Source organism: Ignicoccus islandicus DSM 13165 (assembly GCF_001481685.1).
Classification (GTDB): domain Archaea; phylum Thermoproteota; class Thermoprotei_A; order Sulfolobales; family Ignicoccaceae; genus Ignicoccus; species Ignicoccus islandicus.
In genome coordinates, this window is the sequence record NZ_CP006867.1 from 1149108 (window position 1) to 1264450 (window position 115343).

126 protein-coding genes and 2 pseudogenes (2 of these 128 cut by a window edge) are annotated in these 115343 nt (G+C 44.9%); 53 read left to right on the forward strand and 75 right to left on the reverse strand.

Annotated elements, in window-relative coordinates; genetic code table 11:
- Positions 1-85 carry the end of a DUF763 domain-containing protein gene (locus EYM_RS06390; RefSeq protein WP_075050238.1) on the forward strand. It extends 1046 nt beyond the left edge of the window, so only the last 85 of its 1131 coding nucleotides appear in the window; the start codon falls outside the window, past its left edge; its stop codon occupies positions 83-85.
- Complete coding sequence (locus tag EYM_RS06395; RefSeq protein WP_075050240.1) at positions 49-1254, forward strand: RsmB/NOP family class I SAM-dependent RNA methyltransferase; 1206 nt, start codon at positions 49-51, stop codon at positions 1252-1254. Before EYM_RS06390 ends, EYM_RS06395 begins: the two co-directional genes overlap by 37 nt.
- Here EYM_RS06395 and EYM_RS06400 read toward each other — a convergent pair.
- Together EYM_RS06400 and EYM_RS06405 are read right to left on the reverse strand one after the other, a co-directional pair.
- Positions 1244-2017 (reverse strand): ATP-binding protein, encoded by a 774-nt coding sequence (locus EYM_RS06400; RefSeq protein ID WP_075050241.1) that lies wholly within the window; start codon positions 2015-2017, stop codon positions 1244-1246. The genes EYM_RS06395 and EYM_RS06400 overlap by 11 nt on opposite strands.
- Positions 2018-2118: 101 nt before the next feature.
- Positions 2119-2940, reverse strand: coding sequence for a CRISPR system precrRNA processing endoribonuclease RAMP protein Cas6 (locus tag EYM_RS06405; RefSeq protein ID WP_075050242.1), 822 nt, complete (start codon positions 2938-2940; stop codon positions 2119-2121).
- 325 nt (positions 2941-3265) lie between these two features.
- Between EYM_RS06405 and alaS the strand changes: the two genes are divergently transcribed.
- Entirely contained in the window at positions 3266-5929 is a 2664-nt protein-coding gene (gene alaS / locus EYM_RS06410) for an alanine--tRNA ligase (RefSeq protein WP_075050244.1), read from the forward strand.
- Here the strand turns inward: alaS and EYM_RS06415 are convergent.
- From EYM_RS06415 to tsaA, 8 genes are all read right to left on the reverse strand, one after another.
- Positions 5916-6350, reverse strand: a complete 435-nt coding sequence (locus tag EYM_RS06415; RefSeq protein WP_075050246.1) for a hypothetical protein — start codon at positions 6348-6350, stop codon at positions 5916-5918. The two genes, alaS and EYM_RS06415, sit on opposite strands and share 14 nt — an antisense overlap.
- Positions 6347-6556 carry a hypothetical protein gene (locus EYM_RS06420; protein WP_075050247.1) on the reverse strand — a complete coding sequence of 70 codons (210 nt, stop codon included), beginning with the start codon at positions 6554-6556 and terminating at the stop codon, positions 6347-6349. Before EYM_RS06420 ends, EYM_RS06415 begins: the two co-directional genes overlap by 4 nt.
- A 54-nt stretch (positions 6557-6610) precedes the next feature.
- A complete protein-coding gene (locus EYM_RS06425) occupies positions 6611-6844 on the reverse strand; it encodes a hypothetical protein (RefSeq protein ID WP_075050248.1) in 234 nt (77 codons plus the stop codon).
- A gap of 76 nt (positions 6845-6920) precedes the next feature.
- Complete coding sequence (locus EYM_RS07725; protein WP_083495102.1) at positions 6921-7535, reverse strand: DUF1028 domain-containing protein; 615 nt, start codon at positions 7533-7535, stop codon at positions 6921-6923.
- Positions 7536-7630: 95 nt separating this feature from the next.
- Positions 7631-8077: a hypothetical protein gene (locus tag EYM_RS06435; RefSeq protein ID WP_075050251.1), complete on the reverse strand. Its 447-nt coding sequence runs from the start codon at positions 8075-8077 to the stop codon at positions 7631-7633.
- A gap of 75 nt (positions 8078-8152) precedes the next feature.
- Positions 8153-8650 (reverse strand): MBL fold metallo-hydrolase, encoded by a 498-nt coding sequence (locus tag EYM_RS06440; protein WP_075050252.1) that lies wholly within the window; start codon positions 8648-8650, stop codon positions 8153-8155.
- The gene (locus tag EYM_RS06445; RefSeq protein ID WP_075050254.1) at positions 8647-9435 is read right to left on the reverse strand and encodes a CBS domain-containing protein; all 789 of its coding nucleotides are present in this window, start codon (positions 9433-9435) and stop codon (positions 8647-8649) included. The genes EYM_RS06440 and EYM_RS06445 overlap by 4 nt, the downstream gene beginning before the upstream one ends.
- Before the next feature lie 53 nt (positions 9436-9488).
- Positions 9489-9944, reverse strand: coding sequence for a tRNA (N6-threonylcarbamoyladenosine(37)-N6)-methyltransferase TrmO (tsaA, locus tag EYM_RS06450; protein WP_083495103.1), 456 nt, complete (start codon positions 9942-9944; stop codon positions 9489-9491).
- Between the two features lie 136 nt (positions 9945-10080).
- On the opposite strand from tsaA, the gene EYM_RS06455 reads away from it, so the two are divergent.
- Positions 10081-10815, forward strand: coding sequence for an ABC transporter ATP-binding protein (locus tag EYM_RS06455; protein ID WP_075050255.1), 735 nt, complete (start codon positions 10081-10083; stop codon positions 10813-10815).
- On the forward strand, positions 10812-12191 hold the full coding sequence (locus EYM_RS06460) for an ABC transporter permease (RefSeq protein ID WP_075050257.1): 1380 nt from the start codon (positions 10812-10814) through the stop codon (positions 12189-12191). Before EYM_RS06455 ends, EYM_RS06460 begins: the two co-directional genes overlap by 4 nt.
- Here the strand turns inward: EYM_RS06460 and EYM_RS06465 are convergent.
- Positions 12188-12901 carry a DedA family protein gene (locus tag EYM_RS06465; RefSeq protein ID WP_075050259.1) on the reverse strand — a complete coding sequence of 238 codons (714 nt, stop codon included), beginning with the start codon at positions 12899-12901 and terminating at the stop codon, positions 12188-12190. The two genes, EYM_RS06460 and EYM_RS06465, sit on opposite strands and share 4 nt — an antisense overlap.
- 148 nt (positions 12902-13049) lie before the next feature.
- Between EYM_RS06465 and EYM_RS06470 the strand changes: the two genes are divergently transcribed.
- Together EYM_RS06470 and EYM_RS06475 are read left to right on the forward strand one after the other, a co-directional pair.
- Complete coding sequence (locus EYM_RS06470) at positions 13050-14069, forward strand: adenylosuccinate synthetase (protein ID WP_075050260.1); 1020 nt, start codon at positions 13050-13052, stop codon at positions 14067-14069.
- A gap of 60 nt (positions 14070-14129) precedes the next feature.
- Positions 14130-14693: a GMP synthase subunit A gene (locus tag EYM_RS06475; RefSeq protein ID WP_075050261.1), complete on the forward strand. Its 564-nt coding sequence runs from the start codon at positions 14130-14132 to the stop codon at positions 14691-14693.
- Here EYM_RS06475 and EYM_RS06480 read toward each other — a convergent pair.
- Together EYM_RS06480 and EYM_RS06485 are read right to left on the reverse strand one after the other, a co-directional pair.
- On the reverse strand, positions 14690-15430 hold the full coding sequence (locus EYM_RS06480; protein WP_075050263.1) for a sulfite exporter TauE/SafE family protein: 741 nt from the start codon (positions 15428-15430) through the stop codon (positions 14690-14692). The two genes, EYM_RS06475 and EYM_RS06480, sit on opposite strands and share 4 nt — an antisense overlap.
- A gap of 47 nt (positions 15431-15477) precedes the next feature.
- Positions 15478-16875, reverse strand: coding sequence for an NAD(P)/FAD-dependent oxidoreductase (locus EYM_RS06485; RefSeq protein ID WP_075050265.1), 1398 nt, complete (start codon positions 16873-16875; stop codon positions 15478-15480).
- A 198-nt stretch (positions 16876-17073) separates the two neighbouring features.
- Between EYM_RS06485 and EYM_RS06490 the strand changes: the two genes are divergently transcribed.
- The 3 genes from EYM_RS06490 to EYM_RS06500 all read left to right on the forward strand — a co-directional run bounded on the left by EYM_RS06490 (position 17074) and on the right by EYM_RS06500 (position 21595).
- The gene (locus EYM_RS06490) at positions 17074-18219 is read left to right on the forward strand and encodes a DNA topoisomerase IV subunit A (RefSeq protein ID WP_217221076.1); all 1146 of its coding nucleotides are present in this window, start codon (positions 17074-17076) and stop codon (positions 18217-18219) included.
- A gap of 338 nt (positions 18220-18557) precedes the next feature.
- Entirely contained in the window at positions 18558-19442 is an 885-nt protein-coding gene (locus EYM_RS06495; protein WP_075050267.1) for a class II glutamine amidotransferase, read from the forward strand.
- Entirely contained in the window at positions 19430-21595 is a 2166-nt protein-coding gene (locus EYM_RS06500) for a glutamate synthase-related protein (RefSeq protein WP_075050269.1), read from the forward strand. The genes EYM_RS06495 and EYM_RS06500 overlap by 13 nt, the downstream gene beginning before the upstream one ends.
- On the opposite strand, the gene EYM_RS06505 is transcribed toward EYM_RS06500, so the two are convergent.
- From EYM_RS06505 to EYM_RS06515, 3 genes are all read right to left on the reverse strand, one after another.
- Entirely contained in the window at positions 21580-22614 is a 1035-nt protein-coding gene (locus EYM_RS06505) for a histone deacetylase family protein (RefSeq protein ID WP_075050271.1), read from the reverse strand. The two genes, EYM_RS06500 and EYM_RS06505, sit on opposite strands and share 16 nt — an antisense overlap.
- A gap of 64 nt (positions 22615-22678) precedes the next feature.
- Positions 22679-25036, reverse strand: coding sequence for an ABC transporter substrate-binding protein (locus EYM_RS06510; protein ID WP_075050272.1), 2358 nt, complete (start codon positions 25034-25036; stop codon positions 22679-22681).
- 196 nt (positions 25037-25232) lie between these two features.
- Positions 25233-25697, reverse strand: coding sequence for a COG2426 family protein (locus tag EYM_RS06515; RefSeq protein ID WP_075050274.1), 465 nt, complete (start codon positions 25695-25697; stop codon positions 25233-25235).
- Positions 25698-25796: 99 nt separating this feature from the next.
- On the opposite strand from EYM_RS06515, the gene EYM_RS06520 reads away from it, so the two are divergent.
- Positions 25797-26231, forward strand: a complete 435-nt coding sequence (locus tag EYM_RS06520; RefSeq protein ID WP_075050276.1) for an archease — start codon at positions 25797-25799, stop codon at positions 26229-26231.
- Here the strand turns inward: EYM_RS06520 and EYM_RS06525 are convergent.
- Positions 26210-26575: a hypothetical protein gene (locus EYM_RS06525; RefSeq protein ID WP_075050277.1), complete on the reverse strand. Its 366-nt coding sequence runs from the start codon at positions 26573-26575 to the stop codon at positions 26210-26212. The genes EYM_RS06520 and EYM_RS06525 overlap by 22 nt on opposite strands.
- Positions 26576-26703: 128 nt before the next feature.
- Here EYM_RS06525 and twy1 point away from each other — a divergent pair, with 128 nt between their 5' ends.
- Positions 26704-27741: a 4-demethylwyosine synthase TYW1 gene (gene twy1, locus EYM_RS06530; RefSeq protein ID WP_338034269.1), complete on the forward strand. Its 1038-nt coding sequence runs from the start codon at positions 26704-26706 to the stop codon at positions 27739-27741.
- 36 nt (positions 27742-27777) lie between these two features.
- Here the strand turns inward: twy1 and EYM_RS06535 are convergent, their stop codons facing one another.
- Positions 27778-29946 carry a CDC48 family AAA ATPase gene (locus EYM_RS06535; RefSeq protein ID WP_075050279.1) on the reverse strand — a complete coding sequence of 723 codons (2169 nt, stop codon included), beginning with the start codon at positions 29944-29946 and terminating at the stop codon, positions 27778-27780.
- Between the two features lie 86 nt (positions 29947-30032).
- Positions 30033-31367, reverse strand: coding sequence for a lyase family protein (locus EYM_RS06540; RefSeq protein ID WP_075050280.1), 1335 nt, complete (start codon positions 31365-31367; stop codon positions 30033-30035).
- Positions 31368-31443: 76 nt separating this feature from the next.
- Here EYM_RS06540 and EYM_RS06545 point away from each other — a divergent pair, with 76 nt between their 5' ends.
- The 4 genes from EYM_RS06545 (at position 31444) to EYM_RS06560 (ending at position 33783) form a co-directional block, all read left to right on the forward strand.
- Positions 31444-31725, forward strand: coding sequence for a hypothetical protein (locus EYM_RS06545; RefSeq protein ID WP_075050282.1), 282 nt, complete (start codon positions 31444-31446; stop codon positions 31723-31725).
- Positions 31726-31795: 70 nt separating this feature from the next.
- Positions 31796-32851, forward strand: coding sequence for a hypothetical protein (locus tag EYM_RS06550; protein WP_075050283.1), 1056 nt, complete (start codon positions 31796-31798; stop codon positions 32849-32851).
- Positions 32829-33497: a hypothetical protein gene (locus tag EYM_RS06555; RefSeq protein WP_075050285.1), complete on the forward strand. Its 669-nt coding sequence runs from the start codon at positions 32829-32831 to the stop codon at positions 33495-33497. The genes EYM_RS06550 and EYM_RS06555 overlap by 23 nt, the downstream gene beginning before the upstream one ends.
- Before the next feature lies 1 nt (position 33498).
- Positions 33499-33783: a transcriptional regulator gene (locus EYM_RS06560; protein WP_236943456.1), complete on the forward strand. Its 285-nt coding sequence runs from the start codon at positions 33499-33501 to the stop codon at positions 33781-33783.
- Here EYM_RS06560 and EYM_RS06565 read toward each other — a convergent pair.
- Genes EYM_RS06565 through EYM_RS06575 form a run of 3 tightly spaced genes read right to left on the reverse strand, consistent with a single transcriptional unit; the run spans position 33727 to position 34714 of the window.
- Complete coding sequence (locus tag EYM_RS06565) at positions 33727-34167, reverse strand: Rpp14/Pop5 family protein (protein WP_075050288.1); 441 nt, start codon at positions 34165-34167, stop codon at positions 33727-33729. The genes EYM_RS06560 and EYM_RS06565 overlap by 57 nt on opposite strands.
- Positions 34149-34475, reverse strand: a complete 327-nt coding sequence (locus EYM_RS06570; protein WP_157058794.1) for a hypothetical protein — start codon at positions 34473-34475, stop codon at positions 34149-34151. The genes EYM_RS06565 and EYM_RS06570 overlap by 19 nt, the downstream gene beginning before the upstream one ends.
- Positions 34476-34480: 5 nt before the next feature.
- Positions 34481-34714: a hypothetical protein gene (locus EYM_RS06575; RefSeq protein ID WP_075050291.1), complete on the reverse strand. Its 234-nt coding sequence runs from the start codon at positions 34712-34714 to the stop codon at positions 34481-34483.
- Positions 34715-34803: 89 nt separating this feature from the next.
- Here EYM_RS06575 and EYM_RS06580 point away from each other — a divergent pair, with 89 nt between their 5' ends.
- Positions 34804-36090, forward strand: a complete 1287-nt coding sequence (locus EYM_RS06580; RefSeq protein ID WP_075050293.1) for a phosphoadenosine phosphosulfate reductase domain-containing protein — start codon at positions 34804-34806, stop codon at positions 36088-36090.
- A complete protein-coding gene (locus EYM_RS06585; RefSeq protein ID WP_075050294.1) occupies positions 36074-36853 on the forward strand; it encodes a hypothetical protein in 780 nt (259 codons plus the stop codon). The genes EYM_RS06580 and EYM_RS06585 overlap by 17 nt, the downstream gene beginning before the upstream one ends.
- Here the strand turns inward: EYM_RS06585 and EYM_RS06590 are convergent.
- Positions 36812-37201 (reverse strand): CBS domain-containing protein, encoded by a 390-nt coding sequence (locus EYM_RS06590; RefSeq protein ID WP_075050295.1) that lies wholly within the window; start codon positions 37199-37201, stop codon positions 36812-36814. The genes EYM_RS06585 and EYM_RS06590 overlap by 42 nt on opposite strands.
- Positions 37202-37387: 186 nt before the next feature.
- Positions 37388-38632, reverse strand: coding sequence for a translation initiation factor IF-2 subunit gamma (locus tag EYM_RS06595; RefSeq protein ID WP_075050297.1), 1245 nt, complete (start codon positions 38630-38632; stop codon positions 37388-37390).
- A 108-nt stretch (positions 38633-38740) separates the two neighbouring features.
- On the opposite strand from EYM_RS06595, the gene EYM_RS06600 reads away from it, so the two are divergent.
- Genes EYM_RS06600 through EYM_RS06620 form a run of 5 tightly spaced genes read left to right on the forward strand, consistent with a single transcriptional unit; the run spans position 38741 to position 46186 of the window.
- A complete protein-coding gene (locus EYM_RS06600) occupies positions 38741-38986 on the forward strand; it encodes a DNA-directed RNA polymerase subunit H (protein WP_075050298.1) in 246 nt (81 codons plus the stop codon).
- A 32-nt stretch (positions 38987-39018) separates the two neighbouring features.
- Positions 39019-42417, forward strand: coding sequence for a DNA-directed RNA polymerase subunit B (locus EYM_RS06605; protein ID WP_075050300.1), 3399 nt, complete (start codon positions 39019-39021; stop codon positions 42415-42417).
- Positions 42418-42426: 9 nt separating this feature from the next.
- The gene (locus EYM_RS06610) at positions 42427-42990 is read left to right on the forward strand and encodes a ThiF family adenylyltransferase (protein WP_075050301.1); all 564 of its coding nucleotides are present in this window, start codon (positions 42427-42429) and stop codon (positions 42988-42990) included.
- Between the two features lie 52 nt (positions 42991-43042).
- Positions 43043-44830: a DUF505 domain-containing protein gene (locus EYM_RS06615; RefSeq protein WP_075050303.1), complete on the forward strand. Its 1788-nt coding sequence runs from the start codon at positions 43043-43045 to the stop codon at positions 44828-44830.
- 60 nt (positions 44831-44890) lie between these two features.
- A complete protein-coding gene (locus EYM_RS06620; protein WP_075050304.1) occupies positions 44891-46186 on the forward strand; it encodes an ABC transporter substrate-binding protein in 1296 nt (431 codons plus the stop codon).
- Positions 46187-46188: 2 nt separating this feature from the next.
- Here EYM_RS06620 and EYM_RS06625 read toward each other — a convergent pair whose 3' ends face one another.
- Genes EYM_RS06625 through EYM_RS06640 form a run of 4 tightly spaced genes read right to left on the reverse strand, consistent with a single transcriptional unit; the run spans position 46189 to position 48934 of the window.
- On the reverse strand, positions 46189-46977 hold the full coding sequence (locus EYM_RS06625; RefSeq protein WP_075050306.1) for a ThiF family adenylyltransferase: 789 nt from the start codon (positions 46975-46977) through the stop codon (positions 46189-46191).
- Positions 46929-47687: a hypothetical protein gene (locus tag EYM_RS06630; protein WP_075050307.1), complete on the reverse strand. Its 759-nt coding sequence runs from the start codon at positions 47685-47687 to the stop codon at positions 46929-46931. The genes EYM_RS06625 and EYM_RS06630 overlap by 49 nt, the downstream gene beginning before the upstream one ends.
- A gap of 28 nt (positions 47688-47715) precedes the next feature.
- On the reverse strand, positions 47716-48471 hold the full coding sequence (locus EYM_RS06635; protein ID WP_075050309.1) for a hypothetical protein: 756 nt from the start codon (positions 48469-48471) through the stop codon (positions 47716-47718).
- A 19-nt stretch (positions 48472-48490) separates the two neighbouring features.
- Complete coding sequence (locus tag EYM_RS06640; protein ID WP_075050310.1) at positions 48491-48934, reverse strand: hypothetical protein; 444 nt, start codon at positions 48932-48934, stop codon at positions 48491-48493.
- A gap of 71 nt (positions 48935-49005) precedes the next feature.
- On the opposite strand from EYM_RS06640, the gene EYM_RS06645 reads away from it, so the two are divergent.
- Positions 49006-49665 (forward strand): hypothetical protein, encoded by a 660-nt coding sequence (locus EYM_RS06645; protein WP_075050311.1) that lies wholly within the window; start codon positions 49006-49008, stop codon positions 49663-49665.
- Positions 49666-49668: 3 nt separating this feature from the next.
- Here EYM_RS06645 and EYM_RS06650 read toward each other — a convergent pair whose 3' ends face one another.
- The 3 genes from EYM_RS06650 to EYM_RS06660 are packed head-to-tail and all read right to left on the reverse strand — an operon-like array spanning position 49669 to position 51780.
- Positions 49669-50262: a hypothetical protein gene (locus EYM_RS06650; RefSeq protein WP_075050313.1), complete on the reverse strand. Its 594-nt coding sequence runs from the start codon at positions 50260-50262 to the stop codon at positions 49669-49671.
- Positions 50229-51218 carry a DUF58 domain-containing protein gene (locus EYM_RS06655; protein WP_075050314.1) on the reverse strand — a complete coding sequence of 330 codons (990 nt, stop codon included), beginning with the start codon at positions 51216-51218 and terminating at the stop codon, positions 50229-50231. The genes EYM_RS06650 and EYM_RS06655 overlap by 34 nt, the downstream gene beginning before the upstream one ends.
- Positions 51219-51222: 4 nt before the next feature.
- Positions 51223-51780 (reverse strand): YbhB/YbcL family Raf kinase inhibitor-like protein, encoded by a 558-nt coding sequence (locus EYM_RS06660; protein ID WP_075050316.1) that lies wholly within the window; start codon positions 51778-51780, stop codon positions 51223-51225.
- Positions 51781-51861: 81 nt separating this feature from the next.
- Between EYM_RS06660 and hemB the strand changes: the two genes are divergently transcribed.
- The 5 genes from hemB (at position 51862) to EYM_RS06680 (ending at position 55241) form a co-directional block, all read left to right on the forward strand.
- A complete protein-coding gene (gene hemB, locus EYM_RS06665; RefSeq protein ID WP_075050318.1) occupies positions 51862-52887 on the forward strand; it encodes a porphobilinogen synthase in 1026 nt (341 codons plus the stop codon).
- 50 nt (positions 52888-52937) lie between these two features.
- Positions 52938-53639, forward strand: coding sequence for a nucleotidyltransferase family protein (locus tag EYM_RS06670; protein WP_075050319.1), 702 nt, complete (start codon positions 52938-52940; stop codon positions 53637-53639).
- Between the two features lie 239 nt (positions 53640-53878).
- Positions 53879-54082 carry a hypothetical protein gene (locus EYM_RS07845; protein ID WP_157058796.1) on the forward strand — a complete coding sequence of 68 codons (204 nt, stop codon included), beginning with the start codon at positions 53879-53881 and terminating at the stop codon, positions 54080-54082.
- Positions 54079-54522, forward strand: a complete 444-nt coding sequence (locus tag EYM_RS06675) for a PUA domain-containing protein (protein ID WP_236943457.1) — start codon at positions 54079-54081, stop codon at positions 54520-54522. The genes EYM_RS07845 and EYM_RS06675 overlap by 4 nt, the downstream gene beginning before the upstream one ends.
- A complete protein-coding gene (locus tag EYM_RS06680; protein WP_075050651.1) occupies positions 54519-55241 on the forward strand; it encodes a proteasome assembly chaperone family protein in 723 nt (240 codons plus the stop codon). Before EYM_RS06675 ends, EYM_RS06680 begins: the two co-directional genes overlap by 4 nt.
- Here the strand turns inward: EYM_RS06680 and EYM_RS06685 are convergent.
- Together EYM_RS06685 and EYM_RS06690 are read right to left on the reverse strand one after the other, a co-directional pair.
- A complete protein-coding gene (locus EYM_RS06685; protein WP_075050322.1) occupies positions 55238-55810 on the reverse strand; it encodes a hypothetical protein in 573 nt (190 codons plus the stop codon). The two genes, EYM_RS06680 and EYM_RS06685, sit on opposite strands and share 4 nt — an antisense overlap.
- Before the next feature lie 17 nt (positions 55811-55827).
- Positions 55828-56166 carry a DNA-directed RNA polymerase subunit G gene (locus tag EYM_RS06690; RefSeq protein WP_075050324.1) on the reverse strand — a complete coding sequence of 113 codons (339 nt, stop codon included), beginning with the start codon at positions 56164-56166 and terminating at the stop codon, positions 55828-55830.
- Between the two features lie 115 nt (positions 56167-56281).
- Between EYM_RS06690 and EYM_RS06695 the strand changes: the two genes are divergently transcribed.
- The 6 genes from EYM_RS06695 to EYM_RS06720 all read left to right on the forward strand — a co-directional run bounded on the left by EYM_RS06695 (position 56282) and on the right by EYM_RS06720 (position 63443).
- Positions 56282-57226 carry a lysylphosphatidylglycerol synthase transmembrane domain-containing protein gene (locus EYM_RS06695; protein WP_075050326.1) on the forward strand — a complete coding sequence of 315 codons (945 nt, stop codon included), beginning with the start codon at positions 56282-56284 and terminating at the stop codon, positions 57224-57226.
- Positions 57227-57280: 54 nt separating this feature from the next.
- Entirely contained in the window at positions 57281-59215 is a 1935-nt protein-coding gene (gene acs / locus EYM_RS06700) for an acetate--CoA ligase (RefSeq protein ID WP_075050327.1), read from the forward strand.
- Between the two features lie 61 nt (positions 59216-59276).
- Positions 59277-59705 (forward strand): CBS domain-containing protein, encoded by a 429-nt coding sequence (locus tag EYM_RS06705; protein ID WP_217221077.1) that lies wholly within the window; start codon positions 59277-59279, stop codon positions 59703-59705.
- 65 nt (positions 59706-59770) lie between these two features.
- Positions 59771-61639 carry a KamA family radical SAM protein gene (locus tag EYM_RS06710; RefSeq protein ID WP_075050329.1) on the forward strand — a complete coding sequence of 623 codons (1869 nt, stop codon included), beginning with the start codon at positions 59771-59773 and terminating at the stop codon, positions 61637-61639.
- A gap of 10 nt (positions 61640-61649) precedes the next feature.
- Complete coding sequence (locus tag EYM_RS06715) at positions 61650-62216, forward strand: creatininase family protein (protein ID WP_075050331.1); 567 nt, start codon at positions 61650-61652, stop codon at positions 62214-62216.
- 48 nt (positions 62217-62264) lie between these two features.
- A complete protein-coding gene (locus tag EYM_RS06720; RefSeq protein ID WP_075050332.1) occupies positions 62265-63443 on the forward strand; it encodes a radical SAM/SPASM domain-containing protein in 1179 nt (392 codons plus the stop codon).
- A gap of 2 nt (positions 63444-63445) precedes the next feature.
- Here the strand turns inward: EYM_RS06720 and EYM_RS06725 are convergent, their stop codons facing one another.
- The 4 genes from EYM_RS06725 to EYM_RS06740 form a co-directional block, all read right to left on the reverse strand.
- Complete coding sequence (locus EYM_RS06725; protein ID WP_075050334.1) at positions 63446-64324, reverse strand: hypothetical protein; 879 nt, start codon at positions 64322-64324, stop codon at positions 63446-63448.
- 93 nt (positions 64325-64417) lie between these two features.
- Positions 64418-64621, reverse strand: a complete 204-nt coding sequence (locus EYM_RS06730; RefSeq protein ID WP_075050336.1) for a hypothetical protein — start codon at positions 64619-64621, stop codon at positions 64418-64420.
- Between the two features lie 37 nt (positions 64622-64658).
- A complete protein-coding gene (locus EYM_RS06735) occupies positions 64659-65216 on the reverse strand; it encodes a nucleoside-triphosphatase (RefSeq protein WP_075050337.1) in 558 nt (185 codons plus the stop codon).
- Complete coding sequence (locus tag EYM_RS06740; protein ID WP_075050338.1) at positions 65217-66158, reverse strand: succinate dehydrogenase/fumarate reductase iron-sulfur subunit; 942 nt, start codon at positions 66156-66158, stop codon at positions 65217-65219.
- Positions 66159-66254: 96 nt separating this feature from the next.
- On the opposite strand from EYM_RS06740, the gene hisE reads away from it, so the two are divergent.
- The 6 genes from hisE to EYM_RS06770 all read left to right on the forward strand — a co-directional run bounded on the left by hisE (position 66255) and on the right by EYM_RS06770 (position 69019).
- Positions 66255-66539, forward strand: coding sequence for a phosphoribosyl-ATP diphosphatase (gene hisE / locus EYM_RS06745; protein ID WP_075050340.1), 285 nt, complete (start codon positions 66255-66257; stop codon positions 66537-66539).
- A complete protein-coding gene (hisH, locus tag EYM_RS06750; RefSeq protein WP_075050342.1) occupies positions 66539-67129 on the forward strand; it encodes an imidazole glycerol phosphate synthase subunit HisH in 591 nt (196 codons plus the stop codon). The genes hisE and hisH overlap by 1 nt, the downstream gene beginning before the upstream one ends.
- Before the next feature lie 91 nt (positions 67130-67220).
- Positions 67221-67592 (forward strand): class II SORL domain-containing protein, encoded by a 372-nt coding sequence (locus tag EYM_RS06755; protein WP_075050343.1) that lies wholly within the window; start codon positions 67221-67223, stop codon positions 67590-67592.
- 57 nt (positions 67593-67649) lie between these two features.
- On the forward strand, positions 67650-68219 hold the full coding sequence (locus EYM_RS06760; protein ID WP_075050345.1) for a cytidylate kinase family protein: 570 nt from the start codon (positions 67650-67652) through the stop codon (positions 68217-68219).
- Positions 68203-68661: an RNA-binding domain-containing protein gene (locus tag EYM_RS06765; RefSeq protein WP_075050347.1), complete on the forward strand. Its 459-nt coding sequence runs from the start codon at positions 68203-68205 to the stop codon at positions 68659-68661. The genes EYM_RS06760 and EYM_RS06765 overlap by 17 nt, the downstream gene beginning before the upstream one ends.
- Before the next feature lie 43 nt (positions 68662-68704).
- Positions 68705-69019, forward strand: coding sequence for a hypothetical protein (locus EYM_RS06770; protein ID WP_168050248.1), 315 nt, complete (start codon positions 68705-68707; stop codon positions 69017-69019).
- Here the strand turns inward: EYM_RS06770 and EYM_RS06775 are convergent.
- From EYM_RS06775 to EYM_RS06820, 11 genes are all read right to left on the reverse strand, one after another.
- Complete coding sequence (locus EYM_RS06775) at positions 68988-69365, reverse strand: hypothetical protein (protein ID WP_157058797.1); 378 nt, start codon at positions 69363-69365, stop codon at positions 68988-68990. The two genes, EYM_RS06770 and EYM_RS06775, sit on opposite strands and share 32 nt — an antisense overlap.
- A gap of 104 nt (positions 69366-69469) precedes the next feature.
- Positions 69470-70270 carry a carbon-nitrogen hydrolase family protein gene (locus tag EYM_RS06780; RefSeq protein ID WP_075050352.1) on the reverse strand — a complete coding sequence of 267 codons (801 nt, stop codon included), beginning with the start codon at positions 70268-70270 and terminating at the stop codon, positions 69470-69472.
- The gene (locus EYM_RS07850) at positions 70240-70416 is read right to left on the reverse strand and encodes a hypothetical protein (protein WP_157058798.1); all 177 of its coding nucleotides are present in this window, start codon (positions 70414-70416) and stop codon (positions 70240-70242) included. Before EYM_RS07850 ends, EYM_RS06780 begins: the two co-directional genes overlap by 31 nt.
- Positions 70417-70559: 143 nt before the next feature.
- Entirely contained in the window at positions 70560-71270 is a 711-nt protein-coding gene (locus tag EYM_RS06785) for a hypothetical protein (protein ID WP_157058799.1), read from the reverse strand.
- Positions 71270-71776, reverse strand: a complete 507-nt coding sequence (locus EYM_RS06790) for a CDP-2,3-bis-(O-geranylgeranyl)-sn-glycerol synthase (RefSeq protein WP_236943411.1) — start codon at positions 71774-71776, stop codon at positions 71270-71272. Before EYM_RS06790 ends, EYM_RS06785 begins: the two co-directional genes overlap by 1 nt.
- Positions 71761-72324: an AAA family ATPase gene (locus EYM_RS06795; protein WP_075050355.1), complete on the reverse strand. Its 564-nt coding sequence runs from the start codon at positions 72322-72324 to the stop codon at positions 71761-71763. The genes EYM_RS06790 and EYM_RS06795 overlap by 16 nt, the downstream gene beginning before the upstream one ends.
- Positions 72281-73687 (reverse strand): ribonuclease FAU-1 family protein, encoded by a 1407-nt coding sequence (locus tag EYM_RS06800; protein ID WP_075050357.1) that lies wholly within the window; start codon positions 73685-73687, stop codon positions 72281-72283. The genes EYM_RS06795 and EYM_RS06800 overlap by 44 nt, the downstream gene beginning before the upstream one ends.
- A 1-nt stretch (position 73688) precedes the next feature.
- Complete coding sequence (locus EYM_RS06805) at positions 73689-73958, reverse strand: stationary phase-response protein (protein ID WP_075050654.1); 270 nt, start codon at positions 73956-73958, stop codon at positions 73689-73691.
- A 39-nt stretch (positions 73959-73997) separates the two neighbouring features.
- Positions 73998-74369 (reverse strand): PadR family transcriptional regulator, encoded by a 372-nt coding sequence (locus EYM_RS06810; protein WP_075050359.1) that lies wholly within the window; start codon positions 74367-74369, stop codon positions 73998-74000.
- A gap of 52 nt (positions 74370-74421) precedes the next feature.
- Positions 74422-75063: an HAD family hydrolase gene (locus EYM_RS06815; RefSeq protein WP_236943458.1), complete on the reverse strand. Its 642-nt coding sequence runs from the start codon at positions 75061-75063 to the stop codon at positions 74422-74424.
- A gap of 52 nt (positions 75064-75115) precedes the next feature.
- Positions 75116-75703 carry a 30S ribosomal protein S7 gene (locus EYM_RS06820; RefSeq protein WP_075050362.1) on the reverse strand — a complete coding sequence of 196 codons (588 nt, stop codon included), beginning with the start codon at positions 75701-75703 and terminating at the stop codon, positions 75116-75118.
- A 150-nt stretch (positions 75704-75853) separates the two neighbouring features.
- On the opposite strand from EYM_RS06820, the gene EYM_RS06825 reads away from it, so the two are divergent.
- Positions 75854-76288 (forward strand): bifunctional nuclease family protein, encoded by a 435-nt coding sequence (locus tag EYM_RS06825; RefSeq protein ID WP_075050363.1) that lies wholly within the window; start codon positions 75854-75856, stop codon positions 76286-76288.
- Positions 76289-76301: 13 nt separating this feature from the next.
- Here EYM_RS06825 and EYM_RS06830 read toward each other — a convergent pair whose 3' ends face one another.
- Genes EYM_RS06830 through rpoA1 form a run of 5 tightly spaced genes read right to left on the reverse strand, consistent with a single transcriptional unit; the run spans position 76302 to position 81474 of the window.
- Positions 76302-76745 carry a 30S ribosomal protein S12 gene (locus EYM_RS06830; RefSeq protein ID WP_075050365.1) on the reverse strand — a complete coding sequence of 148 codons (444 nt, stop codon included), beginning with the start codon at positions 76743-76745 and terminating at the stop codon, positions 76302-76304.
- 15 nt (positions 76746-76760) lie between these two features.
- Positions 76761-77195, reverse strand: a complete 435-nt coding sequence (locus tag EYM_RS06835) for a NusA-like transcription termination signal-binding factor (RefSeq protein WP_075050366.1) — start codon at positions 77193-77195, stop codon at positions 76761-76763.
- A gap of 9 nt (positions 77196-77204) precedes the next feature.
- Complete coding sequence (locus EYM_RS06840; protein WP_075050368.1) at positions 77205-77522, reverse strand: 50S ribosomal protein L30e; 318 nt, start codon at positions 77520-77522, stop codon at positions 77205-77207.
- On the reverse strand, positions 77519-78790 hold the full coding sequence (gene rpoA2 / locus EYM_RS06845; protein WP_075050369.1) for a DNA-directed RNA polymerase subunit A'': 1272 nt from the start codon (positions 78788-78790) through the stop codon (positions 77519-77521). Before rpoA2 ends, EYM_RS06840 begins: the two co-directional genes overlap by 4 nt.
- Entirely contained in the window at positions 78787-81474 is a 2688-nt protein-coding gene (rpoA1, locus tag EYM_RS06850) for a DNA-directed RNA polymerase subunit A' (protein WP_075050371.1), read from the reverse strand. Before rpoA1 ends, rpoA2 begins: the two co-directional genes overlap by 4 nt.
- A 107-nt stretch (positions 81475-81581) precedes the next feature.
- Between rpoA1 and EYM_RS06855 the strand changes: the two genes are divergently transcribed.
- Entirely contained in the window at positions 81582-82799 is a 1218-nt protein-coding gene (locus EYM_RS06855; RefSeq protein ID WP_075050372.1) for a Cdc6/Cdc18 family protein, read from the forward strand.
- The gene (locus tag EYM_RS06860) at positions 82762-83301 is read left to right on the forward strand and encodes an endonuclease dU (RefSeq protein WP_075050373.1); all 540 of its coding nucleotides are present in this window, start codon (positions 82762-82764) and stop codon (positions 83299-83301) included. The genes EYM_RS06855 and EYM_RS06860 overlap by 38 nt, the downstream gene beginning before the upstream one ends.
- On the opposite strand, the gene prs is transcribed toward EYM_RS06860, so the two are convergent.
- The 11 genes and pseudogenes from prs to pdo all read right to left on the reverse strand — a co-directional run bounded on the left by prs (position 83298) and on the right by pdo (position 92792).
- Entirely contained in the window at positions 83298-84200 is a 903-nt protein-coding gene (gene prs, locus EYM_RS06865) for a ribose-phosphate diphosphokinase (protein ID WP_075050375.1), read from the reverse strand. The two genes, EYM_RS06860 and prs, sit on opposite strands and share 4 nt — an antisense overlap.
- A gap of 174 nt (positions 84201-84374) precedes the next feature.
- Complete coding sequence (locus EYM_RS06870) at positions 84375-84941, reverse strand: KH domain-containing protein (RefSeq protein ID WP_075050376.1); 567 nt, start codon at positions 84939-84941, stop codon at positions 84375-84377.
- Between the two features lie 120 nt (positions 84942-85061).
- Positions 85062-85988 carry a histone deacetylase family protein gene (locus tag EYM_RS06875; protein ID WP_157058800.1) on the reverse strand — a complete coding sequence of 309 codons (927 nt, stop codon included), beginning with the start codon at positions 85986-85988 and terminating at the stop codon, positions 85062-85064.
- Between the two features lie 84 nt (positions 85989-86072).
- A complete protein-coding gene (locus EYM_RS06880; protein WP_075050378.1) occupies positions 86073-86987 on the reverse strand; it encodes a hypothetical protein in 915 nt (304 codons plus the stop codon).
- Between the two features lie 54 nt (positions 86988-87041).
- The gene (gene nrfD, locus EYM_RS06885; protein ID WP_075050379.1) at positions 87042-88448 is read right to left on the reverse strand and encodes an NrfD/PsrC family molybdoenzyme membrane anchor subunit; all 1407 of its coding nucleotides are present in this window, start codon (positions 88446-88448) and stop codon (positions 87042-87044) included.
- Positions 88448-89578 carry a 4Fe-4S dicluster domain-containing protein gene (locus EYM_RS06890; RefSeq protein ID WP_236943412.1) on the reverse strand — a complete coding sequence of 377 codons (1131 nt, stop codon included), beginning with the start codon at positions 89576-89578 and terminating at the stop codon, positions 88448-88450. The genes nrfD and EYM_RS06890 overlap by 1 nt, the downstream gene beginning before the upstream one ends.
- 17 nt (positions 89579-89595) lie before the next feature.
- Positions 89596-90228: a hypothetical protein gene (locus EYM_RS06895; RefSeq protein WP_075050380.1), complete on the reverse strand. Its 633-nt coding sequence runs from the start codon at positions 90226-90228 to the stop codon at positions 89596-89598.
- A 92-nt stretch (positions 90229-90320) separates the two neighbouring features.
- Positions 90321-91391: a glycosyltransferase family 4 protein gene (locus EYM_RS06900; RefSeq protein WP_075050382.1), complete on the reverse strand. Its 1071-nt coding sequence runs from the start codon at positions 91389-91391 to the stop codon at positions 90321-90323.
- Positions 91392-91443: 52 nt separating this feature from the next.
- The gene (locus EYM_RS08000) at positions 91444-91857 is read right to left on the reverse strand and encodes an HIT family protein (RefSeq protein ID WP_075050656.1); all 414 of its coding nucleotides are present in this window, start codon (positions 91855-91857) and stop codon (positions 91444-91446) included.
- A gap of 156 nt (positions 91858-92013) precedes the next feature.
- Positions 92014-92100, reverse strand: a pseudogene (locus tag EYM_RS08005) (4Fe-4S binding protein); the annotation flags it as partial.
- Positions 92082-92792: a protein disulfide oxidoreductase gene (gene pdo, locus EYM_RS06915; RefSeq protein WP_075050383.1), complete on the reverse strand. Its 711-nt coding sequence runs from the start codon at positions 92790-92792 to the stop codon at positions 92082-92084. The pseudogene EYM_RS08005 and the gene pdo, both read right to left, overlap by 19 nt.
- A 76-nt stretch (positions 92793-92868) precedes the next feature.
- On the opposite strand from pdo, the gene EYM_RS06920 reads away from it, so the two are divergent.
- Entirely contained in the window at positions 92869-93228 is a 360-nt protein-coding gene (locus EYM_RS06920; RefSeq protein ID WP_075050385.1) for a transcriptional regulator, read from the forward strand.
- Between the two features lie 2 nt (positions 93229-93230).
- On the opposite strand, the gene serS is transcribed toward EYM_RS06920, so the two are convergent.
- Together serS and EYM_RS06930 are read right to left on the reverse strand one after the other, a co-directional pair.
- Positions 93231-94607: a serine--tRNA ligase gene (gene serS / locus EYM_RS06925; protein WP_075050387.1), complete on the reverse strand. Its 1377-nt coding sequence runs from the start codon at positions 94605-94607 to the stop codon at positions 93231-93233.
- Positions 94608-94628: 21 nt separating this feature from the next.
- Complete coding sequence (locus tag EYM_RS06930; RefSeq protein ID WP_075050388.1) at positions 94629-96170, reverse strand: dihydropteroate synthase-like protein; 1542 nt, start codon at positions 96168-96170, stop codon at positions 94629-94631.
- A gap of 54 nt (positions 96171-96224) precedes the next feature.
- Between EYM_RS06930 and EYM_RS06935 the strand changes: the two genes are divergently transcribed.
- Positions 96225-97214: a hypothetical protein gene (locus EYM_RS06935; RefSeq protein ID WP_075050390.1), complete on the forward strand. Its 990-nt coding sequence runs from the start codon at positions 96225-96227 to the stop codon at positions 97212-97214.
- Positions 97215-97247: 33 nt separating this feature from the next.
- Here the strand turns inward: EYM_RS06935 and EYM_RS06940 are convergent, their stop codons facing one another.
- The 4 genes from EYM_RS06940 to EYM_RS06955 form a co-directional block, all read right to left on the reverse strand.
- Positions 97248-98231: an NAD(P)/FAD-dependent oxidoreductase gene (locus EYM_RS06940; RefSeq protein ID WP_075050392.1), complete on the reverse strand. Its 984-nt coding sequence runs from the start codon at positions 98229-98231 to the stop codon at positions 97248-97250.
- Between the two features lie 64 nt (positions 98232-98295).
- Positions 98296-99036, reverse strand: coding sequence for a tryptophan synthase subunit alpha (trpA, locus tag EYM_RS06945; protein WP_075050393.1), 741 nt, complete (start codon positions 99034-99036; stop codon positions 98296-98298).
- A gap of 47 nt (positions 99037-99083) precedes the next feature.
- Positions 99084-100130 carry a hypothetical protein gene (locus tag EYM_RS06950; protein WP_075050395.1) on the reverse strand — a complete coding sequence of 349 codons (1047 nt, stop codon included), beginning with the start codon at positions 100128-100130 and terminating at the stop codon, positions 99084-99086.
- Between the two features lie 64 nt (positions 100131-100194).
- Positions 100195-101229: an NOG1 family protein gene (locus EYM_RS06955; RefSeq protein ID WP_075050397.1), complete on the reverse strand. Its 1035-nt coding sequence runs from the start codon at positions 101227-101229 to the stop codon at positions 100195-100197.
- 75 nt (positions 101230-101304) lie between these two features.
- Between EYM_RS06955 and cobA the strand changes: the two are divergent.
- From cobA to glnA, 4 genes and pseudogenes are all read left to right on the forward strand, one after another.
- Positions 101305-102036, forward strand: a pseudogene (cobA, locus tag EYM_RS06960) (uroporphyrinogen-III C-methyltransferase); the annotation flags it as partial.
- Positions 101991-102713, forward strand: a complete 723-nt coding sequence (locus tag EYM_RS06965; protein WP_075050398.1) for a uroporphyrinogen-III synthase — start codon at positions 101991-101993, stop codon at positions 102711-102713. The pseudogene cobA and the gene EYM_RS06965, both read left to right, overlap by 46 nt.
- Positions 102714-103021: 308 nt before the next feature.
- The gene (locus EYM_RS06970) at positions 103022-104023 is read left to right on the forward strand and encodes an amidohydrolase family protein (RefSeq protein WP_075050399.1); all 1002 of its coding nucleotides are present in this window, start codon (positions 103022-103024) and stop codon (positions 104021-104023) included.
- A gap of 139 nt (positions 104024-104162) precedes the next feature.
- The gene (gene glnA, locus EYM_RS06975) at positions 104163-105653 is read left to right on the forward strand and encodes a type I glutamate--ammonia ligase (protein WP_217221079.1); all 1491 of its coding nucleotides are present in this window, start codon (positions 104163-104165) and stop codon (positions 105651-105653) included.
- A 79-nt stretch (positions 105654-105732) separates the two neighbouring features.
- Here the strand turns inward: glnA and EYM_RS06980 are convergent, their stop codons facing one another.
- Positions 105733-106986, reverse strand: coding sequence for a 2,3-bisphosphoglycerate-independent phosphoglycerate mutase (locus EYM_RS06980; RefSeq protein WP_075050402.1), 1254 nt, complete (start codon positions 106984-106986; stop codon positions 105733-105735).
- 976 nt (positions 106987-107962) lie between these two features.
- The gene (locus tag EYM_RS06985) at positions 107963-109009 is read right to left on the reverse strand and encodes a zinc metalloprotease HtpX (protein WP_083495113.1); all 1047 of its coding nucleotides are present in this window, start codon (positions 109007-109009) and stop codon (positions 107963-107965) included.
- 117 nt (positions 109010-109126) lie between these two features.
- Between EYM_RS06985 and EYM_RS06990 the strand changes: the two genes are divergently transcribed.
- Both EYM_RS06990 and EYM_RS06995 read left to right on the forward strand, forming a co-directional pair.
- Positions 109127-112024 carry a DEAD/DEAH box helicase gene (locus tag EYM_RS06990; protein ID WP_083495114.1) on the forward strand — a complete coding sequence of 966 codons (2898 nt, stop codon included), beginning with the start codon at positions 109127-109129 and terminating at the stop codon, positions 112022-112024.
- A gap of 72 nt (positions 112025-112096) precedes the next feature.
- Positions 112097-112786 carry a helix-turn-helix domain-containing protein gene (locus EYM_RS06995; protein ID WP_217221080.1) on the forward strand — a complete coding sequence of 230 codons (690 nt, stop codon included), beginning with the start codon at positions 112097-112099 and terminating at the stop codon, positions 112784-112786.
- Here the strand turns inward: EYM_RS06995 and EYM_RS07000 are convergent.
- Entirely contained in the window at positions 112783-113124 is a 342-nt protein-coding gene (locus EYM_RS07000) for a nascent polypeptide-associated complex protein (protein ID WP_217221081.1), read from the reverse strand. The two genes, EYM_RS06995 and EYM_RS07000, sit on opposite strands and share 4 nt — an antisense overlap.
- A 162-nt stretch (positions 113125-113286) precedes the next feature.
- Here EYM_RS07000 and EYM_RS07005 point away from each other — a divergent pair, with 162 nt between their 5' ends.
- Positions 113287-114576 (forward strand): MBL fold metallo-hydrolase, encoded by a 1290-nt coding sequence (locus EYM_RS07005; RefSeq protein ID WP_075050408.1) that lies wholly within the window; start codon positions 113287-113289, stop codon positions 114574-114576.
- Position 114577: 1 nt separating this feature from the next.
- On the opposite strand, the gene EYM_RS07010 is transcribed toward EYM_RS07005, so the two are convergent.
- Together EYM_RS07010 and EYM_RS07015 are read right to left on the reverse strand one after the other, a co-directional pair.
- Positions 114578-114805, reverse strand: a complete 228-nt coding sequence (locus EYM_RS07010) for a hypothetical protein (protein WP_075050410.1) — start codon at positions 114803-114805, stop codon at positions 114578-114580.
- 39 nt (positions 114806-114844) lie between these two features.
- A protein-coding gene (locus EYM_RS07015; protein WP_075050411.1) for a TIGR00296 family protein crosses the window boundary here: on the reverse strand, positions 114845-115343 show its 3' portion. 143 nt of this gene lie beyond the right edge of the window; only the last 499 of its 642 coding nucleotides appear in the window; the start codon falls outside the window, past its right edge — the gene reads right to left on this strand; the stop codon is at positions 114845-114847.

Consider the following 115343-nt stretch of genomic DNA (forward strand, 5'->3'; position numbering starts at 1 on the left):
GTCCATAGAAGTTAAGTTAAAGAAGGCTGCCTTAAAGAGGTTGAGCGAATGGATAGGAAGAACTCTAGGGGAAGTTCAGAGATAGTCCCGCTCGAGCTAGTAGCTGCCCGAGCTCTCTCTAGAGCTTTCAAAGGCTGGAACATGAAGGGATACTTAGAGAGAACTTACGCTAAACTGGGAATACCGGATAAGGCGAGGCCAGTAATTGTAGGGCTCATCGGGGGAACGGCGAGGAATTGGATGGTTTTATCTAAGGCATTGGGTATGCCTTACGACAAGCCTAGACCCTCAACTAGTTACTGGCTCAACTTAGTACTAGCTTACCAAGCGCTCTTCCGGAGAGTTCCGGCAGATAGGCTTGAGTGGGCTTTCAAGAAGTTCCCTAGAGGGACCTATCTCGAACTCTTGAAAAGCGAACCGGAGGACTTCCTTCGAGACCTAACTGGCGAGGAAAGGGAAAGGGTACACCTTAGCGTTCCCAAGTGGGTCTGGGAGGAAGTAAAGAGGGTTAGCGATCCCAAGAGGTTCGTTGAAGCACTTGATAAGAGGAAGGGCTTTTGGGTTAGAGTGAGGGACCCTTCGATAATCCCTTACCTTAGAAGGAAATTCCTAATAAGGGAAGGACCTTTTGAAGACTCACTGTACCTAGTTGGTCCAAAGAGAGATCTAATAAGAGAAAAACTTCACCCGAATAAGGTTGTAATAATGGAGCTCGCATCAATGAGTATTGCCTACCTAGCTAAGGGTAAGAGGGTACTCGACTTAACCTCTGCACCCGGCGGAAAGGCCTTTCACTTAAAAGATAAAGGCTTTCTCGTTATCGCCAATGATATAGATCCAACCCGCTTCTACTTTCCTGTAGAGAGAGTTGTTAGCGATGCGAGGTTTCCTCCGTTCATTAAGGCATTCGATACGATAATATTGGACCCGGACTGCAGTAGCATAGGGAGGCTGAATTCCCCCGAAACTCGAATACTCCTTCCCGTAGTCAACAAAAGAAAGCTCAGTGCTTATCAAAGAGAATTGATAAAAGGAATGCTTAAATTAGTAAGAAAGGGAACTAGATTGGTATATTCCACTTGTACGGTAACGTATGAAGAAAACGAGGCGCATTCCCCAGTTCTAGAAGAGGTAGCTGAACCAATAGATGTTGATATCGCCCTTCCTAGAGGAAGAAAAGGGTGGAGGCATTACTTACCTGACGTTCACGAAACTATAGGATTTACCTTCGCCGTTTTCGAGGTCACCTCCTAGCCAGCGCTTCCACCACTTTGCCCAGCATGTCCGTTACCAACTTCATCTGGGAGTTCAATCCCGCCATTCCCGCCTTCAATTCGTCGATCGATTGCTCTATGTCGTCCATCCTCTTGTTTAACCTCTCTTCCATGAGCTTCATCTCTTCCCGTAATTGATCGATCCTCCTATTGGTCTCATCTATCCTACCGTTTAGTTCGCTCCTAACGTCATCTATCCTCCTATTGAGCTCTTCCTTCACCTCATCTATCCTCTTGTTTAACCTAGCTTCAACTTCTTCTATCCTCTTATTAGTTTCATCTAACCTCCTATTGGTCTCGTCTATTCTACTGCTTAGCTCACCTCTAACCTCATCTATCCTCTTGTTCAAGTCTCCCTTCAGTTCCTCAATCCTCATATTAGTTTCGTCTATCCTCCTGCCCAGCCTTTCTTCAACTTCCTCAATCTTCTTGTCCAGTCTCTTCTCTACCTCGTCAATTCTCTTGTTCAACCTCTCTTCAACTTCCTCTATTCTCTTATCAGTCTCATCAATCCTCTTCTCCAGCCTCTTCTCGACTTCCCTCAACTCCATCCTGTTGAGCTCCATTTGCTTGTACAAGCTATCGTAACTCACTTTGGTTTGATTAAGGACCATGAAGAGCAAAATGAAGTTCGCTTCGGAATCAGTAATGGGCTTGCCAGCTCTGAGCTTATCGAGTATTTCCGCGAACTTCTGGGAAGCGTACTGGAAGGCTAGGTCGAGCAGTTGATCGGGGAGGGACAATCAATGTTCCCGAAGGGAGTTAATTGGGAGGGGAAGGTAAAAAGGTTGAGAGCGAGGTGAAAGTGGAGTACGAGGGTAGATCGTCTAGAAACATTACTGAATCAGATGCTCGCTATTTCAACGTCGCCGAAGCCCGCAGCTCTCCCGCTACCTACGCCTAGGAGGGCAGCGTGTTTCAGGACGGTCTTAACTACGTCGTTGAGCTCTCGAACCCAAAATAGGGCCGTTCCGGACAAGGCTGGGAGCCACTTGCCCTCATATAGATACCAAACTTTGCCTATGCTATGGAGAGTGGAGTGATCTTCCACTAGTCCCCTCTCGAGCGCCTTTAGCGCTTCAAAATACTTTTCCCTAAAGATCGAATAAACGTTAACTGAGAATAGGTGCGAAGGCGATGGGAGGAAGCGGCTCCTTAGGGCTTCCCCGGGCTTGTGCCAAGGATCTCTTAGAACGACTGGGCCCCTCATTTTAACTAGGATCGCCTCCCCGAAGTCCTTAGGCAAGCTTACTTCCTCTACCTTATATGTTTCCATCTCCACTAGCGCGCCTTTAAACTTGAATTTACAATGCGAGAATTCGTATAAGCTATCAATTAGAGCGGAAGGACCAGCTACTTCGAAGAACGTCTCCTCGGGAACTCTCACGAACTTCTTCCCTGAAGGTCTTCTATCCTTACAGAACGAACACTTAACTAGAGCTTTCGGGTATATGGGAGTTCCGTTGGGCCCGAATAGGGGCGTTACGTGAACCTCCTTGAGTCCCCCCTCTTGGCTCAACGGCTTCTCGAAGGATTCATTGACGCAAATTAAGTAGCTCTTAACAATTTTGCCGCTGAAATCGTCTAACTCCATTGGCGTGATCGATGCCTTAATTCTAACTCGCTTGTACTTTTCGAAGAGCTCTTTCTCGATCGTTTCAACCAACTTCCTCACCGAGTGCTCGGATCAGGTATTGGAGAATTCATTCGAAAATAGTATTACAATAAGGAATATATTAAGAGAAAGTAGGCTGATGGCAACGGAAATAAAGAACGACGAATAAACTTTGAAGGCGAACTCTCTTACTTGGAACCAAGATCGCTACCTTCCATAATTAGTTAATTGCTTCTAACTAAAAGGGAGTTCATAGAACGCAAACTACGCTTAACGCTTGAAATTCTAAATCAGTTATTTCGTAAATCGCTAACTCAAACCCTCTTCCAAACTATTTAATTTTCATCGATAGGTGGAGAGCAGAGGGCCGCTCAATTTGAGTGAGTACGAACTACAATTCTTTAAAGAGAATGGATTTAAGAGAAAGAAATGTAAGATGTGTGGAAACTACTTCTGGACTCTCGGCGATCACGAGGTTTGCGGAGACGCACCGTGTCAAGAATACGAGTTCTTCGATGTGCCTGTCAAGAGACCTTTAAGTTTATATGAAGCTAGAATGGAATTCCTTAAGTTCTTTGAGGAACATGGTCACGCTATCATTGAACCCAGACCAGTAGTTGCCAGATGGCGCGATGACTTATTCCTTACCATTGCCAGCATCGTGGTTTTCCAACCTCACGTGACCAGTGGGAAAGTTCCGCCTCCAGCGAACCCATTAGTCATTTCCCAGCCTTGCATCAGGCTCGAAGACATAGACAACGTTGGATTGACCTTAGGTAGGCACATGACCGGTTTCGAAATGGGGGGTCACCACGCCTTCAATTATCCAGATAGAGAAGTATATTGGAAGGAAGAGACGGTCAGACTAGCCTTTGAGTTCTTTACAGAAAGGTTGGGAATACCCCCCGAGCTGATAAACTTCAAGGAAAGCTGGTGGGAAGGAGGAGGTAACGCGGGGCCCTCCTTCGAGGTTACTGTAGCTGGTTTGGAGCTGGCAACGCTCGTATTCATGCAATACGAAGTAAAAGGAGAGAAGCAATACGTTCCAATGAACTTAAGGGTAGTTGATACGGGATACGGAATTGAGAGAATTGCGTGGTTCACCCAGAAGACTCCAACGGCCTTCCACGCGATATATGGAGATATGGTAAGGGAATTCCATAAGCTCTTGGGAGTAGAAGAACCTCCTAACGAGTTACTTTACGCGTTAGTCAGATCAGCTGGTCTCATGGATCCTGAAGTCCCGGAAACTATGGAGAGGGTGTATTCGAAGGCCTCTGAGAGAATTGGTATGAGCGTTAACGAGATCAAAGAAATACATAGGAAGGTGTCACTCGTATACCAAGTTCTAGATCATACAAGAACCTTAATTTGGATGTTAGGCGACGGTATAGTGCCGTCCAATACTGGCGAAGGTTACTTAGCCAGGCTCGTCATAAGGAGAGCACTTAGGTCTCTTTGGAAACTAAATAGCGACGTTAGTTTAGTAGAGTTAGTTAGGCTTCAACTCAATTACTGGAAGAATCAATACCCAAGGGCGTGGAAGAACAAGGACTATATCTTAGACGTCATTGAATTCGAGGAGGAGAAGTTCAAGGACACTCTCAAGAAGGGAGAGAGAATGGTAGAGAGGTTATTGAAGAAAAAGAAATCGCTCAGTTTAGAGGACTTGATAGTTCTCTATGATAGTCATGGAATACCTCCGGAAGTGGTGGAGGACGTGGCGAAGAGAGTTGGCGTAGAGGTTCACGTACCACCTAATTTCTATTCGTTAGTTGCACAGAGACATCAGAAGGAGGTTAGGCGAGTAAAGAGCGCAGAGGAGAAAGCGAAACTGCCTCCAGATATAATAGAATGGGCGAGAAGCCTCCCGCCTACCAGAAGGCTCTTCCACGAGGACCCTTACAAGAGGGAATTCGACGCTCGAGTCGTTGCGTTTAAGGATAAGTACTTGGTCTTAGATCAGACAGCCTTCTACCCTGAAGGTGGTGGACAACTCCACGACGTTGGAGTAATAATGAAAGGCAATAGTAAGTTCGACGTAGTTAACGTACAGAAGGTAGGTGACGTAATAGTTCACGAACTTAAGGAACCGTATGATGGAAGCGAAGGCGATCTGGTAATTGGAAAGATCGATTGGATCAGGAGATACACCCTAATGCGTCATCACACTGGAACGCACGTAATGCTAGCTGCCATAAGGAAGGTCCTGGGCGATCACGTATGGCAAGCGGGCGCTGAGAAGACTCCCGAGAAGGCCAGACTCGACTTCACCCATCACAAACCCCTTACTAAGGAACAGATAGAGTTAATAGAAAAAGAGGCAAATAGGGTAATAGACGAAAGGAGGAAGATAAGGGCCTTCACTTTACCGAGGAACGAAGCGGAATCCAAGTATTGGTTCACAATTTATCAAGGAGGAATACCTCCAGACAAGGAGATAAGGCTCGTAGAGATAGAAGGTTGGGACATTCAAGCTTGCTTCGGAACCCATTTAAGTAATACTGGGGAAATAGGTGCCTTAAAAATAATTAGTACGAGAAAGATCCAAGATGGGGTAGTAAGGGTTGAGTACGTTGCTGCTACCAGGGTGGCCGAGGAGGCCAGAAAGGCGGAGAACTTAATAGAAAGTTTGTCCGCCAAGTTGGGTGGCGACAAGGCATCTTTAATTAGTAGGCTCGAAAGTCTCCTAGAGAAGGAGAAAAAGGAAAGGGAGCTCCTAACTAAGTACAGGAAGCTACTGAAGGAGCTTTACTTAAATAAAGCGAAGGAACTAGGTAAGATTAAAGTAATCGAGTTAGACGTCAACGACAAAGAGCTCGCTCAAGAGATACTTAAAGAGCTTAGCGAAAGCGGCATAGCAGCTGTAATAATTGGTGAAACGGTCGAACTAGCGTCTAACTCGGACGTTGGCTTAGGCAAGCTCGTTAGAGAAATAGGAATCTGTCGTGGCGGCGGAAAGGGCACGAGAGCAACTGCTAGGTGTAACTCGCCCGAAGACGCTAAGAGGCTGGTTGAAGCGATCGCTAAGAGGCTTTGAGAACCTCCAACACTTTTTCCTTGAGGTCCTTACACGGCGGTACGCATTCAACTACTATCATTTTCTCCAAGAGTTCTGGAGCGAACACTTGGATACCATCTATTAGAGCTGAAATGTCTAAGTACCCAGTTAACGTAGCTCTGGCCAGAGTAGCGAGTTCGTAGTAATCCCTTACCTCTTTAGGCTTGGGTTTATACACGTAAACGCCGGGTTCTTTTCTCGAAAGGGAAACACCGACGAGTACTATTTCCTCTGGGTTCGCTTCTTTTATTAGGTCAACCACCGTTGGAGCGTCTGCTGAAGCGTCAACTACCTTTACGCCCATTTCCTCGAGCTTATCTTTGAGCTCTACTTCAAATAGATTAAGGAGAGCATAGGATTGCTCGTGAAGAGAGCTAGCTATGAAAGCTAAGACCTTCACTCCTCTTCCTCCAAAACGCGTTTCACTAACTCCCTCAAATCGCTTGATTTCTCAATACCTAGAGATCTAGCAATTTCTTCCAATAAGTCTTCTTCTCTATTTATTGAAGGTTCCCTAAAAGAGTAAATGTCCTTCAAAGTCTTCGCTGGATATACTAATTCCTCCACCACTTCCTCCAAACTTCTCCTTAACAAGTCGAAGAACATATCCACACCAAGTTTGAACTTCGATTGATATACTACAAAAACGTTTCTCTATTTTTACCCCGTGAAATATGGGCTGTATCTGATTAGATCGGAAACCTTCTTGCTTAGTTCTCCTAATTGGGAAGCTAGTTCGTGAACGTTGCTGCTTAGCTTAGTTATGTCATGACTCATTGCATCTATCCTTCCATTGATCGACACTGCGTATACTATTGTTAAGGTTAGAGCTATGGAAGCTACGGCCAAGGCTAAGAGACCTATATCTGCTATACCTAACCTTATCCTTCTCACTCCAACTCCCCGTTAACGGGTATAGTCTCACGGAAGCCTAATAAATGGGTAAAGGGGGTCTACATCGAAAGGACTGTTATAAGTACCTCGCGCTCTTCCTTTTCAGCAAATACGATCTGGCTTTAGTTATTAATTCGAAGAGAGGGTCCTCGCTGAGGTTCACTGAGAACAACTTCGCTTCGCCATTGTTCCATATAAGCAACGAAGCGCTTCTACTTGGCCATAAGTTACCTCTCCTTTCGATCTTTAGCGCAGCTTGCAATACTGAGAAAACGGGGTCTTCATCTGCAGAGCAGGCGAGCTTCAAACTACCGCTCTTCAAACCGTTGCCAGCGTATACGACGTTGCCGCATTTCCCATGACCTTTTTCCTCAACGGTTCCGAATCCCGTAAAGGCATACCAATCACCATCTACGGAAATAGCCAAGGCTTGCCTATACGGCGCCTTTTTATCACTTAGGAGAACCTCCGTAATTGCTTCCTCTGGACCGTTTACTAATTTAAAAGCGATCTTTTCAGCTAGGCCCCTAGAGGAAAGCCCTTGGACTATAGCTATTCCATATTTTGAGTACGCTACGGCCCTCTGGGCAATGTAAGGTCGCGGTGATATAGTTAAGGCAACTATTAGTCCGTCCTTGAATGACGCTAACGTGTAAGTCGTCGCTGAACACCTCCTTAAAGTAATTAGGATACTATTCCTTCTGAACTGGGCCTCCTGTAAAGACTAGAACATGACCCCGGTATTATTTGAATTGTAAAAATGGGAGGAGGTGATTTTAAGTAAAATCAGTTAGTTGCCCTTACCAATTTCTTAGCTTTAAGGGAAGCCTTTATCTTCTCCTCTAATTCAAGTGCGGTCTTCTTAATGATGTCTTGGTGTTTTACCGCTATGTGCGGTTCGGCGTGGTTAGTGTGAATGGGGGTGTGACAAATCTTACAATACCCCTCCTCCACTATTGGCTCGATTTCTAAGAGGAATGGCATTGCAAGCTTTAGGAGCTTAACTACTAGAGGGGGTCTGGCCTTGCTTACTAATTGGTAGGCGGCGCTCTTTAATTGAGCCTTTTGAACGTTGTACTTCTTGGAGGCCTCACTAGGAGATTCGTTATTTACTAAGTAATCGTAAAGGGCTTGGAGTACGTCCTTCCTGTTAGCCAGAGCTTTTAATGCCAGGTACTCCAGAACGGCCCTACGCTCCTCCACGAGCCTTTTCCTATTATCTGCGGTTTGCATTGCGGTTCCCGTATTCTACTTCTGTCTTATCCCTAATAAACTCTTCACTTTCGTTGGATATTGGTTTAGCGCCTCTCACCTCACCGAAACTAAGACTAAAGTCTTTTTCGTATGGTCAAAATTAACGGTAAAAAATTTCGATGCTCTTATCCGGATCATTCCGCGGCATAGGTCCTTTATCATGTTTTCGGTGTCAAAAGGACGTCTAGTTCCAGGAACCCAGTAGGCTAAGGGAACGATTACCTTCCATGGCCCCTTCTTGGCTATCTCGCAAGCCTCGAAGGCACTTAGGTACCAGAAACCACCCATGGGTATTGCCAATACGTCAGCCGGGGGAAGCTCTGTAGGTCTAGCAATAGGTCCCGCATGTAGTACTTTAACTCCGTTCACGTGAACAACGTATCCTTTCCTGAGACCCCTAACGCTAGGTATCCTTAGCTCTGAGAACTTGGGTTCGCATTTCCGAGCCGATATTAAGCAGTCTAGATGGGCGCAATTTATCTTTACTTCGCATTCCTCGCTTAGCAGCTCGAGACCCAGATCCCCTATCCTAGAGATCCGAAGACCCTTCAAATTCTCGAGAGCACCTCTAAAGCCCCTCTGACTAAATTACCCTCCGTTACCATGCCTACCACTTGCCTACCTATGGTTACTAAGAGCGCCTCCTTGCCCTTATCGATCATTATAGCTGCCGCTTGCGATATAGGCGTCGATGCGCTAATCTTGAACGTCTCTTCCGCGGCCTCCTCTACGGGTGCCGAAGGCGATAATTCCATTGCTTTCTTCACTAATTTACTCATGCTCACTATACCTATAATTTCATCGTCCTTACTTAAAGCTAAGTGACGCGTCCATAGCTCCGTCATCAGCTCCAAGACTTCTCTTATCGAAGATCCCGGTAGGACGAAGGTGCTTATTGGACTCATTACGTTTTCAACCTTCTCGAGAGAGGGTACTACTGCTAAGAACTTTACTACGTCCTTCTCAGTTAGTATTCCCCTAATTCTCTCCATGCTGTCTAAGATTATTACTGAACCTACGCCGTGCTCGATCATCATTTCAACGGCCTTGAACAACGGATCGTCCACGTACACCCGGATCGGTTGGACGTTCATGTATTCCATTACTTTTCTCTCTTTCAGTTTGTTTACGCCCTCCTTAGCTATTATTGAAGCAACGTCCCTTAACCCCACCATTCCTATGAAGTGACCGCTCGAGTCCTTAACCGGTAAGTGTCGTATATTGAATTCGATCATTAAGTTGGCTGCAGTTTCCATGTCCGTTTCGGGTGAAACCGTAACAACGTCCTTGGTCGCGTAATCCATAACTTTAACGTAGTGTTTTCCCCATTCCTCCAAGGCTACACGTACCCTAATTCATACCTTTAGTAGACGTTAGTTAAAGACCGCTTTCACTTCCTTCTAACCAACTTCAGAAGCTCTCGGGGATCGTCTAGCCCGCCCGAGTAAAGCTTTATGTCTAGCACCGGCGTTGAGTCTACTGCATCGAGCCCCAGAACCTTTAAGCAACAATCAACCTTATCTATAACGTAACATAGAGATAACCCAATGGGGTTTGGTCTGGCTGGGCTCCTTGTAGCGAATACGCCCACCTCAGGGAATCGCTCGTCGTGAAATGGATGAACTTTAATTGGTTTATCCTTGCTCAAGTGAGCGTACCATATTACCCAGATTAAGGAACCTCTCTCTATTCCATCCAATCCATCGCAGTATTCCTTCAGTAATTCTATGGTCGCCTCTTTAGACCTTAGCTCATCTCCTTCCCTGAAGACCTCCTCCTTCCCTTTGACCGCCCTTAGTTCCTCTCTTCTCCTAACGTAGCCTATTGCGTTACAAACGAAATTCATACGAGTCCCTTTGTTAGTCAATGAAGCTAAACGATATTCTTAGTGTTCTCGCGAACTTCATTGAAAAAACGTTAATAACGAAGAACAATATGAGTCCCTTAAATACAACCATCTGAAACTCTTCGCGGAGAGCGTTTTGAATGCAGTGGAAATCAAGGGCCTGAGGAAGACTCTAGGACGTAAAGAGATCCTCAAAGGGATAAACTTGGAGATAAAGGAAGGAGAGATATTCGGCCTCATAGGTCCAAACGGAGCGGGTAAGACGACGACCCTCCGAATAATAGCGACGTTATTGAAGCCGACCGCTGGAATCGTTAAAGTATACGGAAGGAACGTCGCTGAAGAGCCAGAAGAGGTAAGGAAGCTTATCTCCTACCTTCCCGAAGAGAGTGACGTTTACTTGAGGCTAACTGGCTTAGAGAACTTGAAGTTCTTTGCCATGGTTTACGCTAAGAACGAAGAAGAGGTCGAGGAAATGATTCGAAGAGGTATTGAGATAGCCGATCTAGGGAACGCAATAAATAGACTAACTAGGACGTACAGTAAAGGTATGAGAAGGAGGCTGGCGTTAGCTAGGGCGCTAATGGTGAGGCCTCGTTTGGCCATTCTTGACGAGCCTACCTCCGGTCTAGACGTTTACTCAGCTATGAAGGTTCGGAACTCAATAAAGAAGTTCGTTAAAGAAACTGGAAATACTGTAATCTTGTCTTCTCACAACATGCTGGAAGTAGAGTACTTGTGCGACAGGGTGGCGTTCGTTGCAAACGGTAAGATAGTGCAAATAGGAACCCCGAAGCAACTGAAGGAAATGTACGGAGCCGAGAACTTGGAAGAAGCATTCATCAAGGCTGTGGAGGTTGAGGCGAAGTGAATCACTTGAAAGCTATACTGTGGAAGGAAATAAAGGACTTATCAAGAGATAGAAAGACACTAATCTCCACCATAGTATTGCCAGCGTTCTTGCTTCCTATGATGGGACTCTTGCTAACGGCCGCACAGAAAACGGTACCAATAAAGGTTGTAATAGTGAATTTAGATAACGGTACATCTCTTCCATTAACTTCCCCACCAACAATACTGAACGTCTTAACTAACAAGTCTCAGCAGAGAATTAATTACGGTGATCTCATTGCTTCTTACTTAAAGAAGGTTCTACTTAACGTTTCATCGAGCGTTTATATAGAGGTTTACAAGAGTTACGATAAAGTGAAAGACTACGATATACTAATAGTTATTCCTTCGAACTTCAGTGAAGTGTTATCCGAGATCAATCCATATAATTTCAAGCAAACGCTAGTTAGAGTTTACTTCAGAGCTGGACCCTCAGGAGTTAATATAGCTGGTAGTATAGTTTCACAAACGATACTTCGGACCCTTTCAACGCTTTCCCAACAAGTCTTCGGAACTCAGAGAGTCAAGGTATTGTTGGCCTGTTGCGACGCAACGGACGTGCCTCCGGAAGCCGTTACGAATCCAATACGAATAGTTAGCGAGTACGTTAGCGTTACTGGCGAAAAGATCAGTGCCAAAGAAGTAAGTAAAATACTAACGGCGAAGTTACTCCTGTTCTCAATATTCTATGTAAGCATGCCAGTTGTGGCTTTCATAAGCGACTCGATAGCTGGTGAAAGGGAAAGGAAGACTCTAGAGACGCTCTTGGCTTCGCCCATTAACAGGAGGAACGTAGTAATAGGTAAACTAGCTGCAGTTGTAGTCCTAGGGCTCTTAGCTGCCGTTGCTGACGTTATAGGTCTTATTCTCTATATTCAGATATTAAACAGTCAAATATCTTCAATTAACGTGCAAGGAAGCGTTGCTACCGAGGCGTTCACGCTCGCCCTAGATCCGATACTGATAGCTGTACACGGTATAGTAATGCTCCTGGTTGTAGCTGCTACAGCCTCCATGTTAATGCCCATCTCAGCTTTATCGGACAGCGTTAGAAGCGCTCAATCCATAGGCGGCTTCATTCAAATGATACCGCTCCTAGTTATATTCTATGCAATGTATGGCAGCTTAAGCTCTCTTCCCGAGAACTTGAAGATAGCGATATACTTGATACCCCACACTTACGCCGTAATTGGAATAGATGAGGCATTGAAAGGTAACTACTTAGGGGTACTAGAAAGCGTTATAAAGATGATAATAGTGTCAACAGCTTATCTCGCAATAACCATAAGGATCTTCGAGAGCGAGTACATAGTGACCGGAAGTATTTCAAGAAAGAGGAGTCAAGCTGCTCCTTAGTCCTTTTTACTATCGCTTCTACCTTTAAGTAAATCGATTACCTTCTTTATTCCCATTGCCTTCAAGAGCTCTTCGCCCAATACAACTGACGCTTCACCGAGTCCCTTCTCGGAGAGCGCTATCCCAACTCTAACCCAGTCTATTCTAGCAATTATTGCGGATAACACTAGTGTGACAATAATCAATATAAGAACGCTCTCGGCCGCTCCTAGGTTGTATTGAGATGATATTTCACCGTACGCGTTTCCAAATACTATACTTAGGAACGTGATAATTACCTTCCCCATCCATACAGCAATGAAGAATTTAGTTAGAGGGTACCTCGCCACTCCTAAGGGTATGTAGAGGACGTCGTCTGGTAGGGGCAAGGCGGCGAAGAGGAATATGGCAATGAATATTCCCCTTTTGGCCATACTAGCGAATATATGCATATTGCGTTTAACTTTCTCCGGCAATATTTCGGAAGTGGCGACGCCCGTCAAGTATACAATTACCTTTCCGATAGCCGCTCCAAGTCCCCCAACGACGCTCCAAATTATCACGTCCACCAAACTCAACCTCATTTGGGAAGCCATGGCTGCTATTACCGCTAGGTAAGGTACTGTCGCGTAAGGTATCGCGTTCCCTACTAATGATATAATGAACACTCCTAGTGGTCCGTATTCTATAACTAGGTTATTTAGGTCCGAAATGAACTCATTGAAATCCATCTCTCTTTCAACCGAATCCCTTGAGCGTACGGTTGTTTTTATCTAGGCGGAGTCCGGCGGGGATTCAATTCTTCATCCATTTCCGAAAGCGAGCTCCCTCGTCATCCTCCTTTAAAATCCGACAATAGGAGCACAATAGGGCTAATTTATGCCAGTGGACCTAATTGTAGGAGCCCTATTTGGAGACGAGGGCAAAGGTAAGATTGCGTCATTTATTGCTTTCGATCAAAGGCCGTCAATCATGGTTAGGACCGGTGCTATCAACGCTGGACACACAGTTTACTATCGAGGAAGGGAATACAAACTTAGAGCTTTGCCTTCGGGACTCGTGACTCATAGAGACGCTGTGGGAGCCGTAGCCCCGGGCGCTCTCATAAGCATAGACGTCCTGAAAAGGGAAGTTGAAGAGCTGGGCTTAAGTAAGGGCTCTGTATGGGTCGATGAGAGAACGGGAATAATTACGGAGGAACATATCGAAAGGGAGAGGAGCGATGCAAATCTCTCAAAGAAGATAGGGTCGACACTAACTGGAGTAGGGGCCGCAATGAGCGATAGGGTATTAAGGAAGCTCAAGCTGGCGAGGGACTATAGGGACGAAATAGAGAAATTTGCCACTGTCGTGGACCTCCCTCAACTGCTTTACGAGGCGGTTGACGGTTTGAAGGTCGTTCATATTGAAGGAACGCAAGGCTTCGGACTAAGCTTGTATCACGGTACCTATCCTTACGTTACGTCGAGAGACGTAACCGCTCCGGCGTTGTTGTCCGAAACTGGTTTGTCACCATCCGATGTAAGGGACGTGATATTAGTTACTAAGGCATACGTTACGAGAGTTGGAGCAGGTCCATTAGAAGGCGAAATCAGCTTAGAAGAAGCTGAGAAGAGGGGACTGGTTGAGTACGGAACTGTTACGGGCAGGCCTCGAAGGGTCGCCCCCCTAGAGGCGAACCTACACCTACTCAAGAGGGCCGCCAGGGCGAACGGCGCCACTAAGTTGGCCGTTACCAAAATAGACGTCTTATTCCCAAAGACTAAGGGAATCACATCGTGGCGCGACCTCCCAAGCGAAGTAAAGGCGTGGTTAAGTGACATAGAGAAGGAAGTAGGAGTTCCTATTTGCTACGTTGGCACTGGCCCCGATGCCTTAGAAACGATAAAGGCATGTTGAGCTCTAATTTCCTTCCGGTTTAAAAAGCGGAGATTGCCGACGTTAACGGTGAAGTAGCTCTTGGTTAGGGTACTGGTCGTTGCCTTCGGAGGCCAGTACAATCATTTAATAAAGAGAAGTATTGAGAAGCTGGGCCATGAAGCAGACATGGTACTTTATACAATGAAACCTGACGTAAACAAGTACGATTGCATAGTGTTTGGAGGCGGACCTCTAACTATGCCCAAAGACTTCGAGAAGGTCAAATGGTTAAAGGAATACTTGAGCTTAGGTAAACCTGTTCTGGGAATATGTCTAGGTCACCAAGTTCTAGCTCTATTAAATGGAGGAACAGTAGGTCCTTCGCCGAAGCCGGAATACGGTGACGTCACCATATACGTTGACGACGAAGACGAGATATTAAGAGGATTGGGACCGAAGTTCTTAGCTTGGGAGAGTCACAACGAGGAAGTGCTAGAGGAGCCTCCCAATAGCGTGGTAATAGCTCACAGCGACAATACTCGAGTTCAAGCCCTCAAGTACCTTAACGGTCCCTTCTACGGCGTTCAGTTCCATCCAGAAGTCCAACATACACCTAAAGGCAGTCAAGTCTTCCAGAACTTCATATCAATCTGCAAGTCCTAAATTAACATCTTTACTCCCATAAGGAGCATTAATAATGCAAATAGCTTCTTGAGCTTCGCTCTATCCATCTCTTTCATTAACTTCGAACCTATCTTCGTTCCTATTATTATTCCGGGTAGGAAGGCTAGAGCCAACTCCCAATCCACGTAACCCCATGCGATCTTGGGAAGGGCTGAGGCAATTGCTGTCATAGGTAACGCGGCTACACTAGTTCCAATTGCGATCTTTACGTCCATATCGAAAACGAGCATTAATATTGGATTTATTAGAACGCCTCCGGACATTCCAGCTAAGCCCGCGAACGTTCCAAGCAATACTCCGCTCAGAATCAAAGCAGTTTTCTCTGGAGGCTCAGTTCTAGTACCCTTAGTCTTTGTTACCACTAACGCCGAAATTATTATGAACAATATTCCCAAGACCTTATCCATGACTTTCATTTGGGATGCTATTAAGAACAAGTAGTTGCCTATTACAGTTCCGATAACTCCGCCTATGCCCAAGTAGATGCCTTCCTTCCTTAACGTTCCTTGTCTTAAGTGAAACCACGCCGAAGAGAGGGTGCTTGCAATTATTATGACTGAATTAGTACCAACAGCTACGGAAGGATCGACGCCCAATAGGAATATCATTGATGGAATTGAAATAACTCCGCCTCCAACTCCAAAGAGAGAGGCGACAACGCCAGTAATGATTGCAATGACTAGTATCTCTGCAAACCCTATCAAGTTAGCTTGCATTTCCGGCAAACCATCGCGTCAGCTTAGCGTGTATATATGAGTGTTTTTTAGCTGAGCTTCTTTGCGATGGCCTCGCCAGCAATGAGGCCGGTAGCGGCCGCTACGTTGATTCCTCTAGAAAGTCCGGCTCCGTCTCCAGCAGCGTAGACGTTCGCGACGTCGGTCTCCATGTTCCTATCGACTTTCGCCTTCATACTATAGTACTTTATTTCTGGGGCATAGAGTAAAGTGTGTGGTGCGAAGACACCGGGGATAATGTAGTCTAGGCTCTTCAGTCCTTCCAATATGTTAGTTATGACTCTATATGGGAACGCCATGCTTATGTCACCCGGAGTTACCTCTCTTAAGGTAGGCTTGGTTACGCTCCTCTTTATTCTCTCCCACGTACTTCTTCTGCCGCTCTCTAAGTCTATTAGTCTTTGAATAAGAGGATTTCCTCCACCCAACTTCGTAGCCAGTTTAGCTATGTTCTTACCATACTCTATGGTGTCCTCCATGGGATCGGTTAACTTAACTGTTACTAGGAAAGCGAAGTTCGTATTGTTGCTCTTCATGTTTAAGTATGCGTGACCGTTAACTCCAACAGTACCATCATCGTATACTTCTTTTACAACGAAGCCCTTGTGATTAGTACAGAAGGTCCTAACTTTGTCATCGAACGTTCTCGTATATATTATTATCTTAGGGTCGACCTCTACGTCTATTATCTCTTCCATTACTTCGTAAGGAACTTCAACTCTGACGCCCACATCTAACGGACCGCTTTCGAGCGTTATGCCTAACTTCCTTGCTATATTAACGAACCAATCGGCCCCTCCCCTTCCGGGGGCTAAGAGTAAGTATTTGCTCTCAAAGACTCCCTTAGTCGTTTTAACTCTTTGACGAGAATCAACGATGTCTACGTCGAGTGCCTCGGTACCTATAATGAACTTCACGCCCTTGCTTTCTAAGTATTTAGTCATGTTTTCAATTACCCTCACTGAGTGATCGGTACCTATGTGTCTCTGTCTTATTGGAACGAACTTCGCACCTACCTTAACTGCCCTCTTCTCTATCTCTTTAACGCGATCCATGTCGGGTTCGTGAAGCGTATCGGGAGGGGCTCCAAACCTTAAGAATATCTTATCGACTTCCTCTATTAATTCCCATGCCCTTTCTTCACTACCCACCAATTCTTGCAAGTCGCCACCTACGTCAGGCCTCAAGTTAATGAGGCCCGAAGAGAGCGTTCCAGCGCCACCGACTCCATATAGTATGTGACAAGGCTTACAATACGTACATTTCCCTATCTTAGGTTCCTGGAGAGGGCATATCCTTTGATGTGCGTAATAGCCCTTCTCGATTATACCTATTCTAGCTTTCCCATTGGTAAGCTCAGCAATTTTCAAGGCAGCAAACATACCAGCTGGTCCGGCTCCAACTATGAGGACATCGAACTCGTTCATAGTTTACCACCTCGTATTCTGTTAAGTAGAAGTTGGATCTCTCCTCCTTCGTTAACTTTTATTGAAATTGAAGGAGCCAGCGCACTAGGAAAGTACACCCACTTCCCTTGGGGGCTAGATGGGAAAGATGGAATTTAAAGGTTTGTATGTGATTCAGCTTATATCGAACCTCATTGATGCTTAATGGGATTAACTGAAATGCAGTTCAGTAAAGCTGACATCAAGGCTAGGAAGAGAGCTGCTGAAATAATTCACAAGGCCTTCATGAAAGTAGTTAATAAAGTGCTAAAGGGAGAAGAACCTGAACTCACCCTACCCAAGAGAACCTTACAGAACACCGTTTGGGACGAGCGGATGAAGATACTCCGACTGGGCGAAGAAACGCTAACTAGGAAGTTCCTTGATATCAACGAAGCTAAGATGTTTATGAAGACAACCCTAATGGCTTCAATAATCTATGAAGCGTTATTGAACGACGAATATCCAACGATAAGAGATCTATACTACCGAGGCAAGCATACGATAGTTTACGTTGACCATAAAGGGAGGAAGAGAGAAGAAAACACTTGGGACGACCAGAAGGAAAGCGATGCCGTAATTACCGACGTTGAAGTATTTACGGGACTCCTCAGAGAAGAAATGCTAATCCTAAGTAAAGAGAAAGGTAAAGTCGTAGGTAGGATGAGAATCAGGTCTGGCGATGACGTAATAGACTTGAGCAAAATGGGGCACGGCGCTTACGCCATAGAGCCTACGCCAGATCTGATAGAGTTCATTGACGTCGATGCGGAATTTGTATTAGTAATAGAGAAGGATGCTGTATTCCAACAGCTTCACAGAATAAAGTTCTGGGACAGATACAAGTGCTTACTAGTAACCTCTTCTGGACAACCGGATAGGGCAACTAGAAGGTTCGTTAGAAGGCTCAACGAGGAACTAGGCCTACCGGTTTACATATTGACCGATGCCGATCCATATGGATGGTATATCTATAGCGTCTTCCGATCGGGTAGCATAAACTTAAGCTATGAAAGCGAGAGACTGGCAACGCCGAACGCGAAGTTCCTAGGGGTTAGTATGAGCGATATATTTGAAAAGAATTGGCTTGGACCTAAAGAGAGAAAGAACGTTATAATAAAGGCTAAGGAAACTGACATTAAGAGAGCTAAGGAAATGCAGCGATATGACTGGTTCAAGAGCAGCCAGAAGTGGATGCATGAACTTGACTTGTTCCTCAAAAAGAAGAGTAAGTTGGAGATAGAGGCATTGGCCGTCAAGGGTCTAAGGTTCTTATCAGAAACCTATATCCCTCAGAAAATTCAGACGGGCGATTGGATTGAGTAATTCATATAAATATGAGTCTACTGTCATACCAGTAAATCACTTTTATTTAGGTTTTTCCTCCCTACGGAAACACTGGGGACCGCGATGAGTTCGAACGTACCAAACGAATTAATCGAAATACTGGAGTTAGTTAGATCTTCAGAGAAATTGGCACAGCTAGAGGTGACTGAAACCGTAATTTACATTAACGACGAATGATCGATAATTTTATAAAAGCAAAGCAACAATGTCTTAGCCTATATTTATATTGTCTAAACATCTAATCAGATTAGGTATGTCTACTCGGAACAGAACGTTATATCTCCTTATCACTTCTGACCCACTATGGGTACACTTCGTTGTGCGGAATCGCAGGAATTATGATTAAAGATAAGGAGGCCGATGTTGGGCAAAGCCTTTATGAAATGTTGAAGAGTTTGCAACATAGGGGAATGGATTCCGCGGGAACCGCCATTTACAATAATCAAAATCACTGGTTAATTAGGTTCGTCGTTGAAAATGAACCAAACGAAATAGCAAAGAAGATAAGGTATATGATAAACGTAATAGACTTTAAGAGCAAGAAATTGAACGATGGTAACTACATGTTGGAAGCACGCGTCCCCGCGGACGTATCGCTGGAAGAACTAAAGACTATTATAAGGAAATATTCCCTATCAGTCTTGTCGATTGGTAGAAAGTCGGTAATATCCAAAGACGTCGGGTTAGTAGACGACGTAGAAAGGGTCTTCGAGTTCAGCAAATTGAAGGGAACCCATGGGATAGGTCACGTAAGGTTCTCAACTGAAAGCGCGGTAGATGCTCTCCACGCTCATCCGTTCCAGACCTTCGATTTCCCAGACATAGCTATCGTTCACAACGGTCAGATTACTAACTATTGGAAGAGAAGGGAGATATTAGAGCTCGAAGGCCACGTCTTCCAAACCGATAACGATTCCGAGTTGATAATTCACTATATTGTGAATAAATTAAGAAAAGGTTATAGTTTAGAAGAAGCTCTCCATGAGGCAGTAAGGGACTTGGATGGTCCCTTCGCTTTTCTCATATCAATGCCTGAGGGAATAGGTATGGCAAGAGATAGGCTTGGCCTCAGACCTCTCGTTACCTCCGAAAGCGATGAAGTATTGGTAGCTGCTTCAGAGGAGGTAGCAATAAGGAAAGTCTTGCCCGAGGGTAAAATCACCTATCTAAGGCCTGGAGAGGTGGAAGTATGGAAGTTGTGAAGATAGACGCAAGGAACATGACTCCGAAGGAACTTAACAGAGAACTTAATAACAAATCTAAGTACGCTAAGAAAATAGTGGTTCTCAACCCCAACGCTAAACACTACATTGCAGCAGGACTAGTTGCTGAAGTGGAAGTTGAAGTGAAAGGTAGCGCAGGTTACTTCCTAGGTACAATGATTCACGGACCTAAGATAGTTCTCGAAGGTAACGCCGGGTGGTACGCTGGAGATAACATGACGATGGGTGAGATAATAGTAAAAGGTCACGCCGGAAACGGCGTAGGTCAGTACATGTACGGAGGCACGATAGTGGTCCATGGGGACGCTGGCGATAGAAGCGCTGCCCTCATGAAAGGCGGGACCGTAATAGTCAACGGAGACGCTGGCTTAATGACAGGACTCTACATGATGGGTGGTAAGGTAATAGTTCTCGGCGATCTAAACGAGTACGCCGGAGAGATGATAATAAACGGCAAGATATACGTAGGTGGCGCTCCAAAGAGCTTGGGTAAGAACGCAAAGCTCGTGGAAGCTCCCAAAGAGGAGGTAGAGGAGGTAAACGCGCTCCTCAAGAAATACGGCCTTAAGGGTAAGGACAGTTACTACGTGGTTGTTCCGAAGAGCCTTAGGCCCGTTTACAAGCCGCCTTCCGGTACTCCAGCTTTAAAGAAGCTCTTTCCTAAGTACATTACATATTTCACTTACGAACTATGTATTGGTTGCGGCGTATGTGCTAGGGTATGTCCGGAAAACGTAATTAAAATGGTTGGAAACAAACCAGTAACCGCCAGGCAAGCGGATTGCATTGGATGTTACGCTTGCGTTAATTACTGTCCGACCGACGCGGTAAAGGTGATCAGAGCTGCCGAAAGCATGACTAACAGAGCAGGTCTCAATGCGTCAAAGTATAACTACATAAGGCAAATGGCTTCCGTAGGTCACCCACCAGTAGTAGGCATGGGGGCTGAGAACAAGTACTTCCCGTCGCTAGATCAATTGACCTTCATTCCCGGCCAGACGTCGAGACCTCCTATAGACAGTTACAGGGAACCGTGCGACACCGAAGTAGTGCTAGGCGATAGGTTCGCTGAGAAGCCTTTGGTATTGAAGGCTCCAATAATGATAGGTGCAATGAGCTTCGGTTCGGTTAGCAAGGAGGTCAAAATAGCCCTTGCTAAAGCAGCGGGAAGGTTAGGCATAGCTGCAAACACTGGAGAAGGCGGAATGCTACCTGAGGAAAGGATGTACGCGAAAGTCCTGATCGTTCAGTACGCCTCAGGGAGGTTCGGTGTCTCGGCTAGCTACTTGAGGTCGGGAGATGCCGTCGAGATAAAGATAGGGCAAGGAGCCAAGCCCGGTATGGGAGGTCTTCTACTAGGAGAGAAGGTTACTCAAGACATAGCCAAGATGAGAGGGATACCAGTTGGAACTGACGCAATAAGTCCAGCTAGGCACTTAGACATAGTTGGACCCGAAGATCTGAAGATGAAGATAGAACAACTAAGGGAAATAACTGAATGGAAAGTACCTATAATAGTCAAGTACGCTGCTGGTAGAGTTGCGGACGACGTTAAGATAGCTGCTAAGGCTGGAGCGGACATAATAGTAATAGATGGAAAGCCTTCCGGAACGGGGGCAACGCCCTACATAGTAACTGAACACACGGGTTACTCCACTATGGCCGCAGTCGTGGAGGCGCACAAGGCCTTAAAGGAGATAGGTTTGAGAGACAAAGTTAGCCTAGTAGTTGGCGGAGGAATAACTAACGGTGCTGACGCCGCTAAGGTGTTAGCTCTGGGAGCAGATGCCGTTATGATAGCTTCCGCAACTTTGGTTCCAATTGGCTGTACCTACTGTGGAACTTGCCACAACGGCAAATGTCCTTATGGAATTGCAACTCAGAGGCCCGAGCTCAGGAGGAGGATCAACGTTGAATTGGCCGCAAAGAGAATAGAGAATTACTTACGTGCGTTAATTGAAGAGATGTGTATGTTCGCGCAACTTGCAGGAAAGAGCAAATTAAGTAACCTAGAAAAAGAGGACTTGCGCGCGCTAACGCCCGAAGCCTCCCTACTCACGGGCGTTAAGCTAATGGGAATAGAACAACCAATGGAGTCGCTGCTTAAGAGGAACTCTCAGAGAGGCCAGTAACTCCTCAACTCCACTTTTACGTTTTCCACGTAGTGTTCCACTTCTTCCATTGGTATAGCCTCTACAGATGTCTTTTCAGAGAAGATTTGCTTCCTCCCCGCTAGCGTCGCGTTTAAAGTACTCTTCGCAACAACCCATTCAACGTATCCGCCTTCTAATGCTATTACAATAGGGATTCCCATACTCTCTGCGAAATAGTATATCTCGTTGATTAGCTGCCATTGGCCGTTGAGCGTTAATGAGAATTCCGCTAGCGGGTCCTCCCAATGGGTGTCCCAACCAGCTGAGACTAAAATGAGATTGGGTTGATATGCCTCTAATATTGGTAACGCGATCCTGTCGAACGCATATAGTATTTGATCATCGTTCGTCCCAGGAGGCAACGCTATGTTTACAGTATACCCTTCGCCCTTTCCCCTTCCCTTTTGGTAAGGGAAGCCCTCGAAAGGATATAACGTTCGAGGGTCTTGATGAGTGCTTATGTAAAGTACCTCATCAGTATCGTAGAAGATATACGCTGTCCCATCGCCCCAATGCACGTCGATGTCTATGATAGCAACCTTTAAACCGAGTCTCCTAGCTTTTTCGGCTGCCAAGGCCACGTTATTGAATATACAGAAACCCTTGCCCTTGTTCCTTCTAGCGTGATGGCCCGGCGGTCTTACAGCGGTTACGGCCAAGTAGTGTTTGCCTTCAATTGCATTCATTGCTGCGTAGCTCACAGTTCCAGCAGCCGCTAGCGCCGCTTCCCAGCTATCGCCTGATACGTAAGTATCAGGGTCTAGCATACCACCGCCGACTTCGACCATCTGCTTAACGTAGGCAACGTACTCCGGGTCGTGAATCAAATGTAACTCTTTCTCATCTACCAAAACTGGGGAACGGACCTCAACCTCGCTTCCCAGCTCAGTTCTCTTTAAGAGATCTAGAATGGCCTTGATCCTTCCGGGGTGTTCCGGGTGTCGAAATGGAGGGGTATGTTTTAGGAACACTTCTCCAATATAAAGGGCTCTCTCCATGATTCAAGTCCAATGAGAAATGTGAGTCAAAGAAGGATAAAAAAGTGGTTTTAGATATATTAGGTTAACCTACAACGATTACGCTTGTAGTATACATAGATGGCCAGAAGGCCTCTTTGCTGTATGCTATTACCTTTACGGTATAGGTACCGGAGGTCCAGTTCTGAGTTTCTTCGCTCGTTATAGTTATGGTGTACTTACCGGGTGCCTTCTCCTTGGCGAAATCGGAGTAGACGAGCTTTCCGTCAGCTGAGTAGATAGCAACGAAGACCTTAGCATCGCTTAAGGGGGTCTTGGAGTTCTTGTCGATTACGTTAACAGTTACAGTTAACTCTTGACCTCTTATCAGTAAGGGCTTGTCAGTAGTTAGAGATGTTACCTGTGCGAACTTAACGTTCTCGTAAGCTAGGTATTCGAATTGATCTGCACTGAAGGGATATCCCTCGTTTCTGAATGCCTTAAGTATGGCTGAATCGGTAGTTGGATCGTAAGAGTCTAGGTATAGGGGTCCATTACCTATTACCATGTGGTTGTGCTTCTTTATGAAGTCTATTACAGCTTGATAGTTAGGCTTTGGCTTGGCACCAATGAGTTCGCACATCTCCTTTACTTGCTCTGGTACTACGCCCTTCTTCGCATCATCTTCAAGGTTCTTTAGAACTATCTTTACGTGGTCTGGGTTGAGGCTGTCTAGCCATTCGCCTCCCTTAGTTTCAGCTTCCGTCGGACTGAACGCCAGTTTGCTGTTTAGCACGGACTGCTCCATAGCGTATAATAGTTCCCACGGTACGCTAGGAGCTAGTACTGAAGTTGCTGTATCCGCTAGCTCGTTGGGATCGAAGTGGCTCATGTCAGTATAGATTACTATATCGGTTGGAGACTTAACTAATACTCCCTTGAAGTTCTCTATCCAAGTGCTATAGGTACTAGCCACGTAGCTGTCATACTTGGCATCGTCCTTTCCGCTCTTCGTACCCCACTCGGTAACTAGATATATCCAGTAGAGCATGTCACTTACTCTAACGTTCTGACCGGTATGGAATACGCCTAAGTTCCTCAGGTTTAGTTCGACAGCATACTTAGCCTTAGTTCCAGGCTTGACGTGAACCCACTTGTGGGTCTTGTAATCGTAAGTGATGGCTTTCTCGGGAACCTCTACGTTTTCGTAGACTTTCCAGCTCTTAGCTAAGAGCGGTATCTTGTCTCCAGTGTAGGGGTTGTTCCACATAAACGGTTCAATTAGACCTTGGTGTATTATAACGCTGTAGAAGTCTTGGTATCCACCTACAGGGTTCCAAGCCCACTTGTGTACGTACTTAGTACCTATCTTTAACTCCTTTGCATCGCCTTCGTAAGATATCATTTCGGTCCATCTGTTACCTATTCCGGCAGCGAGGTCAACGACAACATCCTTTACGTCCTTTCCGGCAACGAAGCCATTAATCGGAGCTACCACGAATATCCTAACGGATTCTTCAATTCCTTTCTTCACTAGTTTATTGAGGAGTTCGTCTCTTTCGGCCTTGGAGGAGTACTTACCGCTAGCTAGGGCCTTTCCTAAGTCATCCAGTTCCTTGTTCTTGTAATTGCAGAAGGTCGGTTCGCCCCATCCCGGCATGTAGCCAAAGAAGGGCGAGTACATTTGGTATACAGTACCTTCATTGTACTTAGTCATTGCAGAACTGCCCCAGCCCTCGGTGTACAGGCTCCAAGTGTACTTGCCCGGATCGCTACTGTAGACTAGTTGGTAGGCCTTCATGAAGTCTCCATATATTCTCTCAACTTTGAATCCTAACTTCTCTAAGTTAGTAGCTAACATATCGCCTATTTGCTTCCTTATCGGATCATCGCTTCTTATCATGAACTTAATAACTATTGGCTTACCTTTGTAGTACCACTTACCGTCCTTTAGTTCCGCTCCAGCCTTAGTGAGAGCGTTAGTTATCATTTCCTTAGCCTTTTCGAAGTCATACTTGAAATTGAATTGCGCTAGCGTCTCGAGTACGTCAAGGTAGTCCGGGTTTACTGGGGACAGCGGGCTAATCATTGAGAACCCGTAACCGTTGAGGACGTTGGTAACGACGGCTTGCCTGTCAATGAGGTAGTTTAGAGCAAACCTCACCTCTCTTATACTGAATGGGTTGAAAGGTCCGCCCATGTCTTGGGTAGGGCACGGATTCACTAGTATGTCGTCCATACCACCTAGCGCTAAGTAGACCTTAACGTTCGGGTTCTTTTGCAACTGGGTTATCATGTATGGCGGAATGCCCCAGAAATACATGTCTAATTTTCCGTGAAGAACGTCTTGCACTGCCAGCGAAGCGTCCGTATACCTCTTTATAACTTCCATTTCGGTCTTTGCGCCTGGTAAGGCTAGCGTTAGGAAGGCAAAGGTAAGAAATAAGGCAAGTACCTTCTTCATGCCAATGACACCTTCTCTCAGTAAACGTCCATTCAACGAAATATTTAAGAATATCTCTTAGGCGATAGAACACACCGATGAGGAAATGCACCTCCTCAGAAACTTAATGTTGAGATGGTAAGGTTCCGAGGGAATGAGGAAGGGATGGGGTTCCGAATAAAGCGATGTGGAACGGCAAGTCCCTCCGACCCTAAGTTTACCTCAGCACCAAGAGCGCGCCATTGGATGCTAAGAATACTATAGCAGTGGCTATCGCGTTCCCTACCGCTATAGCTAGAATTACGTCCTTTTGTTTTAGACCAAGCAGGTATCCAGCCAGTGCACCGGTCCAAACTCCGGTTCCAGGCAAAGGAATACCAATAAAGAGTATTAGACCTATTGTACCGTATCTCTCTACCTTCTCTGAGGCGTTCCTCTCGGTTCTCTCAATTATCTTATCCAGAATCTTTCTACCTCCCTTCCACGTTCGGGCTAAGATAATCATTGCCATATTTAGTATATGTTCAATTAGCACGTATACGGCTATTCCAGTGAGCGTCGAAAGAGCGTAACTGATAAGTATATATAGAGAAGGACAACGAGATGAAACTAGTAATGGAATGGATCCTCTAACCTCAACTACTGGTAATACGGATATTATAGATGCGTAGAGGCAGTCCATACAGTTCAGCCGATCTCTGCTAATCCTGCAGAATTCAAATAGCGTAAGGTTCTCTACAACTAATTTACTAGTCTCTCGAAGTTGCCATGAGGACCCGAGATGCCGTGTGAAAAGGAATATGAGCACTTACCTCATACTGCAGACGTTATAGTGGTGGGTTATGGGGAAACGCTAGAGGAAGCTTTCGAAAACGCCGCTAAGGGAACGTTCGCAGTGATAACGGACGTAAATAAAGTAGAGCCTAAAGAATGTAGGACTGTTGAGGACGAAGCAGATGACCTTCAACAAGCCCTTTATAAATGGATCGATGACTTGCTTCTTTATTTCGATAGTGAAGGAATGGTTTTTTCGAAGTTCGAAGTAAAATTAACCAAAATAGATGGGAAGTACAAGATAGAAGGGAAAGCTTGCGGTGAGAAGTTCGATCCTTCTAAACATGAATACGGAACTATTGTAAAGGCAATGACCTATGCTGAAATGAAAATAGAAAAGGTTGGTGACTGTTGGCGCGTTCAGTTCGTTGTTGATATATAGACTTCTTCTTTCTTCAGTATCTCTTCCACAAGCTCTAATTTATTGTGAAGTTCTTCTAATAACTCCACAGGTACCTTCTCCATTTTTAGTACTACTTCGTTTCCATTGATCTCTACTAGTCCGAATGCTTTAAGCTCAGTAACGAACTCTTCAATCTCAGGGTAAAGCTCACCTAGAATTTCGACCCCATTTTTAGAGAGCTTGGCGACGATCTCACCGAGCTTCGTTAGGTCGATTTTTCCGTTAATTAAGAAGAGTATTACAGCTAGCTCCCTCGGCGTTACAATTATTCGCACACTGGTCCCTTTATCTAAGTAGTCTCCCTCGCACCCCTTATAATCCAAGGAACCCCCGTTATCACATTACCCATTTAAGAACCACTAACTGTAAGACGAAAGTATCACTTTACAGAATCGAACCATCAAACTTTATAATTTCCGAAATGCGAACGACGAGGTGATGAGAAATATCGGTGAAAGCGGACGCTATTGCGCAAATAATGGATAGATTAAGGAAAGCTGGTTACCACATAGTTGGAACGCACTCTGCAGTTAAGAAGTGTCATTGGACCCACGTGGCGCTAACTCAGAGGAGGTTCTGCTATAAGTGTAAGTTCTATGGAATAGCTTCTCACAGATGTCTTCAAATGACTCCAGCCGTCATATGGTGCTGGTTGAGGTGTCTGCATTGTTGGAGAGCCGAGCCGGGTGACTTGGGAGTTCAATGGGACGACACGGGACTGCCGGTAGTCGATGATCCGGAGTTTATAGTAGAGAAGACGATCGAAGAGCAGAGGAAGATAATAAGCGGTTACAAGGGTCACCCCAAAGTTTCCCCAGAAATGTTTGAGGAAGCTATGAACCCAAAGCACGTTGCAATTAGCCTTTCTGGAGAGCCTACGTTGTATCCTCTCCTTAGCGACCTAATTGAAGAATACCATAAGAGAGGGATGACTACCTTCCTCGTAACTCACGGTGTCAGGCCTGACGTACTGGCTGAGTTAAATCCCGAACCAACGCAACTATACTTAAGCTTAGAAGCGTGGGACGAGAAGAGCTTCAAGGAATTCAACCGGCCAATCTTGCCGGGTCTATGGAACGCAGTCTTAACTTCCCTAGACCTACTCCCCAGTTTCTCTTCTCCTACGGTAATCAGAGTAACTCTCGTGAAAGGCTTTAACGACAAACCCGAGGCGTTGAAGGGGTTGGCTAAGTTAATAGAAAGAGGATACCCAACGTACGTTGAAGTTAAGGCATACATGAACGTAGGTTACTCGAGATATAGGTTGACGAAAGAGAACATGCCTAGGCATAATGAGGTTAGGGAGTTCGCCGAGAAGCTAGCTGAAGAGATAGGCTATAAAGTCTTGGATGAACAAAGATCCAGCCGCGTAGTTTTGCTCTCGAGACTAGATAAGCCCATAAGAGTGGGTGAAGGTTGTCCGGGAGGCAATGCTGGAGAGGACTTACCGGAAGGCGAAGAATACAGGATGAGTGAGAAAATAAAATAAAAAGTATTGAGAAATTTCTATTTTAATAAAATAGTGTTAGACAACCATTCTCTTTATCTCTTTCGCTAACTTCTCGTACCTCTCAATGTCTTCCTTGCTCAAGCTCGGCGGAATAGCCTTTAGGGCCTTCTCGAAGTGTCTCATTGTTACGGGGACGGGCTTCATGTTCTCTCTTAGTGCCGTTAGGGCGGCTTCTCTACATACTGCCTCTATGTCAGCACCGGTGTATCCTTCCGTTATCTCTGCCAATTTCTCTAGATCTACGTCGTCTGCTAAAGGCATTCTCCTAGTGTGTACCTTGAAGATCTCTAGCCTGGCCTTCTTATCTGGTGGCGGTACGTAGATCAACCTGTCAAACCTACCGGGTCTTAGGAGAGCCGGATCCAGTAGGTCTGGTCTGTTCGTGGCAGCTATTACAGTTACCCTTTGAAGTGGTTCGATACCATCCATCTCAGTCAGTATTTGGTTTACAATTCTGTCTAACACGCCGCTGACGTCCCTACCTCTCCTTACTGCGATGCTATCTATCTCATCGAAGAAGATTATCGTTGGCGCAGCTTGCCTCGCTTTCCTGAATATCTCCCTTATCGCCTTCTCGCTCTCGCCTACCCATTTGCTCAGTATCTCTGGACCTCTAACTGCGATGAAGTTGGCTTGGCTCTCAGTTGCTGCTGCCTTGGCCAGCATGGTCTTGCCGGTTCCTGGGGGACCGAAGAGCAGTATGCCCTTGGGAGGTTCAATGCCCATTTCGGTGAAGAACTCGGGATGCTTTAATGGCCAAACAACCGCTTCCTTTAATTGCTGCTTCACTTCCTCGAGACCGCCTATGTCCTCCCATCTAACTTCGGGAACCTCTATGTATACTTCTCTCATAAGAGTTGGCTGTATTACCTTCATCGCGTTAAGGAAGTCTCTGAAGGTTACCTTCAAGTTCTCTAATTCCGTTGTCGGTATCTTTTCAACCTTCGTTAGATCGATTCCTTTCTCTTTAAAGAACCTCCTTAAGGCGTTCATCGCTGCTTCTTTTACTAGAGCAGCTAAGTCGGCACCAGTGTAACCGTGAGTCATTTCAGCTATCTTGTCTAAGTCGACGTCTTCCGCCAAGGGGACGTTTCTGGTATGTACTTCAAGTATTGCCTTCCTAGCCCTCTTATCCGGCGGCGGTATCTCTATCTCTCTATCGAATCTACCGGGTCTCCTTAGCGCCGGATCTATTGCATTGGGCCTGTTGGTTGCACCTATTACTACTACCCTACCCCTCTCTTGCAAACCGTCCATGAGCGTTAACAGCTGTGCTACTACTCTCTTCTCCACTTCTCCGGTCACTTCCTCCCTCTTGGGCGCAATTGCGTCTATTTCGTCAATGAATATTATTGATGGAGCGTTCTTCCTCGCTTCCTCGAAGATCTCCCTTAGCCTTTGCTCGCTCTCACCGTAGTATTTGCTCATTATTTCTGGACCGTTGATTGCGATGAAGTAAGCTCCTATCTCATTAGCAAGGGCCTTGGCCAACATGGTCTTGCCGGTTCCTGGGGGACCATATAAGAGAACGCCCTTAGGTGGTTCTATACCTAAGTGCCTAAAGACTTCGGGATGCTTCATTGGAAGCTCTACTATCTCTCTTAACCTTTCCTTAGCTTCCTCGAGGTCACCGATGTCCTCCCACGTTACCTTTGGAACGCCTTTTAGTGCCTCCTCTTTAACGGGCTTCTTGCTGATGCTTATCTCCGTGTTTTCTGTTACGTAAACCCTCGTTGAGGGTTGGGTACTAACGACCAATAGTTCCAACGTGCTTCCAAAGAACGGTATGTAGACCTTCTCACCTCTGACGAGAGGCTTGCCAAGTAGTATCCTCTTTACGTATTGCTCGAAATCAGGGCCGAACTCTAAGGGCTCGGTTGGGGCTAGGACTACCTTAGTGGCTTCGTCGACCTTGACTTTCCTAACGGTGACGAAGTCTCCAATGCTGACACCTATTTGCTGTCTGGTTATGCCGTCGATTCTAATTATGTTCTTTCCTTCGTCTTGAGGATAAGCTGGCCATACTTGAAGGACGACGCTTCCCTTTGGTCCCTCAACTTCAACGAAGTCACCAGTCACCAAGTCTAATTCTCTCATGTTATGTCTACTTATTCTGGCGATCTTTCTCCCTACGTCTCTCTGCTTCGCTTCCGCAACTCTTAATCGTAACTCCTTCTCTGCCATGACTATCCCATATTTCGCGTCTAGGGATAGCCTTATGAATGGAGTACCTAACCTCAGATTGCAGATGAAGCCCGTAAAGGAGCTGACTAGATTAGCTCGTTCCACCTAGCGGAGGTTTCGCAAATAATTTTCCTTAGACGCTCGATCACCTTCCGCTTAATCGGATCCAAGTTCCCGGGGCTTCCCGCGTTCCTCCTACTAGTTATCGGATCTGGTAGTTCGATCCCAAGTACCTCCTTGGATAACTCTTCTACGCTCTTTCCCTCTTTCAAGCCTCTCGCTACCGTTGCATAGGCGTCCCTAAATGGAACTCCCTTGCTCACGCTGATGGCCTCGGCTAAGTCGGCTGCCCTCAGCGGGTATTTCCATATATCCTTAATGCCATCCCCTATCTCCACTTCCCTCACGAAATCGGAAATTACAGTCACGCTTCTCCGAAAGGTCCTATACGCCTCCCATACTACCGGGCTTAATTGTTGGAGATCTAAAGCGTAACCTGATGGTAAGCCCTTTAGTAAAGCGTAAGCGTATTCTCTGATAAAATACACTTTCAATAGCTCCGCTCTAGCTATCTCTAAAGTTGCTGGATTTCTCTTATGAGGCATAATAGAGGAGGTTCCTGCATGTGAACTAGGGACTTCAACTAAGTTTAAGGCGGGATTTGAATACAGGAACATGTCCTCGATGAATCTCAAAAGTACCGAAGTTACTTGCGATATCGAGTCTAAAGACACCAAGATGAAGTTCCGAGACGTGGTAGCATATATTGTGTTAAAGGCTACGTTCTTGAATTTTAGGTTTTTACATACTCTGATCCTATCTAATCTAACCGTAGATCCGGCTACTGCAGCTGAACCGTAAGGACATAAGTCACTTATTTCGTAAGCATACTTTAATCCGTCTATTAAATCGACTAGTTCTTCTGCGAAGCTCAGTAAGTAATGCCCGAAGGTAGTGGGCTGCGCGTGCTGAAAGTGAGTGAAAGTAGGGAATGGTACGTCTTCATATGCCGACGCTTTGCTTAGAAACTCTAAGATGAGAATCCTTATAGAGTCGATAGCGTCCAGTATTTCCTCCTTGTTCCTAGCCCTCAAAGCAGTAGCTACTTGATCGTTCCGGCTCTTACCTAGATTTAACCACTTACCAGCGTTCGTTAGCTTACTGACGAAGTATTCTATGGCTTCGTGAACGTCTTCGTATCCCTTAAGTCTCGCGGTGCAATCGAAGTCATCTATAGCTCTAATTAGTTCCATTTCGGAGTTCTCGCTTACGTAACCTTGCCTGCGTAGCTCTTTTACGTGCTCTCTTAAAACGTCCAATACGTATTCGCAAATATAAAGATCGAAGTCAATAGAGGAGATGTACTCGGATAACCACTTCGGTTGAGTGCCCAGTGCGTAGCTTCTATATTGCTCCCTCAATTTAACATTCCAGTTGGCTTAGAGGCGGGGAAGCGAATATAACTGATGAATCGGTGCAAATATAGGACGAAATGCATTGGACGCTTGGAGGAAAACTGCCGAAGAGTACTTGTGGATGGCCGATATACTTAGCACAATGGGGAGGTACTCAGGAGCTCTACTCCTTCTCTGCCATGCATACGACGTATGCATGAAATGGCGCAACGGTGACCAGGATAAGACACCGTTCAAATACGTCCCTAAGGAATGCCCGACATTAATATTCCCCTCTGGGGACGAGACTCCAGAGGACCTAGTCACGCTAGACCACGTAATTGAGATGAGCGCCAAAGTAAAGAAGTGCTTAGGTCTTCAATGATGTGGAATCCGGGAGCCGAGCCATAACAAAGGGCAATGAAGACTAGACTCGCAGCTGAGGGAGTTTAGGGTTGTTTGGGCTCATGGGAATAGCTGTAGAGTACGCGTTAGCCGTCTTTCTTCCAATAGCTGCTTTACTAGCCTACTTCTACCTCGCTTCATTGAGGGCCCTTCTCTTAGGTTCACCGAGAGCTAAGAACTCGGTTATACTACTTGGAATGACGCTATTGTGGTTGTCAGCTATACCGGGTCCAATAGTATTCATTGGAGCCTTTCTAGTTTCAATAGTCCTCTTTGCGCTCATATGGTGGCCCAGAATTGGTAACAAAAGACCGTCCATTAGGGAATTGCTTAGATCAATTAAACTATCGAACTTGAAGTCGAAGTTCCGTGAAGGCTGTAAGAGCTTTGCTGGGTGTTTAGTGAGGTACGTCCTATCCTGGCCAGCCGGTGCCGTCTTCGCCGTAACGCTTCAAGGCATTCTCTCGCCCCTAGTGATGTTCATATTAGGATATGAAGCCAACTCGAACGTAAACTTACCCAAGTTCGTTCAAGAAAATAAGTTAGCCGAGACCGCTAAGAAGATATTGAGGTACTTAATGGCTTTAATCGCTTGGGCGTTCGCAATTCTAAATATCATTACTAACGTTCTAATGCCCAGATGGATAATAGTCCAAGAAAAGATCGTTAGCGGAGAAGTGAAAGGGTTACCGCTAGCAGCGAGACTCCTCTCCCAAGTTATCGGGAAAGAGGCATCCTACGTTTACGGGGTACTAGTTGTAATCCTTGCTCTGTATACAGCATATAGGGCATATCAATACGTTTCTAAACGTCTCAACGATGCCTACTTAATAACTATCCTGAGCCCGTTCGTAGCGTTCGCGATATCTGCTAACAAATTAGGTGAACCTTTAACATCGATAGGTTACGCAATTGGTATGAGCGTGGCTTTAAGACCTATCAGTCTCCCTAACGCAAATGTAATGAAAGGACCTGCTAGGATTAAAGAGATAACCGTTAAAGTGACAGAAAGACTAGGTCGAGCCATATTGGAATATGAGGTTCCGTTAGGACCGTTAGCTTGGTTGCTCGGGGTGGCGGAAAATGGAGGAAAGAGAAATAAATAAGCTAGAGCTGGCGGTAGACATACTACAGTCAGTAACCAAATGCAGGACTCAGAACTTAGCGAAGGCCATGCAAACCCTAACGTTCACCATCTCATCCTTACTTCTGGCCTTCGTCCTCGCTACCCCAAGTTACAAACTAATATCCGTTCTTAATTCACTACCATCAACCACTCTGTTCCTTACTTTGCTTACGTTGTTCGGGCTATTCAAATATACAGCTTCGAAGAGCTTTACCTACATAACTACTATTTCTGAGATACTAGGTGTAAACGTAAAATCGCGTGAATACCTTGAATGTCTAATAGCGACCTTACCCTTAGCGTTGGTGAGCGATATATTCTTATATAATAGAATAGGCTCGCTCTCTATAGTTCTACCGTTCATAGGATTCTCTATAATAAAGTTCCTTACGAGTAAGGACGAGAACGCAAGAATGGGAAGCCTAGTCATGCTAGCTCTTTCAATGCTTTCATCTGCACAGAAGTCAAGCGCCATTGCTTTAACCCTCTCTATATCACTAACACTCAGTGGGATACTAGAATCACTACTCTATATAGAGGAGGCTGAAAGGTGTGCCACCGAAGCCAGAGGGCAACAGCGCGGAGGCGCTGAGGAGGTTATTGAAGCTACGAATGAACCCGACTAGAATGGCTATATTGCTCTATCTTCTCGCAAAAGGTAGAGTTTCGTTCACGGAACTTTATCGGGAACTCAATCTAACTCCGGGAAACGCGTGGAGCCACTTGGAGAAAATGGAAAGGGAAGACCTTGTGAAAATAGAGAAAACGTTCACACCGAAAGGTCCAGTAACTTACGTAATCATTACGGAAAAAGGATACGAAATAGCTGAAGAACTCGTCGCGATCTTGTCTTCCCTAAGCAAACTTGGGGATGTGATCCCTAGCGGATCGGAGAGTTCCGAAAGCTCTTAATGGTATGAATTTAACTAGCGTACCGCAACACTCAGTATACTTGATTGTAGACGCTATTAGTAAGTCCTTTGCATCGTAATTACATCTAACTACTATTGATTTGGTCTTCACATCGAAGTACACGAGCTTTGGTTCGCACAAAGCTACGCCCACGTTACCATAAGATTCCTTGAGTAGCTTCACTAAACACTCCTCTAGGCACTTCCTTTCTAACTTCTTCGGCTCTTCAGAAAGAACATGCATCAAAATGTACCTCTTTCTGACCTTCTCGTTCTTTTTAGCGAGGCTCGTTCCTCCTAAATCTGGAATCTTCCTACTATTAAGTAAGGCTAGAATCGAGAGTGCTAAAGCTATTGTCGAAAGTATTAACTCTCCTCCACACACTCTACGTCCCCTAGATCGATGCCGTAGAGATCGAGGTACGCCTTCTTCAGAACTTCCTTGGCGCGTTCCGGTGAAGGCTCGCCTTGCCTAGGTAAAAGAGCATAGAATTCTTCACATCCGGCCGGTGTGAATAACACCTTTATTGCGTACTCCCCTCTCCGATCTAAGAGCACCTTTACCTTTTCGGATTCTAGTAAAGTTTCGCTTAGCTTAGTACACTCTTCAGGAGGAAGCTTCCTATAGATATCTAGAAGCACGTAATTTTCAGTAAATAAAACCCTTTTGCCTTTACACATATAGCTCTTCAAGATCATCACTCTATTGGTGTTATGACCGGTTTCAATTGACTATGGCAGTATGGGCATCTACCACCTAGTTTCTTGTATTCGTCTGCGCAGAAGTAGACTCCGAGTTTAGGAGTGCACTTAGGACATTCATACACGGGCTCCTTAGTAACGTCGGCGTACCTAGCAGTTATTGCGCATCTAACAGTAACCCAGCCTTTATGTCCTTGAGCGTTTACCCCGTAAACTCCTCCATACGACATTTTCCAACCCGAGGAGAGGAGTGAGGGTAGCTTAATAATAGTTTCAACATTTTAGTCTTCCTCTGTAGTCCCACTCGGGTATGTAGTTAGTGCTTACAGTGATTGTTAGAAGCAAGAGAGACGCGGACGCATTGAGAAACATGATTAAGAACTATAGGAGCGATTGGGGAATTGAAGTAGAGACTTTGAAAGGTAAGAGAGGTACTGACGTTATAGATGCCGTGAAGGAGCTCGTCTCTGATAACAAGTTCTATTTGGTTTTACTAGGTCGCGAAGAGGCGGACGTAATTAAAGAGCTCTCCGACTCGACTCCCCCTAATGTTATCGTTCACGGAATCAGAAAAAAGAGAATAAGGAACACTCGCTTAAGTGAACTCAATTGGGAACTAGAGGTAGCCAAGAGTCAACCGAGATTGTGGATTGAGTGGAGCGGAGATACGCCATTTATAGCTAAGAAGTACGTAAGAGGAGAGCCTGGAACGGACGTCTTCTTGGGCTGGGGTCTCTGGTGGAAGACCTTAGGCTTAGGAGAGCCTTCACACAAAGGTTTCCTAGTAAAGAAAAGCGCGGACGGGGTCCACACAGTAATAGCTGGTGGTAGAGCAGTAGCTCTCACCGAAATAACTGACAATAGAATACCTCAAACCGTTCTGCTAGGCGAAGTAAGAGGCTTCGAGCTTAAGGAGTTCGCTAACTTGTCGCGTAACGTAATACGCAGCTTCGTAAGAGGAACAGCTAAGCTGTTCGAAGGATGTGAGAAAGCCATAGTTCCTTGGAGCGGTGGTAAGGATAGTACGGCCGCTTTGCTAATAGCTAAGGAATACTGTGACGAAGTCGAAGCAATATACGTTGATACAGGAGTTGACATGGGTTTGAACAAGTACTACATCGAAAAAATTGCCAACGAAATGAACGTGAATTACGAAGTAGTTAGAGCTCCTGTTAAAGAGAATATAATGGAACTGGGATTTCCTTCTCGTGACAATAGATGGTGCACTGGATTGAAAATAAAGGCGCTGGAAGATGCAATAAAGAGGAGAGGCAAGGTCAAAGTCGTAGTAGGAGATCGCGATGCCGAGTCCATCTCTAGGTCCCGAAGGTGGTTTGAGAGGGAGTGGGAAGGGGTTGCAGAGGTCCTCGCTCCCCTGAAGCTTTGGAGCGGTGCAATGGTTTTAGCTTACTTACTAAGCGAGAATGTACTTCCTAATCCGCTCTATGCTCTAGGCTTCTATAGACTCGGTTGCTACGTTTGCCCGTTCCTTAGGGCGTACGAAAGGAAGTTATTAAGGGAGGTAAGGGCAGCTAAAATAGGTGCCGACGAGGACCTCTTAAACCAGTTCTTGGGGAGGCACGAAGGCTATGACTTGGGGATGTAAGGCTTTCAAGGAGAAGATACTTACTAAATTGAATCAGATGAGCCTAGATCTTGCAAGAGAGGGCTCGCGGAACAACGTTCAATTAATTGAAGTCATTAGAGACTTGGGTGACCAAGTAGATCCTTCCGTTCCTTGCTCCCTCAGGAGCTGGGAATTTTGGAGGAAGGCATACCTCGAATTACGTAACGCGAATTCGGACGAAAACGAAGCTCGAAAGTTAAGAGCGCTCGTCGAGTACCTCAACGAAGTCAACGCGTTCGACATTAAATGGATCTCTGTAGTGAATTTAGTATCCTTAATAACTCTAACCACTACGGTTCTCCTCACAGGACCTTCGATACCCAGTTACTTGGGCTTAGTAGCACTATTAATGAGTAAGATCTATCCCCTTGAGACTCTTATATTTTCATCCACAATCATACCAACTTCCATATTAATTCATAACATTGAAATGTATCCCCTCGCCTCAATTATCGCTCTCTTAAACGCGTTCTCGATCTTTGGAGTGTTCGGAGAGAAGCCGAAATATAGGGAAGTGAAGACAACGCAGAAACTCGAAATTAAAGTAAGTGAAGATGAGATCTTAACTATGCTCAAGCAAGTATACGGTAAAGAAGCAAAGGACATACTTGACTTCCTAGTGACTCAGCTAATAGTAGAGGGCTACACTAAGGATGAAGCGCTATCTGAGATATGGAGGAGGTTAACTGGAGAGGAGACCTCAAGAGGACATGAGAGCAGCACAGAGGTCTCTCATGCTTAGTATTCCTAGAACTCTGTTTCCTTGAACTACCACTAGGTGCCTTACGCCGTTGTCCAACATCATTTTCAAAGCCTCTTCTACCGTAACGTCGGGAGTTATCGTTATGACTTCTGACCATGGGGTCATGTAGTACTTTACCTTAGCCCTACTCGGATCAGCACCTAACGCCAATGCTGCGATGATGTCCCTCTCTGTGATAAGACCAACGACCTTTCCACCTTCGGCCGTTACCAAGAGCGCACCAATAGCGTTCTCGTGCATTCTCTCTGCTGCTTCGCCTAAAGTCGCATCTCCATCTATTGAGATAATTAGTCTTTCCCTTCCGAAATATTTCTCAACGGAACTCATGCTCTTCACCGCCCATTCGAGATCTGGAACGGTTTAATTATAAAGGGCTACTTAGCTCATTTATCTTAATTCTATTTATTATGGAATACGAAGCGATCGAAAATAGGAACCTCGGTGCCGGGGTTGATGGTCATTGGGTTGCGAGGAGCCCCCTCCCCAGCGGCCATTCCGAGCCTCACAGGCCCTTCACTTAACTATACCCCAACCAGCGAGCCTCCATCTATTCCCTATCCTCCTGTTGAAAGCCACTCTAGCTCCCTTCCACGCGACCACTGGTCTCTGTAATTTTACGCTCATCTCATCCTTAGTTATTGAAGTTACGACTCCAACAGTAATTGCAGTTCCTACTGTAATCATTAGCGGTTCGCCTCTTCTCGGTGGCGTTATTTTAGTTTCTTTTTGGAATCCAACGACTCTCTCTAGTAAGTGGTACTCCATGGTTAATTCATTGAAAACTGGGGGTAGTTCGCCGGGCCTGCCTACTACACTGCCTACTAGGGCGTCTGCCTTAGTTAGGGATGGATCCAACTTGGTACCTATGGCAACTAGGCCTCCTGGTAACGCCTCCTCTACTTCAACGTTTCCAAATCTCAAACTAACTACTTCGCTTTCTAAGGGAACGTATTCGATCTTGGTTCCACTTCGTACGGGGTATCCCGGTCTTATCTCAATTTTGTCACCTATCCTTAATTTGCCTCTTATAAGTGAACCACCGACAACGCCTCCTACAAGCTTTTCGGGCGGGGTACCGGGCTTGTTTACGTCGAAGCTCCTCGCTATCCACATCAAAGGAGGTGACTCCAAGTCCCTCGGCGGAGTTGGAATCTCTTCTTCGATAGCCTCAAGCAATGCGTCGATGTTTACCTTGTGAAGGGCACTTACGGGCACTATTACGGCGTCCTCTGCCCACGTTCCCTTTAAGAACTCCTTTATTTGTTGGTAGTTCTTCAACGCCTCTTCCTTGGTCACAACGTCTATCTTGTTTTGAACTACTACTAATCTCTTTATTCCGACTATGCTTAGTGCCATGAAATGTTCTAGAGTTTGGGGTTGGGGACAAGGTTCGTTTGCGGCAATGACTAGTAAAGCGCCATCCATCAAAGAGCTACCGGATAGCATCGTTGCCATTAGTACCTCGTGGCCTGGAGCGTCTACGTATGAAACCCTCCTAAGAAGCTGAGGTACACTGCCTTTTGGACACCTTGGACACTTGGGCTCGGGCGAATACGCATCTGGTTCGGGACAATTAGTGCACTTGTAAATATCACCGTCTGCGTAGCCGAGCTTGATAGTCATTCCCCTCTTTAGTTCCTCACTGTGCCTAGCAGTCCACACGCCAGTTAAGGCTTGGACTAGAGTAGTCTTCCCGTGGTCTACGTGACCTACGACGCCGATGTTCACTTCAGGCTGAACGTCCTTACTCCCTTTCATTTCTCATTCCGTGTCTTCGTGGAAGCGCGTGACTAATATATTACAGTTCTCTCCCCCACTCTGAATCTTTAATACCGCTATTCCCCCATGGGTTAGGGACCTAAAGTAATGGCAGAAAGGAAATTTAAAGTCACTGATCACGTATTGGTTCCCGAACACGTCAAACTCAGTGACGAAGAAGCATATGAAATTTTGAAAAAATACGGATTGAAGCCAGAGGACCTACCAATCCTCCGCGTTGATGATCCAGTAGCGAAGGAATTGGGCTTGAAGCCTGGAGACATAGTGAAGATAATAAGAAGGAGCGATAAGGCAGAGGAAGTAGTAACTTTAAGGTACGTAGTCGGTATATAAAAACCCCCTTTCCGCGTCACAGGTGGTCTGATATGAGTTCTCAGGAAGCTCGCGAGTTCCCTACTCCAGAAGATAGATGGATCGTAATGAACTCATACTTCAAAGAGAGAGGACTGACACAGCAACAGTTGCAATCATACAACAAGTTCGTTACAGAAACGTTACAACAGTTAATCGATGAAATAGGTGAGGTCGAGCTACTCGAAGGCTACAAGCTAGTTTTCGGTAAAGTGAGATACGGTAAACCGATAGTCAAGGAGCCTGATGGCGTCAACGAGGAAGTAACTCCTATGGAATGTAGGATTAGAGATCTTACGTACTCAGTCCCGATATATTTGCAAGTCAAGTTAATCAAACCCAACTACGAGGAGATTGAAGAGGAAGTTGAAATAGGGCAAATGCCCATAATGCTTAGGTCAGTTATAGATCCTCTCTCGAAACTCTCTCCCGAAGAACTGATTGAGAGAGGCGAAGACCCTAGGGATCCCGGGGGCTATTTCATAATTGATGGAAGCGAGAAGGTAATAGTAACCCAGGAGGACCTAGCGCTCAACCAAGTATTGGTTGACAAGGGCGGACCTCAAACCACAGTTACTCACACGGCTAAGGTTCTTTCGAGTACTTTAGGGTATAGGGTGCAAGTAATTGTTGAAAGGTTAAAGGATGGAAACATTTACGTAGTATTCCCTTCAATACCGGGCAGGATTCCATTCGTTGTTATGATGAGGGCGCTCGGAATTGAATCAGACAAAGACATCGCCGCACTCGTTAGCTTCGATCCCGAGATTCAACAAGAACTCTTAGCTTCCCTAGAACAAGCAGCTCCATTCGCAACTGTAGAAGACGCTCTCGATCTAATAGGTTCCAGAATAGCTCTAGGTCTCCCCAGGGAAAAGAGAATTGAAAGAGCGGAGCAAATAATAGATAATAACTTCTTACCCCACCTAGGAAACAAACCTGAAGATAGGCTCAAGAAAGCCATCTTCATTGCTCATATGGCAAGAAAGTTACTTGAAGTTTACTTGGAAAAGAGGGAACCGGACGACAAGGACCATTACGCTAATAGGAGAATGAAGCTAGCTGGAGACATGCTAGCATCTCTATTCAGAAGCTACTTGAGACAGATGGTAAAGGACATAGGTTATCAATTAGAGAGATTGGCTAGTAAGGACCCACGCAGCGTTCATTTGAGGATGATAATTAGATCTAACTATCTAAGCGAGAAGGTGAGGCAAGCTTTAGCTACCGGAAACTGGGTAGGCGGCAGAACGGGCGTTTCTCAATTGCTGGATAGGACTAACTGGCTCAGCACCCTCTCTCACTTAAGAAGGGTCGTCTCGCCCCTTTCGAGAACTCAACCTCACTACGAGGCAAGAGAACTTCACATGACCCAATGGGGTAGAATATGTCCCTTCGAAACTCCCGAAGGTCCTAACATCGGTCTAGTTAAGAACCTAGCATTGTCTGCATACATCTCAGTTGGCGTTCCTGAGGAAGACGTAGAGGAAGTCCTAAAGGAACTCGGAATGGTACCTATTGACCAAGTGATTGAATTAATTCGAAACGATCAGCCGATACCCGATGAAGTAATCAACGGCGCGAGAGTCTACTTGAACGGGAGGCCCGTAGGTTACTACCCAGATCCGCATGAGCTTGCATCTAAACTCAGATCTCTTAGACGACAAGGTAAGCTTCACTACGAAGTTAGCGTCGGAGTATACGAAAACGACGACGGTAGCATAAGGGAGGTTTACGTCAATACGGATAGCGGTAGATTAATGAGACCAGTCTTCGTAGTTGAGAATGGTCAATTGAAGCTGAAACCTGAGCACATTGAAAAGCTGAAGAAGGGCGAATGGACTTTCACGGACTTGTTGACTAGGGGCATAGTAGAATTACTAGACGCCGAGGAGGAAGAGAACGCTTACATAGCTTTGGACCCAAAGGATCTCACTCCCGAACATACGCACATGGAGATATGGACTCCAGCCATTCTCGGCGTTGCCGCCTCTACTATACCTTACCTAGAACACAACCAGAGTCCGAGGAACAGCTATCAGAGCGCCATGGCCAAGCAAGCTCTAGGTCTCTATACTGCTAACTTCATGATGAGAACCGATACTAGAGGATACTACTTGCATTATCCAGAGAGGCCGTTAGTACAAACTAAGCACATGGACCTAATAGGCTATAACGATAGACCCGCCGGTCAAAACGTAGTAGCTGCAATAATGTCGTATACAGGTTACAACATAGAGGACGCAGTTATACTGAACAAATCCAGCGTTGAAAGAGGTCTACTCAGAGCGACGTTCTTCAGACTTTACCAGACTGAGGAGCAAAAGTACCCTGGTGGTCAAGAGGATAGAATAGAGATTCCAGATCCTACCAAGAAGATAAGAGGTTACAGAGGTCCAGACGCGTATAGGAAGTTGGATTCCGATGGAATAGTTCAACCAGAAACATACGTAGTAGGAGGAGAAGTCCTAATAGGAAAAACAAGTCCACCTAAGTTCAGCGAAGAGTACAAGGAGCTCGGAGTAGCGGAACTAGGGAGAAGGGACACCTCAGTAGTCGTAAGACATGGCGAAGAGGGTATAGTAGATACTGTCGTGATTACCCAGAATATAGATGGTATAAAAATGGTAAAGATAAAGGTAAGAGACTTAAGAATACCGGAGATAGGAGATAAGTTCGCTTCAAGACATGGTCAGAAGGGCGTTGCAAGTATATTGATACCGCAATACGACATGCCTTACTCGGAGTTCGGAATAGTTCCCGACATGATACTGAACCCTCACGCGTTCCCTTCAAGAATGACGTTAGGCCAACTGATCGAGAGCATTGCCGCTAAGGCGGCATCGTTCAGAGGAAGGGAGGTAGACGCCACGCCGTTCTATAAAGAACCAATAGACGAGCTTAGGAAGGTGCTAGTGGAGAGAGGTCTCCCACCAGATGGATCCGAGGTTATGTTCGATGGAAGGACGGGCGAAATGGTTCGCAGGCCTATATTCATAGGAGTTGTATTCTATCAGAGGCTCTACCACATGGTTGCTGACAAACTTCACGCCAGAGCCAGAGGACCGGTCCAGATACTTACTAGACAACCAACTGAGGGTAGAATGCGTAAAGGAGGTCTAAGGTTCGGTGAAATGGAAAGAGACGTTCTAGTTGCACACGGCGTAGCCGAGCTCTTGCTTGAGAGACTCTTAAAGAGCAGCGACTTAACTAAGGTATGGGTTTGCGCCAAGTGTGGTCACATAGGCTGGTGGGACGCCTTCAAGGGTAGACCGGTGTGCCCAATACACGGTGAGGAAGGGGACATGTATCAAGTTGAAATGAGCTACGCCTTCAAACTGCTATTGCAAGAGATAATGAGCTTAGTTATAATGCCGCGTTTGAGACTAGGAGATAAGTTCTCGAAGATATAAGGTGTTTTCATGAAGAGAGTCTTAATTGTAGGTGCAGGCGCACTGGGGAGCTGGACGGCCGAAATACTCTCCAGAAAGGGTCCATTTTCTTTCTATATTGTTGATCCCGATAGAGTGGAGGAAAGTAATCTAGATAGGCAACTCTTCTACCCGCAAGACGTGGGAAAATACAAGGCTGAAGTTCTAGCACAAAGAATTACCCTTATGGGAAACGACGCGCAAGCAATAATTTCAAGGATAGAGGATGTTGAAGGAATAAGCGCTGACATAGCATTGGCCTTAACTGATAACATCCCTAGTAGGATATTCGTAGAAGAAAGGTATTTTCCTACTATACACGGTATGGTGAGACCCGAAGTAGGCATGGTCTTGATGACTACAAACGAAGTAAAGCTCTCCAATCTAATGACGGAAGGTAAACACACGGGCGCTCAAGACGTTTCCATGGTTGTATCGGTAGCCTCATTGGTCGCGAGGCTAGCTCTAGATTACTTAATTAGAGGCGATACGTCCAACGCGGGGAAGTTATTTCTCTTATCTAGATATTCACTCGAAGTCTTGGATCTTGAGTGATAAATGGTTTACACTTATATAAATGCTTTATTTTTCAGCATGGAGATTAGAAATGCTACTAAAAAGAGAATATTTGGAAATGTTAGAGGAAGTGGGAGACAAGGAACTAGATATTAACGAGTTCGTAAAGGGCGAATACGAAGAAAGGGAAAGGTTAATAAAGAATCTGTTGGCCTTAGAGCTCCAAGACTTGATTCGCCCGAAGGATGCGAGGAATCCAAGGATTTTCGTCCTAACCGAACACGGTAAGAAAGTTCTAGATATATGGAAAAGGTTAGGGAAGCCTCAAGTTGAGAGGTGGTTGGACTCTAGGATACACATGATGCTATGGACTTTATGGAAGACTAAAAGCGAGGCACCTAAGGACTGGAAGACGCCGCTATTAGAGAGGAACTTCGTCAACGAGGAAGGCAAGTTAAGGGATGAAGCAATAGAGTTGCTAAAGGTGTTTGAACCAGGAATTAGAGCAAGGAAAATCAGGATTACGAGGGACTTGGGCGGAGTCTTAGCGAGAATAGCACCCGGTCCGGCTACCACTGCAGCTCTTAAGAACCATCCCGAAGACGCCTTAGACTTACTAGAAGCAATGGATGTAATAGTTTACAGTGCCCCCGATGGGGGATACTACGCGCTAACTAGGTTAGGAAGGTATTTACGAATGGCTATTAGGGAACTTCGTCCTGTTGCCATGGAGTACATTCTAGTTAATATGAAAATTATAGAGCTAGTCAAGAAGTTGATCGAAGGAAAGGAGCTTACTGATCAAGAGAAATTCGTCCTAATGAACCTAGGATACATGACCGTTTCAGAACCAACCAAGGCTGCCAAGTTGCTCTATAAGGCGATAGAGGAATTAGAGAGAGGAAAGTATTGGGAGACCTTCACCATAGGTCTAACTAGAGTGGATCAATGGGTCATGAAGATGATCGATTACCTTTGGAAGAAAGCGGAAACCAATCCGGAGCTCAAGCCGACCAAGTCATTGATAGTAGATTGGTTCGAGAGGCACTGGAAAGACATAGGAATGGACGAAGAAACTCGCAAGGAGCTGTTGTTCTCGGACTACACAGTTGGTATATCTCTCTATAGGTTAGAAGCATTGGAATTAGTCGATAGCTATGAAGAGAAATCGAAGCTCATATACCAATTAACAGACTACGGGAAACAGCTCTTAGAGGTCATCGAAAAAGGGAAGATCGTCGAAATACCTACTTACGCAATAAGACCTTTAGTGTACGCTGACAGAGGTTTGCCGCCGTTTAGATCATGGATAGAGGAGGCCGCAAAGGAAGGCCTGCTTGGTCCAGGGGGCATGGGGAGAAAGGGCAGGAAGTTGGCACACTTAGCCAGAGTAGTGAAAAGAAGGCCGCTGCTTACTAGGATGGAATTACTTGTACTCCAAAAGATGTTACCAAGCGGTCAAGTACAGAAAATAGAAGAGCTAGTGAAGAAGTTCGAAAACCCGGACGAAGCCAGGGCAGCTCTATACTGGCTGGAAATGTGGGGTGCCGTTAACTTCTACGATAACGATTACGTAGAAATAACTGAAATTGGAGAGAACTTGAAGAAGGCGTTGGTAGCCACGCCTCCCGGAATAGCTACGCCCGTACACCCACACTTCTTGAGGGTCCTAGAAGTGATAAAGGAGCTCGGAAGTTACGAAGACATTGCTGAGATAGTAAATAGGACTAGGCTTACGTTAGGTATAGTGAAAGACGCCATAGTAGTGGCTAGGGAAGCGAAGCTACTAGGTAAGAAGGATCTAACTGGCGAAGGCGAACTTCTACTAGAGACGGTAAAGGAGATACAAGCCCACAGAGAGACTATGGCAGAGGAGTAAGGTGAGTCTATAGTAACATTTATAACATATACTACTTTTCCCGAAAGTGAGGTAATTGGGATGAAGAGGACCGTATTAGCGTTAACTCTACTATCCTTAATAGCGTTCTCCACTATTGCATTAGCGGCAACCCAAGAGAAGTACGGTGGTCCTTCTTGTTCATATATAAAGGAAGCTATCTCCAGGGCCGGTGGCGTTGAAGCAGTAAAGAACGGCTTAGGAACTACTGTTATAAAGATCGGAGCTCTAATACCTATGAGCGGTGCGCTCGCTTCCTTCGCTAATGAGAAGTATGCAGTGCAACTAGCAGTAAGGGACCTAAACGCGTGCTTCAAGGAACTCAATTTACCCTTCAAGGTAGAAGCGTACATCGAGGACACTCAAACCACTCCCCAAGTGGCCCTAGAGAAGGCCAGGAAGCTCGTTAACATCAATGGCGTCCACATGATAGTAGGCCCCGCAACCAGTGCAGCTGTTGGAACTTTACAAGACATAATAAACAGCGAACTCAAGGTAATACTAATGAGCCACTCGAGCACCTCCCCCTTAGTGAGGTTAAACAATGAAGAAGCCATAAAGAAGAACGGTTACAGTTACGTATTCTTTAGCATTAGCAGCGACTTCTTCCAAGCCAAGGCTTTAGCTAGCGTAGTCAAGAGTTTCGGTTACACTAACGTCGTCTTCTTCTATAGGAACGACGACTACGGTAAGGGCTTCGCCTTAGCCTTCAAGGAGGCCTTTAGCGAATTAGGCGGAACCGCTCACTTAGTACCCTACGACCCCAATGCCAGGAGCTACCTAGCTGAGCTAAGGAGCGTATTCAATTACAAGCCACAAGCTATAGTTTGGCTAGCGTTCGATGAGATAAAGGTCATATTAAGGCAAGCGTTAACTCTAGGTCTACAGAAGTATCCTTGGTTCTTCACTGAAGCCGTTAAGGGTCCAGCACTGATATCCGATCCTGTTGTCGCTAAGGTTCTAGCTCTAAAGAACGTTCTGGGAACCGCTCCTTACACTAGCGGTAACTTCATTGAGTACTATAAGAGCGTCTACGGTAACGATCCGGTTGAGTTCAGCGATACTCTCTACGATGCAGTATGGTTAGTAACCCTAGGTGCCTTAAGAGCCGCTAGCTTCAACCCCAACCTAATGGAACACGCTATAATAGAGATGAGCTACATTTACAAGGGCTTCAGCGGAGACAAGTCAATGAATGCAATATATCAAGAGCCCTTGACCACCAGCTACAGCGTATGGACCGTAAAGCTGGTTGACGGTAAGCCCGTCTTCGAGGACGTAGGCTTCTGGTCGCCTTCGGAAGGTCTCAAGTTAACCGTCAAGTTAACTCCCAAGTAACTTCAGTAAGTTTTTTCAATTAAGTATTTCAAGAATTCTCTTGATGACTCTAATTTTTTGACTTCGTCTGAGCACAATGGACATCCTTCGTTTGTGACGTCGTTAGCTGAAATCATTGAATAAGGTGCGTTAACGTTAACGTGAATTTCGCTGGGCCATTCCTTACCATTTAGCAAGAATAGAACTGCTTGGACGCTAATTGCCGCCACTACTTCAGCCAAATTAGGATCTGTGTAGTACCTTACCTTTTCATCCCATATTCTCTCACATATCGGACAATAACCTTCCTTCAGTACCTTAACATACCCCCTATAGCTTCCGATGCCTACGTTCACGAACTTCTTGTTATGCTTTACTGCTAGAGCAAGCAAAACGGCCCTGGGCGCGAGTACGTCGAACGAGGTTACCACTATATCTACCTTTTTAACTAGCTCGTTAACATATCCAAAGGACTTATCGCTCCAAAGCCCTGAAGGAGTTGGTACTTCAAGTTCAATACCTATTAGCTTTGTCCAAGGGTGGAACTGTTGAAGCCTAGACGTAAGGGTCGTTGCTTTGTTAAGGCCAACTTCATCCGTATGGAAACATTGATAACCTACGTTCTCAACGCCTACCTCATCGAAGTCTATAACGTATATTTCCTCAAAGTTAAACCTGGCCAAGTTCCGAACTATCCTGGAACCTAAAGTTCCCGCACCACCAACGAGAACTCTCTTCCCTTCAACGCTTAATCCAGATTCCTTTAAGTAATGTTGAGTCCTTTCGTAGAATCCTCTCGGCCGAGCGTCCACGTCGTGCCCCTAATTACTGCCTTTTCTATATCTAAATTGAAAACTTTCACATCGTATAGGACATTCAAGTGCGGTGAAAGTTTCAAATACTGAAACTCGCTCTCTCCCACATTAACGTAATAGGACGCGATGAATATGAAATCCTCTAAAACTATTTCTCCCGTCGTTCCTATCCTAAAAGGAATGCATTTTTTCGAAGGTAGCGTACACTCGCTTCCGTCTATATCTACGGTGCTTCCGTCGCGATATACCTTAGCGAAGCCCTTCTTCCTAGTACCGATACCAACCACTTTGTTTACGTGCACCTTAAACTTATCGTATCCTATCGTCATTTGGGGCACTGGTTCATATATAGCCAAATCTAAGCACAAGGAATTACCGGCATGAGTTGGAGAGACTATTCCAAATACCCTAGGTCTCCCTGGAACAGTAGCCAGAATTTGAGTTTTCAACGCTAAGGTCATTGTAGCTATGTCTATTGCCGATGGCGATGGGGCTATCCCGCAGTGATAATGAACAGTTACTAAGTCTTCCGGCTTGGCGTCCGTGGTTCTTACGCTTACGGGCGTTTTTTCAATTGCTCTCATGGGTCTAGCGTTGGTCACATATATTTCCTTATCGTTCATAAATCCCATGAAGCTCACTACGTCCTCCGATGCGTCCTTGGATAAGTTGAAGCAATTGTTTTCATTAGCCTTCTTCAGTAGCAATTCGAATACCGATGGTACGATCTTTAATCTATGGAGCGTTACCGTCGCAGAGTCCAACGTCCGTGCATAGCGCATCCGTCATTACCTCCAGGGGATTTTCTTGTTGACTAATATAATCCCAAGACTCCACGTGCATTATGCATGCGTTAACGTTTAACATTTGAGCTATGCGTTCCAGAGAGGTAGAGAGCAACGGTATTTCCTTGGCTTTCGTTAAGAAATAGTCGCTAGTTAGATTATAGAAGCAGCATTTGTGCCATATCTTCGGAGTTACGTAAATCAATGGTTCGGTCTTTGGATAACCTATGCTGGGTAAAACGAAAACTGTGTACGTCGAGTTTTGTGCACAATAGTCCTTCTTCTTACATTTTCTATATGCGTAAATTCCCTTGCCGGGATCTTTTCCATCTATGGGAACAAATTGCTTAGTTAGTTTACTGGACGAGAAATAATGAGATCTGAACGTCTCAACTGCGTCCTCTAAGGGATCGTAATCTCGAAAAAAAGATCCATAAGGTTCTTCAATTGAAGCGTACCAAACGTTTCCGTATTTTTCTATAAGGGATCCCACGCTCTCGGATCTATATGTGACATCTATCTCGGAGCCGTCAACTCTCTTAACGTAAAGTTTTATTCTCTGAGGGGCGATTCCCAGCCTCTTAGCTAACTTGTCCCTAACCGAGCTAGGTAGTTCTCCGTAATCTACCTTCAAGTTGTGTTCCGAGAGCTCGGGCTTTATCAATATCGAGAGTATTAGCTCACCGCTCTTATTATTAGTTGACATTTTTACATACCCTTAAAAATTATGGACCTCTCCTCATTTCCGCTTCCGCTTCAATCGTGCTTATACTAGATTTCAGTTCGTCAACTAATTGCAATATCCTCTTAAGCTCTTCTTCAGGCAGTTTAACTTTCTCTAGGAACTCTTCTCCGTCTGCAGTTAACCTAAGCTTGTTCCTTCCAGGTACTTTTTCTATTAGGTTTAGATACAGCATGTCCATTACGTCTTGGTGTAGTTCGTTGCTGCCAATGACTTTTCCTATTTTTACAAACTGATAACCTATGTCGAGTCCCTTTTCCTTCATTTCGTACACTAGTTGAGTAAGGCCCTTCTCTGAAACGTTGCCTAAGTGCTTTATGATATGTAGTAATATCAACGCCTTCTTGTTCTTCTTAACGTCGTCTAGGGTGACTACTTGCCTAGATATTATCTTTAATTCCTTGCTCTTGCCCGTTGGCGAGGACACGATCTCAGCCCCTTTACCTTTCGTAATAAGCTCAATTAAGGTTTATTTGTAAGCGCAGCGGGGACTAGAAAATGCCGTCTTACGACGATCCGAGGTATTTGTTAGCTTGGTGGGGCCTAGAGAAAATAGAGAGGGTGGTTCGTTCCCCCGGGAAACCTATAGATAAGGCGAGGGCGCAAAGTTTACTTAACGAGATGTGGAGCGAGCTCAAGAGGTTGAGATGGTCTGGTCTTCCTAGCGACATGGCTTCAAGTGAAGCTCAAAAGATAGCCAAGCTTGCGGGGGAAATGAGGGAGGTTTTAGGGCTTACCCCTAACGAAAAGGAATTGGTCAAATCTCAGGCTTACTGGGCCCTCGGTTACCTTCAAGCTTTACCACATTTATTGAAATTAGGGGAAGACGTGAGTCCCGGTGAGGCAGTTTACGTCGTCAGTGGAAGGATAACTGAAGTTGGGAACCACCCAAATGCGGACAACTTGAAAGTTACCAGAGTTAACGTGGGTTACGTGGCCATCACTGTCGTAACCAATATCAAGGAGGTAAAAGAGGGTGAAGTTAGAGCCGTTGCCTTACTACCTCCTGTGGACCTACTTGGTGTGATTAGTAGGGGAATGTTCTGTTCCGATCCGCTCCAAGTTCCTGAGGGAAGACCTTTCCCACCTTACGATAAGGGTTCCGTTAGAGCTCAAGTTGAGAGGATAGCGAAGGAAGCTCTAAAGATAAGGAAATGAAGTCTATCGCCCCCTCTTCAAAATGCTACCCCTAACCATTACTCTGGCAACGTTTAGCAATATCCCTATTGCGATAGCAACTAGTAGAGGTAAGCTGACCTTTATCATAAATCCGTTAGGTAAGACCTCTGAAGCGTATTCCAAAAACGCAGCGAAGAGGTAAGGTATGGAATACCCTACAATGCCAGCGTAATTGAAAGGCATCGCAACGAATGCAACGGGTAAGACAACGCTTGGAACCTCCTCTCCCGTTACTTTAACTTGAACCGGATAGCTCCCTAATAGGGGACTCACTACTACGCCCTTGAGCAAGGCTAGAATTGCTATTGGCAAGAGTATTGAGGCTCTTCGATAATCTAGTGATAGTAAGGCTAAGAAGAGACCGTAAGGAAGGATAGGGCTTCCGGAAAAGTAGTAGCAAGTAGTTGAGAAGATAAGTGAGCATATGGTCATGACGTCCAAGTTCAATGGAAACTTGGACGCGATAGCATAGATAACAGACGCTACTAGCATTGAGGCTGAGGCCTCTAACGGATCCAGCCAAAGGTATGCGAGGATCACTGCTAATATAAGCGGTACCTTGGAGGCTCCAACCATGGTATGACCCTCACTGAACCCATGGAACTTAATCGAGACATGAAATTTCTAAGCTCTATCTCAACTTTCCGCTCAATGATCTCAATAGCCGGAAACAAGTCCCTTACGTTCGGTATACACGCTAGAGGGTTCAAGAGGAAGTAGTTCGCTGCCCTTTTAATGGATGCGTTAGGCCCGATTACCAGTAAATCTGCGTTCTCCTTCACTTCCTTCATTCCGGTATCCCTAAGAAATTCCGCTACCGATTCAGCGAAGCTACGGAAACACTCGTTAATTTTCCAAGGACCTAGCTCTACGGAGAACGTTTTCAGATTGGGGTTTTTAACCACTTCCTCTCTAACCCTCTTTAATTCCTTTACCTTTACTGTGCCCATAGGGTTCAACGTTTTCCATATAACTAGCCTTGGTTCATCGCCAGGCCTGTACTCTCTGGCGCCCTCTATTTCGGGTATTGCTTGGTATCCGCCTTCAACCTCAATCACCTTAGCTAAACCGAGCTCCTCTATTTTCCAAACTGCATAGAATTCGTTAAGAGGGAGGTATCCAGAGCACTCGCATTTTCCCCTCTCTACCTTCACCAATATGCCGTTCCAATAGACGAACGGTTGAGTCTTCAGGTCTATTTGATATTCTAGAATACCACTAGAAGACTTGAGGGAGCCCTTCAATGGTTGGACCGAGGATACTTCAACTATTTCCGATTGCTTGGGTCCGATTACCTTAACAAGTAGAGTGTCTCCAAAGCGTTCGACGCTCCTCCTAACTTTTATTTTCTTCTTTTTATTACAGTTCACTGCTTGGATACTCGCAGCCGTGAGGATGGAGGACGCTGCGAGGACTGGTCCTAACCACGGGAAGAAAAGTATTGCAGATGCTAGACCTATCGATGAATATAGAGCTACCTTCCTTCCATCTTCGTTTAAAGAGCACTGCGCTGGTATTAGATATTCCCTCACTCTCTTACTTCACCCCGAACTTACCTATCACATACCCTAGGGCCAGTGAGTGATTAGTAAGGAACTCTGTTAAGTTGTTCGTCTCCAATTCACACGTATCCAATGCTATTACTAAGAAGTAATATCTGTGAACTTCTCCTTTAGGAGGGCACACGGGAAACCAACCTTTTTTCAATGCACTATTATAATAAACTTTAACAACGTTCCCATGCGCATCTACTAATTCGAATAGATGAAAGAACGTTCCGCCTCTAGTATCTGGGTCGAAAACTATTACAGCGTAACACGGGGCATCGTCATACCTACTCCATGAAATCTTAGGAACGCTTGCGTTACCGTAACACGTAAACTCCTTCTTTATAAATCCATTGGAGATCGCGTCCGTCTTAACTTCTATTAGCGGAAGTCTTGTCTTCTTTATAAAGGCCCTTATATTTTCGTCGCTTATCTCTATGTACTTTGTTTTAATCGATAACGAATATAGTTGATAGAACGCAAAGAGCGCTATACCAGCTACAACAACTATTAAAGCAATTGACTTCCTTTCAACTCTCAAGTTCATTTCGCTTTCACTGTAACGACCTACGCGAAAAGCGATAATAATATCTTTGCAGAACTTCAGAAACGGAAGGTGTCAATCGTAATGTCTTTCCCTTACTTGAGACCAAGGAGACTTAGGAAGAACTTATACTTACGAGACTTAGTAGCTGAAACTAGGGTTTCTCCCCGGGATTTCATATTTCCGATCTTCGTAAAAGAGGGAATAAGTGAGCCGGAACCAATAAACAGCATGCCCGGTCAGTATAGGTGGCCTGTAGAAAAAGTTACAAAGATAGTATCTGATGCGTTGGAACTCGGTGTAAGAAACGTACTTATTTTCGGTATACCTTCGTACAAGGACGAGCTCGGCTCCTCGGCCTATTCTAAAGACGGAGTGGTTCAGCGCGCCGTCAAGAAGATAAGGAAGGAATTTGGCGACGAAGTCGTAATACACACGGACGTATGCCTATGTCACTACACCACTCACGGTCACTGTGGCTTGTTAACTAGGAAATGCGTAGGCGATTTCTGCAGAGACGTTATAGACAACGACTCAACTATAGAGCTCCTAGGTAAGGTAGCGGTTACTCACGCTGAGGCCGGTGCGGATGTAGTAGCTCCGTCTTCAATGATGGATGGTATGGTAAGGACAATTCGAAAGGCTCTCGACGAAGCCGGGTTTACCGATGTTGCGATAATGAGTTACGCAGCTAAGTACGCAAGTGCCTTCTATGGACCCTTTAGGGAAGCTGCTGATAACGCTCCGCAGAAGGGCGATAGGAGAACGTATCAGATGGATCCGCGTAACGGCGAAGAAGCGATAAAGGAAGTTGCTTTGGACGTTGAAGAAGGCGCTGACATACTGATGGTAAAACCGGCCCTGGCCTACCTAGATGTGATAAGGCGCGTAAGGGAAGCCTTCCCGCATTACCCGTTAGCGGCTTACAACGTTAGTGGAGAGTATTCCATGGTTAAAGTAGCTGCCGCCAACGGACTCGTTGACGAGAAAAAGATCATCTTAGAGATACTACACGCAATAAAGAGGGCCGGTGCGAACGTGATAATTACTTATCATGCATTAGAGGCCGCGCAATGGCTTAAAGAAGGGTTGGATAGGGAACTTTTCTAATGCTCACTAACCAAATTTAAACTTCCAAAAAGTAACTCTGGTGATAGAAGATGAAGGCTCTAATTCTGGCGGGAGGGTTCGGTAAGAGACTAATGCCCCTCACTTCCGAGAGACCGAAACCAATGATAGAAATAGCGGGCAAACCCATTTTGGTATGGCAAATAGAACTTCTTAAAAGAAATAACATCAAGAACGTGGTAGTTACCATTGCCCACCTAAAGGAGGTAGTCATTAGAGAACTCGGGAGTGGTCACAAGTACGGCGTTAGCTTAGCCTATGTAGTAGAGGACGAACCCCTAGGTACGGGCGGGGCTATAGCTAACGCTAAGAGCGTATTAGAGGGAGAGGAGAAGTTCGTTGTTATGAATGGCGATATAATAACTAACTTGAACGTGTCTAAACTCTGTGAAGAATTAAAAGGAGATTTAGTAGGTACCATGGCCCTAGTCCCACTTCCGTCTCCCTATGGAATAGTCGTGTTCGATGAGAACTACAAGATAAAGGAGTTCAGAGAGAAGCCTAGGTTAGAGGACTATTACATAAACGCTGGAGTTTATTGTTTCACTAACGAAATATTTGACTACTTACCCAATACTGGAGATATCGAGAAGACCTCCTTCCCCAGACTGGCACGAGAAGGTAAGTTAAAGGCCGTAGTATTCAAAGACGTTTACTGGAAGAGTATAGACACGTATAAGGACGTCGAAGAAGCCGATAAATACCTGAGGGAAAACGAGTTATTTAGTGAATGAGGAATGGCATGCGAAGCGAGAGGGAGCGTTTTCGCTATATTGCTGTCTCTGAGTCTCTCATCAGCTTTCCTCTATGTAACGGCGTTATCTCTTCTGCAAATGAGTTTAGAGCCACTCGTCCTTTCGATGGGAGCTTTACCAATCTTAGGAATGCTTTTCGCCTTAGTACTAACGTTCACGTTATTTCAAACATGTAAGTAATTTTACTGAGAGTTTGTCGAAAGTTTTCGGGAAATGCCGTGAACGCTAAGTGTTATTTCCTCATTATGTCGGTTTCTATTCCGCTCTCAGTAACGCTGGCAGTAAGTGCAATGATTTACCTTATTGTTGGAATGAACGTAACTGATCCGTTATATGTTACAATCGCAACGCTACTTCTCTCGATACTCAGCGCAGTTTTGTCTTACGGAGCAATTGCTCTAGGTGCATCAAGTTGCCAATGAGGAAGAACATTTCGGTTATTGATGCGATTACATTCATTTATGGAGTTAAGGTAGAATGTAAGGAGCTAGAAGAAGTTAGAGTGAAGTATTCGAAGACGGGAATGCCTAGGTACATTATAGATCGAAATGGAAAGAGGCTCTTTACTGTTAGGTCATCGGACGGACTCCTAACTCTCTCTGAAGAATCTGCTAAGATACTATTCGATTGTTTGCCCGGAAAGGTCGGCAAGGTTTACGTTACTGAGCTACCGACAAAGACGGTTTTCAATAAACACGTCGTGGATGCAGACGAAAACTTGCTTAGGGGCGTAGACGCTTTAATAGTGAAGGACGATGAACTTATTGCATATGGTAGAACTGTCGTAAGTGGAAGGGAAATGATAACCCTTAACATGGGCGAGGCGATTAAAGTTCGGGGGAAGTTGGATTGGCGAAAGTGAAGTTCGTACCTACTGAGGCTGCTAAGGAGAGTTACGAAGGAGCTTACTTGGTTACAGGCTTCATGGGCTTTGGATTCGTGGGTGCTCTCTCGACTGAATACCTTGTCGAGAAATTGGACATGGTCAAAGTAGGATTCTTCATAACTAAGTACACACCAGACCAAGTCTCGTATTCTGAGAAGTATTCATTAGAGCTCCCCTTTGAGCTATACTACCACGAGAAGTCTAACTTGTTGGTCCTCTTGAACAGGTGGATTCCTCATGAAGTAGAGAAGTTTAGATACGCTCAATTCGTCGTTAAATGGGCTAAGAAGAACGGTGTGAAAGCGATATACGGTCTAGGTGGTCTCGATAGCTCCTTTAAAGAAGAGCCATCCGAAACCTTGAGATGGGTTAAGACTAGCTACTACAATGGCCCCTTACCGCAAGCGAAACCGATGGTAGGAGGCTTGAAGGTAATTGGACCATTAGCGCATCTACTCATTGCATCAGAAATAGAGAAGTTCCCGATGTTAGCCCTCTTACCCTATTGTGAATCAGCGAGTAGGCAAGACCCTCGAGCGTCAGCTATCGGAATAACGGAACTTGCGAAGTTGATTAAACTAGAAGTGGACGTTAGTGACTTATTTGCGAAGGCCGAGAACATGGAAAAGGAGATGGAGAAGCTGAAGAAGATACTTGAAATGAGTGTCTCAAAGAAAGATTCGTATTACATCTAGCGAAGTTTCTTAAATATCTCTTCTCGGAGTCTTTCTTCGTAACTCTTAGGACATTCCAGTTGTGAGAAGGGGTAAGCTACTTCCAAGCCCTTAGGAATTTCGAGCCCACAATTTATCTTGAGCTTCTCACCTTCTATTAATTGAGCTCTTTTGAGTTTAGTTATCAAGAAATGAATTGAAGGTGATAGTTCGTCTGCTATGAATAGTGCTCTATCGTAACTGTAGTCCGGGCACTCGAGTTCTAGGTTTTTGAGCATTTCGAGACCGTGTGAGGTCATTCTGCATCTGTAATCTACAACTTGGAACGCTCTTCCTATAGGTATTAGGCTTACCATCTCCTTGACAGCTTCTCTAACTTCGTTACTAGAGGTGAGTACCACGTTCGCGTCCCCTCTTAATAACGCCACGAGGGCTTCGCAAGGAGAGTTCGTTTCAATACATTTGAACTCGCTACATAGCTTATCTCTAAGAGGATCTGTGGGATAAATAGCCAACGGAAGTTCCACATTTAGGTCCTTGACTACCATTAACAGAGCGCCACATTGAGCGTGCTTTATCGATACTTGCATGATCTGAAGTTCCCGCTTCAGACTATGTGCTTCAAGCAGATATAGTACTTCTTGCCGTACTCGAACGATTCATTTTTGTCGCCATGGAGGACCACTAAAAATCCACCAATAGAGAAGAATTTCCTCTCTCCCTCGTCTTTATAGAACATGCCTATTCCACATAGGTCCTTCCCATCCTTATATTCGGGCAAGTTTTCTGAAATCTCAAAGATTCCTTGCTCTCCTTCAAAGAAGTTAAGAAGTTCATCGTGAACCATCATTTCAACCTTTCTTCCATCTTGGCATTCGAACGTTAGTACGTTTACAGAAGGTATCTTAGACCTCTCAATTTTTGAGACTTTGCCATCGCACTTCATTCATCCCGCTCCCATATCCACCCCCTCTGACTTATTCAAAAAAGTAAACCTCGAGCTATACTATAAGAGAAAAGGACAGAAAAACTAAGTCTAGAATCCATCCTCTCGAGGACCCGTGTGGAAAAAGATCACAGTTGGTATTGCACTGACGACGTTGATTCTATTCGCTTACGTTAAGTTGACTAATGCAGACGTAAGCGTATTACTTAAGATAAATCCTCTAGTACTATTAGCATCATCCTTCTTCGTTATCATTTCGGACATTGTGAGAGCGTATCGCTTGAAGGTATTAAGTAACTACGTTAAGTCCGGATTGAGCTTTAAGGAATCAGTGATAATTTGGGAAGCGAGTAGGCTCTTCGCCCTATTGACCCCCGGATTCTACGGAGGTGAAGTGCTAAGGATAGGTTATATTGCAAAGAAGTACGATTTGGCTAAGGGAATTGTTGTTAACGTGTTGGAAGTGACTTCAGAAAGCGCTGCCATTAGCGTAAATGCAATCCTTTCGTTTATTTTATTAAGTTCGTTCTTTGACTCAACGGTCAACGTTGCGTCGCTTACTTTCTCGCTCTTAATATCTGCTTTCTTGCTCGCTGTATCAGTATTGGTTCAATTAACTAAAAGGTGCCCGGGCAAACCCGAAAAACTCAAGAAATACTGCTTACCTCTCCTCGAGGCGTTTGAGGTCGCTGGCTTGGAAGCGTTCGGTGCAGCGTTTGCAATCTCCTTGGTAGGTGTGGTTATCTACGTATTCTCTATAGCTACCATAGCGCAAGCACTAAACGTTAATGCTTTCGTTGCCGCTTTAGTGTTCGCTTGTAGTCTACCAGCAACAGCCATTCCAATAACTCCAGGGGGGATCGGTCTTCCGGAAGCAATTGCGACCCTTGCCCTTCCAAATGCTTCTTCGGTTCTAATAGCTTGGAGGCTTCTCAACATATTGACTGTTCTAGCCTCGTCTCTTTTCGTGTTATCAATCTATGGCCGCGAAATTGTCTCCTATTTAAGGAATGAAGACTTCAAAGGATCTTCTGGGAAAGAATTAAGGTGTGAAATATAGGACTAAAATTATATATACAAAGCTCTGCTATCAGATAGATTGAGGTAAGGGCTTTTGGAGGAATCCAAGAACGTTCTGCCTATAACTCAAGGCGTTGTTCCGACCGGCAAGCTCAAAGAAATGAGAAAGAGGGCCCTAGAAGATCCTGAGGGCTTCTGGTCAGAGATAGCCAACGAATTGTACTGGAAGAAGGGCTGGGAGAAAGTAATTGATGGAGAAGCTCCGTACTTCAAGTGGTTCGTTGGAGGTAAAACTAACCTCTCTTACAACGCCCTCGACAGACACGTAAAGAGTTGGAGGAAGAACAAGGCCGCAATTATATGGGAGGGCGAGCCTGGTGACGTTCGCGTATTGACCTATTATCAACTATGGAAAGAAGTAAATAAGTTTGCTAACGTACTTAAGGACTTAGGCGTAAAGAAAGGTGATAGAGTAACAATTTACATGCCTATGGTACCTGAAGCAGTAGTAGCTATGCTCGCCACTGTTAGAATAGGTGCTATTCACAGCGTCGTGTTCTCTGGCTTTTCTGCAAAGGGTCTCGCGGAGAGGATAAACGACGCTCAAGCGAAAGTAGTCATTACTGCTGATGGAATGTGGAGGAGAGGTAAGAAGCTAAACTTGAAGGACATCGTCGATAAGGCCCTACAAGAAACGCCTTCAGTGGAGAGCGTTGTCGTCTACAACAGGTTAGGTCTGGAAGTGAACATGGAGGAAGGCAGAGACTACAAGTGGGACGACTTAATGGAAGGCGCCAAGACTTACGCCGAACCCGAGTGGGTTGAGAGCGAACATCCCTCCTTCATTCTATACACTTCCGGTACAACCGGTAAGCCTAAGGGAATCATTCACGACACAGGAGGTTACATGGTCGGCGTCTACGCTACTATGAAATGGGTATTTGACATAAGGGACGATGACATCCACTGGTGTACGGCCGATATCGGTTGGATCACCGGCCACTCCTATGTGGTGTACGGTCCGCTTCTACACGGAGCCACGACCTTAATGTACGAGGGAGCGCCGGACTACCCTAAGCCGGATCGCTGGTGGAGCATCGTAGAGAAGTACGGTGTAACTACCTTGTATACTGCACCTACTGCAATAAGGATGTTCATGAGGTATGGCGAAAAGTGGGTCGAGAAACACGATCTGAGCTCGCTAAGATTGCTGGGAAGCGTAGGTGAGCCTATAAACCCAGAGGCTTGGTGGTGGTACTATAAGTACATAGGTAAAGAGAAGTGTCCGATCGTTGACACGTGGTGGCAGACTGAAACTGGTCACATAATGATAAGCCCGGTTCCTGGAATAGAATTAGTGCCCTTGAAGCCAGGTTCCGCTACTTATCCGCTACCCGGCATTGATGCAGAAGTCGTAGATGAGAACGGTAATCCAGTACCACCCAACACTAGAGGTTACCTCGTAATAAGGAGGCCATGGCCCGGTATGCTCCACGGTATCTGGGGCGATCCGGAGAGGTACGTTAGGACTTACTGGAGCAAGTTCCCTGGAATGTACTTTACCGGAGACTATGCAATGAAGGACAACGACGGCTACTTCTGGATCTTAGGTAGAGCTGACGACGTAATTAAAGTGGCCGGTCACAGACTAGGTACCTTAGAGTTAGAGAGCGCGTTCGTCGCGCACCCAGCGGTATCCGAAGCAGCAGTAGTTGCCAAGCCTCATCCAGTTAAGGGAGAGGCAATAGTTGCTTTCGTCACCCTAAAGGAAGGATACCAACCCAGTGACGAGCTAAGGGAGGAGTTAAGGAAATGGATTAGGGACACAATAGGTCCCGTAGCCACGCCCGAAGAGATACACTTCGTAAGCAAGCTGCCCAAGACTAGGAGCGGAAAGATAATGAGAAGGGTCCTAAGAGCCGTAATAACTGGTCAACAACTGGGCGACCTCAGTACTCTCGAGGACGAGGCCTCTGTCGAGGAAGTGAAGAGAGCTGTCGAACAACTGAGAAAGGACTTGGGACTCTAGATCTTTCTTTTGAGCTAAACTAAATTACCCTTTTCTCCTTCTATTTTTGGGGTTAAGTGAGTTGAACGGTAAGATCACAGTAAAGGACGTCATGAGTACTCCAGTAGAGGTAATTAGGGATTCAGCGAGCATTAGAGAAGCTGCTCAGAGAATGATTGAAAGTGGAATAGGCAGCTTAATAGTTATCAACGATGAAGGCGAAGCCTTAGGCATTGTTACTGAGAGAGACATAGTACGCGCAGTAGCTGAAGGGATGGACTTAGACTCGCCAGTATCTAGTCTAATGAGTGAGGAGCTCTTAACCGTAGAGCCTACTACAAGCGTGTTAAAGGCACTTGAAATGATGAAAGCACATGGAGTAAGACACCTTCCGGTCGTCGAAGGCGATGAAATAGTGGGCCTAATTTCTCTAAGGGACCTAGCGTTCGCAGCAGCCACTGAGATGTTAATAAACAGGCTCTTACATACTCTCAAAGAAGAATTAGAGTAGATTCGAAATCTTAACCCCAATACCTATAACAAAAATATGTCTCTTTAAACTATAGGATGTAAAAAATGCCGAAGATACAAATTCAAAAAACGGAAGTACCCCTCCAAATAGAAAAGCCTCCTTCTAGGGACTTAGTTGAGAGGATGTGGGACGAAGCTGAAGAAGTAAGGTACATGTTATTGGACTCTAGAACAATAGAGGAAGCTAGAGGGGCGTTGTATAAATGGCTTTTCGATATGGAATTGAAATACCTAAGAGGAGACATGGACGTTCATCCGCTAATCCAAGCCCAAGCTTTGGAAGCAATAAAAGTTTTCAAACAAGTGATAGCGCCTCAGAACGAGGAACTAACTGGTTACTCTGCCCTCAAGTACCTTTACAAGTTAGCAAGATATGAAGGTCTTAACGAAGTAGATGAGGGATTCGTCCTAGAGTTCTTACATTTGTTTAAGGCAATATACGGAAGGCCTGACATATATCCGGCGAAGTATGCCGAAGGCCTAGGTTACTTCGATTTCTCCAAGATTAAGGGAAGGGAGGCCGGAATAGCTAGGAGCAATTATTTGGACAAACTGGCTACGAGGGTCTGGGAGTACATAAAGAGGTATCCCTCAGGCCTCGAACCAGAAATAATTGAAAAGAGAAAAGAGAATAGAAGGAAAATATTAGAAGTGCTAGGTGGAAAGGAGGATGATTGGTGGGATTACAAATGGCACTTTAGGAACGCTCTGAGGGGTAAGAGGGCTATAGACGTACTTAAAAAGCTATTGAAGGGACTAAGCGAAGACGACTGGAAGGCCCTAGAGGAAGCAGTTAAATATAACGTGCCCTTTGGCATAACTCCATACTACTTGCACCTGTTCGACTTCGAAGAAGGATGGAAGAGAGATTACGCAGTTAGGAGACAAGTGCTTCCACCGCTTCATTACGTAAAGGAGATGGTAAGTCACTTAGACGAAAGGGAATATTACTTCGACTTCATGGGTGAACACGATACTAGCCCTCACCCGCTAATAACTCGAAGGTATCCAATGGTAGCAATACTTAAGGCCGCCCACACTTGCCCACAGATTTGCGTTTATTGTCAAAGGAACTGGGAAATAATGACTGCAATGGATAAAAGCGCTATACCGACTCGAATGACCATAGACGAGGCCATAGATTGGTTTGCCGAGCACCCCAACATTATAGACGTCCTCGTTACGGGCGGAGATCCATTCATACTAAGAGATGAGGACATAGAGCACATCGTAAAGAGGTTAAGTGAGTTAGATCACGTGAAGATGATAAGGTTCGGTACAAGAACACCAGTTACCGTTCCCATGAGGATTACGCCTGAACTAGCGGAAATGCTAGGTTCGTACATAGAGCCAGGCAAGAGGAACGTTCACGTAGTTACTCACTTCGAACACGCTTACGAAGTTACGCCGGAAGTGGCGCAAGCCGTATCCAACCTAAGGAAGAACAAGATATACGTGTACAACCAACAAGTCTACACCTTCTGGAATAGTAGGAGGTTCGAGACCTCGGCGCTGAGAATAGCTTTGAAGAGCGTGGGTATAGATCCTTACTACACGTTCTATCCTAAAGGTAAATGGGAGACGAAAGACTATCTAGTCCCGGTCGCTAGGATAGAGCAAGAGAGGAAGGAAGAGGCTAGGGTACTACCCGGAACGTTTAGGACTGAGGAACCCGTCTTTAACGTTCCAAGACTAGGTAAGAACCATCTAAGGGCATGGCAAGACCATCAAATAATAATGATAAGGCCCGATGGTAGGAGGGTCTACCTATGGCATCCATGGGAAAAGAACATACAGCTAGTGGCTCCCTATATATACACAGACATGATCTCAATTAGAATGTACCTAGATAAACTAAAGGAAGTGTTCAACGAAGACTTAGAGGACTATAAGAGCATATGGTATTACTACTAACCGGATGACAATGAAACTGTATTTCCTACCAATAGGCTCCTACGAGCCGCATCCAACACTTCCCTATGATATAGATACAAGGATTGCTAGGGCCTTTGCCGAAATATTAGCTAAAGAGGTTGGAGGTACGGTTCTACCTCCCCTAAGCTATTCCTCAAGTTGGGAATGGGAGGGAAGTATTAGCTTAAGGATTGAAACCATTTCTTTATTACTGAGAGATTTAAATTCCTCAATAATTAGAATAGGTGGAAGATTAATAGTGATCAATGCACACGGAGGTAACGTTGGACTATTAGATGCAATAGCCCGACAAGAGGGTTTCTACGTAATCCATTTCTATAAAGCATGCGGAATAAAGCCCGGTCACTCGGGTGAAGTAGAATGCAACGTCGCGAAGGCTCTTGGCCTAATAGATAGGACGTGCAGTAAAGGATCCAAATGGCCCCGAGAAGCGATCGTGAAGCCGCGAATAGAACTAGGAAGCTACGATGAGGAGGAATTAGAGTTTCACGAGGTGTTAAGCAAGATTCAAAGGTGTGCTTTCAAACTCGCTAATGAGATCTCCAAGCTTTCCTAACGCCAAACAATTAAGGATCCTTGAGTTACATTAATGGGTCCGTCGAGTTTGATACCAGTCACAACGATGGTCGTAGGTAAAGGTACTGTTTCTACCAAGATAAAGGGGGAATACCATAGGAAGAAGCCATCTCGTTTCACTGAATACTTCAGACCACTAGTATTTTGGAATATTACCTACCAATGCAATCTCAAGTGTCTTCATTGCTATATAAGAGCGAAGGCCCAGAGGGATCCAAATGAACTAACTACGGAAGAGGCCGTTAAATTAGCTCGTGAAATGGTAGATATGAGGATACCCTTAGTTATCCTTTCAGGTGGCGAACCCCTCATCAGGAAGGACTTCTGGGAAATAGTAGAACCAATGGCAAAAGCACAGTTCCCTAAACTTTCCTTAAGTACGAATGGAACCCTAATAACTAAGGACGTAGCTCAGAAACTCAAAGATTACGATTTCAGTTACGTGGGAATTTCCATAGATTCAATAGTACCTCAATACCACGATAAGTTTAGAGGAGTTCCCGGTGCTTTCGAGGCGACTCTTAGGGGAATAAAGAACAGCATTGAAGTTGGCCTAGACGTTGGCATCAGGACAACCATTACGAAATATAACGTAAATGAAGTTCCAGATATAGTTAAGTGGAGCGCAGATCAAGGCATAAAGAGAGTCTCGTTCTACTTACTAGATACTATAGGAAGGGGAGAAGAGATAAAGGATTGGTTACCAACGCCCGAACAGTTGAGATGGATGGCTGATAAATTAATTGAGCTTGCAAGGGAGTACGCCGACCAACTAGAAATATTGGTCGTTCGAGGTAACTTCATGGGTATATACATCGCGAGTAAGCTAGCCAAGAACGAGGAGGAATTCAAGGAATACTTGAACATGCTACAAGCACAAGGAGATTGCGGGAGGAAAAGCATTAGCATCTATCCGAACGGGGACGTCAAACCTTGTCAGTTCATCGATTGGACAACGTTAGGAAACGTGAGGAATCAGAGCTTGAGAGAAATTCTTAGGAAGGACAACCCCGAACTCCAACCCTTCCTAAATATAGCCCAGTACTTAAAGGGTAAATGCGGCAAATGCCCGTTCAAGGAGATATGCGGCGGAGGTAGTAGAGGTAGAGCATGGGCGATTACTGGAGATCCTTGGGGCGAAGATCCTCTATGCTTTATAGAACCGGAGGAACTCTTGAAGATAACAACTTACGGAACAGCCTCCTAAGGTTAATATCTAAAAGATTTCTCTTTTAACGAGTCCAAAAGCTCCTCCATGTAAAGTGGCAGTTCCAAAGGTGCCATAAGGAGCTTCGACGTTTCCGTGGTAGTTATTGCAATTCTCATTAATTCAATTGCGTCCCTCATCTGGAGGGGGAGACATATTAATCTTTCGTCTTCCTCCATGTATTTAGTATCCTTCAAGATCGCAATCCTCATACCCTTTCTAAGGATCTCTTTAATTACATCGCTCTTACTCGATTCCATTGAATGAAAGATCCATAACCCAGATGGAGTTACGCCAACGCCGCAGTTCCACATAACGTCAATGACCTTTGCGTTAATAGATTGATTTGGGTTGGCATCAATAGTTACTGGTTCAATGCCTAGCGATCTAAGGAGAGAACCGTATCTCTCGATTAACCTTTGCTTTAAGTCTCTCTTTCTGGAACTCTTTTGCTTCATGCTTCTTACGTCCGCCGAGCTCATTGGATGGTATATCAGAACTCTCTCCGTATTACTAATGAGAATTTCATATATTTTTAATACGTCCTTAAGGTCGTTAGGTCTCAGGTAAGCGTCACACGCAAACGCAAGTTTGTTCGGTGTGGAGGATAAGCTAACTAATCTCCCTTCGAAGTACGCTTTGAGGAGTACGTCCTCCTCCGTCCCCAGAGCCCTTGCTAAAGCCCTTATCCACCTAAACTTGACCTTCTTTGATTGAGACGTAAGCTCGGTTCTAGGAACTCTCGCTATTTCTATTGCTTTCTTAATTTTGTTTCCTCTGGAGTCCTCGTATACCCCGAAAGTAATTGCCAGCCCATTGTAAGGATTAATGGCAGTCCACTTCTTAACGAGCTTGAGGTTTAGTCTTCCCTCGCTCCTCACTTTACCTCCGGAAGAAGGATGCGAGTAAGAGTTAAGTAAGGATTGGCTACGAATATAGTTTAGCTAAAGTAAATAGAAAAAAACTCAAGAAAATTATTCGGTTTCTAAAAACGATTCGTAGTTTTCCATAAAGAAGTACGTATCGTCCGTTAGACTTCTTTCAAATCTGCTTGCAACTCTTTTCAATTGACTCTCACTTACATCGTGTTCTATTATCAAGTCGCTTACTTGCGGTTCTACGATGAAGTCTTCTAGGGCTATCAGTAGTTGTTCCTTGGTTCTACTCCCCTTGTGCACAGATTTGCCCCGATGGAGACACATTCATTACCAAATATTAATCACGGCTTAACGTTTCAGTAGGCGAACGGGGCCGTTCGCTTGAATTTTCGAATACCAGTTCGTTAACTAAAGACATGGGGTCAACTTGTACCCATTTCTCCTTGAATATTTCCTTACATTCTCTTAATATATTCAATATCTCTTCGTCCCTTAACTTCAAATGCCTAACCACAATGAAGGGTTTTCCGGACTTCAAGGCGTTCAAGAAAATCTCCCTAATTCCGGGAAGCTTAAGCTCCATAGGGCCTATTTCATCTATTGCAATTACTTGGCAATCGCTCTTAAAGGCATTGGAAATGAGTTCAGCTGCCTCCCGGCACACTCTATACCTACCTACTCGAGGGCCATCGCAACCATCTACCTTAGCCAGCCACGATTCCTTATTGGTAGAAATATCGATTACTTTGAAACCTATCCTCTTATTGTTCACTCTAACTTCGGGGCATACTATTCCGCAGACCTTTACTCCCTTCGACCTTAGGATGTCAATTACTTCCTTTATTAATGTACTCTTTCCGGAACCAGGTTCGCCTGTTATTGAAACGCAATCCAATCATATGCCCCCAACTGCTTCTCGGAACGCCTCTATTAGTCTCCAATCAGCCACCTTTCCCCTCGGTACGTAAGGGGGCCTTTTCCATCCTCCCCTAACTAACTTCGGTAGCGCATCTATTCCAGCTTCAACTAAACCAGTAGAAGTGAATATCCTTACCTCATCGGCCCTCCCAGTCTCTGCTATGCTCTCTATAACCGCTTTCACGTGCTTGATGGCTTTTATTGCGTATTCTTCCATAGCCATTTCCGAATCTTCCTTTCTTAATACATGATACCTTTCCTCGTGCTTTAGGTTCTTAGGACAAGTGTCGGTACAGTAACCGCAGTTAGCGCACTTCCATATATCTATCTCGTTTAAAACTATTCGTTTTCCGTCTAGCGCATCTCTAGGATCGTGAGAAAACCTGAATACCTTGAGCAGCGCGTGAGGTCCAACGAACTGAGAATCAACGTAACTTACCGGACAGACCGAATAGCATATTCCGCACCATATGCATTGCGCAGAGCTCCATAGAACCTTTTGTATTGAAGGAGATATGGGTGTCCACTTGTCGCTCTTTAACGCTTCCTCCTTAGGCACAAGGTACGGTCTGACTTTCACCATTCTCTTTTCGAATTCCCTTCTATCGGTGATCAAGTCCCTTATAACTTCCATGTTATCTAGGGGCTCTACAACTATTGTGCCTTTACCTTCTTCAGCAGCTTCTAGGGCATTGGTCATGCAAGCTAACTTCGGTTGACCGTTTATCTTAACTGCGCAGTTACCGCAAACTCCCATTTTACAAAGGGGCCTGTAAGCCAATGTAGGGTCGATTTCCTCCCTAACCCTTTGAAGGGCCACAGCTACGGAAGTGTACTTGTCGACATCTATTTCGTACTCTTGCCACCAAGAGCCTCTCTTGGGATCCCTTCTAGCTACCTTTAGTTTTACCTTAGGCAAAGAGCCAAACCCGTGAATTATTGGCTCGCTTCTCCTTTTTTGACTTCCGAGCACGTCTTAAAGCGGAGAGATACATCTCAGCTTCGGAGGTAAAGCTTGGACGTTTTAGATGAGCTATGGAACGTGATAAAGGACAGAATGGCGAACCCTAAGGAAGGCTCGTATACGTCTAAATTGATCTCCAAGGGGAAGCCCTACGTCGCAAGGAAGGTTGGTGAAGAGGCTGTTGAAGTAATAGTTGCTGCTCTCTATGAAGGCAAGGATTCGCTAATATACGAAGCTGCCGACTTACTCTATCATCTAATGGTTTTGCTCGCGGTAAGTGGAGTTGAATGGAAGGAAGTATTAAGGGAGTTAGAAATTAGAAGGGGGAAGAAGTAGTGCTTGCCGCAATAGTTGACTATGGTATAGGCAACACGTTCAGTATAAGGAACACTCTCGAGAAAATAGGTATTAGAAGCGTTCTTACGAAGGATTCGGAAACGATTAAGAGGGCGGACTTGGTCGTCTTGCCTGGCGTTGGATCACACAAGGCTGCAATGAGTAACATAGAGCGGTACGGTCTCTTGAAGTACCTCACGGAACCACGTAACTGGATTCTCGGAATATGTTTAGGCCTCCAGTTGTTATTTGAGAGAAGTGAGGAAGGCGGTTTAAGGGGACTAGGTCTCGTTAAGGGCGAAGTAATTAGGTTCAGGAACGTTAGAAAGGTACCCCATATGGGGTGGAACGAAGTCGAAGTAAAGGGAGGCGAGTTTTCCGAATTAAACGGTAGGAACTTCTACTTCGCCCATAGCTATTACGTACCGAGCCCCAATCCCTACGAAGTCGGCGTAACCGAATACTCGGGTACGCGGTTCGTATCAATATTAGTCAAAGGCAATGTTATAGGTACTCAATTTCACCCGGAGAAGAGCTCGAGGAACGGCAAGGCGTTCTTAACTATTTTAAGAGATATTATAAGACGTTAGATCAATTTCCTCTAAAATAGATCTCGCGCTTCGACATTCAAAGCTTCAACTTTTGTTCAACCGATTACAGTCTTTACACGGCGTGAAAAACATGAAGAAGTTCGGTGACTTAATATACACTCCCGAACAAGCTCCCCAAGAAGTAATTAGTAAGGCAGAAACGCACACTCCGAAGATAGAGGCCCCTGATACCGTTAAGGCGGGCGAGCCGTTCGAGGTGAAGGTCTCAGTAGGTCCTCACGTCATGGAACCACAGCACTACATCGGATGGATAGAATTATACTACTATGAGGAGGGCCGCCAATACAACCCGATCTTCGTAGGTAAAGCGGAATTCAGTACTTACACTGAACCAAAGGCCACCTTCACGTTAAAGGTCCAAAAGAGCGGCGTGCTTTACGCAATTTCATACTGCAACCTACATGGTCTATGGGAAAACAGGAAGGAAATAAAGGTCGAGTAACGTCCTAGAATCTTCGTTTTTAGAACCCTTTTTCCGTATACACGTAGGGTTCATGTGATGAGAATTCTAATTGGCGGTTTAAACGGAACTGGCAAGAGTTCCGTTTGTAAGGCGCTCGAGTCTAAATACGGCATCAAATGTGCCCACGTGCCCCCTCTGTGTTACGTGAAGGACGTCTTTACTCCCCTTTCGTTCGAAATATACTCTCTTCAGCGAATAAGTAGTTACGTGTACTTGGGAGAAGCAATAGACGAGTCTCCTCTAACTATAGCCCTTTACTTGAAGGCACTTCCTTTCTATGCTTCCGAAATTAGTACTCACGAACACTTGTACGACGAAATGGTTAGTGGTATAATCCAGTTCTCGAAAGAATTGAGGAGAGAGGGAGCGAAATTCGTCTGGCTTACCGCACCCATCCACGTAATACTTTCTAGGTTAAGGAAAAGCGAGGAATGTCCGCCTAGAGGACTCTGGAACTCGGACCCCATTGAATTAGGCGCTTTAAGTTCGATTGAAAGGAACTTCTTGGAGGTAATTGACGACCTTATAGACTTGGTAATAGATACGGGCAAGAGAACTCCTGAAGAAGTTGCCGATGAGGTGATGAAAGTTGTTGATAAGGATTGAAACAGAAGTGAGACCGACGGAGGACGAGAGGAAGGTCTTGAAGGCTTTAAAGAGGCTCTTCAACGCGGAATTTCAATTAATTGAGAGAGGCGAGGGATGGAAAAGTTTCGTAGCTGAATGTAGTGACAAGAGTTGTTTAGAGCCACTGAGAGCGGCGATAATCGGGAAAGCTTTGTCATCCACCTTTAAGTCCATGCTCAGATCTCTAATAAGGGGTTCCGACTTCCTCATCTTTAAACTTAACAAACAAGCTGCCTTCGCCGGCGTTCCGAGTTTCGCGGAAGAGGACGTCGACTCTCCCATGGGACCTATTACGGTTGAGGTAACTGGTTCTAAGGAGGAATTAATTGAGCTGATCAATTGGCTGGTGGGTGAGGAAAGTGGTAGTGATATACAGCGTGATACTAATAGAAGGACGGAAGGTGAGCCACTGCGATCTTAAGTTAGAGGATGGAAAGATTGTTCTAGAGCTTCTCGGGAGCAGGATGGATGGTAAGGGTAGGAAGGGATTATCTAAGTCTATGGATCTACTCTTATATAAGATAGAAAAAGAAAAGAGAAAGAAGTATGGCTTAAAAGAGAAGTTACTGGAACTGGACTTGAACGATGTGAAGTGCTGGAGGGTAGAGGAACATACGGGTAAAGGATTATCGAGGGAATATCCAAATACTTTCCTCTTCTTGATAAGGGACAAGAGGGGGAATCAGTACAGGATCTTAGTATCTAACAAAGTCTTTAAGCTATTCATGGATACAGTAGTTAAACAGCTTAGAAGAATGGAAATAGGTAAGTGTTCTTAATGCATTTATTTAGTACTTCCTTATATTTCCTCCTTACGTGAAGTTCCAAACTGATCGTAACTGCGTCCTTCCAATCGAGTACCTTGACCTCGGGAAGTAAGGCAAGGGAACTTAATGTAACCACCTCAGCTACCCCCTTCAAGTCTCCCTTTAGACCTCTTGCGTTAATCCTTATTGCTTCAAACAACACATCGGCTTTCTCCTCTGCTATTGATTCCTCTCTTTCCACTATTTTCTCTAAATCGTCCCTTAGGGCGTCGAACCAGTACTTCCCGTACTCCATAGCATAAGCCTCAATAACTTCCAATACCTCATCTAGCTCCTTACACGCGTATCTCCTAGCCAATCGAGGGGGTAGCTCAAGTAGGGGATAGTGTTTAACCTTGGCTAAAGTATGTATGGAGAGTTCCCGGAGGTACATGGTCTCAGTGAATTCACTCCATCTGTAGCTTATGTTCCTTTCGGTAATATATTAATTTTAGTTTGTAACGCGATTCTGTCCTTATAGGAAGGGAATTCTCTAGCTCTCGAAATTTCGTCTTTGGATAACTCAATGGTTAGAATACCTATCCCTTCTCCAAGCTCTATAGCTTCCCCACTAGGAGTGGCTACGACGCTGTGACCACCGAACGGTCCGTATTTACCCTCTCCCCATCTATTAATTCCTATGGAATAAGCTAAGTTCTCGTAACCTCTAGCTTTTACTAAGGCCTTCCATACTTTCACACGACTTCTCGGCCACGCTGCTGGGACCAGAATTACTTCCACTCCTTGCCGGAAGGGTTCGTATAGCAATTCCGGAAACCTTACCTCGTAACATATTATCACAGAGAACTTGAAGTCCCAAAGCTCGAAAACTGACGGTGGATTGCCAACGGAGAAAAGGTCTCGCTCGTTCATCAAATCGAACAACATCAACTTCTTTCTAACGTGAACTACTTCTTTATCTTTGAATATAATATAGGCATTGTATAGTTTCCCGTTTTCCTCTAACAGTCCTCCAACGCCTATCGCTTTCCCCTTACTTAATTCCCTTATTTCAGACCAAATGCCGTTTATAGTGAAGTTGCCCTCACCTATTTCGAAACCCGTTAGGAACATTTCCGGAGTTAAGTAGAAGTCTGCCTTTACGTTTCTCAGCATCATTTTAAGTAGTTCTATATTGGATTCCGTATCACTATCTCTAGAAGGGAGTTGAAGAAGGGCTAACTTCAACCCGTCTACTTCCCGCAAGCTCCTCTCAAGGGACAAGTATCGCACCCCTCTTCTTCCTTGCTTTGGAAGTAAGGACAGTTAAGGTAGTCATCGTAGCATGGATATATTCTAGCATCTACTTTAGATTGGATTGCCATGCAAAGAACCGTTGAATCCTTCAGAGGTACCGCATATGGACACATAATCGAACACCCTTCGATTAGCTTAACGGACGAATAATTCTGTAGCAGTTAACTTTTCTTACCTTCTGGGGATCGGTGCCGGCGTAGTAGCTCATTCGGAATCGCTTGGGTCGGGCCTTTACCTCATCTCCGAGAAATTTGATCTAGAGTCTTAGAACTCCCAAGAGGAGCAACAAGTCGCTAATCATTCTTAATCCATACCATACGTTTAGTAATTGGGTTCCCTTCCAAGCGGCGTAAAGCGGGAGTATTACGGCGTATATCAAGAAGCTAAGAGCTATTAAGAGCGTGCCTTGCGTCCCACCCATTTTATATAGAGTTAAGCCCACTATAGCGATTATCAAGCTACCGGGGATCAAGTAGACCCACTGCGCTAGCGAGAAGAAGGGGTGTTTTACGTTACTGACGCCCCAGACGCAGTAGAGCCTAAGCGCTAAGAAGGCTATTAAGCCCGCTACGGCGTACAACCTCACCCACTTGGCTCGGGAACTTTGGCCGGTAACCTGGAGAAGTTCGGAAATACCTAGCAAGGCCAGTCCCATGAACGCGCCTACCAAGAAGTTCCTCAAGCTCTCGAACGCCTTGTAGTTGGGATCATTAACGAACTTGGTTACATCGTAATTGTATTGGGACTTTATTGTTGATAATAGAGTCCCACCTATGGTGTGAGCTACTGCGTAAAGGAGAACGGAAGTTCCAAAGAAGAGGGCCACCTTACTACCTTCCCTCTTGTAGGCGTAAAGTAGAATAAAACCCACAATATATTCGAGAATTGAGCTTAGTATAGCTGTTAACAGCACTTTACCTTCTCCTGAGTTTGGTATACAAATTAATCCCTTATATTGATGACTCATTACCAAGGCACGTCTTTCAGTCCCAACCAATACGCGATCCTGTTCGTCATAACATGCAACATAACTATTACAAAGGCCATTACCAACCATGGGAACGCTTGGGGTCTCCAACCGCTAGCAACCATTAACGCTGTGGCGCCCAAGAAGAAGTCCAACTGGTCTCCCAAGGGGAAGGGGGCACCTCGGGGCAACCCTATCCTTCTCTTTATAAATGAGAAGAACATGTCTCCCAAAAGGGCTCCTAGCGAACCCATAGATCCGTAGAGGAAGTATCTGAAGTCTTCCGTTCCCACCCATAAGCTAGTTGCAACTGTAATTCCGAACCACATTCCTAGTAGGAAACCTTCCCACGTCTTTCCATCCCCAAGTATTCTCTTACCATCAACGAAGTTCCTTCCGAAGTCAATAGGTGTACCCCTTTTGAGGAAAACTGGTGAGGCGTTACTGACCATTGCTGGTAAGTACATCAGCGCTATTTGCAGCAGCTCGTCTAGCAGTTCACCCAACTAACCCCACCCGAGCTTATCTCGAAGCAGACCAGTTCAATGTTTCCGTTGCATTGTAATTCTAAAAGTCTGTACCCTCCTTCCTTCTCTATTTTACCAATACAGTCAGCCCAAGGTTCAACGAAGTTCCCGTAACTCATTTCTCCTTCGAAACTAACTTGGTGGACCGACACCCTTAAGCCCTTGTTCGACCCTTTCCTCATCAGCCACGAAACAGTCATCGCCACTTTAACTCCAAGCTCTGGAGGCAACGTCCTTAATACGTGACTTACGCTATCGATCGCTATGAAATCGTACTTATCGAAGTTCTTAATTAGGTAAAATAGGAGTTCCTTGAAGTCATCAGCCTTCAATACTTCGCTTTCATCACACTTCAATCTCTCTAAATTAGCAGGGTCTTCCGTTAGAATGTATAAGGATGATCCGCAGTAAACGTTGTTTATCATGTGAAGAACTAAACTCGTTTTACCAACTCCCGCAGGCCCGTAAAGGGCTACGTGACCTTTACTGGGAAAAGGCGTACCCTTTGAGCTTTCTCTCGAGCTCATCGCTGGAGAGCACCTTTACTAATTCGTCCTTCAGTCTTTCCACTAGCTCTTTCAAGTTAAGAGGTAAGTGTTCAGAATACTTTTCCAACTCCTTTTCGTCAACTATCCTAACGAGGAAGTCTCTCACTAAATCTACTTCTAAATCCACGTACCTGGCCTTACATCCCAACACTTCCACCCCGCTGTTTAAGTTAAGGTACATTCCCTTCAATTCCCAGTTAGGACTAAAGTAGGCGTGAATAACGTAGTTCGAGCCTGGCTCTAATATAGTTATTACTCTATCGCCTTTTTCCTTTCTAACGTTAAGTCCATCGTACTTACCTTCGGTCCTAATTTCTCTATATAGAACTAATTTATCGTTATCAATCATCATGATTTTAAATGGTCCTAACCTAATGACGTCCCCATTCAGCTTCTCATGTTCTATTACAAAGCTTCTGCATTCGGCTGCCTTTTCCAAGACGAATTCCTTTACTTTTACGGTATCCTCGTTCCAGTCCCTTGAAAGCTTGTCACCAAGGTCTACGGCCGTAGTTAGGCTCTTCTCTGCTTTGAGTGAGTGATGAAACGGCATTGTAGGAAGAACCTTCCTCCTTATCTCGTCCAGCTTGAACTTATCCTCAAGAATTAAGTTATAAAGCCCCAAGAACTCGCCCTTGTATATGAGTTCACCTACCTTTGCGTCTTTGGCTCTCTCTAGAACTTCCTCTAGTTTAGATCTCAGCTCCTCTAATTCCAATCTCAGGTCAGTAAGGGAGGCCTTTCTCGCGGAGGATCTCCAGTGAACCCTAAAGCCGAGTTGAACCAGATCCCTAGCGACCATCATTAAATCTGGCTTTAACGAGTCAGGAATATGCTTAGAGAAGCTGACTCCAGGCCTTTTGCCCCACATCAGTTCTGAATAAAACCCTTGAACCCTTACTCCTTCTTCCATTAAGACTTCGTCTTTTGGTAGGACCTTACTCTTAACTACTTCCGCGAGTAGAACGCGTCCGCTGTAACAGTTCTCCGTTCTTACCCTTGCGTTGATGCCTTCTACTTCCGTCAAACAGTTCTCATCCACTGCGACCTTGTAAGCAGCATGTAAGTTAGGTCTTGCTATATATCTAGGAGACGTAGTTATGATTTCCTCCAAGGCCTCGAAGACGTCTTTGGACTCTTCGTAGAATCCGTTAACTATTAGGTGATGGGGAGAAGCGTCGGACGTCTTAACTGTTACGTGAGGGGGCTCGGGAGAGCCTTCGTAGCCTCCGAGCCTTTCCTTTAATTTATCACTAACGTCAGAAAGCTCGAATCCTTTATCTAAAAGAATTTTCGCTATGGAGGTGGCGTAAATGCCTCTTACCCTGACTCTAATGCTCATTCTAATCCTTAACCGTCTCCAAGAGGGTCATTATATTCCATATGGTTATTCTGGTGTGAATTGGCATATTCGGGTCTTGCGCTATCTCGTCTAGTGCGCTTATTGCATTGGCTGCCCTGACTCCGGGGCTCAATCTCTCGTCTTCTAGGTGCCTTACTGCTTCGATACACACCCTCCTTATGTTTCTTGGAACGGAGGGGTCGTTTATTATTCTCATCAGCATAGTTAAGGCTTGTCTAATTTTCGCTTCGTTGTCGTACGTACTGGCCACGCAGATCTCACCTCCTCTATAGGGGCTTAGTAGAGGCATTTAAGATCCGTTATTTCCGACTTTAACCTCTTGAAGAAGAATTTCTATTGCCCTTAAGTTCTCCAAGAGATCGTCTATTATTTTATCGTCGTTCGTGAGCTTCTCGAGTATTTGTCTCCCTACATCGGTAATTTTGTAGACGCCGTTGTCGTCTACAGTCATTAAGCCTTCATCTACCATTTTCTTTAAGGTTGGATAGATAGTGCTCTTTGGGGGCACCCACCTACCATTGCTCTTGTTCTTTATTTCCCTTAGAATATCGTATCCGTTCTTAGGCTTTTCGTTTACAGACTTTATAATATATATTTTTAAGGGATTCATTTTGACCTTCCTTTCACCTACATCTACAGTTACTTCGAAGAGCTTTCTCACGACCGACACCCCTAACCGTTTCAACTGTGAACATACGTTATATTCGTAATTGTTATATCTTTATAAATCTCTCTAACTTCTGTGCGACCAATCCTCCCTTCTTGATATCTTCAACCAACCCTCTAAGGGAATCGTAATGTAGAGCGTTAACTTCTCTAGATAAATCCTTCCTCTTTCCTATAACTATTCCTAAATCCGATTTCCTTAGCATCCATGCATCGTTATACCCATCACCAATTGAGATTATTACATCGAACCAAGGTTTTATTTTGTCCACTACTTCGCCCTTGTCTTTAAACGCTGTGTAAACGCCTACTACCTTTCCTTCGTGATAAAGGAATTTCTGGGAAACGAAGTCATCAACCCCTAGTTCGTTAGATATTGGCGATACGAACTCTTCGAAGCCTCCCGAAACAACTATGGTCGTAAAACCGAGTTTCTTTAAGACGGTAACCAGTTCCCGCGCTTCAGGCTTTATCTTGGATAGAGCTAAGGAAGACACTTCCTCTATTAGGCTCTTAGGAGTACCTATTATTGCCTTAACCCTTTCAATAAAGCTTTCGAACCAAGGTTGGCCGCTCAGTCCTCTTTCTAGTAGGTCTCTTAGAACCTCCCCCTTTTCGTGGCGTCTCGATAGCTCTTCCCAGAACTCGTAGTCCAATAAGGTTCCTTCGAGGTCTAGTAAAGCAGCCATCTTCAATGATCGAACCCTTGAAAGGTGGGCATGTAAAATAATAAAAAGGGATTTACCTCGAGGATAGGGCTATTCTCTCTATCTCCTCTTTCTTACTGACTGCGTAGCTCTTCGGATCGTCGTTTGCTGCTGCAACTATTTCCTCGGCTAGCGCTTCTTCAAGTGGTATAGTACTCTTGAAAGACTTCAATCTGGCTCCTTCCGCAATGAATCGCAAAGCTAGATCAACCCTTCTTTGGGGACTGACGTCCACTGCTACGTGATAAACTATACCACCGTACATTATTCTAGTGGTCTCTTCCCTAGGCGCTGCGTTCTCTATTGCCCTCACTAATACTTGGAGTGGATTTTGACCTGTTTGCAAGTATATTATATCGAAAGCTTTCTCTACCACATTGTATATCTTGGCCTTCTTACCCATGTTCCTCCCGGGTCTCATTAACTTATTTATTAACCTCTCAACTATCGGTACTTCAGCTTTTCCGAACCTCCTCTTCTCGTGTCTACCAGCCGTGTAGGGAGTCCAGACAGGCCTTAGGGATATGTACTTTTTCAGGCTAGGGTCCCTTATCTCGACTCCGTCGAAGTCCCACTTACCGAAGAGCTTTGGTTCCAACGGACTTATGGTCTCCCTTTCCAACTTGCCGCCTACCCCTACTCCACCACGTCGGTGCAATTAAATACTATGTCTTTAATTACAATTCACAAATTAGATCTTTTTAGAACTTAAAGTTGCGCATTAGAGTTCATAAGCGGAACCAAATCGGTAAGGCTACTGGGTTGAGAACCATTGGGACGTGAAATCAAAGTCGTGAATGTTGAAGCCTTGATAAAGCCGCTACCGCCGCAGATACCGACGCTAGTATTATACCTAGAGGACGGGAGGGAGTTCGTACTGTACAACGTCCCTTATGAAGTGGTTAAAAGCATCAACAAACTACAAGGCGTTAGTATAAGAGAGAGACCTAGGGAAACTATCTTCGACTTGTTTACCTACTTCAAAGGCATTAGAGACGAGCTCGAGAAAATAGTTGAGAAAGTCGTAATAGATGAGGTAGATGAATACACTGGCCTCTATACCGCTAAGCTTTACATAAACTTGAAAGCGATGAAGATGATCATACCGATGGTACCTAGTCATGCCATATACATAGCACTCGTAGTGGAGAAACCGATTTACGTCGATGAAAGTTTAATAAAGAATAAAGAAGACTACGAGGTTTAAATGTTTACTTGATTTACCTCACTGGCTTCTGCTTCTTCCCTTTCAAGATAGCGTCGAGGGATACACCGTTTACTAAAACTACCTTGTATCTGACTCCTGGGATGTCACCCATCGATCTTCCTCTTGGACCGCCGATACCTACTATCACCACTTCGTCGTGTTCGGAAATTACGTTCAAACCACCGTCTCCTGGTACGAATGCAGTAACGACCTTACCGTTCTTTACTAATTGAACCCTAACGCACTTTCTTATTGCGGAGTTAGGCTTTCTCGCCTCTACGCCTACCTTTTCAAGGACTATTCCCTTGGCCATAGGAGCTCCTTCTAATGGGTCGTACTTCTCCTTTAGCTTCAACATTCTCCTCTTGAACTCCCTCTGACTCCATCTGAACTTCAATCTCTTCCTCTCTAGCTTCCTAGCCGCATACAGCCCGTTAGGAGCTTTCTTACCGGGCACCGCACGTTCACCCCTTTACACTACTACTAAGTTGTCGATATCGAAATGCCTTTTAAGAATTAATCGAGCCTTATGTACGTTTCTACCGTTCTTACCTATAGCTATCCCCTTATCCGCTTCAGCTATCCTTACGTATACTGTTTTTACCTTCCCAGTCCTGTTTACCTTTACGCTCTCCACTTTGGCTGGCATGAAAATGTTCTTGATACACTCCTCTAGGTTTTCAGAGAATGGAACCACTTCTACGTCCTTCTTCAAGAGTTCCTTCAATGTCTTTATCTTAGCACCTCTTCTACCTATTGCCTTCCCTACTTCTTCTGGTCTGACTAAAGCTATTACCCTATTGAACTTATCATCTATAATGCAATCTATGGGGGAAGCGCCAGTTATATCGCTAAAAATCTGCATGCATTGAAATTCTTCATGAGTTAAAAGCACGTCCTTAGGCATCTCTCACGTTCACCTCACGTTGCTCTCCCTTCTAATAGCATCTACTATCTTTGAGTCGCCTTCATCTATTATTGCTAACGCACTGACTACGAAGGGCTTGGCACACAAGGTGCCTAGTTCCTTACTAGTGCCCGGATAGACGTATACTGGTATATCGCCTAGTTTCGCGTAATATAATATGTCTCGCCTTACCTCCGTAGGTGCGTTCTGCGCTACAATAGCCGCCTTTGCCTTTCCTAATTTCAAGAGCTTTATTGTAGTCTTCGCTCCGAGCTTCACTTCTCCCGTTCTCAATGCCGTCTTCAACTCAGCTTCTACTGCGGTCACGATTCATCACCGTGAGCTTCTGGGGTCGGGGTAGCTTTAACTACTTGTCTTTTCGCTAGCGCTTGAGGATTTAGAAGTAACGTCACCATTCCGGTTCCTAAAGGTATCGGCTGGCCTATTATTATGTTCTCAATTACTCCCCTTAATTCGTCAACTTCCCCGAACACAGCCGCCTCGGCTAACTGCTTAACTGTTACTTCGAAGGAAGCTCTCGCTAGAACGCTCTCCTTAGTTCCAGCTATTCCGTGTCTACCTACTTGCCTGACTTCTCCCATCCAAGTCATTGCGTCAGCTAGTAGTAAGATGTGCCTAACGTCTACGTCCAAACCCTGGTTCTCCAAGACATCTAGGATTTCGTTAACTATTGCGTTCCTAGCCGCCTCTATTCCCAAGACTGCTTCTATTTCCTTAATGCTATTTGTAACCGTTCTCGTGGGATCTACGCCTTCTACTTGTAGAACTTGAGCTAAGTTCGATCCATCCGTTACCAATACGTACTCATTTTCCCTATGTTGGACTATTACTCTATTTACGTCCTTTATTCCCTTTATCTTGATGTTAAGTATCTTATCTTTTATCTTCTGGATATCCATTATGCTCAAGGTAGCATCAGTTCCAAGCCTAATTATAACAGCGTACTCGTCGTCGGGGCTAGGTTCTGCCTTACCCTTCACCCTAGACTTGTTTATGGCCCTTATGACGTCCTCCCTCGTTAAACCTTTGTCTTCTAGCATGTCCGGGTCCAACCTTATTATTATTGCGTTTTCATACCAATCTATTTCAATAGTATCGGTGACGTTCTCTACCTTCGTCATTTCTATTCTTCTAGCCACTTCAAGCGCCTTCTCCTTATCGTATCTATGTTCTTCATCCAAGTACACGGTCATCATGGGAGTGCTCGGAGTCTTCCTAGCGTCAACTATTTCTATGAGTCTGGGTAAACCTAGGGTTACGTTGAATTCCTTTACACCTGCGTAGTGGAAGGTTCTCAAGGTCATTTGTGTAGATGGTTCGCCTATTGACTGCGCGGCCACAGTACCGACTGCTTCACCGGGTTCCACTAAAGCTCTCAAGTAATATCGGAACGTAAGTTCAACTATCTTCTTTACTTGACCCTTCGTAACGTCCGGCTTCGATTCAATGAGCTTCTTCAAGCTCTCTTTAAGGTTGTCAATGAACGTTGGCCTGGAAATTACCCCTAGTTCTTCCCTTACCGTTCTCTCGTAGTTATCAACTAATTCGTAGGCGTATTGGATCAACTCGCTCAATCTAACCTCACCCCGGTAACTTTTTCTATTACGTGCTTAACATCAACCGATTCACCGTGGGCGCTTCTCATTGGATCAACTCCGTCATCACCGTAAATGGTTTGGTAAACCTCTCCCTTCGCTCCCTTAACCATTCCATCGTAGTCTACCTTCAAGTCTTGAAGAGCATTAATCAACCTCCTCTGCATGTAACCGGACTGACTAGTTCTTACAGCCGTGTCCACGAGACCTTCTCTACCACCAGCCGCGTGGAAGAACACCTCAGTTGGAGTTAGTCCCTCGTAGAACGAATGCTTTACGAAACCCCTTGCGTCGGGTCTAATGTCTCCCCACTTGAAGTGAGGCAACGTTCTCTTTCTGTATCCTCTCTTAATTCTCTCACCTCTAACGGATTGCTGACCCAACATAGCTGCCATCTGCGTTAAGTTCAGTATGTTACCTCTTGCGCCCGCTCTTGCCATTATTACGGCGTTGTTCAACGGGCTTAAGTACTTCGCAGCTATTTCACCAGCCTTGTCTCTTGCCTTAGCTAGAACGTCCATTATAAGTAACTCAAGGGTCTCTTCGAGAGTTCTTCCAGGTAAGGGTTCTAGCAAACCGTTTTGATAGTCCTCGATGAGCTTGTCTACCTCAGCGTACGCCTCCTCTATAGCTTTCTCTATTTCCTTCTTCGCTTCTTCAGGAAGCTTAACGTCGTCATACCTTGTAGTGAATCCCTTCTTTTCTGTGAACTTCAAGAACATCTTAAAGGCGGTATCGTATATCTCTCTCGCCTTCTCTGGTCCGTATTCGTAAACTAGCCAGAACATTAAGCTCTTCGGTTGTTCATGTCCAATGGACTTCTTGTCCAGGACGCCTTGGACCAATTCACCGTTTCTAACCACTACGAAGGAGTCATGGAAACAGTACTCGTTATCACATTTGAGCTCTCCAGTTGCAATGTTAGCCTTACCCGAGTAGTTGAAGTCCTTGGGAAGGAACACCGAGAACAACCTCTTTCCTGTCCAAACCTTCTTGGGGCTTATGAACGCTGGTTCGGGCATTTCGCCGGTATAACCCGTTACTCCCAATAGCTCGGCAACGTCTTTCTCATCTAGTAGCGTTGCCACTGTGGTTAGTAAGTACGCTCCGGAAATGTAATCCTGAAGACCTCCTATTATTGGACCGCCGTATCTCGGACTCAATATGTGCTTCTCGACGAGCATTAGCTCTCTAGCTTCGGCCCTAGCCTCTTCGCTTTGTGGAACGTGAAGGTTCATTTCGTCTCCGTCGAAGTCAGCGTTATAAGGCGGACAGACTAATGGGTTCAATCTGAAGGTTCTTCCCGGTAGAATCCTCACCAGGTGTGCCATTATGCTCATTCTATGGAGAGATGGTTGTCTGTTGAACAGAACCACGTCCCCGTTCTGTAAGTGCCTTTCTATGATGTAACCGGGTTTTAGTGCACTAGCGAGCTCCTTCCTATCTTTCCTAAACTTCAAGTCTATCCTCTGTCCCTGTGGTGTAATTACGTAGTTCGCTCCGGGCCATCTCTCGGGGCCATTTATTACTAATTGTCTCATCTCTTCGATGTTCCAAGGCGTTACCCTTACTGGAACGGTCAATATCTTCGCTACTTCTTCAGGTACTCCCACCTCATTGATTGAAATGTTGGGATCGGGAGATATTACGGTTCTTGCAGAGAAGTCGACTCTCTTACCTGATAGATTAGCTCTGAACCTTCCTTCTTTACCCTTCAACCTCTGAGCTATGGTCCTCAGCGGCTTACCGGACCTGTGCCTGGATGGAGGTACTCCGGGAATTTCGTTATCGAAGAACGTGGCCACGTGGTACTGAAGCAAGTCCCATAGGTTCTCAATCATTGCTTCGGAGGCTCCGCTCTCTAGGTTGTCCCTTAGCTTGTTGTTTATCCTTACTATATCGGCTAGCTTGTGCGTTAGATCGTCTTCAGACCTAATTCCGCTCTCTAAGACTATCGAAGGCCTTACGGGAATGGGAGGTACTGGTAACACCGTTAGAACGAGCCATTCGGGCCTCGCTTCCTTGGGATCGAAACCAAGCAGTCTCGCGTGGTGATCCGGGATTAGTGCTAATCTCTTCTGCACGTCTATTGGAGTTAACTTAGATACTTGCGTTTCTCGCTCTTCCAAGAACTTATACGGTTTCTCTAATCTAACTTTATACTGCTTCGCTCCACAGTGTGGGCAAGTTTGCGCTTTAGCAGCCTTTTTCTTTATGTAGCTTACTAGTCTCTTCGCATGTAATGGCCACTTGTTAGTCAACCTCTCATATAAGTCTAAATACTCTTCAATTTCGTCTTCATTGAGTTTTAACTTCCCGCAGCGCCTACACGTAGCTCTCAGAGCGTCGTAAATGTATTGAATGAAGACGTAGTGATAAACCGGTTTAGCCAACTCAATTGAGCCGAAGTGGCCGGGACAGTCGTGCATTGTATTACCGCAAGTGGGGCACTTTTGTCCCGGATTCACTACTCCCATTCTAGGATCCATTATACCTCCTTCAATGGGCATACCGGCCTCGTCGTAGGCCCTGTCGCTGACTATCGTTACTCTGGACATTTGCCTTATTTCGTGGGGCGAGAGTATTCCGAACTTTATCTCTTTTATTATTTTATCTATTCTTTGAACTTTGGATCTTATTCTGGGAGCTGGTTTACGTACCATAAAATTTGCCCACTAAGGGTCGCTGGCGGTAGTATAAAAGGTATAACTCCCAAGCGCTCGCTCAGTTAAAACTCTCGGTAGGGTCTATCTAAATAAAGTGGGGAAGAGTGCTGTCAGCCGACCTAGACGATATACTCGAAGACGTCTTTGAAAGGGTATCGAAGTCAAGGATATTTAAGAACAGGGACGTGTTAATGCCCGATTTCCTACCTAATAGATTACCCCACCGAGAGGAACAGATAAGGAAGGTAGCTAGCGTGTTAGCCCAAGCCCTCAAGGGCTATAGACCCAACAACCTATTCCTTTACGGCTTAACCGGAACGGGTAAGACTGCCGTAGTTAAGCTCGTTACAAAGAAATTAAGTGAAAAGGCCCGCGAAAGGGGCGTTAGACTCAAGGTCGCTTTCGTTAATACTAAGAGGGACGATACCCCCTATAGAGTGCTTTCTAAACTCTTGGAGAACATAGGATTCCGGGTTCCCCCTACAGGAATTGCTACTGCCCAACTTTACGCTAATTTCAAGAGGCTTTTAGACAAGCGAGACTTACTACTAATAATAGTGCTCGACGAGATCGATTACCACGTTAAGAAACACGGTGACGATTTGCTTTACAAGCTCACAAGGATAAACGAGGAACTGAGGAACTCTAAAGTATCTATAATAGGAATAACTAACGACGTGAACTTCACGAGCTGGTTAGATCCTAGGGTTAAAAGTTCTCTAAGTGAAGAAGAGTTGGTGTTTCCACCCTACACTGCCCCTCAACTTGAAGACATATTAAGAGATAGGGCGCAAATGGCCTTCGAGGATGAGGCTCTCGAGGAAGGCGTGATACCCTTCTGTGCCGCCCTCGCCGCTAGGGAAAGAGGTGATGCGAGGAAAGCGCTCGATTTACTTAGAGTGGCTGGGGAGCTAGCGGAAAGGGAAGGGAGAAACAAAGTAACTACGGAGCACGTTAAGAAGGCATGGGAACAAATAGAGAAGGATAGGGTAATAGAAGTCGTTAGGTCATTACCGCTCCATAGCAAATTGATACTATTGGCTATAGCTAAGTTGACTAAGGACGGAACGGTTACTTACACCGGCGAAGTATACAAGCTCTACAAAGAGTTCACTTCGGATTTAGGAATAGAGACGTTAACTCTAAGGAGGGTCAGTGATCTGATAGGTGAACTAGATATGCTTGGCTTGATTAGCACGCAAGTAGTCAGTAGGGGTAAGAGGGGGATGACCAGAGTAATAAACTTGGAGAGCGATTACAAGTCCGTGATAAAGGGCCTTAAAGATGATCCCAGAGTGGCCGAAATCGCTGGCCTCATTTGATGACGGTAAGTTCACTAAGGAACTATGTCCCGTAGTGATCGTTAAAACAGAGGGCTTCCCTCCAGACGTAATCGAATTGGCGTTCTTAAGGCTCTATAAAGATCCAGGAGACGTAACGGGATTGATTAACCCATTCTTGAAAAACGTTGACCTAATTCTCATTGATAGCATAACTATCTGCGGACTAGGGTTCGTGGATCCCTCTAACTTCCCTTCGAAAGCAGTAATCGTGAGCAAGTTCGTCCCAAATATAAGAAAGGCGTACGAAAAGGCGTATGAGTTATATGGAAACGATCGATTTCGCGAAGTTGCAGAAGAGTATCTAAAGAGGGTTAAATGCGTCAAATTAAAACATGGGAAGATCTGTATAGCTCCCTATGGCTTAGAATTCGAGTACGCATTGAAAATTGTTAGGAAGAGAACGTTGGTAGATCCGCTTCCTGAGGAGGTCAGACTCTCGGATTCAGTGGCCTCGGCCCTAGGGAAGTGGCTCAACGGTTAACGCCTTCCAGTTAACAGCTTATCTAGCGCATCAACTATCAAGTTCGAGATGCTTTCTACTCTTACGAAGTCCGGGTAATCTCTATATAACGTGTTCGCTGTAATGAGTTCCTCGACTCCAGCTTCCTTTAACTTCTGTGGAGCGTTCCCAACGAGTAGTGCGTGAACTATTATTGGGATGACTTTCTTGGCACCGTTCTCCCTCAGTATTTTAGTAGCTAACGCTAGGGTACCTCCCGTTGAGACGATGTCGTCTACTAATAGTGCCATTTTGCCCTTAACCACATCAATTTCGTTAACAGTCATGCTTACTTCACCAGTTACCCTGTCCCTAAACTTTTCCAAGAAAGTCCAAGGTGCGTCTATCTCATTAGCTACCTCTTGAGCGTACTGAGAGGCTCCCTTATCTGGCGCTACAACAACTATTTCGTCTGATTCCTTCGTTACCCTTTTAGCCAATTCCGGCAAAGCGTTTAAGTTAATTGAAGTCCCGCTGAAGTGCGCTAACGAATGTTCCTTATGTATGTTTACTACAACTAGGTTGTCCACTTCAAACGAATTAAGGATATGGAAGATAGCTTTTATTGACACAGCTTCTCCTTCACGGAACCTCCTATCTTGCCTGGCGTAAGGCATGTAAGGCATGACGAGTGTTATACTCTTCGCACCTAAGTCGTTCAATACGTCCAATGTAAGGAAGAGCTCCATGAGGCGATCGTTCTGGTCTTCGAAACCAGTATGAACTAGAACTACGTTCTCGTCTGACACCTTAAAAGGTATTCTTACGTAATTCTCACCATCGGGGAACTTCTTCTTCTCTATCTGTTGCGCCTTTAGACCTAAGGCTTCCTCTAGTTCGCTACACAACCCCTTAGGTGGAGTCAAGCATGCGAGGATCATTACTTACTTCCCGTCTTAATAAAGCGTAGAAAGCAATTATAATGGAGGCGCTTCAGAGATTTTTCAATAAAGGTTACGGACGCAATCCCATCCCTAATTGATAGGTGATGAGTTTTCGTGGGATGAACGCCACTCCCCGGACCGATGGGTGAGGAATAGTTAAGGATGGGTGACCTACTCTTTCCAGTATTCCAATCTATGCCTGCTCTTTATCGACCTCATTTTCATCTCTAGCTTATGGTAAACGGTCCCGTGCATTAGTCCCTCCATCAAACTCATTACTGCTTCCTTTACTGCCTCTACGCTTTCGTAATCACCTATTATTGCTACTTTACCTTCTGAGATGCTTATCTTAGTTCCACTTATTTTCTCTAGATTCCTCTTCGCTTTCCCCTTCTTTCCTATTATCCTACCTAATATCCTCCTAAGTTCTTTCTCATTCTTGTGATCTAGCATATAATCCCTTACGTCAACCACTTCCATTACCATTTCGTCTGACAATAAGGATAGGGCGTCCTCTAACTCGAAGCCTAAGGAGAGAGCAGATATTACGTCTCTCGCCTTCATTATTTCGATCGGAGTCGTTTCCTCTGTTGGTTCTATTACTACTCTCCCACCTTCCTCGATACTTATCTTGGTTCTAGTTAACCTCTCTATTTCGTTTATTTCGGATCTGTCTTTGAGGAACTTAGAGGCCTTTTCGGGAGGAATTAATAAGTAAAATTTGGTTCCTACGGTCAAGGCTCAACACCGGAGGTTTCGCATTTCAATTGTAAAAATCCCTGTTATTTAACGTTTAATTCCAAGACCTCGGCATTCAACGCCTTCATCACCTATCAAGGGGGCAACACTCCTCATCGGTCAGAACCAACTCACCTGACTCTCAAAGAACCTCTTAACTGCTATGACTCTCTCAATTGCTTCGCTAGGTGACCTAGTAGGTTCCTCCCGAACCTCCTCCCAAAGCTCTTCCTTACCACTTAAGCCTATTAATTCGGCCATCATGGCTCTGACGGAATTCTCTCCGTAGCCACCTCCTCCAGCACCTATAATTGGTATTCCGAAGCTGGAAAGTAACTCCCCTATTCTCTTATAGGTATTAGTAGTTAGGTTCAGTACACCACCTATGGGATCTCCTCTATGACCATCAACACCCATTTGGGCAACTATTAAATCTGGTTCGAACGAGTTAACGGCTCTCTCAACTATTAGTTCCAATGCCTTCAAGTAAGCTTCGTCTCCAGCCCAAGGGGGTAGCGGAACGTTTAGGCTATAGCCGTAACCGTTACCTCTTCCAAGCTCTGAATAATGTCCAGTACCGGGATAGAAGCCAGGGAAGTAGGCGTGTATACTAACAGTTAGTACGTCATCTCTTTCATAAAAAATTTCTTGGGTCCCGTTTCCGTGATGGGCATCGAAATCCAGATAAGCGACTCTCTTCCCTTCTTCAGTTGCCTTCTGAATTAAGACTGCTACGTCGTTTAGCGGACAGAACCCACTTGCTTCACATCTACTAGCGTGATGAAGACCTCCATAAGGGGAATAGAAGATCTTATCCTCGAGGTGTTGGTAACCGTAATACAGTGCCCCTAAGATAGCTTCTAAAACCTCAGCTGAGCCCTCGTAGACGTACGTATCTCCGTAATCTAGAACACCGCCTCTCTTATTTAGCTCCAAGACCGCTTCTATGAGCTCTAGACAATGAACTTTCGCGTATTCGCTTATAGGCACCTTCCCTGTCTCAACTAATGGAAACTTTCCTTCGGCGACCTCCCTAAATTTTTTCATTCTAGAGGTCCAAGCGGGAACCACACTAGGAGGAGCGAAGAACGTTTTGGTAAAAAGGTCGTTCCATCCTACCTTCAACTCAGATCAACCTATTTTGATTTGAGGTATTGGTGCACCGTTAAATGTGGTCATTTGGTTGGAGGTGGCTAGCAAGCCCGTAGCTCCGGTCTGCTCAAAGAACGATTGAACCTTCTCTTCTATTTCGAAACTCGCTTTAGATAGCTCCGGAATTTCTCTATCCATTACCCTTACGTTGATTAGAATCTCTTTGAGTCTCAAACCCGTTACTGGGGTTACCATTTTGTCTCCTCCCAAGAAGGATTCTTCGAACTCGCTTTCGTGAACTTTTAACTTAGGAGCGATATAGTTGTCTATAATGTATCTTATGAACTTCATCTCCTTACTCGCTTCAACGTAGCCGAAGAGGGCACCACTAGATAGGAGCATACTGTAAGCTTGAGTTCTTATCGCGTCTTCTACTTCGTTCATTTGCTTTTGACTCTTTAACAAGAAGTCCATTACTTCAAGGAACGTGTTTAGATCGAGCGCTTGGGTAGTTATGTTAACTGTAATGTTAAATGGGTCAACTATAGTATTGGAATTAACGTATAGCTCGTCGTAGACTATAAAAGAGAGGAGAGACGCCGTTGCCCCTAACCTAAGGGGTGCTATAACGTTAACCTTGCTGAAAGATAAGTCCTCTATGAGCTTTTTCGTTAATTCAGTTACCCTTATGTCGCCTCCGAAGGCCGTTAGGTGAAACCAAAGTTTGTCGCAGCCACTATCCTTAAGTTTCTTTAAGTACTGAGATAAGAGTGTGGCAAACACTACTGAATCCAGTGGTTGCGCGGAAGCCACCTTTGAACTAAATAGAAGTAAGCACGAATTCTTCTCAATGCCCTTCAACCGGGCTTCGTAGTCTCTTATAGAACCCATTAATTCTTGCAAATTCGGTTGAGGAGGCATAACTGGTTGGTTAGGTATACCAAATATGTTCAAATTCCACGCGACCCGAAGATAAGTGAAAAAGGGGATCTAATTAAAAAACTTTGTTTAGTGATGACCTTGACCGTAGTGTGCTTCTACGGCCTTTAACACCGGCCTGGCTAACAATACGTATACTAGTAAACCTACTGCATGCGATGCTATGGTTATCGCGACCTCTAGAGGAGTTGGGAAGTAAGGCTTCAGCACTCCTAGCGTATCAGGGGCGTACCCAGGAATAACTATAGTGAAGGTCTTTTCGGCCACCACTGCTAATATTATTAGCGTGCTTAAGAAGACTATGCCCTTGTAGCTCTTCCTTAATGGAGGTACGAAGATGGTCAGTAACGCAGCTAGTACACCTAGTACTACCCATGCCCAGAATAGCATAGCTAAGTACTCCATTCCAGGATAGCCCCAGTGGCAGATGTCGCTTCCTGCGAAGTAGGTTAGGTAGTCCTTGGCTAAGGGCTTCATGATACTACATACGAACGGGGCCATGTAGAGACCTATCGCTTGGGCCCTCTTAGCGGGTTCCGTAGTGTACCAGAAGAGCTCTTGAGTCTCTGATAGCGTGAAGTAGAGACCCACTATTAGAGCGGCAACGGAGGCTAGCAGCGTTTTCTCGTAAACGTATTTTGGTACTTTGTAGTTCTTATAGAACTTCTCTGCTATTATGCTAACTATTAAGAGAAACGCCGGTCCAGCGGCTAACGCAGTAGCAACGTATCTTGGAGCCAGTAATGGGCCTAACCATATGGGCCTAGCCGTTAGAGCTTGGCTAATGAATCCCGTTACTGTGTGGATACCTATAGCTAGTGGAGCTGCTATTACCATGAAAGCGTACATCAGCCACTTCGGTGGTTCGTACTTCGGACCCCTCCTGTACCAGTGCACAGCTAGGAACACGCCGATTAGGTTTATGATTAAGTAGCTGTTAAGCACTAGGAAGTCGTAGGTGAATATGCTCTTAGGGTTAGGTGGATGCCCCTCCATTATAGGAACTGCCATTAGCAATATCGTCCTTAGAGGTCTACCAACGTCCACGAATACTAGCGTCAATGCAACTAGTACCGCGGCCACTGCTTGGACTTCCGCCAGTGGAGCCAGCCTCATGAATCCCTTATCCCTAAAGCCGTAAGCAGCTATACCGAACAGTACGCCCGCTGCAGCTACACCGACCCAGAACACGAAGAACGATATGTACATACCCCATGCTACGGAATCGCTCATTGCAGTATAGACCATGCCTCCCTTGTCGGGAGTTATGCCTAGTTGCGTGAGTAGATGTGGATCGAATCCTAGGTGCTTTACTAACTGAGTATATATAGCTGGTGCCGCTTGCACGCCAGCCCATAGACCTAAGCCGTAACCAGCTAACACTGCCATAGCTAACGCGAAGGCCCAGTGGCTCCAGCCACCGTTTAGCGAGTACTTTATGAAGTACCATATGGTCCTCAATATTTCGATTACCATTAGGCCTCACCTCCCGATTCCTTCTTCTCTTCGCCTAACCAATCTGATGAATGGGGGTTCTTAGCGTCTATAGGAGGCGTTCTAGCTGGACCGAAATAGTAGAAGAACCTCGGCTTCGTACCGGCCGAGGGCTTGAGGACGAATACGCCGTATTCGTCTATGATCCTCTTTATTGGGCTATCTTCACTGTGCATGTCTCCGAAGGCCCTTGCTCCAACCGGACATATCTCAACGCAAGCCGTAGTACCGCCGTTCCTACTTCTTTGGATACAGAAGGTACATTTCTCAACCGTATGAACTTCTCTTGGAACGTTTCCGAATTCATGCATGTTGGGGTTAAGGGTCAACGCGTCTAGAGTTACCGGCTTCCAGTTCATGTGTCTAGCTCCGTAAGGACATGCCGTTATACAGTATCTACATCCAATACATCTGTAGCTATCTACCACTACGATTCCATCGGGCTCTTGCCAAGTCGCCCTAACTGGGCATACCATTATACAAGGCGGGTATTCACATTGGTTACAAGCGACTGGCACATATACTCTATCCTTATATGGACCGTGAGTATAGTCTATGTTAGTATTAAGGAGTTCTAGTTCCTCTCTGTCTAAGTTTAGCACCTTTATCCATTCTATTCCTTGAGTTCTGTCGACGTTGTTCTCTTGCACGCAAGCGTAGGCACACCTCCTACATCCAATACATCTATTTAGGTCGAGAGCCATAGCATACCTTACTCCCTTCTTCGGCAAGGTCCACTTTACCTTTATCTCTTGACAATGTCTCTTAGCAAGCTTACATTCGGGAGAATTGTCTCCCAACCTCTTACAGATGCTCTCAGCCGATTCCATGCATCTCTTCTTGGCATCCTCTTCCTTCTTCTTAGCTAATTCCTTAAGGTTTTCAATGGTTTTCTCGGGATTTCCGGGGACTCTATAAGGGTTCCAATTCGCAACAGCGTATTCCTCGCCATTTATTTCTATTACCTCAGCCCCACCGTAAGCCGTCTCTATTTCTTCCTTCGATAACGGTTCCAGCATCTCCATTAACTCTTCCCTTTTAGCTGTCAGGACGGTTACGGCGCTAGCTGCTACCAAACCTTTAATCAAATTCCTCCTAGTTTGACTGGTCATATCCCATCACCCCCAATTCAGTGCCTCAAGTAAGCGGCTACAGAGACTATTGCCGCTAAGACGAACAAAATTAACGTACTTGTTTGTATGAGGTCTTGCTTGTAAGGTTCGGGTCTATCGGAAGGTGGAGGCATTATACTGTCCGGTAACTTGACAGGATCGTGAGGGTCGTGACATTCAATACAAGCCCTCGCGGGCTTCTTGGTAAAGTGCGTGTAATCAGTACATTGATGGAACCAATAAGGAGATCCCTTATAGCCGAGAATAAGGATGTTCTGACCGCCGTCACACGTCATAGTTTTGTTTCCATGAACCAGCTTTTGATAATCGCTGAAGGTTCGGGGATGGCATTGAGCACACAAAGTATTGTATTTCATTTTTTCTTCTCTGGTAGCTAGGTTCATTGGAATTACTATTTCACCGTTCTTCAACTTCATTGGATTATCTACCTCGTGGCAGTTAGAACAGTAGAGTCCGGCATGCGCTCCTTTCGATAGGTCAACCTTGTGCACTTCAGAAACTTTCACATTTCCATTAACTTTCATGTTTAGGTGACAATAGGTACAAGGGTACGCTGGAGTATAGGCGGTTGAAGACGCTAAAGCTACTGATATGGCCAAGGCGATAGTCAGAACGGTTAGGCGATTCATTCTCCTCCCTCTCCCTTACGGGAGAGTATTAGTTTTATGCCTTATTACTTACCCTCTGAAAATTAACCTTCCAGTAGGTTATTACTATGGAGCTATCGAGCTATCTCCTTTAACCACTTCTCTAGTTTTTCGACAACTTCATCCCAACTTAACTTCTTAGCTTTTTCAAGCCCCTTTATCCCGTATTTATTGAGAACTTCATTGTAGTTTTCATATACGTATCTTAACTTAGCCTTCAGGTCTTCTAGATCCTTAAAAGTTATTGCCTCCTCCTCATTGATTGTGCCTATTTTCTTAAAGATTTCTGAAGCAATTACAGGCTTGCCGAACGCCATGCATTCGACTAGCGATAAACCGAATCCTTCGGAGTGAATTGATGGATTTACGCAAACGTCGGCTAATTCGTAGTAAGGGTTTACGCTCTTAGCGTTGGGAACTACCTTTACGATGTCGCCGTATTCCTTTCTTACTTCTCTAACCTTTTTAAGTACCTTTTCGAAATAAGCCGTGTCGCTTATCGTACCAACTAGCCACAACTTAGCCTTTTCCCTTGCTAGAGATTCTTTAAATGCGTCTATTAAATCGAGTTGGCCCTTATTCGGTGCAAACCTAGCTACTTGAACAACGTTAAAGAATCCGTTATCCCTCTTGACGTACTTAAAGGGTCCCTCGACTCCCTCTCCCCCAAGTACCCTAATTTTGCTCTCCGGTATCCCCAATTTCTCAACCAATAACCTCTTAGTATAGCTTAGTGGGACCACCACTAAATCGCTTTTCATTGCAGATGCTTTCATCAATAGCGACTTTGGTTTGTACTTCCAGCTACTTAGTTCCAATAAGCCAGCATCGTGAATTAGGTATATTGTAGGAAACTCTTCAAGAATAGGAGAAAATTCCGCCCAATAGGCATTGACAATTACTGCATCGGGCTTCAATTTCCTCAAAACCATAGGGGCCATGATAGAGAAGTAGACTGAACTTAACCACGTACCTTTGAATGGATCCCTTATCCCTATCACTTCTTCACTGTTGTCGCTAGCTAACGTAACTACTTTTACGTCGTGACCTCGGGCTTTCAGACGTTCAACTACCTTTTTAGCGAACTTCTCGGAACCTCCCTTAACGTAAGGCCAATATCTCCTCGTTACGTACGCTATTTTCACTAAACTAACCCTTTTGAGGAAAGAAAAAGAAACGTAATTTGTTTCAGTGCCACTAGGCGTTTAGCACCTTTCTAAGCCTCTTAGCTACTTCGTCAGCTTCTCCTTCTTTGTACTTGTAACCGGGGTATTCGAACTTAAGTTCGTTCTTATCGTATCTAGGAATTACGTGTACGTGGAAGTGCATTACCACTTGACCGGCCACTTCTTCAGCGTTAGTTAAGACGTTCACTCCCTTAGCTTGCAACGCTTTAATCGAGGCTTCAGCAATCTTCTTGGCTACAGTGAATACCTTTGCGACCACTTCCTCTGGAGCGTCGAGGATGTTCTTGTAATGCTTTTTAGGGACCACTAGCGTGTGTCCCGGAGCTACTGGGTTTATGTCTAAGAAGGCAATTACGTCTTCATCCTCGTAAACTATCCTCGCTGGTAGCTCGCCCTTTATTATCTTGCAGAAGACGCACTCCATGATACCATCCGGTAGTCTCTGTAGTGTAATGGAAGAAAAGCTTTTCACGTTGACCAAAGGAACTAGTTCTATGGCATTTAACGGACATACAATCTCGCAAATTCCGCATAGAGCGCATGGAGCAGTTTGATGGGCTTTTCCGTTTAAAATAGATATTGAATTAAAGGGACACAGCTCTACGCATCTACCGCATCCGTCGCATTCATCCGAAACCTTAACTAAAGCTAGGGTCTCGTGAAACATATCTCTTTCGAACACCTTCTTTCGCCTTGGTGTTCCACTAGTTTAGCTAACAAGTCCTCCTCATAGGGAACTCCGACGAATTCCACGTGACCATTAATTGATATGGATGGGACGCTCATTACGTTGTACTTGTCAGCTATGTCTTCGTTCTCATAGGCCTCCACGGTATCGGCTACAATACACTTCTTGCCTTGCTTATAAGATTCGTATGCGAACATATTGATTAGGAGGGCGGCATATGGGCAGTAAGGACATTGGGGCGTGACTACGTTTTCAATATAGAAGCAACCCTCTAATCTACCTATGCCCTCCTTCGTGCTTGGATCTAGACCGCTTTCTCCTTCAGAAATTCTTATAATGGTTTCGATAAGTCCCTTGATTTCCTCTCCTCCTGGAATTCCCGTATACCTTACGTAACCATCAACTAACAATACGGAAGGAACTCTGTCCACACCGTACTCCTTGAAAGCGTCCTTATCTTTATCAGCGTGAAAGACTTTATACGTTAGCAATGGCTTACCGTCCTTCTTCGGACTCTCTTCGCTAAATACTTGGATCATTTCAACTGTCGCTTTACAGTAAGGACAGTCATCTCCTATGAAGACTAAAACTTCTACGGGGTTTACCATATCTGCAAGTACTTCCCTTAACTCACTCCTTATCTCGGGCGTCCATTCTTGTTCGAACGACATTGCTTATCCCGCATTTGGCATTCAAAGCGCCTAGTTAAGAAGAAACCGGTAAGTAACTAGAGGTGGGAGATATAGGGTGCTGTTAAGAACCCACTGCGAGATAGCCGCTAGCGAAGTGGTACCAACAATTAGGGCAGCTGTCGTGTATTACTTACACAACCATTACAAGCTAAGTAACTACACAATAGCGAAACAAATAGGCACGTCGCCTTCAAGCGTAACAAACTACTTGAAAGACAGGAGAGGTAGGGGCGACTTAGTAAAGAAACTCTTAAGCGATCCAGAAATAGAGAAAATGATAAGGCTAATAGCTAAGAAGATAGCTGAAGGGGACACGAACCCCGAAGAATTGAGTAGCATGATGTGTGCCACTTGCAGGCTCGTAATGAGGAAATGGAAGAACTTCGAATGTATACCATTGCCAGAAAAGTGGTAAATTCAAGGCTTCCTTTCCCTTGGAACTATATATTCCTTGGGCGCAGCTTCAAAGGGTTCCAAGTACTTCCTGAGAACCTTCGGTATCTCAACTCTACCGTCTGGTAATTGGTAGTTCTCGAGGATGGCAGTGATGGTTCTGGTAGTTGCGAGAGCGGTTGAGTTCAACAAATGAACGTAATCGTGTTTCTTTCCTCCTTTTATCCTGTACCTAACGTTTAGCCTGTAGCTCTGCCAGTCGGTGCAATTGGAGGCGCTAACTAGTTCCCTATACCTACCTTGCGCTGGATACCAAACTTCAATATCGTACTTTTTAGCTGCCGGATATCCTAGTTCTCCTCCACATATGTTTACTACCCTATAAGGTAGGCCTAATCCCCTAACCAGTTCCTCAGCGTTCCTTATCAACTCTTCTAAGATATTCCAGCTTTCTTCAGGCTTGGAGTAAACGAACTGTTCGACCTTATGGAACTGATGCACCCTGAATATCCCCTTGAGATCTCTATTAGCCGCACCAGCTTCCTTTCTGAAGCAAGGACTAATCCCGACTAATTTTAACGGTAAGTCCTTCTCGTCAATTATTTCGTTTGCCTTATATGAAGCTAAGGGATGCTCTGCTGTAGCTATTAGGTATAAGTCCTCCCCCTCTATTTTGTAGATTGCGTCCTTAAAGGTTTCTATGTCAATAACTCCCATCAGATACTTGTACCTTATCATATAAGGGGGTTCGACTGCGATGAAGCCCTTTTTAGTTAAATTATCTAATGCATAAAGAATTAGAGCTAAGTCCAGCCATACTAAGTCTTGGAATAGGTAATAGAATCTCGATGAAGCCACCTGAGCTGCCTTGAAGGTGTCGCCCAACTTCAAAACTTCTTCAAGCATATCGGCATGAGGTATGGGTTTGTTATCTAACAGTTCGTATTCAATCTTGAATCCATACCGTTCCGTCTGGTGCTTGAACTGTTCTAGGTGCTCTTTCCATACTTTAGGCTTGCCCCAAAACCTAATGGGTTGATTGCTATCCTCATCACAGCCTTCAGGAACGCTTTCATGAACTAAGTTCGGTAGAGAGAGTAGTAGTTCCTCCCTCTTCTTCTCAAGCTCCTTCAATTCATTTTCTAGTTCCTCTTTTCGTGCAAGCAGCTTCTTGGCTTCTTCTATTAGTTTCTTCCTTTCTTCGGGAGAAGCTTTTGGAATAGATCTGGTTATTTTGTTGTGCTCGGCCCTTAGCTTTTCAACCTTCTGTAATACTTCTCTCCATTTCTTGTCTACTTCAATCGCTTCGTAGACCGGCCGAGGGTCAAGGCATCTCTTCTTCATTGACTCAATTAGCTTCTGTGGATCGTTCCTAAGGGCCTCTAGAATCGACCATGGCAATGCCTTATCTCCACCACCTACTTACAGTTGACCTTTAAAGAACTCCTTCAATTCCTCCCACTTTTCCTTAGAGCTGGGGCATTTCAATGGCATTTCTTGGATGTAACTCTTTTCTTGTTTCCACGCCAAATAGGCCTTGTGAAGCTCCCAACCCAGGTAGAGTGCGTGGGAAGGTTCCTTGACTAACCCCTTTGCAATGAGCGTTTTTCCAATCAAGTAGGGATCACCTTTTACTAAGTACTTCTCTCTTCCCCTAACGACGCTCGCCTTCACCCCATCTCCATCGATCCATATCCTAACTACGCTTTCCTCAAGAGGAAAGGATTGATCCCTTGCCTCTATTTCTTCGCCTTCTTCGAAGTAGATCAACCTATCTATTTTCTTCTCCTTTAGGATTAGTAGATCTGTTCCTAAGTCCTTTGGGGGAGTCTTTCTATGAAGTGAGATTGTTGACATAACTGAAGCAATGGCGCTTTCATACCAAGAGCTTCTCGCTTTATCACTCTCCTCAGTGACCATTACCAAGCTCACCCCCGATTCAGCTGCTAACTGAATCAGAGTCGCGTTAGTTCCTACGCTATCGAAATCAACGAGTTCAGTGAAGTTACTAATTCCCATTATAAGAGGGAGTTTGACTTTCTTGCTTAAGTCGTAATAGGCAATTAACGATGCTAACGTATTGGGAGGAGGCGAGAGAACGGGATCAATAAAGACCTTCTCGCTTTTTACTTCTCTCAAGTTCTCTAGGAGGGATTTAACCTTCTCCTCTGGACTAGATGGCCAGTAGCCCTTCTCTATATCGCCGGGTATCACAACTACAGCGTCACACTTAACCTTTCCTATCTTACTTCTATCTATCGAAAAAGCAACGTCGAAGCCCAGCTTACACCCTTCATTGAGTTCCTTCCAAAACATGGAATCTAATGCGACCACTTTGAAGTACTTCTCCGCGAGCTTCAGTAACGAAGGTAACTTGGAGGGGTTCGGGGAAGTTGAGGTAGAACCAATTACTACGAAGGAAGTTACTTCAGAAGCCTTCGAGAGTTTCTCCTCGAGATCGCCTTTATCCATCACTTCAGCAACCACTTTCACTGGTGGAGGTCTCAAGGGAACCTCGAATCCGTTCAAATCGAAGGCTTTCTCGAAGTCGATCGATTGAAGTTCCTTCGCTACCTCTTCTAAGACGTACTCCCTCAGCTCGTCTTCCAAGGGTTTATCGAAACTTAGCTTGTCCTCTAGTTCGTTCAGCTTCCTGATTGCTACCTTTAACTCGTTTAAAGTTTTAGTGCCTTTCAATACTTTAACTCCCAATTCCTCGGATATCGGTTTCAAGTCCCCCGGAATCATTCCCGATACTAAGACAAAGTCGAAAGACTTGACGTCTAATCCCCGTTTACCCAATTCCCTTAACAATTGCCTTTTGAGGGCGTTCGGAGTTAAGAGAGCTACTACGTCTACCGGCAAACCTAAAACTTCTATTCTATATTCGTTCGGTGCTTCCGAAACTATTTCCCTCACGGTTTCTTCAAGTCTCTTACTGGTTACGATTAGAACTCTTTTCAATGGGGTTACCGAAAGGCGGAAATAGGACAAGTGAATTAAAGCTCGAAGGTAATCATGAAGGTCGCTATTTTGATATTACTTCTATCAGTAATTGTCTTCCCTTGCATTGACGTACAAGTAGACGTCCAAGCCTTTCGGAACTACTCTCTAGTAAAAGTATCCTACGAATCTTCTTGTATTGGAGAATATGAAATTTCGTTTGAAACTAGTTCCCATGTTTACAGCTACTCGGGTAACGTTGTCGTACTTGGTAGTCGATACGTAGCGAAGGGGACGGGGTTTCCTGGTTTTGCAAGTGGTTTCAGTTTGAAATTGGTGGGTCCCCTAAAGGGAACGGTGGAAGCTAAATTCAATGGACTTCCTATTGCGAAGTACGCGATTGGTATAGGTAATTGCATTGTAGCTGGAGTCTCTAGGAGTACGTTCTTTGCGTTACAAGGGGAAGTGACTGTTACTTCCATAAACCTTTTTAATTACTGTAGGAAGCAAGTGAGAGTCGATGTCGAGGTTGAGGGAGGAGAACCTTTAAGGGAAGTGAGCTGGATATTCTGCTCAAAAGGTAAGGGTGAAGTCTCGTACCATAATGTTTGCGTTGAAGAAAAGTGCGTTGAATGGGAAGTTATAGGTGAGGTATGCTCTAAAAAGGTAAAGACTTGTAAGCTCACGCCCGAGGCGGGAGTGAGTTGCGAAGAGGAATGTATTGAAAAAGCTCCCGTGTATCAGTGCATTAAAAAGGAGTGTAACGTTAGCTACTTGCTACCTACTGAGACGAGGGAATGCATTGAATATTCTGGAACGAGCAGGGGAAGCGACTTCGAGGTTAGAGGTAACAAGATGGTTGCCGAGGTTTCCTTAGAGCCTGGGAAGGGTAAGAGCTTGATAGGATACTTGAAAGGTACTCCTATCCTAAAGGTTAATGTAAATGGCGAAGAAATAAAGTTGATCGCTTCCAGAAACGTTCAATCGCTTTACATATATCCTGAATTCGCGTTCTTCGTCGCAGTATCCCTTCTCTTGGCCTTGCTATCCCTTGTTGTTCTATAGGTAATATTCTCCAATAGACACAAACTTGTAAATTTACGTTAATTGTACTTTCTTGACTCTCTTCAGTTGCTTGACGTACTTAGACGCCTCCAATGCCGCAGTAGCTCCGTGACCAGCAGCAACGACTATCTGGAATCCTATACCAGTAACATCGCCGGCTGCAAAGACGCCCGGAACGTTCGTATGCATTCTAGGATCGACTTTGATGAATCCGGCCTTGTCTACTTCAATGCCAGCTCTCTTGAAGACCTCAGTAGTTGGTGCCTCGCCCGCAGAGATGAAGACGGCCCTAACCTCTATCTCTTTCTCCTCTCCGGAAGGAAGCTTAACCACTATCTTAGTTACCTTTTGACCGTCTCCTTCTATTTTTACTAACCTAGCCCCTTCAAGTATTTCAACGTTGGGGGAGTTCCTCAAGATGTTCATGAAACTCTCTGAGGCCTCAATCTTGTCTGCGTGGGGGATCACGTATACTTTACTAGCAATTGATGTCATGTAAACTGCTTCTTCCATTGCGTGATCGTCGTTACCCACTAAAGCCATTGGCTGACCTTTAAAGAACGGGGCGTCGCAAACTACGCAGTAACTCACTCCCTTACCGAAGTATTCCTTCTCTCCGGGTATCCCTAGGCCTTTAGAAGAGAGGCCGGTGGCAATTATTACAGCATAGGCCTTGAACTCCGCGCCTCGTTTAGTCTTAACTACTTTCACGTCTCCGCTAACGTCCAAGTCTACCACTTCCATACCGAAAACTACTTCTGCATTGAACTTCTTCGCTTGCTTATAGAACCTGTCTACTAGTTCCTCTCCACTTATTCTCTCTATACCAGGGTAGTCCTCGACCACCGGTGCGTTTGCTGTTCTCCCACCCGGTTTCATCGTTTTCTCTAAAATTACTGTTTTCAGACCAAGTCTCGCAGCGTACATTCCAGCAGCTAGACCAGCTGGACCAGCTCCGATTATTACTACATCGTAATTACCTCCAACGGGTCTCCTAGTTCCTCCCAACCTCAACATAGCTTCGTTCCCACTGTGAAAGAGAGATGGAAAGTTTATTACTTGAATACTGTTTACTCTTTGGTTAACGACCTAGAAGAGTTAGGTATTCCTTTACCACCTCTTCGAACTCCTCAAGACCTCTCGAAAGGGCCTTAACTAAGGCGCTTCCAACTACTATCCCGCTCGCCCCGCTCTCAATGGCCTCTCTCACCTCCTCCTTTTTCAAACCGAAACCCACTACTATTGGTTTTGAAGTGATACTCTTAATTCTATTTATTAAATTCGGTATACCTACTGGCAAAGGAATTCCCGTTGCCGGTCTCACACCTAAATACAAGATTGGTTCGCTTAGCTCAGCTACCTCCCGTATGACGTGGTCAGGAGTGGTGGGCGAAACGAAATAAACTGTATCCTTTCCAAACTTTCTTGCTTCACTTGTTATCTCCTTGACTTTGTCGACGTAATCTATTACTGCATCTGCAAAGAGCACTCCTCCCGCGCAAAGTTTCTTTAAAAACCCTTTTAGATCAACAGAGACGTCTTCGAAGTACGTCATTGCAATTAGTCTTTCGGGCTCAATTACTTCGCAGACTTCGCTTAAGTCGAAGTTTTCAACGGAAATTCCATTAGCCCTAGCAACCTCGTAGCTCTTCCTTATTGTTGGTCCGTCGTACTTTGCGAACTTAGGCGGAATGCCTATCTCAATTAAATCGGCCTTGTCCTTTAGGTATTTCAAAGCTTTCATGAAATCTTCCCAAGTAGGATAACCTAGAGTTAGGTAGGCTACGAACCAAGGCTTCTTCGAGGGATCTACCTTGAGCACTTGAACCGCCTTTTGGTAAGAGATATTGAAATAAAAAACTTGAACGATTAAGCTCTGGTTGATCTCTTTCTAAGAATCGATAAGAGCGGTGGAGCTAAGAGAGGGACCATTGGTATGTGTAGCTTCTTCAATAGATCCTTTAGGCTGCCAAGGGAATTAGCATTTCCGCTATTGTCATCGACACCTTTGAGCGAGTAGAGACCTACGTAATATTTTTCTTGATCGTCTGAATACGAGCTCAAAGATAGAGCCATCTTATCGTTCTTCCAGTCTACGTTTGTGATGGAAGAAATATATTTGATGGACGAAATTGTAAAGGAGCTCTTACTGTAGACCATATCTCCATTAGGAAGGAAGAGCTCTAGCGAAGAAGGCGACGCTACGGCGATGTACTTACAGTTTGGTGAGAAGGCTGCATCGTTAACGAAACCCTCTATTTCCCCTACCTTCCTAGCTCTTCCATTGTCTCCTACTTTATACACGTACATTCCACTGGAACCAATAACTGCTACTAGGTTATTGCAACTATCCACTTCGTAAAAGTCGTCGTGCGACGATATTTCCGAAACAATACTACCGTCTTTGAGCGATAATATTTCGAGACGATCCTTCTCTATATTTATAGCATAGACGTAGTCGTTTGATGCCGAAACTGAGATTACGTAACCATCGATATTGGTTTCCCAATCAGCGTTCCCGTCCAAATCAAACTTTCCGCACTTAGATCCACATGCAATTATGGTATTGTTGTGTAGATATATTCCTCCACTAAATTGCCAACCTAAGTTAAGCTTCTGGATGAGAACACCGTCTTCATTATATAATAGGACGTTACCCGCACTCAACACAGCAAAAGTTCCGTTAGAGTAGCTTATGTCATCTACGTACCCCGCGACGCATTTCCTCATAATCAAATTTCCATCAGAGTCCAACATATAGAAGCAAGAACCGCAAGCAACCCCTACTACGTCATTCTCAGAAAGCACTATTTTGCTAGGCCACTCGTTGCAAAGCTCGGTAACCCAAAGTTCCTTTAAATTAAATGCAAGGAGCGTCGTAATCAATATTAACGACATGAGAAGCGCTCTCTTCAAACCTCTCCTCCACTCTATGAATGAGACTAATGCAACTAAATTACTTTTCGAGCTCTATTTCGCTCTAAGATGCCTCTTTGAGGCTAGCGAACTCCTCAAGGGCTTTTTCCTTTAGAACGGCTAACACCTCATGCACGCCAATCCCATTAAGTATCGAAAGTTCGAATAAGTTCTTGCCCATAGTTCTAGCCAATTCCTTGACTTCCCTAAGCTTAACCGCATCAGCAACGTCGATCTTATTGGCTGCCAATACCACCCTTTCGTTTCCAACTACTTTTAATACGTTATCCAAAACGCGCGCTTGCTTCTCAATAGGGGGTCCTTCCGCGCTAACGTCGAAAAGGAAGAGGAGGGAATTAGGTAGGTGTCTTATTGCAATAGCGGCCCTTTTTTCTATTTCATTCATTTCCTCCCACGTTCTGTCCAATATCCCGGGCGTGTCAACCACTTGAAACTTATACCTTCCATCAAAGAAGTGACCAACGTGAACTTCCTTAGTAGTGAAGGGATACGAGGCTACTTCCACTTCCGCTGACGAAACGAACTTGACGAAACTCGATTTTCCCGTTGAAGGCATCCCAGCTACAACTATTCTGGGTTCATTGAAATCTATTGATGGGAGACTAGAGATTGCTAACTTGAACTTCAATATCACGTCAAGCGCTCCTCTGGATCGCTTCACAGCGTTCAACGCTCTTCCAACAGCCTCTCTCCTAATTCTAGCTGCTTCCTCTAAGCTGACCGCCGTTTTAACTAGAACCCGATAGTCTTCCCACATTTCCTCCAACTTCTTCCTGAGTCTCTTCAAACCGTGAACCACTGCCCAATACTTCTGATAGGGGACGCTAAGCGAAGCTAACTCAATGTAGAACGGATGTAACTCTTCAGGTTTAGGTAATTGGTCTAGGAACTTTAACTTGTCTAGGATTATTTGGTAGACCAAGCTCACCCTTTGCACTTCCAATTCTATTAGGTCCTTCGGTCTCTTACTCTTGGGTTTTAGCTTCGGGTACCTTTTTAGTACCTTATTAACTATCTCGTCTGAAGTCGGTACGTGCAAATGCCTAAAGTAATCTGGTGGATCCCTCAAGTACCTCAATTCGGACCCCTTAAATGGGAACTAACGTAGGGATAAAACTGGAGGGGAACCGCCTTAGGGAAAGGCAAGGTCTTCTTAGTAGGGGCCGGTCCTGGAGGCGCTTGGCTAACGCCCTCATGCGTTCCGGGACTTCTCAGGACGGCTGACGTCGTACTCTACGATAACTTAATAGATGAAAGCTTACTCTCCTTTGCATACAATGCCGAACTTATATATGTAGGAAAAATGCCGGGAAAACACACTAAGACACAAGAAGAGATAAATGAGTTATTAAAGGAGAAAGCGATCGAAGGGAAAATAGTTGTTAGGTTGAAAGGAGGTGATCCGTTCGTTCTAGGAAGAGGCGATGAGGAATGCGACTATTTATTGAGTAATGGAATAGAATGTGAAGTAATTCCCGCTCCTACTTCCGCTACGGCCGTTCCAGCTTGCGCCGGAATACCCATTACTAGAAGGAACCTAGCTAATACCTTCGCGGTAGTTACCGGAAGAGCGGCGGAAGGTAGTAGGAAGCCTAAATACGGTGAAATACTTAAAGTAGTGGATACTTTGGTCGTTCTGATGGGTGTGGGTAACCTTAAGGAAATAGTGAGGGATATCGAGGTCTCCGTTGGTCAAATACCAAGCGCAGCAATAATGAAGGGATGTACCAAGGAACAAAGGGTCGTATTAGGACTTTCAACTTATTTACCGGATCTAGTTGAAAAGAACGACATAACGCCCCCTTCGGTATTAGTATTTGGAGAAGTGGTGAAGTGGGCTTGGGAGAAGAAACTGGTACGAAACGTTGTAGAGGCAAAGTTCTAACGTTCAGGCCGAGAGGCGCTCCCGAGTTAGACCCCTTCGATGTAATAAACGTACCTTTACTTCAATTAGTTCCAACGCTAAAACCCGAAGAGCTCGAAGAATCAATTAAGAGAGCGGAGGCTGTAGTTTTCACTTCAGTTACGGGAGTGGAAGTAGTTAAGGAGAAGGTTCCCTCAGTGTTCAATCTAATTAAAGGGAAAAATGTAATAGCAATAGGACCCAAGACGGCCCAAGCTCTAAGGGAGGTTGGACTTGAAGCGATCGTACCGAAGGAATTCACTTCGGAAGGACTTGTGGAGCTATTGAGAAATTACAACTCGATCGTGGCCGTACGTTCGAGCAAGGGATCGAAGGAACTTAGGGAACGTTTAGGAAATAAGCTCAAGGAAGTTATCGCTTACGAAACGCTCAGGTTAAAGAGGAAGGAGGTAGCAGAGCTACTCAATGAGGTAGACGCTGTTGTAGTCTCTAGCGCTGAAATAGCTAGGGCCTTGATCGAGAGCTTGGAAGAAGCGGGAGTAGACCCGAGCAAAGCGCTCTCGGAAACGGAGATAGTGGTCATTGGACCGTTTGCTGCGAAGCCCTTGGAAGAGCTCGGGATTCGATTTCATCTGGCGGAGGAAGCTACGTTCGAAGGCGTCAAGAGGAAGCTCATCGAGATACTATGTAATAAGTAATATATTCAATAGACTTCTATTACTTCTCTAAAGGATGCCCGCTATCGACTCCATTTGAAAGGTAAACGTGAAGGTTTCTATTGAGCCTAGATCAGACGTGTCCCCATGTTTTCGAATTAACGGCTACACGTTCTGAAAATTTAGAATGGGTCAATGTAGCGGCGCCCAACGGGAGCCTCCCTCACGCACCGCTTCCCAAACGGCGTTGGGAGGCCGGAGCCGCATTGAGGTATGCTATGGATCTATATTAATTTGCCCTCAAAACGTCTTTAAGACACGTTCCCGAACCTCCTTTCGGTGGAGCTCTAGTGGAAGAGGAAGGTTACAGTATCTTGATAACGGACGCTACTATAGTAACCGAACCCGGACAGTACCTAAAGGGATACCTATATATAGATAAAGGAAGGATTGTTGCAATAGGCGAAGGCGAAGTCCCAGAAGAATACTCCTTCGCCACTTACCTAATTAATGGTAAAAACAAGATCGTTTACCCAGGCTTAATTCTCCCCTTAATAAAGGCTTCCTCCTATCCTTCTCGATTCGGAGGTAAGGAGGCGTCGAATTTCGAGGAACTCTATTACGCAACGCAAATGGCGATCCACGACTTGAGTTTAGCGGGCGTAACGGCCTTCGGAACAGTGGAGGAGGTAGTAGAACCCGTCGTGAGAGCGGTAGTTAACTCGTACTCGAAAGCGGTAATCTTCGTTAATGCCGACGTTGAAGGTTGGAAGAGACAATTGGATATAATGCTGAACAAGTGGCAAGGTTATCAAGATAGAGTGTATACTGGCATATATACGGAAACGGACAATAAAGACGCTATTGAAATAGCCGAAAAGTATTCTCTACCCCTCATATCCAAGTGCTGTGGAATCAAGCTAGTAGAGGAGGAGAGGATAGCGTCGGAGAGGGGTATCGTGAAGCTGGAGAAGAACGGAGTAATTAGTTACGGGTTCAAGAGGTCGTCCAGAACTGTAAACCCGTTAAACGTTCTCCGCACCTTGTACTATATAGGAATGGATCCCGTAGAGGTTATGAGATACGTGACCACCAACGCCGCATTAATTCTAGGTCTAAACGACAGCGGCGCTATAAAGGTGGGCTATTCAGCTGATATAGTAATTTTCGACGTATCCCAGCCTCCCGGATGGACTGCCGGAAAGGGGCTTCCCGAGGAAGTAATTCTAACCTCAAACCCGAGAGTTGAGACGCTAATAGTTAGAGGCGAAGTGATAGCGGATTCGTTCGAAATGCTTAGTATAGGGGTCAAGGACGTCAAGAGAGCCCGAAACCTCTTTGGAGAGCGTTAGACATTGTTTATTTCAAATTTAAGTAAATTAAATATTTGTTCATACAGTTTATATAGTATTATTGCAAATTATTCCAATTAAATGGGAAATAATTGAATACTTGTTCGGAAATCTCTAACTACGCGGGGGACAGTACTTGGTGAGCACTGAAGAAGTGCTTAAGGTAGTTGAGAAAATCAAATCTGAGAACGTTAGGTGGATAGATATCCACTTCGTAGACGTTCCGGGGAGATTACAACATACTACTTTTCCAGCCAGGGAGTTATTGGACGATCCAGAGGAGACCTTTAACGTAGCCATAGGTGGATTCGACGGCTCATCTATTACCGGTTTCACTGTAATTAACGAGAGTGACATGCTTCTTAGGCCTATCCCCGAAACCTTTGCGATAATACCAGATGACTGGCAAAATCCGCCCGGAGTCGCTGCCGGGAGAACAGCCAGGTTCATCGCCCAAATCTTCTGGGGAGGGTACAAGAAGGGAGAAGCACCCAGGTTCGAAAAGGATCCAAGATACATAGCTGAGAGAGCCGAGAGTTACCTTGCTGAACAAGGATACAAGGCCTACTTCGGACCCGAAGTTGAATTCACTCTATTCGATAAACTAAAGGTAGACATAAACATGCCTTGGCATAAGATGTGCGTCGAAATAAACTACTCTGGAGCCCCATGGGATACTCAATTACCTATAATGAAATTTAAACAAGGCTACTTCCCTGCAAACCCTTACGACAAATTATTCTGGATTAGGCAAGAAATCGCAAGTGTATTGGAGGATTACTTCGGATTCCAAGTTGAGGCCCATCATCACGAGGTGGCTGGTGCCGGTCAGGGAGAAATAGACTTTAGATTCGATACTGCTGTGAGAGCCGCTGACAAGGTAGTCACCTTGAAGTACGTCGTAAAGAACATTGCTGCCAAATACGGCATGGTAGCTACTTTCATGCCTAAACCAATCTACGGCGATAACGGTAACGGAATGCACACTCATCAAAGCTTGTGGGACATCAAATCTAACAAAAACTTGTTCTACGACCCCAACGACGAGTACGCTGAACTAAGCCAGTTAGCTAGGTACTACATTGGTGGTATACTAAAGCACGCCAGGGCACTAAGTGCCATAGTGAATCCAACTACATCCAGCTATAAGAGACTGGTCCCAGGTTACGAGGCACCCATTTACATAGCATGGAGTAAGAGTAACAGATCTGCAATAATCAGAGTTCCCAACTATATGAGAGGCATTGAGAAGGCCGCGAGAATTGAGTACAGGTCTCCGGATCCAAGTACTAACCCCTACTTGGCATTCGCTGCGATGGTTGCCGCTGGGCTCGACGGAATAAGGAAGAAAATAGAGCCACCAGATCCCGTTGATGAGAACATCTACGCAATGGATCCGAAGAAGAAAGCTGAGCTTGAGGAGATAGTTAAGAAGCAATTAGATACAAAGTTACAACTACCTAGTAGCCTATGTGAAGCGCTCGACGAACTAGAGTCAGACCACGATTGGCTCTTCCCAATATTCACTAAAGAGATGTATGAGACGTGGATAGAGTTGAAGAGAGAGGACTGTAAGAGATTAAATGCCTATCCACACCCAGTCGAGTATTACGAATATTTCGATATCTAAAAACCTTTATTTTGGGGCGATCGTCTACGTAGTAGCTCAATTCTCATTCCTTAAATGATTAGAAATGTAAATAGTAAAATTAGGCACCGAACTTCTTTGCTCTATTTGCGTAATTAACCATCAAGTTAAACAAGTCCATTCCGCGTATTCCAGACAACTTGCCTTTAGCCACTGAAATCTCGTTATACTCTTTCGTATCGTCCGGTATTGCGGTAGGTGCGTAGAGCAGCGAGGGGACTGGGTCTCCCGTATGTTCCTTTACCGTTACTGGAGTGGCGTGATCGGGCGTTACGACGAACACTGCCTCACCATCGTAGTAGTCCATAATGTAACCTGCAATGTAATCGAGCGCTTCAATCATCCTTACTTTCTCTTCTACCAGGCCATCGTGTGACGCAGCATCAGTGCCTTTTAAGTGAACGAAGACCATGTCGTAATCTTTCAACAGTTCGACAGCTTTCCTTGCTTTGCTCTTGTAGTCTGTATCTACTCCCCCGGTAGCTCCGGGTGGGGTATAAAGGTCCATTCCGACTGCCTTGGCCACGCCAAGAACGAGTGCTGTTGCTCCTACGGCAGCCGCCTTAACGCCTATTCTCTCTTGGAGTGTGGGTAATGGCTTTCTAAGCATTCCGGCACCTCTTAATAATACTATGTTCGCAGGCGGTAGACCCTTTTCAATTCTCCTCTTGTTCGCTGGATGATCCTTTAACACTTCGTAGCTCTTGAACGTTATTTTCGTTAGGACTTCCGCTGTCTTCTTAGCTTCGGGGGTATCTTCTAAGGGCCTCGATTCCAGCACGGGCTTTCCTACTTCGTGTGGGTCCGTATCACTGACCTTATCGCTTAAGCCTTCGCCTCTAAGGACTACCGCCAGCCTATGTTCAGTAGCGTGATAGAACTCGACCTTTACTCCGTCTACTTCATTTAACTTCTCATTTAGCACCTCTACTAGCTCACTAGCTTCGTCTACTTTCCTGCCAGCTCTCCTATCTACTACTATTAACTTTCCACCTTCTTCTTTAACTGTTGCAAAGTTACCCCTCAGTGCAACGTCGCCTTTAGTCAGACTCGCTCCCACTCCCATCGCTTCGAAAGGACCTCTTCCTTCGTACCACAAAAATGGATCGAGACCAAATAGCGAAATGTGTGCGGTATCGCTACCGGGAGGTATTCCAGGAGCTATTACGTTAATGAGGCCGGTTTGTCCCCTTCTCGCCATCTCATCCAAGTTAGGAGTTGAAGCTTCTTGTAGAGGGGTTTTGTAGTTAAGGGAAGGTACGAGCCTATCTCCCATTCCATCTCCAACAATTAAGACCATTTTGTAAGTCTTGATTTCTTCTCACCGGTCCCTTGGTAGGCGCCACTTGAATTAAAACGTAAGCGAAAGCTCATCTATACGGTTTCTCCGCACCCTAATTAGGATCTCTACTAAGTTGAAGTAGTAAAGTAGCTGTTTCTATTTGGTGAACATTAAGATTCTTTCTATTCCCTATTGGATCTCTACAAAGCGAGGTAGCTAACGATTCCAGAGACCCTGAAAAGGAATCTTTCCACTCCCTCTTGGATCTCTACAAGGAAGAAGAAAATTGTTTAGGCGAATTCGTAACCCAGTTCCTCTTTCCACTCCCTCTTGGATCTCTACGAAGTTCTCTTTTTCAAAAAGCGAGGGACAGGGCGGCTCTTTCCACTCCCTCTTGGATCTCTACCGTTACCCTCCTATTTAAACAACTAATTCCCCATCTTTTAACCCTTTCCCTTAGCTCTCCTTTCCTCAACCATACTTTCCTCTCAGAACTTGAACTCAATTAGTTGTCCAATATATGCATGCATATGCTTGTATAAGGTAGGTTAGAGTAGAAATCCCCATGATCATCAGAGTTCTCATTATCGCTTATTAACCCCTTAATGCAACTTCTCATTTTAAAGATCGATCTTGAAAGGACCACGTACTGATGGTCTGAGCTCTAGAGTGGTAAATCTTGTTTGTTTTTGTAAATACAATGTTGAACGATTGGATTGAAATGGAATTAACTATTAGGAAGGCTGGTAGAAACTGAAGGTGCTTAAGGAGACCATTAATTCTGAATTCAAATGGTTAAGGTTGAGGAAATGAGTGAATTAATTGTTAGTAAATGGAAAAGCGAATTTGGACAAGAGGTGGAGATGGGGATTCACCATCGGATGGTGAATGAGGGAGGTCATGAATCAATATTCGCTTAAGTACATATAAATCTATTTAGAATAGAATTTTTATTCAACGAAAGACGAGGAATGTAAAAACTGACTTATTAAACGAAGCAATTGCTGAATTACTCTGAAATGTTATCGAGGAACCTCAGTCTCTTAGGAATGGGTGGATGTGACATAAACACTTCCATAATGGGGTTGGTTTCTTCTCTCTTAAGTCTCTCAATTATTTCATCCATATCATAGTAAGGCGAGGCGAAGGTCTGTGTGAATGCGTATATGAACAGCATCTTGGCCGGTGACTCATTAAACTGCTCGAGTTCCTTCTGGTAGACCGGATTGCTCTTAATGTTCTCGAAGGTTACGTGCAGCCTTGCTAGGGCTCTTTGCATAGGCTTCTTACCCTTTACCTTGGCTCCATGGAGATCTGCATAGTACTCCCTTAACCTATTAAATTGCAATATAATGAAGTTCAAGATAAAGGATATTGCTACTAATGCTATACCCGCAACTAGGAAAGCAAGAGAGGAGTTTTCCCTATCCCTTTCCGAGGCACTGCCCCAGAAGCCCCACTCCATCATTATTCTACCGAGATAGTAGACGAACATTGGTGCTAAGGAGAGAGCTAATATGAGCCAGATGTCGTTATGTTTATGGTGACCGAGTTCGTGGCCTATTACGGCTTCTAGTTCCTCTTCGTCCATGGTTCTAGTTATTCCTTCCGTTAACGCGACGTATCTGCCAGTAAGGAAGTTGCCGTAGGCGAAAGCGTTTGGTATGGGCACTCTCGCTATCATTGCCTTTGGTGGCTTTAAGCCGCTTCTTTGTGCTAGTCTATTTACCATTTCTTGTATTTCCGGTGGAGCCGGTTCTGCCCGATACATTATATTGATAAGAAACGGCGCAATGAAGTATTGGAGCGCGCCGATGCCGGTCAGTATTAAAGCGAAGGTCCAAAGCGATGGAACGTATCCTAGATAGCTCGTTAGGAAGGCGTACGCTGCAAACAATATCAACGCGTAGCCGACAATTGTTAGAAACATAAAGAACTTGAGCTCCTTTTCGCCTCGCGGCGTCCGCGTTATATATGGTGCCATTGCAATAAAGAGTCCTAATGCTACAGCCATTATTATAGGTTCTAATAGGTAGCCTATGCCAAACCAGAACAACGTTCGTTATCCCTAGACTCCAAACCTCCCCTTCACCGATTAAAGCTTTGGAGTACTCAAGGTCGTTCAAGGTATAAATTCAAGCTCAATAGGTATCAGACTAGGATTGAAAGGGACATGAGTGAATCAATGGAAACAATTAAGCCATGCGACAGTGCTGAAATATTGAGGGAGCTAGGATATTCGTTTGAGCTAGTTCGTGAAGGAGCGAGCGTTCCCGAATTCTCAAACAAGAGTTTCGATGACTTCTTGAAGGGGAGTGTAGCTAGACTGAAGGGTCTAAAATTATATAAGCATCAAGAAGAGGTGTACGAAGCGATAACCAAAGGTAAAAACGTCATATTGGTTTCAGGCACGGGTTCCGGAAAGACTGAGGCATGGATGCTTCCCGTCATAACTCATTCAATGAAAACCTTGGTGATTTATCCTACATTAGCGCTCTCTTCAGATCAACTGAGAAGGCTGAGGGAATACTTCTCTGAGCTCAGCAGCGAGGATAAAGTAGTCCTAGTAGATTCTAGGAACCCTCGAGTAGTCGATGACGCGTTAATAGTTGCTACCAATCCTGCCTTCTTGTTCCAAGATTTGAAGAGGATTGCGGAAGGTAGGGGTTATTTGAAATGGTTCTTACAAGAAGTCGAGCTAATTGTAGTCGATGAGCTTGATTTCTATGGTTATCACGGAGTGAGTGCAATAATCTCAATGCTCGAATTAATTTCCAATTACATTAAACTGGGAGACCCTCCCCAGTTAGTCCTTCTGACCGCAACGTTAGGGAGTCCCAATGAAATGGCTTCGGTGCTCAGGGAAATAAATGAAAGAGAAACTGTCGTAGTTGAAGGGAAGCCATTTAAGGTAGAGAATAGAACTTACATAGTTTACTCAAAGGACTTAGATAAGCTATGGGACTGGGTCCAAAAGAATAAATCGAAGATCTTATCCAAAGCACCCAGCTTAAAGGAATTTATAAGCGAGAAAGAAAAGTTCAAGGAGAACGTTTACGGCTTAATAGAGGCCCTCAGATCAAAGGGAATTTGGCCCCCTTCACCATCTATGGATTACGCTGAGGTTATAGCTAGATACGTTCACTGCGAGAAGAACACTCTAACGTTAGTTTTCGTGAGTAGCATAAGAATGGCTGAAAAGTTAGTCAGAGAAGTAAGGGAGAGGCTTCCAGAAAACGAGGCTTCCCAAATAGAGGCCCATCACCACATGATTCCGAAGTCTAAGAGGGAAGAAATAGAGAGGAGGGCTAGACTCGGTGAGGTAAAAGTCATAGTTAGTCCCAAGACCTTGGCTCAGGGAATAGATATAGGAAATGTGGTTAGGGTTGTTCACATTGGCTTACCGGAGACATTGAGAGAGTTCAGGCAAAGGGAGGGAAGGAAGGGCCGCAGAGGCAACATTGAGTTCACTGAAAGCATTATATTCCCATATAAGCAATGGGACAAGAAACTGCTTCGTCAAGGACTTTCGGTTCTAACTAAGTGGATAAGTATGCCTTTAGAGAAAGTTGATTACAACCCATCCAATAAATGGAACGAGCTCTTCGTTGGGTTATGGAAAAGCATTAGCGGATACCCTCTCTTAGAATCTGAGAAGGAGCTTCTCGAGGAACTGAATCTAATCAATGATCGGGGTATCTTAACAGCGGAAGGACGAAAGGTATGGAATTATTTGGGGTTTTATGAATACGGTCCACCTTACGGAATACCTCGAGTGCTATACAAAGGAGGAAGGAAGGAGAGGCTTCCGGAAATCGGTAGGAGAGATTTCATAGAAAGGTTTCAACCCGGTTCCTTCGACTACTCGAATGACGCGGTAGTTGTAGGGTACACTAGAGAAGGTATTGTTGAGAAACCCTTAAGCGAGGCAATAAGGGAAAGCGAGTGGTTGTTCGAGGCAGTCCAGCAATACTACAAAATAAAGGAGAAATGGGGAGAGTTCAAGCCGGACGTGACGAAAGACTACAAGTACGGTAAGCTTTCTTCAAAGGTAGAGGTACTAGCCAACCCTCCAAAGAACGGTTTCGGTAGATTGACTGAAGTTCCACTAAGAACTTATTGGATCGTCGAATCTAGGAAGGCTGACGTAAAGAAGTTAGGTAACAACATTACATTAATATATAATAAGGAAAGAGTTGCATTAGCTGCCGAAACCCACGGTGAGTACGAGGACTACACGTATGGGTTCTCATATACACTAGATCCTGTATGGGAAGATTACGAGGTGTCGGCTGCAGTAGCCTTCGGTCTTGCCGCATTAAGGGTAAAGGATAACATTGACGTGACCGAGTTTGCATATGCAATAAGTAGTAGATATGGATACAAGGAGCTAATCGTATGGGAACGTGAGGCCTCGGGTATACTGCAGAAGCTAGGCATGGAGAGAGTGAAAACAGCACTAGAAGAAGTTAGAATAGATAAGCTCTTGGAAACTTTAGCACTGATGATAGACTCTGAGTCAGTAGAGCTTAGCTTAAAGAAAGCAACGAACTACGCGGACTTAAAAAAGAAATTACTCAATGTATTCGAATCAATTAACGCAGAACCGAGCGATATGCTGATCGAAATGCTAAAAACGCCATGCAGGGAGGGAAGCGCTACCGCTTTCATCTACGACGACTCTACCTCTACCATCTATATTTCGGATAACGGTGAGTTTAAATCTATAAAGGTAGAAAAACCCAAAGATTTAGCTCCATTAGCGGATATATTTCGTCGGAGCAAAGTTGTAGTGACTTTCATGCCCCCTAGAAAGCTCGAACGATTAGTTAGAACTTATCCATTGCTTTACAAGGCATACCTAGAGGGTACTACTAAGAACAGTATTTTGAATATGTACAACATCTTAAAGAATAGGCTTAGGGTAAAGTGGTTAGATTTAAACAAGGTTGCAGAGAAATTGGGGATGGAACTAAGTACTCCGAGAGACGCATTAGCTTTAATAGAGGAACTTTACTTCAAGTGGCAAGGCTACCTTGACGAAACCGCTAAAAGCGAAAGTAAAAACTAAGTACTGAACTTTAGTATCCACGCAGACTCAGAGATTTCAAGGGCCGGTATTGCTGTGTTACCGAAGTTCATTGTGGACGAAGTCGCAAAGAGAATAGCTGGTGAAATAGCTCTCTCTGAGAGGCCAGGGGATGCTCTGAAAAAGTGGAGGGAGATCTTCGGGGTAACGCAAACGGAAGTATCGAGAGCTATGGGCGTTACTTCTAGTGTAATTAGCGACTACGAGAAAGGAAAGCGGAGTCCGGGAAGTAACTTCATCAGAAGATACGTAAACGCCCTTATTGAAATCGACAGAAATAGGGGATGGGTAGTCGTTAGTTCACTGGCCCAAAAGTTCTTAGGTATAAGTACTCGAACGATTGATTTGTGGGATTACAAGAAGGCCGTAAAAGTTGCAGATATAGTAACATCGGTCAAAGGTCACATAGTGACTTCTCACATAGATCCGGAGGAAATCGTATACGGATACATGGTAATAGATAGTTTAAGAACAATTGAAGAGATGGATAGCAAAGACTTCATGGTACTCATGGGCATGAGTTATAGGCGTGTTGTCGTATTCACCAGAGTTGAGAGCGGGCGATCGCCAATGGTTGCAATAAGGGTTTCCCAACTAAAGCCTAGCCTCGTAGTGCTTCACAGACCTACTCGGTTAGATAGACTTGGAGTTAGAATTGCTGAAAAGGAGGGCATTACTCTAATTGTGTCCCTACATCCTACAGTAAGTACGCTCATAGAATCTTTAAGGAGATTGGATGCCTAACAACCTGATTCTTGAAGCTTCAGTATAGCTTCTGCTATGTCGCCTTTCGTTTCCTCCAAGGCTTTCCGGGCAACTTCTTCACTGCAACCGGTTTCCTCTGCAACGATTTTCACGTCTTCGTCGCTTATCTCAATGACGCTCGCTCCTTCCCTTTCTATTTTCTCAACTCTAACGTCTTGAGCAATTACCTGATAGGCCTTGGCAGAACCCGGAACCTCTATTTCTATTACCTTTGGCTGTTCTATTACTATTCGCTCCTCTTCAGTTTCTATTATAACCCTCTTGGCGTCCGCTATTTCATACATCTTTATACCGGCTTTCTTCAGCATCTTTTCCAAAGATTTTCCTCCTAATCCGAACGGTAACAAAGTCTTACCCGTCCTACCCCAGCACTTGGCGATTTAATATCTGAACACGTTTGACCTAATTATTTTACTACCTAACCTTTCACTATACGACGGTAAGAAGAATCATGTTAGAATGAGGTGAAGGTGGGGTAAATGAGTTCAGTAGAGATAACGTTTTTGGGTGGCGCAAGGGAAGTCGGTAGAGCCGCTTACGTGGTAAAGGATAGCAAAGCAACGTTGCTTATGGATTACGGAGTAAGCTTCGACGAGGAAGATCGTCCGGTCCTTCCGGGCCACGTATCGCCTAAGGATTTGAACGCTATTTTACTCAGCCACGCTCATTTAGATCACAGCGGCGCTTTACCGCTCCTCTACAGCAGTATAAGAATACCGATTTACATGACTAGAACTACGAGGGATCTAACCGGAATACTTATAAACGATTTCTTGAAGCTCTCAGGATATTACGTCCCTTACGGGCACACCGAAGTAAAAGAGATGATGTCCTCGGTAAGACTAGTGAAATATAGAAAGGAGTTTCAAATTCCGGAGGCAAGTGGTGCAACCGTAACTTTCTACGATGCCGGTCACATTCCCGGAAGCGCAATGATAAAAGTGGAAATGCCAGATGGAGCAAAGGTCCTCTATACTGGCGATGTAAAGGTTCACCCAACGAAGCTGCTCAGTGGCGCTGACTTGAACGGTCTAGAAGCAGACGTTCTCATTATCGAAGGAACGTACGGGAAGAGCATACACCCGAGAAGAGAAGACGTAGAGGCCCTCCTCGTTGGTGACGTAGAGGAAGTTGCTGCCCAAGGAGGTACAATATTGATACCAGCCTTCAGCGTAGGTAGAAGCCAAGAAGTACTGTGCATATTACATGAGAGGGGTATTGATATTCCAATATATCTAGATGGAATGGTAAGAGGTGTCACAGAACTCCTTATACAGTCGCAAAACAAAAACTCTCTAAGGAACCCAGATCTTCTGGAGAAAGCGTTCGAGGAAGCGTATGTAGTAAGAGGATGGAAGGATAGGAAGCAGATATGGAAAAGGCCGTCTGTTATAATAGCGTCTGCTGGGATGTTAAGAGGCGGACCTTCTCTTTATTATGCCCGTCATCTTCAGAACGAAGCCAGAGCCGCCACATTCCTAGTTTCATTCCAAGCTCCGGGGACTCCCGGACGGAGATTACTAGAAGAAGGTAGATTGGAACCCGACTCCGGGGAGTTCAAACCACGCTTAGAATGGTTCGACTTATCTAGCCATGCTGGTCTCGATGAGTTACTGAAAATTGTTGGATCTATAAAGAACTTAAAGAAGGTAATAATCGTACACTCAGAAGAGAGTACGGCTCAATACTTCGCCGAAAGAATAAAGGAATCATATGACCTAGATGTAATTATACCGAACCCTAACGAAACCATCAAAATTGATATATGACTTACTCGAAAATAGTTATTGCCTCACAACCGCTTTTTTCCTTTATTTCGTTCAGTACTTTATCTAATTCGTTGGTAGGTACAATTATTACGTACATCTTACGGGCTGTCTTCACCTTAACTTTGCTTTTTTCGGCACCTTTCGTTACCTTACATTCGACTATATTCTTGTTAGGTTTCGATAAAACTCTTTCATTTAATTCTTCTATGGATTGAAGAAGTACTGGCATCCTTTACTCCACCCTCATCTGGAGTCTATAACGACTTATTTAACGATTGAGACACCTTTCTATATATTCTCTCTTAAGGTCTCTCTCTACGACCTCTCCCCGAGGACTCAGCTCGGTCCACGTCCTTCCTCTGAAGAGCGTTGCTTGCGTTCCTTCATCGAGCCAACAATCTGGTGGTAAACCGGCCTTAATGCAAGTCTCGGCGATGAACGTCTCTTCGTCCCAACAATATTCCACTGGTACCTCTGGTAAGAGTACGCCGCTGAACGGTCCTCTTCTTATTATTATTCCCGTTTCACCTATCTTTATTTTCTTTAAGGCTTCACGAGCACTGTACGTTTCGTGATCTCCCAAGACGCTTACCTCAACGACTAAATGGTCCATCTCATCCAGCGATACTGGGTAGAATCTTGGGTCGCTAGTAGCCGCCGCTATTGCTACGTCTACTACAGTCTCAGCTAGCGGCTTTATGGGTTCTACGTAACCTATACATCCTCTTAACTCTCTATGGGGATAAGTAAGTAAAGTTACGAATGCC

What these genes read in the sequence shown, in the direction of transcription:
- EYM_RS06815 (WP_236943458.1), bottom strand. Translation starts at nt 75,063, where the DNA reads ATGGCTGCTTTACTAGACCTCGAAGGAACCTTATTGGACTACGAGTTC.
- EYM_RS08000 (WP_075050656.1), bottom strand. Translation starts at nt 91,857, where the DNA reads ATGGAGTGCGTCTTCTGCAAGATAATAAAGGGCGAGCTACCAGCGAGG.
- EYM_RS06895 (WP_075050380.1), bottom strand. Translation starts at nt 90,228, where the DNA reads ATGAATCGCCTAACCGTTCTGACTATCGCCTTGGCCATATCAGTAGCT.
- EYM_RS06605 (WP_075050300.1), top strand. Translation starts at nt 39,019, where the DNA reads ATGAGTTCTCAGGAAGCTCGCGAGTTCCCTACTCCAGAAGATAGATGG.
- nrfD (WP_075050379.1), bottom strand. Translation starts at nt 88,448, where the DNA reads ATGGTAATCGAAATATTGAGGACCATATGGTACTTCATAAAGTACTCG.
- EYM_RS06505 (WP_075050271.1), bottom strand. Translation starts at nt 22,614, where the DNA reads ATGGAGAGAGCCCTTTATATTGGAGAAGTGTTCCTAAAACATACCCCT.
- EYM_RS06800 (WP_075050357.1), bottom strand. Translation starts at nt 73,687, where the DNA reads ATGAGCATTAGAGTCAGGGTAAGAGGCATTTACGCCACCTCCATAGCG.
- prs (WP_075050375.1), bottom strand. Translation starts at nt 84,200, where the DNA reads ATGATCCTCGCATGCTTGACTCCACCTAAGGGGTTGTGTAGCGAACTA.
- EYM_RS06795 (WP_075050355.1), bottom strand. Translation starts at nt 72,324, where the DNA reads ATGAGCTCGAGAGAAAGCTCAAAGGGTACGCCTTTTCCCAGTAAAGGT.
- EYM_RS06675 (WP_236943457.1), top strand. Translation starts at nt 54,079, where the DNA reads ATGAGGAAGAACATTTCGGTTATTGATGCGATTACATTCATTTATGGA.
- EYM_RS06645 (WP_075050311.1), top strand. Translation starts at nt 49,006, where the DNA reads ATGCCGTCTTACGACGATCCGAGGTATTTGTTAGCTTGGTGGGGCCTA.
- EYM_RS06710 (WP_075050329.1), top strand. Translation starts at nt 59,771, where the DNA reads ATGCCGAAGATACAAATTCAAAAAACGGAAGTACCCCTCCAAATAGAA.
- EYM_RS06615 (WP_075050303.1), top strand. Translation starts at nt 43,043, where the DNA reads ATGCTACTAAAAAGAGAATATTTGGAAATGTTAGAGGAAGTGGGAGAC.
- EYM_RS06395 (WP_075050240.1), top strand. Translation starts at nt 49, where the DNA reads ATGGATAGGAAGAACTCTAGGGGAAGTTCAGAGATAGTCCCGCTCGAG.
- EYM_RS06660 (WP_075050316.1), bottom strand. Translation starts at nt 51,780, where the DNA reads ATGAACTTGAGAGTTGAAAGGAAGTCAATTGCTTTAATAGTTGTTGTA.
- EYM_RS06485 (WP_075050265.1), bottom strand. Translation starts at nt 16,875, where the DNA reads ATGAACGAGTTCGATGTCCTCATAGTTGGAGCCGGACCAGCTGGTATG.
- EYM_RS06635 (WP_075050309.1), bottom strand. Translation starts at nt 48,471, where the DNA reads ATGTCAACTAATAATAAGAGCGGTGAGCTAATACTCTCGATATTGATA.
- EYM_RS06610 (WP_075050301.1), top strand. Translation starts at nt 42,427, where the DNA reads ATGAAGAGAGTCTTAATTGTAGGTGCAGGCGCACTGGGGAGCTGGACG.
- rpoA1 (WP_075050371.1), bottom strand. Translation starts at nt 81,474, where the DNA reads ATGGTACGTAAACCAGCTCCCAGAATAAGATCCAAAGTTCAAAGAATA.
- EYM_RS07010 (WP_075050410.1), bottom strand. Translation starts at nt 114,805, where the DNA reads ATGCCAGTACTTCTTCAATCCATAGAAGAATTAAATGAAAGAGTTTTA.
- EYM_RS06940 (WP_075050392.1), bottom strand. Translation starts at nt 98,231, where the DNA reads ATGTTGAGGTTGGGAGGAACTAGGAGACCCGTTGGAGGTAATTACGAT.
- EYM_RS06590 (WP_075050295.1), bottom strand. Translation starts at nt 37,201, where the DNA reads ATGAGTTCCGTTGAGAAATATTTCGGAAGGGAAAGACTAATTATCTCA.
- EYM_RS06585 (WP_075050294.1), top strand. Translation starts at nt 36,074, where the DNA reads ATGACTTGGGGATGTAAGGCTTTCAAGGAGAAGATACTTACTAAATTG.
- EYM_RS06690 (WP_075050324.1), bottom strand. Translation starts at nt 56,166, where the DNA reads ATGAAGTGCGATGGCAAAGTCTCAAAAATTGAGAGGTCTAAGATACCT.
- EYM_RS07005 (WP_075050408.1), top strand. Translation starts at nt 113,287, where the DNA reads ATGAGTTCAGTAGAGATAACGTTTTTGGGTGGCGCAAGGGAAGTCGGT.
- EYM_RS06935 (WP_075050390.1), top strand. Translation starts at nt 96,225, where the DNA reads ATGAAGGTCGCTATTTTGATATTACTTCTATCAGTAATTGTCTTCCCT.
- EYM_RS06760 (WP_075050345.1), top strand. Translation starts at nt 67,650, where the DNA reads ATGAGAATTCTAATTGGCGGTTTAAACGGAACTGGCAAGAGTTCCGTT.
- EYM_RS06670 (WP_075050319.1), top strand. Translation starts at nt 52,938, where the DNA reads ATGAAGGCTCTAATTCTGGCGGGAGGGTTCGGTAAGAGACTAATGCCC.
- hemB (WP_075050318.1), top strand. Translation starts at nt 51,862, where the DNA reads ATGTCTTTCCCTTACTTGAGACCAAGGAGACTTAGGAAGAACTTATAC.
- EYM_RS06470 (WP_075050260.1), top strand. Translation starts at nt 13,050, where the DNA reads ATGCCAGTGGACCTAATTGTAGGAGCCCTATTTGGAGACGAGGGCAAA.
- EYM_RS06555 (WP_075050285.1), top strand. Translation starts at nt 32,829, where the DNA reads ATGGAGGAAAGAGAAATAAATAAGCTAGAGCTGGCGGTAGACATACTA.
- EYM_RS06435 (WP_075050251.1), bottom strand. Translation starts at nt 8,077, where the DNA reads ATGCAAACCGCAGATAATAGGAAAAGGCTCGTGGAGGAGCGTAGGGCC.
- EYM_RS06535 (WP_075050279.1), bottom strand. Translation starts at nt 29,946, where the DNA reads ATGGCAGAGAAGGAGTTACGATTAAGAGTTGCGGAAGCGAAGCAGAGA.
- EYM_RS06685 (WP_075050322.1), bottom strand. Translation starts at nt 55,810, where the DNA reads ATGCAAGTATCGATAAAGCACGCTCAATGTGGCGCTCTGTTAATGGTA.
- EYM_RS06420 (WP_075050247.1), bottom strand. Translation starts at nt 6,556, where the DNA reads ATGTTCTTCGACTTGTTAAGGAGAAGTTTGGAGGAAGTGGTGGAGGAA.
- EYM_RS06490 (WP_217221076.1), top strand. Translation starts at nt 17,074, where the DNA reads ATGCAGTTCAGTAAAGCTGACATCAAGGCTAGGAAGAGAGCTGCTGAA.
- EYM_RS06600 (WP_075050298.1), top strand. Translation starts at nt 38,741, where the DNA reads ATGGCAGAAAGGAAATTTAAAGTCACTGATCACGTATTGGTTCCCGAA.
- tsaA (WP_083495103.1), bottom strand. Translation starts at nt 9,944, where the DNA reads ATGAATTTCGTTTGTAACGCAATAGGCTACGTTAGGAGAAGAGAGGAA.
- EYM_RS06520 (WP_075050276.1), top strand. Translation starts at nt 25,797, where the DNA reads ATGCCGTGTGAAAAGGAATATGAGCACTTACCTCATACTGCAGACGTT.
- EYM_RS06575 (WP_075050291.1), bottom strand. Translation starts at nt 34,714, where the DNA reads ATGTCGTATGGAGGAGTTTACGGGGTAAACGCTCAAGGACATAAAGGC.
- EYM_RS06595 (WP_075050297.1), bottom strand. Translation starts at nt 38,632, where the DNA reads ATGAAAGGGAGTAAGGACGTTCAGCCTGAAGTGAACATCGGCGTCGTA.
- EYM_RS06835 (WP_075050366.1), bottom strand. Translation starts at nt 77,195, where the DNA reads ATGCCTAAGGACGTGCTTTTAACTCATGAAGAATTTCAATGCATGCAG.
- EYM_RS06560 (WP_236943456.1), top strand. Translation starts at nt 33,499, where the DNA reads ATGGCTATATTGCTCTATCTTCTCGCAAAAGGTAGAGTTTCGTTCACG.
- EYM_RS06465 (WP_075050259.1), bottom strand. Translation starts at nt 12,901, where the DNA reads ATGGATTTCAATGAGTTCATTTCGGACCTAAATAACCTAGTTATAGAA.
- EYM_RS06650 (WP_075050313.1), bottom strand. Translation starts at nt 50,262, where the DNA reads ATGGTTGGAGCCTCCAAGGTACCGCTTATATTAGCAGTGATCCTCGCA.
- EYM_RS06755 (WP_075050343.1), top strand. Translation starts at nt 67,221, where the DNA reads ATGAAGAAGTTCGGTGACTTAATATACACTCCCGAACAAGCTCCCCAA.
- EYM_RS06890 (WP_236943412.1), bottom strand. Translation starts at nt 89,578, where the DNA reads ATGACCAGTCAAACTAGGAGGAATTTGATTAAAGGTTTGGTAGCAGCT.
- EYM_RS06500 (WP_075050269.1), top strand. Translation starts at nt 19,430, where the DNA reads ATGGAAGTTGTGAAGATAGACGCAAGGAACATGACTCCGAAGGAACTT.
- EYM_RS06515 (WP_075050274.1), bottom strand. Translation starts at nt 25,697, where the DNA reads ATGGACTGCCTCTACGCATCTATAATATCCGTATTACCAGTAGTTGAG.
- EYM_RS06785 (WP_157058799.1), bottom strand. Translation starts at nt 71,270, where the DNA reads ATGAGTCATCAATATAAGGGATTAATTTGTATACCAAACTCAGGAGAA.
- EYM_RS06770 (WP_168050248.1), top strand. Translation starts at nt 68,705, where the DNA reads ATGGATGGTAAGGGTAGGAAGGGATTATCTAAGTCTATGGATCTACTC.
- EYM_RS06715 (WP_075050331.1), top strand. Translation starts at nt 61,650, where the DNA reads ATGAAACTGTATTTCCTACCAATAGGCTCCTACGAGCCGCATCCAACA.
- EYM_RS06860 (WP_075050373.1), top strand. Translation starts at nt 82,762, where the DNA reads ATGATCCCAGAGTGGCCGAAATCGCTGGCCTCATTTGATGACGGTAAG.
- EYM_RS06480 (WP_075050263.1), bottom strand. Translation starts at nt 15,430, where the DNA reads ATGCAAGCTAACTTGATAGGGTTTGCAGAGATACTAGTCATTGCAATC.
- EYM_RS07850 (WP_157058798.1), bottom strand. Translation starts at nt 70,416, where the DNA reads ATGTGTCCATATGCGGTACCTCTGAAGGATTCAACGGTTCTTTGCATG.
- pdo (WP_075050383.1), bottom strand. Translation starts at nt 92,792, where the DNA reads ATGTCGTTCGAACAAGAATGGACGCCCGAGATAAGGAGTGAGTTAAGG.
- EYM_RS06990 (WP_083495114.1), top strand. Translation starts at nt 109,127, where the DNA reads ATGAGTGAATCAATGGAAACAATTAAGCCATGCGACAGTGCTGAAATA.
- EYM_RS06620 (WP_075050304.1), top strand. Translation starts at nt 44,891, where the DNA reads ATGAAGAGGACCGTATTAGCGTTAACTCTACTATCCTTAATAGCGTTC.
- EYM_RS06875 (WP_157058800.1), bottom strand. Translation starts at nt 85,988, where the DNA reads ATGAAAAAATTTAGGGAGGTCGCCGAAGGAAAGTTTCCATTAGTTGAG.
- EYM_RS06510 (WP_075050272.1), bottom strand. Translation starts at nt 25,036, where the DNA reads ATGAAGAAGGTACTTGCCTTATTTCTTACCTTTGCCTTCCTAACGCTA.